This window comes from Staphylococcus sp. HMSC072B07 (genome assembly GCF_001815505.1).
In the GTDB taxonomy this organism is placed as follows: Bacteria; Bacillota; Bacilli; order Staphylococcales; family Staphylococcaceae; genus Staphylococcus; species Staphylococcus simulans.
In genome coordinates this window covers 1-86045 of sequence record NZ_KV820917.1, presented here as the reverse complement: position 1 = coordinate 86045, position 86045 = coordinate 1, and the positions used below count along the sequence as shown (strand labels likewise).

76 protein-coding genes and 2 pseudogenes are annotated in these 86045 nt (G+C 36.2%); 57 read left to right on the top strand and 21 right to left on the bottom strand.

Features of this window, described 5'->3' with window-relative positions; translation table 11 throughout:
• Together HMPREF3031_RS08920 and HMPREF3031_RS08915 are read left to right on the top strand one after the other, a co-directional pair.
• The coding region (locus HMPREF3031_RS08920; protein ID WP_142351316.1) for an LPXTG cell wall anchor domain-containing protein at positions 1-287 on the top strand (287 nt) is incomplete at its 5' end.
• A 148-nt stretch (positions 288-435) separates the two neighbouring features.
• Entirely contained in the window at positions 436-948 is a 513-nt protein-coding gene (locus tag HMPREF3031_RS08915) for a methylated-DNA--[protein]-cysteine S-methyltransferase (protein ID WP_002479836.1), read from the top strand.
• Here the strand turns inward: HMPREF3031_RS08915 and HMPREF3031_RS08910 are convergent.
• Complete coding sequence (locus tag HMPREF3031_RS08910; RefSeq protein ID WP_002479835.1) at positions 945-1775, bottom strand: alpha/beta hydrolase; 831 nt, start codon at positions 1773-1775, stop codon at positions 945-947. The two genes, HMPREF3031_RS08915 and HMPREF3031_RS08910, sit on opposite strands and share 4 nt — an antisense overlap.
• 134 nt (positions 1776-1909) lie before the next feature.
• Positions 1910-2527, bottom strand: coding sequence for a YIP1 family protein (locus HMPREF3031_RS08905; protein WP_002479834.1), 618 nt, complete (start codon positions 2525-2527; stop codon positions 1910-1912).
• Between the two features lie 259 nt (positions 2528-2786).
• On the opposite strand from HMPREF3031_RS08905, the gene HMPREF3031_RS08900 reads away from it, so the two are divergent.
• The 12 genes from HMPREF3031_RS08900 (at position 2787) to HMPREF3031_RS08845 (ending at position 13123) form a co-directional block, all read left to right on the top strand.
• Positions 2787-3902 (top strand): efflux RND transporter periplasmic adaptor subunit, encoded by a 1116-nt coding sequence (locus HMPREF3031_RS08900; RefSeq protein ID WP_002479833.1) that lies wholly within the window; start codon positions 2787-2789, stop codon positions 3900-3902.
• Positions 3899-4579, top strand: a complete 681-nt coding sequence (locus HMPREF3031_RS08895) for an ABC transporter ATP-binding protein (protein WP_002479832.1) — start codon at positions 3899-3901, stop codon at positions 4577-4579. The genes HMPREF3031_RS08900 and HMPREF3031_RS08895 overlap by 4 nt, the downstream gene beginning before the upstream one ends.
• Positions 4576-5760: an ABC transporter permease gene (locus tag HMPREF3031_RS08890; protein WP_002479831.1), complete on the top strand. Its 1185-nt coding sequence runs from the start codon at positions 4576-4578 to the stop codon at positions 5758-5760. Before HMPREF3031_RS08895 ends, HMPREF3031_RS08890 begins: the two co-directional genes overlap by 4 nt.
• A gap of 132 nt (positions 5761-5892) precedes the next feature.
• A complete protein-coding gene (locus tag HMPREF3031_RS08885; RefSeq protein ID WP_002479830.1) occupies positions 5893-6774 on the top strand; it encodes a cidABC operon transcriptional activator CidR in 882 nt (293 codons plus the stop codon).
• A gap of 117 nt (positions 6775-6891) precedes the next feature.
• The gene (locus HMPREF3031_RS08880; RefSeq protein WP_031262486.1) at positions 6892-7470 is read left to right on the top strand and encodes a YdhK family protein; all 579 of its coding nucleotides are present in this window, start codon (positions 6892-6894) and stop codon (positions 7468-7470) included.
• 440 nt (positions 7471-7910) lie between these two features.
• Positions 7911-8297: a CidA/LrgA family protein gene (locus HMPREF3031_RS08875; RefSeq protein WP_002479828.1), complete on the top strand. Its 387-nt coding sequence runs from the start codon at positions 7911-7913 to the stop codon at positions 8295-8297.
• Positions 8294-8980, top strand: coding sequence for an LrgB family protein (locus HMPREF3031_RS08870; RefSeq protein WP_070724828.1), 687 nt, complete (start codon positions 8294-8296; stop codon positions 8978-8980). Before HMPREF3031_RS08875 ends, HMPREF3031_RS08870 begins: the two co-directional genes overlap by 4 nt.
• 107 nt (positions 8981-9087) lie before the next feature.
• The gene (locus tag HMPREF3031_RS08865) at positions 9088-10830 is read left to right on the top strand and encodes a pyruvate oxidase (RefSeq protein WP_002479826.1); all 1743 of its coding nucleotides are present in this window, start codon (positions 9088-9090) and stop codon (positions 10828-10830) included.
• Between the two features lie 157 nt (positions 10831-10987).
• Positions 10988-11548, top strand: a complete 561-nt coding sequence (locus tag HMPREF3031_RS08860; RefSeq protein ID WP_002479825.1) for a GNAT family N-acetyltransferase — start codon at positions 10988-10990, stop codon at positions 11546-11548.
• A gap of 72 nt (positions 11549-11620) precedes the next feature.
• Positions 11621-12019 carry an acyl-CoA thioesterase gene (locus HMPREF3031_RS08855; protein WP_002479824.1) on the top strand — a complete coding sequence of 133 codons (399 nt, stop codon included), beginning with the start codon at positions 11621-11623 and terminating at the stop codon, positions 12017-12019.
• A 71-nt stretch (positions 12020-12090) separates the two neighbouring features.
• On the top strand, positions 12091-12795 hold the full coding sequence (locus HMPREF3031_RS08850) for an AzlC family ABC transporter permease (RefSeq protein ID WP_002479823.1): 705 nt from the start codon (positions 12091-12093) through the stop codon (positions 12793-12795).
• A gap of 1 nt (position 12796) precedes the next feature.
• Positions 12797-13123, top strand: a complete 327-nt coding sequence (locus HMPREF3031_RS08845) for a branched-chain amino acid transporter permease (RefSeq protein ID WP_002479822.1) — start codon at positions 12797-12799, stop codon at positions 13121-13123.
• A 101-nt stretch (positions 13124-13224) separates the two neighbouring features.
• Here the strand turns inward: HMPREF3031_RS08845 and HMPREF3031_RS08840 are convergent, their stop codons facing one another.
• Positions 13225-14250 carry a HoxN/HupN/NixA family nickel/cobalt transporter gene (locus tag HMPREF3031_RS08840; RefSeq protein ID WP_037556071.1) on the bottom strand — a complete coding sequence of 342 codons (1026 nt, stop codon included), beginning with the start codon at positions 14248-14250 and terminating at the stop codon, positions 13225-13227.
• Positions 14251-14440: 190 nt separating this feature from the next.
• On the opposite strand from HMPREF3031_RS08840, the gene HMPREF3031_RS08835 reads away from it, so the two are divergent.
• The gene (locus tag HMPREF3031_RS08835; protein WP_002479820.1) at positions 14441-15208 is read left to right on the top strand and encodes an alpha/beta hydrolase; all 768 of its coding nucleotides are present in this window, start codon (positions 14441-14443) and stop codon (positions 15206-15208) included.
• 51 nt (positions 15209-15259) lie between these two features.
• Positions 15260-16294 (top strand): LacI family DNA-binding transcriptional regulator, encoded by a 1035-nt coding sequence (locus HMPREF3031_RS08830; RefSeq protein ID WP_002479819.1) that lies wholly within the window; start codon positions 15260-15262, stop codon positions 16292-16294.
• A gap of 106 nt (positions 16295-16400) precedes the next feature.
• Here HMPREF3031_RS08830 and HMPREF3031_RS08825 read toward each other — a convergent pair whose 3' ends face one another.
• Positions 16401-16979: a prolipoprotein diacylglyceryl transferase gene (locus HMPREF3031_RS08825; protein ID WP_002479818.1), complete on the bottom strand. Its 579-nt coding sequence runs from the start codon at positions 16977-16979 to the stop codon at positions 16401-16403.
• 746 nt (positions 16980-17725) lie between these two features.
• Here HMPREF3031_RS08825 and HMPREF3031_RS08820 point away from each other — a divergent pair.
• The 9 genes from HMPREF3031_RS08820 (at position 17726) to HMPREF3031_RS08785 (ending at position 26862) form a co-directional block, all read left to right on the top strand.
• Positions 17726-18769 (top strand): PTS sugar transporter subunit IIC, encoded by a 1044-nt coding sequence (locus HMPREF3031_RS08820; RefSeq protein WP_002479817.1) that lies wholly within the window; start codon positions 17726-17728, stop codon positions 18767-18769.
• A 43-nt stretch (positions 18770-18812) separates the two neighbouring features.
• The gene (gene sdaAB, locus HMPREF3031_RS08815) at positions 18813-19490 is read left to right on the top strand and encodes an L-serine ammonia-lyase, iron-sulfur-dependent subunit beta (protein WP_002479816.1); all 678 of its coding nucleotides are present in this window, start codon (positions 18813-18815) and stop codon (positions 19488-19490) included.
• A gap of 13 nt (positions 19491-19503) precedes the next feature.
• The gene (gene sdaAA, locus HMPREF3031_RS08810; RefSeq protein ID WP_002479815.1) at positions 19504-20394 is read left to right on the top strand and encodes an L-serine ammonia-lyase, iron-sulfur-dependent, subunit alpha; all 891 of its coding nucleotides are present in this window, start codon (positions 19504-19506) and stop codon (positions 20392-20394) included.
• Between the two features lie 176 nt (positions 20395-20570).
• The gene (locus HMPREF3031_RS13455; protein ID WP_002479814.1) at positions 20571-20747 is read left to right on the top strand and encodes a hypothetical protein; all 177 of its coding nucleotides are present in this window, start codon (positions 20571-20573) and stop codon (positions 20745-20747) included.
• Positions 20748-20822: 75 nt separating this feature from the next.
• Entirely contained in the window at positions 20823-21356 is a 534-nt protein-coding gene (locus tag HMPREF3031_RS08805) for an NAD(P)H-dependent oxidoreductase (protein ID WP_002479813.1), read from the top strand.
• A gap of 80 nt (positions 21357-21436) precedes the next feature.
• Entirely contained in the window at positions 21437-22108 is a 672-nt protein-coding gene (locus HMPREF3031_RS08800; RefSeq protein ID WP_002479812.1) for an NAD(P)H-dependent oxidoreductase, read from the top strand.
• Between the two features lie 149 nt (positions 22109-22257).
• A complete protein-coding gene (locus HMPREF3031_RS08795) occupies positions 22258-23253 on the top strand; it encodes a D-2-hydroxyacid dehydrogenase (RefSeq protein WP_070684395.1) in 996 nt (331 codons plus the stop codon).
• 47 nt (positions 23254-23300) lie between these two features.
• A complete protein-coding gene (locus HMPREF3031_RS08790; protein WP_002479810.1) occupies positions 23301-25088 on the top strand; it encodes an ABC transporter ATP-binding protein in 1788 nt (595 codons plus the stop codon).
• Positions 25081-26862, top strand: a complete 1782-nt coding sequence (locus HMPREF3031_RS08785; protein WP_002479809.1) for an ABC transporter ATP-binding protein — start codon at positions 25081-25083, stop codon at positions 26860-26862. The genes HMPREF3031_RS08790 and HMPREF3031_RS08785 overlap by 8 nt, the downstream gene beginning before the upstream one ends.
• A gap of 73 nt (positions 26863-26935) precedes the next feature.
• Here the strand turns inward: HMPREF3031_RS08785 and HMPREF3031_RS08780 are convergent, their stop codons facing one another.
• Positions 26936-27217, bottom strand: coding sequence for a GNAT family N-acetyltransferase (locus HMPREF3031_RS08780; protein WP_002479808.1), 282 nt, complete (start codon positions 27215-27217; stop codon positions 26936-26938).
• A gap of 337 nt (positions 27218-27554) precedes the next feature.
• Between HMPREF3031_RS08780 and HMPREF3031_RS08775 the strand changes: the two genes are divergently transcribed.
• From HMPREF3031_RS08775 to melB, 3 genes are all read left to right on the top strand, one after another.
• Positions 27555-28622 carry a metal ABC transporter solute-binding protein, Zn/Mn family gene (locus tag HMPREF3031_RS08775; protein WP_070724826.1) on the top strand — a complete coding sequence of 356 codons (1068 nt, stop codon included), beginning with the start codon at positions 27555-27557 and terminating at the stop codon, positions 28620-28622.
• Between the two features lie 156 nt (positions 28623-28778).
• Complete coding sequence (locus HMPREF3031_RS08770) at positions 28779-29672, top strand: VOC family protein (RefSeq protein WP_002479806.1); 894 nt, start codon at positions 28779-28781, stop codon at positions 29670-29672.
• A 279-nt stretch (positions 29673-29951) separates the two neighbouring features.
• The gene (gene melB, locus HMPREF3031_RS08765) at positions 29952-31355 is read left to right on the top strand and encodes a melibiose:sodium transporter MelB (RefSeq protein ID WP_070724824.1); all 1404 of its coding nucleotides are present in this window, start codon (positions 29952-29954) and stop codon (positions 31353-31355) included.
• Between the two features lie 93 nt (positions 31356-31448).
• Here the strand turns inward: melB and HMPREF3031_RS08760 are convergent, their stop codons facing one another.
• A complete protein-coding gene (locus tag HMPREF3031_RS08760; protein WP_081600380.1) occupies positions 31449-32309 on the bottom strand; it encodes an AraC family transcriptional regulator in 861 nt (286 codons plus the stop codon).
• Positions 32310-32395: 86 nt separating this feature from the next.
• Between HMPREF3031_RS08760 and HMPREF3031_RS08755 the strand changes: the two genes are divergently transcribed.
• Positions 32396-35344 (top strand): glycoside hydrolase family 2, encoded by a 2949-nt coding sequence (locus HMPREF3031_RS08755; RefSeq protein ID WP_002479803.1) that lies wholly within the window; start codon positions 32396-32398, stop codon positions 35342-35344.
• A gap of 105 nt (positions 35345-35449) precedes the next feature.
• Here the strand turns inward: HMPREF3031_RS08755 and HMPREF3031_RS08750 are convergent, their stop codons facing one another.
• Complete coding sequence (locus HMPREF3031_RS08750; RefSeq protein WP_002479802.1) at positions 35450-37402, bottom strand: fructose-bisphosphatase class III; 1953 nt, start codon at positions 37400-37402, stop codon at positions 35450-35452.
• A gap of 198 nt (positions 37403-37600) precedes the next feature.
• Between HMPREF3031_RS08750 and HMPREF3031_RS08745 the strand changes: the two genes are divergently transcribed.
• A complete protein-coding gene (locus HMPREF3031_RS08745) occupies positions 37601-38458 on the top strand; it encodes an ABC transporter ATP-binding protein (RefSeq protein ID WP_002479801.1) in 858 nt (285 codons plus the stop codon).
• Positions 38455-39117, top strand: a complete 663-nt coding sequence (locus tag HMPREF3031_RS08740; protein ID WP_002479800.1) for an ABC-2 transporter permease — start codon at positions 38455-38457, stop codon at positions 39115-39117. The genes HMPREF3031_RS08745 and HMPREF3031_RS08740 overlap by 4 nt, the downstream gene beginning before the upstream one ends.
• 74 nt (positions 39118-39191) lie before the next feature.
• Here the strand turns inward: HMPREF3031_RS08740 and HMPREF3031_RS08735 are convergent, their stop codons facing one another.
• Positions 39192-39806, bottom strand: a complete 615-nt coding sequence (locus HMPREF3031_RS08735) for an undecaprenyl phosphate transporter UptA (protein WP_070724822.1) — start codon at positions 39804-39806, stop codon at positions 39192-39194.
• Between the two features lie 350 nt (positions 39807-40156).
• On the opposite strand from HMPREF3031_RS08735, the gene HMPREF3031_RS08730 reads away from it, so the two are divergent.
• The 5 genes from HMPREF3031_RS08730 to HMPREF3031_RS08710 all read left to right on the top strand — a co-directional run bounded on the left by HMPREF3031_RS08730 (position 40157) and on the right by HMPREF3031_RS08710 (position 45202).
• Complete coding sequence (locus tag HMPREF3031_RS08730; RefSeq protein WP_002479798.1) at positions 40157-41431, top strand: pyruvate MFS transporter; 1275 nt, start codon at positions 40157-40159, stop codon at positions 41429-41431.
• Positions 41432-41592: 161 nt separating this feature from the next.
• Positions 41593-41895, top strand: coding sequence for a putative quinol monooxygenase (locus HMPREF3031_RS08725; RefSeq protein ID WP_002479797.1), 303 nt, complete (start codon positions 41593-41595; stop codon positions 41893-41895).
• Positions 41896-41989: 94 nt separating this feature from the next.
• Positions 41990-42697, top strand: coding sequence for an acetolactate decarboxylase (gene budA, locus HMPREF3031_RS08720; RefSeq protein ID WP_031262481.1), 708 nt, complete (start codon positions 41990-41992; stop codon positions 42695-42697).
• A gap of 131 nt (positions 42698-42828) precedes the next feature.
• Entirely contained in the window at positions 42829-44754 is a 1926-nt protein-coding gene (locus HMPREF3031_RS08715; protein ID WP_002479795.1) for an FUSC family protein, read from the top strand.
• 43 nt (positions 44755-44797) lie between these two features.
• Complete coding sequence (locus tag HMPREF3031_RS08710; protein ID WP_002479794.1) at positions 44798-45202, top strand: DUF2188 domain-containing protein; 405 nt, start codon at positions 44798-44800, stop codon at positions 45200-45202.
• Between the two features lie 191 nt (positions 45203-45393).
• Here the strand turns inward: HMPREF3031_RS08710 and HMPREF3031_RS08705 are convergent, their stop codons facing one another.
• Positions 45394-46593 (bottom strand): GTP-binding protein, encoded by a 1200-nt coding sequence (locus tag HMPREF3031_RS08705; protein ID WP_002479793.1) that lies wholly within the window; start codon positions 46591-46593, stop codon positions 45394-45396.
• 261 nt (positions 46594-46854) lie between these two features.
• Between HMPREF3031_RS08705 and HMPREF3031_RS08700 the strand changes: the two genes are divergently transcribed.
• From HMPREF3031_RS08700 to HMPREF3031_RS08670, 7 genes and pseudogenes are all read left to right on the top strand, one after another.
• Complete coding sequence (locus HMPREF3031_RS08700; protein ID WP_002479792.1) at positions 46855-47565, top strand: GTP pyrophosphokinase; 711 nt, start codon at positions 46855-46857, stop codon at positions 47563-47565.
• A gap of 600 nt (positions 47566-48165) precedes the next feature.
• Positions 48166-50265 (top strand): AAA family ATPase, encoded by a 2100-nt coding sequence (locus tag HMPREF3031_RS08695; RefSeq protein WP_070724820.1) that lies wholly within the window; start codon positions 48166-48168, stop codon positions 50263-50265.
• A 162-nt stretch (positions 50266-50427) separates the two neighbouring features.
• A complete protein-coding gene (locus HMPREF3031_RS08690) occupies positions 50428-51114 on the top strand; it encodes a GntR family transcriptional regulator (protein WP_002479790.1) in 687 nt (228 codons plus the stop codon).
• 12 nt (positions 51115-51126) lie between these two features.
• Positions 51127-52662: a gluconokinase gene (gene gntK, locus HMPREF3031_RS08685; protein WP_002479789.1), complete on the top strand. Its 1536-nt coding sequence runs from the start codon at positions 51127-51129 to the stop codon at positions 52660-52662.
• Positions 52663-52798: 136 nt separating this feature from the next.
• Positions 52799-54160, top strand: coding sequence for a gluconate:H+ symporter (locus tag HMPREF3031_RS08680; RefSeq protein ID WP_002479788.1), 1362 nt, complete (start codon positions 52799-52801; stop codon positions 54158-54160).
• Between the two features lie 70 nt (positions 54161-54230).
• Entirely contained in the window at positions 54231-55010 is a 780-nt protein-coding gene (locus HMPREF3031_RS08675) for a hypothetical protein (RefSeq protein WP_002479787.1), read from the top strand.
• A 41-nt stretch (positions 55011-55051) separates the two neighbouring features.
• Positions 55052-56308, top strand: a pseudogene (locus tag HMPREF3031_RS08670) (acetylornithine deacetylase); the annotation flags it as partial.
• 96 nt (positions 56309-56404) lie between these two features.
• On the opposite strand, the gene HMPREF3031_RS08665 reads toward HMPREF3031_RS08670, so the two are convergent.
• Both HMPREF3031_RS08665 and ppx read right to left on the bottom strand, forming a co-directional pair.
• A complete protein-coding gene (locus HMPREF3031_RS08665; protein ID WP_002479785.1) occupies positions 56405-58573 on the bottom strand; it encodes an RNA degradosome polyphosphate kinase in 2169 nt (722 codons plus the stop codon).
• 206 nt (positions 58574-58779) lie between these two features.
• On the bottom strand, positions 58780-60309 hold the full coding sequence (gene ppx, locus HMPREF3031_RS08660) for an exopolyphosphatase (RefSeq protein WP_070724829.1): 1530 nt from the start codon (positions 60307-60309) through the stop codon (positions 58780-58782).
• Positions 60310-60654: 345 nt separating this feature from the next.
• Here ppx and HMPREF3031_RS08655 point away from each other — a divergent pair, with 345 nt between their 5' ends.
• From HMPREF3031_RS08655 to HMPREF3031_RS08630, 6 genes are all read left to right on the top strand, one after another.
• A complete protein-coding gene (locus HMPREF3031_RS08655) occupies positions 60655-61116 on the top strand; it encodes a DUF1307 domain-containing protein (RefSeq protein ID WP_002479783.1) in 462 nt (153 codons plus the stop codon).
• A 183-nt stretch (positions 61117-61299) separates the two neighbouring features.
• Positions 61300-62088, top strand: coding sequence for a CPBP family intramembrane glutamic endopeptidase (locus HMPREF3031_RS08650; RefSeq protein WP_002479782.1), 789 nt, complete (start codon positions 61300-61302; stop codon positions 62086-62088).
• 188 nt (positions 62089-62276) lie between these two features.
• Positions 62277-63020 (top strand): CPBP family intramembrane glutamic endopeptidase, encoded by a 744-nt coding sequence (locus tag HMPREF3031_RS08645; RefSeq protein WP_002479781.1) that lies wholly within the window; start codon positions 62277-62279, stop codon positions 63018-63020.
• Between the two features lie 168 nt (positions 63021-63188).
• Positions 63189-63857, top strand: a complete 669-nt coding sequence (locus HMPREF3031_RS08640; RefSeq protein WP_002479780.1) for an ABC transporter ATP-binding protein — start codon at positions 63189-63191, stop codon at positions 63855-63857.
• Positions 63854-64633, top strand: a complete 780-nt coding sequence (gene fetB, locus HMPREF3031_RS08635; RefSeq protein WP_002479779.1) for an ABC transporter permease — start codon at positions 63854-63856, stop codon at positions 64631-64633. Before HMPREF3031_RS08640 ends, fetB begins: the two co-directional genes overlap by 4 nt.
• Before the next feature lie 171 nt (positions 64634-64804).
• Positions 64805-65968, top strand: coding sequence for an MFS transporter (locus HMPREF3031_RS08630; RefSeq protein ID WP_002479778.1), 1164 nt, complete (start codon positions 64805-64807; stop codon positions 65966-65968).
• Between the two features lie 38 nt (positions 65969-66006).
• Here the strand turns inward: HMPREF3031_RS08630 and HMPREF3031_RS08625 are convergent, their stop codons facing one another.
• Both HMPREF3031_RS08625 and HMPREF3031_RS08620 read right to left on the bottom strand, forming a co-directional pair.
• Entirely contained in the window at positions 66007-67386 is a 1380-nt protein-coding gene (locus HMPREF3031_RS08625) for a carboxylesterase family protein (RefSeq protein ID WP_037556068.1), read from the bottom strand.
• Between the two features lie 82 nt (positions 67387-67468).
• Positions 67469-69106 (bottom strand): APC family permease, encoded by a 1638-nt coding sequence (locus tag HMPREF3031_RS08620; protein ID WP_002479776.1) that lies wholly within the window; start codon positions 69104-69106, stop codon positions 67469-67471.
• Between the two features lie 476 nt (positions 69107-69582).
• On the opposite strand from HMPREF3031_RS08620, the gene HMPREF3031_RS08615 reads away from it, so the two are divergent.
• The 6 genes from HMPREF3031_RS08615 to HMPREF3031_RS08590 all read left to right on the top strand — a co-directional run bounded on the left by HMPREF3031_RS08615 (position 69583) and on the right by HMPREF3031_RS08590 (position 75016).
• Positions 69583-70179, top strand: coding sequence for a YdeI/OmpD-associated family protein (locus HMPREF3031_RS08615; RefSeq protein WP_061054603.1), 597 nt, complete (start codon positions 69583-69585; stop codon positions 70177-70179).
• Between the two features lie 467 nt (positions 70180-70646).
• On the top strand, positions 70647-71861 hold the full coding sequence (locus HMPREF3031_RS08610) for a betaine/proline/choline family ABC transporter ATP-binding protein (RefSeq protein WP_002479773.1): 1215 nt from the start codon (positions 70647-70649) through the stop codon (positions 71859-71861).
• Positions 71861-72490: an ABC transporter permease gene (locus HMPREF3031_RS08605; RefSeq protein ID WP_002479772.1), complete on the top strand. Its 630-nt coding sequence runs from the start codon at positions 71861-71863 to the stop codon at positions 72488-72490. Before HMPREF3031_RS08610 ends, HMPREF3031_RS08605 begins: the two co-directional genes overlap by 1 nt.
• 31 nt (positions 72491-72521) lie before the next feature.
• The gene (locus tag HMPREF3031_RS08600; RefSeq protein ID WP_002479771.1) at positions 72522-73466 is read left to right on the top strand and encodes an osmoprotectant ABC transporter substrate-binding protein; all 945 of its coding nucleotides are present in this window, start codon (positions 72522-72524) and stop codon (positions 73464-73466) included.
• Positions 73466-74155: an ABC transporter permease gene (locus tag HMPREF3031_RS08595; RefSeq protein ID WP_002479770.1), complete on the top strand. Its 690-nt coding sequence runs from the start codon at positions 73466-73468 to the stop codon at positions 74153-74155. Before HMPREF3031_RS08600 ends, HMPREF3031_RS08595 begins: the two co-directional genes overlap by 1 nt.
• A 93-nt stretch (positions 74156-74248) precedes the next feature.
• Positions 74249-75016 carry an alpha/beta hydrolase gene (locus HMPREF3031_RS08590; RefSeq protein WP_002479769.1) on the top strand — a complete coding sequence of 256 codons (768 nt, stop codon included), beginning with the start codon at positions 74249-74251 and terminating at the stop codon, positions 75014-75016.
• Between the two features lie 113 nt (positions 75017-75129).
• Here HMPREF3031_RS08590 and HMPREF3031_RS08585 read toward each other — a convergent pair whose 3' ends face one another.
• The 7 genes from HMPREF3031_RS08585 to HMPREF3031_RS08555 all read right to left on the bottom strand — a co-directional run bounded on the left by HMPREF3031_RS08585 (position 75130) and on the right by HMPREF3031_RS08555 (position 80595).
• The gene (locus HMPREF3031_RS08585; RefSeq protein ID WP_002479768.1) at positions 75130-75672 is read right to left on the bottom strand and encodes a TetR/AcrR family transcriptional regulator; all 543 of its coding nucleotides are present in this window, start codon (positions 75670-75672) and stop codon (positions 75130-75132) included.
• A 1-nt stretch (position 75673) separates the two neighbouring features.
• Entirely contained in the window at positions 75674-76036 is a 363-nt protein-coding gene (locus tag HMPREF3031_RS08580) for a DUF3147 family protein (protein WP_002479767.1), read from the bottom strand.
• A gap of 19 nt (positions 76037-76055) precedes the next feature.
• Positions 76056-76415: a DUF3147 family protein gene (locus HMPREF3031_RS08575; protein WP_002479766.1), complete on the bottom strand. Its 360-nt coding sequence runs from the start codon at positions 76413-76415 to the stop codon at positions 76056-76058.
• Between the two features lie 234 nt (positions 76416-76649).
• Positions 76650-77351, bottom strand: coding sequence for an antiholin-like protein LrgB (gene lrgB, locus HMPREF3031_RS08570; protein WP_002479765.1), 702 nt, complete (start codon positions 77349-77351; stop codon positions 76650-76652).
• Positions 77348-77809, bottom strand: coding sequence for an antiholin-like murein hydrolase modulator LrgA (gene lrgA / locus HMPREF3031_RS08565; RefSeq protein ID WP_002479764.1), 462 nt, complete (start codon positions 77807-77809; stop codon positions 77348-77350). The genes lrgB and lrgA overlap by 4 nt, the downstream gene beginning before the upstream one ends.
• 249 nt (positions 77810-78058) lie before the next feature.
• Positions 78059-78829 (bottom strand): response regulator transcription factor LytR, encoded by a 771-nt coding sequence (locus tag HMPREF3031_RS08560; RefSeq protein WP_002479763.1) that lies wholly within the window; start codon positions 78827-78829, stop codon positions 78059-78061.
• The gene (locus tag HMPREF3031_RS08555; RefSeq protein ID WP_002479762.1) at positions 78826-80595 is read right to left on the bottom strand and encodes a sensor histidine kinase; all 1770 of its coding nucleotides are present in this window, start codon (positions 80593-80595) and stop codon (positions 78826-78828) included. Before HMPREF3031_RS08555 ends, HMPREF3031_RS08560 begins: the two co-directional genes overlap by 4 nt.
• A gap of 244 nt (positions 80596-80839) precedes the next feature.
• Between HMPREF3031_RS08555 and HMPREF3031_RS08550 the strand changes: the two genes are divergently transcribed.
• Complete coding sequence (locus HMPREF3031_RS08550) at positions 80840-82234, top strand: MFS transporter (RefSeq protein ID WP_002479761.1); 1395 nt, start codon at positions 80840-80842, stop codon at positions 82232-82234.
• A gap of 147 nt (positions 82235-82381) precedes the next feature.
• Here the strand turns inward: HMPREF3031_RS08550 and HMPREF3031_RS08545 are convergent, their stop codons facing one another.
• On the bottom strand, positions 82382-83902 hold the full coding sequence (locus tag HMPREF3031_RS08545) for a serine hydrolase domain-containing protein (protein ID WP_002479760.1): 1521 nt from the start codon (positions 83900-83902) through the stop codon (positions 82382-82384).
• Positions 83903-84110: 208 nt separating this feature from the next.
• On the opposite strand from HMPREF3031_RS08545, the pseudogene HMPREF3031_RS08540 reads away from it, so the two are divergent.
• Positions 84111-85941: pseudogene (locus HMPREF3031_RS08540) on the top strand (APC family permease).
• Positions 85942-86045: the final 104 nt, after the last annotated feature.

Sequence of the window (86045 nt, the reverse complement as noted above, 5' to 3'; positions counted from 1 at the left end):
CAACACCGGAAGAGCCAGGCACACCTGAAAAACCGGAAGTTCCAACAACACCAGAGGAACCAACTGCACCAGCTGTTACTCCAGCTCCAAGCGTGGAACAACCAGCAGTTGAAAAACAAGAAAAGCCTTCTGAAGAAGCAAGTTCTAAAGAGAAGAAAGAAGCTTTACCAGACACAGGTGAAACAGAAAGCACAAATAACGCACCATTATTCGGTGGATTATTTGCAGCTCTAGGTTCAATCTTGTTATTCGGTAGACGTCGTAAAGACAATAAAGATAAACAATAAGTTTAACTAAAAAAATCTATCAATGATTTTTGGAACACATCTCATTTGAGGTGTGTTCTTTTTTTATACATAATGAAAGTAATAGGGATTAAAAGAAATTATTGAATTTGCAGCGTTTAAATAGATAAAAAGAAGAAAAGGTGATTTAATGACGAAAATGAGTGATTATCAATCTCCAATAGGAACATTAACGCTTGTAAGCGAAGATGATGTATTGACAGGTATTTATTACGAAGGACAAATTAATAAAGAAGATCCAAATATAGATAAAGTGGCATTAACCTCAGTGCCAGTTTTTAACCAAGTCAGGGATTGGTTAGATCGTTATTTTAAAGGGGAAAATCCAGAAATTAATTTTAAGTATCATGCTTCTGGTACTGAATTCAGAGAACAGGTATGGAATGAGCTTGTTAAAATTCCTTACGGTGAATTAGTAACGTATGGAGATATAGCACGTAAAATTGCACAGTTAAGAGGTAAGAAAAAAATGTCTGCACAAGCAGTTGGTGGAGCAGTAGGCAGTAATCCGATTTCTATTATTATCCCTTGCCACCGTGTGGTAGGCCACCATAACAAACTGACTGGATATGGTGGCGGATTAGATAGGAAACGTTATTTATTAGAATGTGAACATCATGACTTAAATCAATTTACGACTTAAATTTCTAAACATTGGTGTAAGAATTGCTCTGCTTGTTGGTATATTGTTTTAATATTACTATTAAACGAACGATCAAAATCGTGTTCATCACTATCGAGTGTAATTAATGTGGAATTAGGAATATATTGTTTCAACCGTTCGCTTTCACTAAAAGGAACATCAATATCTCTTGAAGCATGCGCAATAAAAATGGGAGGCAATTGTTTTAAAGCACGTGCACTTAAATTTAATTCAGTTTTTTCAGCATCTTGAATACCGACAAATTCATCCCACTGTCCGATGCCTCTTGTATATAAATAGAGTGGATAACGAAACTGAATCGGTCCTTCTGTAATCGGTTGTGATTGAATCATCATATCAATCATAGCTGAGTTCAGATGGGCCGTTTTCTTTTGGAATTCACTGTGCGGTAATTTGAATTCAGGCAAGTCCACTTTTGCATAACCATAAAAATCAATGACACCTTTAACAGTACGTTGAGATGCGATTTGCAAAGCTAAATAACCTCCGGAAGATCGTCCGAAAGTAAAGAGTGGCAAATCAGGATATATTTTATTGATGTTATCAAATACTAAAAAAGCATCATTTAAAATAGTGCCGATATTGGATTCGGGTGCTAACCGATAGGGTGCTTCCACTAAATGAAAATGTTGTGTCAGTATTTGAATTGCTTCATCAGATAAATCGTGAGGTGAACCCGCAATTAAACCACCACCATGATAATAGATGATGATACCTTTCGGTTGTTGTGAAAGGTGCGTACGTATATGAAGTTGGAAATTATCAGGTGTTTGTATGGTGTTTGTTTGTGTATCTATTAGAATCACTACTTTCTGCTTGAATAAGTCACTACAAATGACTTGTTAATAGTTTAAGCTTTTTTGAATAGAAAAACGAATCATAAATATATAAATAAGAGGGAATGACACACATGTTCATTCCCTCTTATTCATTAGCTATATTATTGAATGGATGCGCCAAGCAATCCGAATCCGATTGAAATAATGACTAATGCAACACCAAAAATAATAGAAACTTTTCCTGATAACTTACAAGTTTTATACAGTAAAACACTCAATAAATAACCAGAAAGTAAAGTCTGTAAGTTAAATACGCTAAGTACTTTATTACCTGGGTCAAATATATTCAAGCTTGTGATCGAAATTTTCACAATATCTAAACCGACAATCACTTGAATCACTAAGACAATCAGTGCTACTAATGAGCTGATTAACAGCGCAAATAATGTTCCCGCAAAAATGCTTTTCTTTTTCACATTAGATTTGAAAATACGCGCAATTGCCCAAACGATTAAAAATGCGATAAGTAAATAGAAAAGTTGTGAGAAGAGGCCTCCAATAACAGTGACTGGTCCCATAAACGATCTAGCTTGTTCAACTTGTGCTTGATTCATATTTGGATTGGTTTGTTTCATGAGTTCTGTCCAATCACTAAAAGCGAAAGTCAACCATAGTGAACCAATAACTACGACAATCCAAATAATTAAATTAAGTATCCATTTTGGACGTTCTCTGAATTTGCTAAAGGAATCCCCTAGCAGTAAGTTAGAATTTTCCATATGCTACTCCTTATGTAAGATTTATTAAGAGCGTATCATAGTCATTAATTTTAATAAATGGTTTTTCTAAAAATGATAAAATTTTTTATTGATGTTTTAATCATTTGATTTCATTGTTAATGAGCGTTGCTTAAATTAGTAGACAACTTTAAAGATTATAAATATCTAACTTTATTAATGTAAAGGTATTCATTTATTTTTAAGTTGTGATATTATGCAATTGTGAGTTTAAAATTAATCGTTAGGAGAGAGAATTAGTGTGAAAAAGAAAATGACATGGATAATTTCAATCATTGCGGCAATTCTACTATTATTTATTATCGCAATCATTGTTAAAAATGCTGAAGGCACATCAAATAAGGAAAATACATATAGTGTCTATAAAGCTAAAAAAGAAAGTCCGCTAACTATGCAAGGTAAAGCTTCTCCAGAAACAGTGAAGTCTTACCAAAATAATTCAACTATCGGTACATATATCAATACTACTGTTTCAAATGGTCAAGACGTTGAAAAAGGTCAACAAATTATCAGCTATGATACGAGCCAGAATCAACGTCAAAGCTTACTTGATAAAGTGAACCAATCAGAACGTGCAAGACAAAAAGCGCAAGAAAGTGTCAATCGTGCACCAAATGATGAGCAAGCCAACGAACAACTATCAGAAGCACAAGCAAACTTAAATAAAGCGAACCAATCATTAAATCAATTTGATCAACAAATTAACGATAGCTTATTTGCGGCTTTCCCAGGAAAGATAGAAATTATGCAAGAGGATTATCCTAATGAAGGTGAAACGATTCTTCAATTAATTTCAAAAGATCCGCAAATCAAAACAACAGTAACTGAATATGATTTGAATAAAATTAAAGAAGGACAAAAAATTGAATATAAGGTCAACAGCACAGGTGACAAAGGGACAGGTGAAGTTATAAAGATATCTGAACTTCCAACAAGTTATGAAGACAGTCTGAATGAAAATGCGATGAGTGGTGCTTCTGCTGCAGGTGCTTCTGAAGAAGAAGGAGCAGGACAAGCTTCGAATCCTGTTATGAATGATGTATCAGGTAAAGACAGCTCAAACGATGCTTCGAAATATAAAGTGCTTATTGGTCATTTATCTTCTCCAGTACGTGCAGGTTTATCACTAGATGCTTCTGTCGCTACTGACAAAATTAAAATTCCTCAAAATGTATTGGACAAAGATAATACAGTTTATGTTCTAAATAAAGAAAATAAAATTGAAAAACGTAAAATCAAAGTAGAAAAGAAAGAGGGTTCTATTTACGTTAAGTCAGGATTGAAAGAAGGAGAACGTTTAGTTCAAAATCCTAAATCATCTCTAAAAGAGGGAGATAAGATTGAGGTGAAAGAATGATTAAGTTAGAAAACATCAATCGTTCTTTTAAAAATGGAGATAAAGTGAATCATATCTTAAAGGATATTTCCCTGGAAATAAAAAAGGGCGAGTTTATCGCAATTATGGGACCTTCTGGTTCAGGTAAAAGTACGTTGATTAATATCATAGGTTTCATTGATAGAGGCTATGAGGGCGAATACTTATTTAATAACAACAATTATAAAAAGAGTTCGGATAATCAATTAGCTGAAATTAGAAACCAAGTTGTAGGTTTTGTCTTTCAAAATTTTAAATTGATACAAAATAACACAGTGCTAGAAAATGTAAGTATTCCTTTAGTTTATGCAGGTATCGGAAGTCAAGAACGAAAGCAGCGTGTTTTAAATACACTGCATAATGTCGGGCTCTACGATAAAGAAAATTTTGTGCCAAATAAATTATCTGGCGGTCAACAACAACGGGTGGCAATTGCGCGTTCCATAGTGAATCAACCAAAGTTTATTATCGCAGATGAACCTACGGGTGCACTCGACTCAAAAACTTCAGAAGATATAATGGAATTATTTATACGTCTGAATCAAGAACAAGAGACAACGATGATTATGGTGACACATGATAGAGCAGTAGCTGAAAAAGCAGATCGCATCTTCCACATCTTGGATGGGCGCATTCAGGAAGAAGAGGTGATAAAATGAGTCGATTATCTAATATACTCATTGTTTCACTACGTTCAATCATGAAAAATAAGCGACGTAATATCTTCACGATGATTGGGATTATTATTGGTATTGCGGCTGTGATTACTATCATGGCTTTAGGAAATGGATTCAAAAAGACCGCAAATGAACAGTTTTCAGATTCAGGTGCGTCTAAAGATGCTGCGCTTATTAGCTTTATGCAGTCTACGGATGCTGATATAAAAACAGAGCCTTTTGCACCTAGCGATATTCAATTAGCGGAAAGAGAAAAAGGAGTAGAAAAAGCACAGATTAAAAAAGATAAAGATCAAGCATTTACAGCTAAAGTGACGAATTCACGTAAAAATGGCAATGCAAATATTTACGTGAAGGACCAATTTAGCAATGTAGATGAAGGTCACGGTTTTAATCAAGGTGATAATGCGATTGAAAACAAAGTTGTAACCATTGATAAGAAATTAGCTGAGGATTTATTTGATAAACCTAAAAAAGCAGTTGGACAATCACTATATATTAATGGACAAGGATTTAAGATTGTCGGTATAACCACGGGTGATGGCTTTGAAAATAATGTCGTACATATGCCGACACAAACGCTTGAACATTATTTACCCAATCTAACGCAAGATTTTGCACAGTTAGAAGTTAAGATCGAAGATGGTCATAACAAAAAAGAAGTAGGTGAACGTGTCGCAAAGGTGTTATCGAAAAAAGGAAGCGGCCAAGCAGCAGGTAGTTATCAATATTCAGATATGGAAGAAATGATGAAAGGCATCAGTAAAATATTTGATGGAATTACGTACTTTGTAGCAGCAGTCGCAGGTATATCTCTATTCATTGCAGGTATTGGTGTGATGAATGTGATGTACATTTCCGTTGCGGAGCGTTCAGAAGAAATCGCAATACGTCGCGCGTTCGGTGCTAAAGCAAGAGATATTGAGATACAATTCTTAGTTGAAAGTGTCGTACTTTGTTTAATAGGTGGCATTATCGGATTATTATTAGGTATCGGAATTGCTTCGCTTGTCGATGTAGTCACACCTGATTATATCAAGAGTGCTGTAAGTTTAGGATCTGTTTTACTCGCAGTGGGTGTATCAACTTTAATTGGTATTATATTCGGTTGGATACCAGCACGTGCAGCAGCTAAAAAAGAATTGATTGATATTATTAAATAAAAAGAAAGCAGACCGAGAGTTGAAAAGTTCTCTGGTCTGTTTTTCTGGATATATAGCACTTCAGCAGTTGATATTATAAAATAGTGGTATATGTGAAAAGAAAGAAATTGTAAAAAGAGAAGGGGCACAAACATGGATATTAAACAAATGGGATATTTTATTGCAGTTGTACAACATGGCGGTATGACAAATGCCTCTAAAGAACTTTATATTGCACAGCCCACAATCAGTAAAGCAATCAAAGATTTAGAAAATGAACTGGGCAGTGCGCTATTTGATCGTAGTAAACGTCATTTAACTTTGACAGACAGCGGAGAGATTTTCTATAAGAAATCATTGGAAATTATGAATTTGTTTGAGAACCTACCTAAAGAAGTGAATCAGTTAAAAGGACTTGAAGCGGGTCATATCAGTATTGGATTATCAGCTGTTATGAACATGAATAAATTCATTGATACACTAGGTAATTTCCATCAAATGTATCCAAATATTACGTACAATTTGGTAGAGAATGGCGGGAAGGCATTAGAATCTCAAATCATCAATAATGAAATTGACATTGGCATTACAACTTTGCCTGTAGACAGTGCTATCTTTGAATCTATTCCACTTTATACAGAGGATATTTTGTTGGTTGTTAGTGAAACACATCCATTCGCTGGACGTGAAATGGTAGAAATGCATGAGTTAGCAAATGAAGATTTTATATTGTTTAATGAAGATTTCTATTTAAACGATAAAATTATTGAAACAGCTAAACGTTCTGGTTTTGTGCCTAAGACTATTTCCAAAATTTCGCAATGGAACTTTATCGAAAACTTATTAACAGCTGGATTAGGAGTCAGTATCCTACCAGAAAACATTGTGAAAATGCTGCGTGGGCCTATTCATAGTGCGAAAATTAATGATGCTTCTATGAGATGGCAACTAGGTGTGATTTGGAAAAAAGAAAAGTATATCAACTATGCGACAAGAGAATATATTGATTACATGAAATCATCATTAACTATATAAAACTAGACAAAGGACGTCACTTTTTGCGACAGCATAAGGGCGTCCTATTTTTATTAGATTGTAATATACCTAAAGGGGGTATATGATAAATGTGGGAGTAAAGAAAGGGTGAAAGGTATGTTGAAAAGAATCGGAATGGTTTTGTTAACGTCGTCTCTGATACTTACCGCTTGTTCAAATGATCAAGAGGACACACAAACCTCAAGTCAAAATGCTCAAAATACAACACAAGATAAACAGACTTCAAAAGAGGGAGAACATCACATGGGGCATCATCATGGTCAAATGCCTGAACATATGCATCATGCACGTCACAGTCAGTTTGATGAGGGGGATGATGTTAGATTAAAAGAAGGCCACATGCCAGGCATGATGAATGCTGACGGTAAAGTTAAAGGCGCTTATAATACATGTGTGTACGAAGTCAGCTATCAACCAACTGATGGCGGTAAAAAAGTTTCTCATCACAAATGGGTCGTGAATGAGGAAATAGAAAATGCACCGAAAGAAGGTTTCAAAAAAGGGGACACTGTTACTTTGAAAGCAAATCATATGAAGGGTATGAAAGGTGCGAAAGCAACAATCGATAAAGTAGAAAAAACAACAGTTTATACAGTGGACTATAAAGATAAAGATAATGGCAAGATGATTAAGAATCATATGTGGATGACTGAAGATGAATTGTCACCAAGATAAGTAAAGTTCACTAAAATATCATAATGGGGTATAAAGCGAATGTTTAAAAGGTTGCACAGATCATACAATTATATTTAACGGTATTTTCAATGCTTTCATTTCTAAAGTAAGACAGTTGTTCGGTAAAATGAACAGCTGTTTTTGTGTGCTTTTAAATTTATTGTTAAGACTGTCAGAAAGGGGTATATACGTTATGGAACAAGATTGATGGTAACAAAAGTTCGTATTTGGAAGAAAAGTAATCGATGTTATCGCTTTCATAGAAAAAAGTAATAGGTAGTATCTAAAATCGATATTTTTATTATACACAGAATTGTCATAGAATAAGGAATGTAAGTCAAAAGAATGTGTATAAATAGTGATGGACACTAGATTCAGACACCAGAATCGATTTGGAAATGACCATTTATACGCTTATTTTTAAGGAAAGGTGTTAGCTTATGACATCGAAGGTTTTAAAGATTATCTTCCAAATTATCTTGATTATGGGCATCACGTATTTAGGCAACACCCTTCAGCACCTTTTGCATATTCCATTAGCTGGAAGTATCGTCGGCCTAGGACTCTTTTTCCTACTATTACAATTTAAAATTATACCTGTCAAATGGGTCGAAGCGGGTTCCAACTTCTTGCTAACAACGATGGTGTTTTTCTTTATCCCTTCCGTCGTTGGTGTAATGGATATCATAGGTGACATACACCTCAACTTTATTTTGTTCTTCGGCGTCATCATTCTCGGAACAATAGCTGTCGCTTACGTCTCTGGGCTAATTGCTGAGAAGATGGCCAGAAGACAACATGGTGGTAAGGGGAGTCACACATCATGATTATTTTAAAAGACATCATAATGATAGTACTGACAGTGGTTATGTATCTTGCAGCGAAGAAGCTGCACAAGAGATTTCCTAGCCCATTCTTAAATCCAGCCCTAGTTGCTTCAATTGGAATTATAATCGTGTTATTGTTGTTCCATCAGAATTATAATTCTTACATGGCAGGCGGCCATTTAATTAATTACTTGCTGAGCTGTACGGTTGTTTGCTTAGCTTATCCGCTTTATATCAATCGTCATAAAATATTTGAAAACTTCAATATTATTTTTACAAGCGTATTGACTGGCGTATTACTCAATTTTGTGTTAGTTTATTCGTCGTTGAAGATTTTAGGCTTCAATAAAGAAGAAATTGTCACATTATTACCGCGTTCCATCACAGCAGCGGTTGGTATCCAAGTATCTCACCAAATGGGCGGTGCAGATACAATTACAGTACTATTTATTATTACCACTGGCTTAATCGGCAGTATGCTCGGCTCATTGCTGTTGCGTATGGGGAACTTTAGAACTTCCATTGCAAAAGGGCTTGCATTTGGAAATGCATCACATGCGTTCGGAACAGCAAAAGCCTTAGAATTAGATTTAGAATCAGGTGCATTCAGTTCAATTGGTATGATTCTGACTGCAGTCATCAGTTCAGTGTTGTTACCAATCCTGATTATTCTTTTTTATTAGCATTAGAATATATAGACACACTTTGCATAACGCAGCATCAAACACTAACTAAAGGGTAGTTTGAATACAGTTACTTTTTTAATGAATAGAAAGGGGCTATTTTTAAAATGGCAAAAATTAAAGCAAATCAAGCACTTGTAGAAGCTTTACTACAATGGGATATTGATCACTTATATGGTATCCCAGGCGACTCTATTGATGCAGTAGTTGATAGTTTACGTACAGTAAGTGAACAAATTAAATTCTATCATGTTCGTCATGAAGAAGTAGGAAGCTTAGCAGCTTCAGCTTACACAAAACTTACTGGTAAAATCGGCGTATCATTAGCAATCGGTGGTCCAGGTGCGATCCACTTATTAAATGGTATGTATGACGCTAAAATGGATGGCGTTCCTCAATTAGTGCTAGTAGGTCAATCTAATAGTACTGTACTTGGTACTAAAGCTTTCCAAGAAACAAATTTATTATCATTATGTGAAGATGTTTCAGTATACAACCGTCAAATCTCAGAAAAAGATGACGATATCTTTGGTATCGTAAACGAAGCTATTAAAACAGCTTACGAGAAAAAAGGTGTGGCAACTTTAATCTTGCCTAACAACTTATTAACTAACAAAGTTAAAGATACAACTAATAAAGTTGTAAACAAAAAACGCCCAACAATCCCAGCACCAAACACAGCTAAAATTAAAAAAGCTGCAAAATTAATTAATAAAGCTAAAAAACCTGTAATGTTAATGGGTACTGGTGCAAAACATGCTGGACCTGAAGTAGAAGCTTTAATCAATAAAGCACAAATCCCTACAATCATCACTTTACCAGCTAAAACAATCATTCCAGATGACCACCCATATAACTTAGGTAACATCGGTAAAATCGGTACAAAACCTGCATATCAAGCAATGCAAAATGCTGACTTATTAATCATGGTAGGTACAAACTATCCATATGTTGACTACCTTCCTAAGAAAAATATCAAAGCCGTTCAAATCGACATTGATCCAAGTGCAATCGGTCACCGTTTCAAAGTAAATGCTGGAATTATCGGTGACGCTAAAATCGCGTTAACTGAATTAACAAACCTTGTTAAACCAGTTAAAAACCGTAAATTCTTAAAAGAAGCATTAGATAACATGGCTACTTGGAAAGAATGGATGGAAAAAGACCTTAACAATGATTCTTATCCAATCCGTCCAGAACACTTGATGCAAGCTATCAACAGAGAAGCAGACAATGACGCTGTATTCTCAATTGATGTTGGTACTTCAACAGTATGGTCAACACGTTACCTAAACCTTAAACCAAGCAACGAATTCATTATCTCAAGCTGGTTAGGTACAATGGGTTGCGCGTTACCAGGTGCAATTGCATCTAACGTAGCATTCCCTAACCGTCAAGTTATCGGTATCGCTGGTGACGGTGGTTTCCAAATGGTAATGCAAGACTTCGCAACAGCTGTTCAATATAACATGCCAATGGTTATCTTCGTATTGAACAACAAACAATTAGCGTTCATCAAATACGAACAACAAGCAGCTGGTGAATTAGAATATGCAATCGACTTCTCAGATATGGATGTTGCTAAATTCGCTGAAGCATGCGGCGGTGCTGGTTACACATTAGAAGATCCAGCAGACATCGATACTGTTGTTGAAGCTGCATTAAATGAAAACAGACCAACAATCGTAAACGTACATGTTGATGCGAACGCTGCACCACTTCCAGGTAAAATTGTACCGGATGAAGCAATCAACTATGCTAAATGGGCATACAGATCTATTACTGAAGATAAAAAATTAGACTTTGATGAAATCCCACCACTTTCAGTAGCAGCTAAACGTTTCTTATAATATTTAAGAAATGAACTGAATACTCAATTTCGACGAGTAGTGCATTTTGCATTACTCGTCTTTTTTTTACATCGAATTAATATTGAAATATTCTGTCAACTCTACTATACTCTAGTTATTCATGAAAAAATACATAGAGCGAAAGCAGGCGATACATGTGGACTTTTTTTATTTTCCAGTAGATGAAGACATAAAGTTAGCACAACCTGAAACATTCATGGCTGAACCTTTATTTCAAGTGATTGAACAAGATAGAGCATTTCTTTCAACGTATTTACCGTTCATTGATCATACCTTAACGGTGGAAGATGAACTCAACTTCATTAAGTTAATGTTGAAGAAACAGGCTGCAGGTGAACATCGCCTTTTTGTGATTTACTATCGAGACCAAGTAGTTGGCACTATTGATATACAGCAAATTGATTTAGAAAATAAAAAAGCTTTCGTAGGATATTGGTTGCAGAGTAAGTATAATGGCTTAGGAATCATTGCCCGTTGCCTACATAAAATCTGTGATTTCGCATTCAATACTTTGGATTTAAATAAGTTATCGTTGCACATCAACACTAAAAACAAAGCCAGTCAAAAAGTCGCAGAACGTGCAAACTTCCGTTTTGTTGGAACGGATAAAGATGAGTCATTTGAACGTGGACAATTTGAAGACTTTCATAGATACGCTTTGCTGAAACATGAATTCAATACAGAAACTTCATTGTAAATTAAGATAACACTTATCAACTTTATAAAAACGTTGTTATACTGATGTTATAAAGAAAGATAGGAGTTGTCGGTGTTGAGCGAACGTAAATTAGTGGCAGAAACAGAAATTGAAGTAAACGGCTATGATATTGATGCGATGGGTATCGTCAGCAATATTGTCTATGTCCGTTGGTTTGAAGATTTAAGAACAATATTTGTAAATAAGCATCTAACCCCTTCTGAAATGTTGAAACAAAATATTTCACCTATACTTATGCATACTGAAATTGATTATAAGATACCACTTACTATTCACGACAAACCCGTTGGCAAATGCTGGTTAACGAAAATCAGTCGTTTAAAATGGTTGTTTGAATTTGAAATCAGTACAGGTAATCAAATCCATTGCCAAGGTATGCAGTATGGCGGGTTCTACAATATTGTTGAACAAAAAGTAGTACCAGTACCTGATGCTTTCAGAGTTTTATAAGCTACATTAAATCTTCGGAAAATGTATGTTTTTCGAAGATTTTCATATACATAGAAAGAGGATTGATAGTCATGACTGAACATCCGCATTTAAAAGCTATAAAAGCAGCATTTCCTCAAACAATTCCAATTTCCGCAGGGTTTTCATTTATTGGTATTGCTTACGGTATTTATATGCATTCATTAGGCTTCCCACCAATTTATGCGATGCTGATGAGTTTGTTGATTTTTGCAGGATCCATGGAATTTGTGGCCGGAAGTTTATTATTAGTTCCATTTAATCCATTAAGTGTCTTCGTATTGACACTTATGCTGAATTCCAGACACTTATTTTATGGTATTTCCATGTTGGACCGATTTAAAGGGACAGGAAAATATAAGCCATACTTAATTTTTGGGATGTGTGATGAAACCTTCGTAATTAATAATATGGCGAATGTACCTAAAAATGTCGATAAGACCTTATTTATGTTCTATGTCACATTATTAAATCAATTTTATTGGTTTTTCGGTACGACAATCGGAAGTCTGTTCGGTGTCTTTATTAAGTTTGATACAAAAGGCTTAGATTTTGTGATGGTCGCTCTTTTCGTTGTAATCTTTTTAGAGTCTTGGTTGAAAGAAAAGAATCATGTAAGTTCATTAATTGGGTTGGCTATCCCTATAGTTTGTTTGGTCATCTTCGGACCTAATCAATTCATCTTACCTTCAATGATTTTAATTGTGCTCGCATTGACTATCCTCAGAGGATATTTCGCAAGAAAGGGTGTGGCTTAATATGACCTTAACCCAACAAATTTTAACGATTGCGGTTGTTGTGATTGGAACGATGTTGACTCGCTTCTTGCCGTTTTTAATCTTTTCTAAAGATAAAGAAACACCGAAGTTTGTACAATATTTAGGTGTTGTACTTCCAGCAGCGGTATTTGGTTTCTTAGTCGTTTATGCGTTACGTAAAACGCCTATCTTAACTGGCAATCATGGGCTGCCAGAGTTGATTGCGATTGTAGTGATTATTATCTTGCATATGATTAAACGTAATATGTTGATTTCAATTGCGGGTGGTACAATAGCTTATATGATATTAGTTCAATTTGTATTTTAAAAAGCAATCCTTACATTTACTTAATTTTTAAAGTGAAACGTAAGGATTGCTTTATTTTAGATGAAGGTAAGGAATTGTTATGATAAGAAAAGTTTTGAATACTATCGCAACTGTTGTTCTTCAAAGTGATTAAGTTTCCAAATAATCACAGATACTAACCAAAACAATAAGAATACGCCAACGAGCAGATAACCTAAATGATTAAATTCAATTGATGCAACTTCATCCCAAAAAGGACTGTGCAATTTAAAATGTTCGCCAATCATTTGTAGAATTTCTACAGTACCGATTATCAACGCAGCTATGACGGAGATGGCGGTAATGGTAATATTGTAATAAATTTTACGAACTGGTTTTAGAAATGCCCAGTGATAAGCAGACTTCATGAGCGCGCCATCTAGTGTATCTAATAAACTCATGCCTGCCGCAAATAATAATGGAAGTGCGATAATGCCAGCAAAAGGCAATGACTGTTCAGCAGCTCCAGATGATAATGCAAGCAAAGCAATCTCACTTGCAGTATCAAAGCCTAATCCAAATAGGAAACCTAATGGTAAAACGTGCCAACTTCTGTTGATGGATTTAAAATAAGGACCAACAAATCGTTGAATAAGCCCTCTAGAAGCTAACAATTGATCCAGTTCATCGTCAGAAACTTGTTCAAAGCGTAAACGCATAAATAAACGAATCAATGACATTAAGATGATTAAGTTCAAAATACCAATTAGTAGTAGAAATAGACCAGAAACCATCGTTCCGATGATTCCACCAATAGCTTGAAAGAGGGGCATCTGTTGCTGTGCCCATGATACTGAAACACCTAATAAAAGTGCCATGATAAAAACTACGCTGGAATGGCCGATAGAAAAATAGAAGCCAACACCTGACGGATTTTGTTTTTCTTGCATCAGTTTGCGAACTGTATTATCAATAGCTGCAATGTGGTCAGCATCAAATGCATGACGTAAACCTAGTGTATATGCTAAGATACCCATTCCGAATAAAATAGGGTGTGTATGTGCACCCATCCATAAACAAGTAACACCTATCAGGTGCAATAATATAATAATGATTAAATAAGGAAGCATATCTTTAATATGAGTAGTCCTGATGTTCAATAGCGTCATCTGCTTTCTGCATTTTATAATTTAGTCAATATAATAAATTAACTATGAAAGAACTCTATTATTTTAATACGAATAAACAAGTAAGTAAATAACTAAAAGAGAATGGAGCTATTGTATTGAAAAAGTGATTTTCAAGTCTGCATAGGGTAAGTGAAAATAAGGATATATAGTGAAAGAGAGGTTTTTATCTGTGTCAGATATTGATTATATTTCATCTTTTGATGGTGTGAATCTCTACAGTAAAATTACGTTAGGTGAACAGCCAATGGCTAATTTGATTATTGTACAAGGATTGTCAGAAGAATTAGATGACTATGATGGTGTGGCTTCAACATTTAATGAATATGATTATAATGTCATTCGTTATGATCAACGAGGTCATGGTAAAACTCCTGGTGACAAAAATCTTTATGAACATGTAGATATCGTCGTAGAAGATTTAAAGGCTGTTGTAGATTATGTTAAAGCACAATTGACAGGAAAAATATTTATTTTAGGCCATGGTGTAGGCGGTACAATAGCGACATTATTTGGTATACGTTATCCGAATGCAGTGCACGGTTATATTTCTGCAGGTGGTTTGTCTCCAACGGGGCAACCTGTCTTTCGTGATGATGTGGTGGATCATTCGGCAGAAATAGAAAATCAGGATGAAGAAGCGGATATTGAGAAACATAAAAGAATCAAAGCATTTAGAGAAGCGGTCCGAGATATGGATATCGAATTTTCTAAGTTTGAAGACAAAGTGTTGATTATGCATGGTGGCAGTGACCGCATTGTAAGTTCTGATGATGCAATCCAATTCTTCAAAGAAGCTAAAACCACACATAAATCATTAAGAATTTATGACGGGTTAGATCATGAGTTATTAAATGTAAGTTCGTATCGCGGTATGTTATTATCAGATATTGTAAATTGGTTAGATTTTGAATTATCTATGGAGAACATTGATAAGTAAGCACACCAAGAATAAACAACAATTCAACTGATTCAAGGAGTTTGAAAGAAAATGAAGAAAACACAACCGACCTTACATGATATTGCGAGAATTTCTGGCTTGTCGATTGCGACGGTCAATCAAATATTAGAAGATAAAAAGCATGTTTCTAATGATCAAGCACGTGCACGTGTAGTGGAAGCATTAGAAATGTTAGGCTATGAACCGAGTCGATATATTCAATCTTTACGCGGAGAAAGTATTAAAACAATCGCATTTATTATACCGAGACACGATGCTTATTATGCCTCTGTCATTGATGCGATTGAGCATCAACAAGGTTCAGAGTCTATTCGAATTATTGCGATGGCATCTAATGAACAAGTACAACGTCAAGATGAACTGATTGATTGGTTTGTATCACAACAAGTAGATGGTATTATTGTTTCGCCAGTTTCAGCACAAATGCGTATTTCAAAACGTTGGAGAGACATTCCAATGGTAATTATTGATAATCAAATTGAGGATGAACAGATACCTTACATTGGATTAAATCATGAAGATACAGCCTATCAAGCTGCTGAACATTTATTGAAACAAAACCATCAATCAATCGCTTTAATTTTAGGTAATCCTGCTTCTAGTGCAACAGCTGATACAAGAATGGGATATAAAGCAGCATTAGAAGATTTTGAACAACAAATGGATGAACGACTAATTTCATATCAATATACTGATTTAAGTTTACAAGCTACAGAAAAATACGGCTATGACACCGTCCAGCAACTCTTTGCGCAATCAAATCATCCAACTGCATTGATTGCTTCGAATCATGCGATGTTGTCTGGTATTTTACAAGCACTTAAAACAAAGGAATTAAAAGTGCCTGAAGATGTTGCAATTGTTACATTAGAAGAGAATAGTTGGAATAAAGTACATTATCCATCATTAACTGCTGTAGGTATTCATGCTGAAACTATCGGCGCATCAATTTTTGCACGCTTAAAACAATTTTTTGAAGGAGAAAGTGAACAAATTCAATCAGATTGGTTAATGGCACAGTTAAATGTCAGAGACTCTAGTGTGCACTCATCTAAAAATGAATAAAAAATAAACAGACTTAGAAACAATGTCTTAAAGAAAGGGAGAAAAGACAGGTTTCTAAGTCTGTTTTTTTAGGGATTTTAGAAATGATATACTAGGGATTTTTCAATCAAACGTCATCTCGGTTTGGGACAACTGAACGTGCATTTTGTCTGCATACGTGAATAAGGGCAATAGTAGAGACAACAATACTCATAATAATGGCTATGACAGCACCCGATTCTGGATGGTCAACGTGTCCTGTTTCTGGCAAGTCAGCGTATGATGCGGTTTCACCCTGATAGTGTGAGCCTGCATCTTCACTTTTTGAAGTTGTTGCTGATGCTTGATGCGCATAGGTTTGTCCTGCTGTTGCTTTTGAGGTTGTGGACTCAGTATCTGCTTCTTTACGATTTCTTTCTGCATCTGCGATATTTGTCTTTGAAACATTTTCTGCAAGGGAAGGATCGGGTTCAACATCAGCAGCTTGAGCCACATCAGTTGGATGCGATGTAGGGATAAATGTTTCAGTTGTTTGAGCAGTATCAGTATTTTCGACCAAAGCGGATAATTCAGCGGACTGTTCATTTGCGTAATCATGACTTTCAGCAGCATTCATCACTCCAGGCATATTAAAGAATAGTAAACCGCTTAAAGCTAGCGTAGAAACATGAAGCAAGCTTTTCTTTTTACTTAACTTCATAGGCATGAAAACAACACTCCTATTTCAAAATGAAAGTGTCATGTCATCCATGGTGTTATGAGTATGAGGTATAAACTGTCGGATGAAACAGACAAAACGACAACGAAGAAAATTGATATACACATGCGGATATGTGAGAGATAGATTTCTGGTGTACGGCTTTATGGGATAGTATTGCTTTCCGCAGTGATTCGGCGTTATCATCAATTTCTTCACTTCAAGCATGGCATAGGAATATTAAGCTAACTTAAAATTGAGTTTAAAAAAGGATAAACTTCGTAAATTTTCAGTATATTAGAACTTTTTAGGTATTAAATTGCTCAAAATCCTACGGTATCAAGCATTTTAGCTTTTACCCGATAAAATCACCCGAATTTGTTGGTTTAAAGTTATTTACTAAAGTGTTATAGTTGCTAATGGAAAATAATTTGTATAGACAAATAACAATAAAAGTCTAAAGGGAGTCTTTTAATGTTGTTTTAGGGTTAACAAGATTATTTTTATTAATGGTAAGTGTTTAAATTAATTGCTATCGTTTAAACTAATTGTGACAACTTTATAAACGTTATGATTATAATTACTCTTTATATTTAAAAATAAAGAGTAATAATAGTCATAATAAAGAGTTTGTGAAATTATTCGCAATTTGTTCACAAAATGTTTGCAAAAGGTATTGAAAACGCTTTATCAAAGGTAGTATGATGTCGGTGGTAGGAAAATTAAATATATAGTAGGAAAAGAGGTCATTTGGCATGGATATTATTTTGGGAACTGGGACGTTGTTGCTAGTCCTTCTAGCAATGTCGTTATTCTTAAAATTTGCTCCTTATGGTAAACAGGGGCTACAAGCACTTTCAGGTGCAGCATGTGCAACATTTTTACCGCAAGCATTCTTAAGTTATGCGATCGGTGGCGTGTTCCACTTGGAATTCTTCCAAAGAATTGGAGACTTAGCAGGAAGCTTAAGTGGTATTGCAGTAGGTATTTTAACTGGTTTGAAATTGGGAATCTCTCCAGTCTTCGCAGTTATCATTGGTTTAGTTTTACATGATCAAAAATTATTACCGGCATTTATCGCTGCTTACTTAGTGAGCTTCTTGATTAAATTGATCGAGAAAAAAGTACCAGAAGGCTTAGACTTAATTGTCGTAATCTTAGTCGCTCCGGCATTAGCATTCGGAATCGGCGGATTAATTTCACCAGGAGTAATGGCTGTGTTAAGACAAATCGGTGGTGCGATTACAGCAGTTGGTGACAATAATCCTTACGCTTTAGCAATTATTTTAGGCTTAATCATTCCGGTGGTAGGTATGACGCCATTAAGTTCTATGGTATTAACAAGTTTACTTGGTTTAACAGGTGTTCCGATGGCTATCGGTGCATTAACAACTACAGGTTCATCATTCGTTAACTTTATGATGTTCAGAGCACTTAAAATCGGCGGCTTAGGTAAAGCCTTCGCAGTTGCAGTAGAACCTTTAACACAAATCGATACAATCGCAAAATATCCGATTCAACTTTACGGCGCAAACGCCATAGTCGGTATGTTTACAGCGACAATTGTTACGATTGCAGGTTTAGTTATTAATGTAACGGGAATGGCAACACCAATAGCTGGTGCAATTGTATTGTTTGGATTTAACAAACCAATTCCATCACTTATTACTATCGCAGCTGTTATCGTGACAGCAATTATCCTTGGTTGGATTTTAGGTAAGATTATGAGCAAAATCAACTTCAAGAAACTATCAGACAAATTACCTGAAGGCAAAGCAGAACCGTCAAAAGCAAATTAATTAAGCATTTCTTATAAAGAGATTAAGGAGATGACAATACGCTATGGCACGTAAACATGATTACCAAAGCGCATTTGATATAATCGGTCCAGTTATGATGGGACCATCAAGTTCACACACTGCAGGTGCAGTAAAAATCGGTAACGCAGCAAGAATGGTACTTCAAGGAGAACCTGAAGATATTGAAGTTCATTATTATGAATCATTTGCACAAACACACTTAGGACACGGTACAGACGTTGCAATCGTTGGTGGCTTACTAGGATTCAGCACTTTCGACGAACGTATCAGCAATGCAGTAAACATTGCTAAAAACGATGGTATCGATGTTCGTTTCATCGAAGAAACAGGAAGAAGTTTAGGAGAGCATCCTAACTGTGCATTAATTAAAGCAAAACAAGGTGATCGTCACATCGAATTGAACGGAATCTCAATCGGTGGCGGAACTATTAAAATTAAAAGCATTAACGTCAATGGTCAATGTATTCTAATGAACCACGGCTTACCATTATTAGAAATCGATGGACCAACTGACAATGCGACAATCAACCATTTAATCAACGATTTAATCGAACACGGTGCAGACATCAACGAAGAAATCAAAACGATTAATCCAGATGGCTGTTTAATGGCTTTACACTTAAACAAAGCCTTACCAGAAGAAGCACTTAGCGATTTAAGAGAGAAATATAGCGACTTAAACTTTGCATATATAAAATAAAGAGGTGTAATGTATGTTTGATTCAATTAAAGAGATCATAGATTATGCGAATAAACATGATATGAAATTCTCAGAAATTATGATTGAAGAAGAGAAAGAATTAAGTGGGAAATCACGTGATGAAATCCGTGAACAAATGAGACAAAACTTACAAGTAATGCGCGACGCAGTTGAAAAAGGGACAACTGGCGAAGGCGTTAAAAGTGTAACAGGGTATACTGGTCAAGACGCAATTAAAATAAAAAATTATAACGAAAACAACCATGCGCTTTCAGGTAATGAAATGATGAGTGCCGTTATGGGTGCAGTTGCGACAAACGAAGTGAACGCAGCAATGGGTATCATTTGTGCTACTCCAACAGCTGGTTCCTCCGGTACAATTCCAGGTACACTATTCAAATTAGAAAAAACACATGGCTTAACTGAAGATCAAATGGTGGACTTCTTATTCACAGCAGCTATCTTCGGCCGTGTTGTAGCAAACAACGCAAGTGTTGCTGGCGCAACAGGCGGTTGCCAAGCTGAAGTTGGTTCAGCATCAGCTATTGCTGCAGCAGCAGCAGTTGAAACATTCGGCGGTAAACCAGAAGCTTCAGGTCAAGCAATGGCTATCGCAATCAGTAACTTATTAGGGCTAGTTTGTGACCCAGTTGCTGGTTTAGTAGAAATTCCATGTGTAATGCGTAACGCAATCGGTTCAGGTAACGCATTAATCTCAGCTGACTTAGCATTAGCTGGCGTGGAAAGCCGTATCCCAGTAGATGAAGTAATTGAAGCTATGGATAAAGTTGGACGTAACTTACCAGCTGAATTACGTGAAACTGGTCTTGGTGGTTTAGCAGGTACACCGACAGGTGAAGCAATCAAACGTAAAATCTTCGGTGACTCACAAGTTAAATCATAATTGCCTGATGAATATGTAAATTTCATTAAAAGTTAAATTGATAAATTCTAGAAACACGCAACCTGAAAAAGGTTGCGTGTTTTTATTTATAAAAACATAAGTTGTCACAAAATTCAAAATACATATTGCAATTTGTATCTTTTATGGGTAAACTAGTCAAAAGGGGATGATGGGATATGATAACAAGATTACTATACATTTTTATTGCTTTCTTCATTAACTCAGCCATTACGTTTTACCTGACAGATATCGGTACAATGATGAATAGTCTGTTGAAATCAATGTCTATCAGTATGATCATTGTATTCTTATTCTATTACACAAAGTTAATGATGGAGACCAAAGGGGAATAACTAAATAGTACGACTTAAAATGAGATGACTTCGGGGTACATCTCATTTTTATTTTGAATGAAAGGAAGGATTATCATGTCCACATTAGTAATTATTGCACATCCTGATATTCAAGAAGGCGACGTTAATCAAGTATGGAAGAAAACATTAGAAGATCGTTCTGACTTAGTGACGGTACATGACTTGTATCAAACTTATCCAGATGGAAACATTGATGTTGAACATGAGCAAGCGTTATTACAGAAACATGATTATATTATCTTTCAATATCCCATGTTTTGGATGAGTTATCCGCCACTTTTACAGCAATGGTTCGATGAAGTCTATACACATGGTTTTGCGTTTGATGGCGGTGACGCTTTAAAAGGAAAACATTTCGCATTAGCCATTTCATGCGGCCAACCAAAAGCACATTATAAAGAAGATGGACCGATAGGGTATACGATTGACGAAATTTGTAATCCATTAAAAGGTGTTGTTAATTTAATCGGTGGCCATTTCTTTGGCATTCATGCGATTTACCAAACGGATGACATCGATAATTTTGCGACTCTCGCAGAAAATGCTGATGAATATGTGGCATTTGTTGAAAGACTTCAAAAACAGTAACCACAAGCATTTTCCTTTAGACTCCTTGGTAGGTTCACTATACTATAGGTGACTACATAAGATGAGGAGCGAAAATAGTAATGGAACAACAAGCAATACGCGATCAAATTTTACAAGCATTTAATTTTAGACATGCGACAAAACGTTTTAATCCAGACAAAAAAGTGAATGCGGAAGATTTCCATACCATTATTGAAGCTGGGCGTCTTTCACCAAGCTCAATCGGTGCGGAACCATGGCGTTTTTTAGTCGTTCAAAATGAAGACTTACGTCAAAAATTAAAAAAAGTATCTTGGGGTGCACAAGGCCAATTAGATACAGCCTCACACTTTGTGATTTTACTTGCGCGTAAAAACGTACGTCCGGGTACAGAATATTTAACACATATTATGAAAGAAATAAAAAATGTACCAGATGATGTATTAGAAGATATGAATAAACGTTATGAAATGTTCCAAAATGATAGCTTGGATTTATATGAAAGTGAACGTTCATTATGGGACTGGGCAAGTAAACAAACATACATTGCCTTAGGTAATATGATGTCAGTAGCCGCATTTTTAGGTGTAGACTCTTGCCCAATTGAAGGTTTCAGTATGAAAGAAGTCACACAATTGCTTTCTGATGAAGGAATTATGAATGAAGATGAGTTCTTACCATCCGTTATGGTAGCTTTTGGTTATCGTGAAGAAGATCCGAAACGTGTCAAAACTCGTCAAGCATATGAAGATGTCATTGAATGGCTTGAATAGTTATTTATGAAAGACTTGAGCTTTAACAGCTTGAGTCTTTTTATTTTAATTGTCTGAATCTTGTGTTTCTTACCTTTGTTTCAATGCTATAATATTACCTATATTCTTGATTTATAAAGATGTAATACATATTAAAGGGGAGTTTTAAGATGGTAAGAATAAAAATGTTTGATGTCGCACCTTATGAAATTGACGCAATTAAAAATTGGTCAGCAGATCACCAAGTAGAAGTGGATTATGAAAGCAATCCTTTAACTATGGACAATATTGAACAAGTAAAAGGATATGATGGCTTATCATTATCTCATAATGGACCATTCAATCCTGAGATTTATAGTAAATTAGAAAGCTATGGTATTAAACAAATTGCACAACGCAGTGCTGGATTCGATATGTATGACTTAGAAGAAGCCAAAGCACATAATTTAATCATTACAACAGTACCCAGCTATTCACCAAGTTCTATTGCTGAATATGCAGTCACAGGCGCTTTGTATTTTGTGAGACAGTTGCCACTTATCAAACAACGTATGGAGAATCATAACTTTGTATGGGATGCACCATTGATTTCACGTCCTGTCAAAGATTTAACCGTAGCGATTATCGGTGTAGGACGTATCGGCAGTATTTCAGCGCAATTGTTCTCAAATTTCGGTTGTAAAGTTGTTGGTTACGATATCGAAGATAAGCCGGAATTAGAAAATATTGTTGAATTTAAAGATTCGTTAGAAGAGGCAATCGCACAAGCAGATATCGTTTCACTTCATGTCCCGGGAAATAAAGAGACGTACCATATGTTTAATCAAGCAACATTTAATCAGTTGAAAGATGGTGTGATCTTTGTCAACTGCGCACGTGGTATGGTTGTTGAGACACAAGCTTTGCTAGATGCATTGAATAGTGGTAAAGTAGCGGGTGCTGTTATCGATACGTATGAAAATGAGGCGCAATATTTCCGAAGAGATTTTTCAAATAGAGAAGTTCAAGATGAAACTTTATTAGAATTGATTGAACGTAATGATGTGTTAGCTTCTCCTCACATCGCATTCTTTACACACGAAGCTGTAAAAAATCTTGCTGAAGGCGGATTGAACAGTACTATGGAAGTGTTAGAAACAGGAGATGCACAAACAAGAGTCAACTAAAATGTTGTTGATAAATAAAAAGATAAAAGAAAGGAGGAAGTGATGAGATGAAAGTGTTTATGCATTTAAGCTGGTTTTTTAAACAAGAGAAGTTGAAGTATATTGGCGGGCTATTAGTATTACTCTTTATCGCATTATTTCAGCTTATTCCGCCGCAAATCATCGGTAAAACAATTGATGCGATTGCAGCTGATCGTTTAACGGGAAGGCAGCTATTTACTTATATGATGATACTTGCTTTTGCGGCAGTGATGATTTATATTCTACGCTACTCTTGGCGTGTTCTGATTTTTGGAACAAGTAATAAGTTAGGGAAGATTTTGCGTAACCGTTTATATGAGAAATATACTTCTATGAGTCCATCTTTCTTCCAAAGACGTCGAACAGGTGACTTGATGGCCCATGCGACCAATGATATTAATGCTGTTCAAGGTGCCGCAGGTCCAGGGGTGTTAATGATTGGCGACTCTTTAATTACAGGAACTTCAATTTTAATTACGATGGCACTGACAATCAACTGGAAATTGACGTTGATAATTATGCTGCCTTTACCTATTTTAGTCTTATTAACAAGCTATTATGGCCGTTTGATGAGCAAAGGCTTTAAAAAAGCACAAGCGGCATTCAGTCGTTTAAATGATAAGACACAAGAAAGTATTGCTGGTATTAAAGTTACTAAAACAATGGGTTATGAAAAAAGTGACCAAAAGGACTTTAAAACTATCAGTGATGATGTGGTTCGAAAAAATTTAAAAGTTGCGCAAATTGATGCCTTATTCAGTCCAACGATTATGTTAGTGATTGGTACAAGTTACTTCCTTGCATTAGTGTTTGGGACATTTATGATTTTCAATCATACAATTACGTTGGGTCAGTTAATTACCGCAACAACGTATCTCGGTATGTTAGTGTGGCCGTTACTTGCGTTAGGTTTCTTCTTTAATATTATTCAAAGAGGTCATGCATCCTATGAAAGAATTAGTGGTATTTTAGACACAGAAAATGAAATAGATTTAACTTATAAAGTAAATGGTTATCCATCAGGACCCATCACTTATCAAATTAAATCTTTTACTTTCCCGGGCAGTGAACATCCTTCGTTAAGAGATGTACACTTTACTATTGAAGAAGGTATGACTGTCGGTATAGTTGGGCGTACAAGTTCAGGAAAGAGTACGTTATTACGACTGTTAGTACGTGAATTTGATACGCAACGTCCTGAAGATATTACGTATGGCGGTATTCCAATCCGTGATTATGAAATCCAACATTTACGTGCGATGTTTGGTTATGTACCGCAAGACAACTTCTTATTCTCTACAACTATCCGAGAAAATATTGCTTATGCGGCACCGAATAGTACAAAACAACAAATTCAACAAGCAGCTGAGACCAGCTATGTTCATCATGATATTTTAAATTTCCCTCAAGGGTATGACACGATTGTTGGAGAACGTGGTGTTTCATTATCAGGAGGTCAAAAACAACGTGTTTCTATCGCACGTGCAGTCATTTCGGATCCGCCTGTCTTGATGTTTGATGACTCTTTGTCAGCGGTTGATGCAGATACAGAAGAACATATTCTTAACAATATGAGAGACCAAAGACAAGGCAAAACGAATATTATTACTGCACATCGTATGAGTGCAGTGAGTCATGCGGATTTAATTATCGTGATGGATGAAGGTACAGTGGCAGAACAAGGGACACATGAACAATTGATGCGCAATCAAGGTTGGTATGCGAAAACTTATCAGTCACAACAATTACGCGACCAATTAACTAAAAAGTTAGATGAAGCGGCACATGAAGAGGAGGGTGATTATCATGGCTAGAAGACAGAAAATGCATGGTGATAATCAACTCAGTGCGCGTGATCAGTGGCATACATTAATGCGCTTGATGCGTTATACCTTCCCGTTTAAATGGTTGATTTTAGCTGCCTTTGTGATGCTTGGGATTTCCACAGCAGCAGGTGTGGCGGTGCCTTATATTGTGAAAGTGTTTATTGATGATTACTTAACACCAAGACACTTTCCACAACATGAAATCATTTGGATGATTGTTATCTTTATCGGCATTGAATTGATTGGTGCGATAACAACATATATTAACATTTATATGTTCCAAAACTTCGCATTTAAAATTATCCAACAATTACGTATTGATGCGTTTGATAAAATGGGCGAACTCGGCATGAAGTATTTTGATGAGGTGCCAAGTGGAAGTATCGTGTCACGATTAACGAATGACACAGAAGCCATCGTTAACATGTTTGTTGGGGTTTTTTCTTCCTTTATGATGGCATTATTTACAGTCATTTCAAGTTTTATTATGATGTTTATTCTAGATGTCAGACTTGCGTTAATGGCTTTATGTTTTATGCCGATTATTATCATTATTTTAGCTTTATATCGTAAATATGCTTCAATATTCTTTGCGCAAGCACGTCAACGGTTATCTGATTTGAACGCGAAACTTGCCGAATCTATTGAAGGTATCCGTATGATTCAAGTCTTTAACCAAGAACGCAGACTACAAAAAGAATTTGATGAAATTAACGAAGAGCACTATCAATATAACTTGAAAACGATTCGCCTAGATGGTCTATTATTACGTCCAGCCATCGGTATGTTAAGTATCTTTGCGACAGTAATGATACTAAGTTATTTCGGATTATTAAGCTTCTCTTCGACTGTGACGGCAGGGGTTGTTTATGCGTTCGTACAATATATGCAGCGCTTCTTCGAACCCATTAACCAGGTCAGTCAAAACTTGAATATATTCCAACAAGCTATTGTTGCAGCTAACCGTGTCTTTACATTACTAGATAACGACACATTAGAACCTAAACAAAATGAAATCGCTGACCACCATATCACAGAAGGTAAAATTGAATTTAAAGATGTAACCTTCAGTTATGATGGAGAACACAATGTATTAAAACATATTACATTTACTGCTAATCCTGGTGAAACAATAGCGCTTGTAGGCCATACAGGTTCTGGTAAAAGTACGATTATTAATTTATTTATGCGCTTTTATGAATTTCATCAAGGTGAAATATTAATTGATGGTCAATCTATCAAATCAATTCCAAAGCAAGAATTGAAACAAAAAGTAGGGCTAGTTCTGCAGGATCCGTTTATCTTCTATGGAACAGTTTTATCTAATATACGTTTATATCACCCAACAATGACATTCGAACAAGCAAAAGCTGCTTCAGAATTTGTGCATGCAGATCGCTTTATTGAACAACTGCCAGATCAATATGAGCATAAAGTAATAGAGAAGGGTAGTGCATTCTCTAGTGGTGAACGTCAGTTAATTGCATTTGCGAGAACGATGGCAATTGACCCTAAAATTCTTATTTTAGATGAAGCAACTGCTTTTATTGATTCTGAAACAGAAGAACAAATACAAAACTCATTGAAAGATATGCGTAAAGGACGTACAACGCTCGCAATTGCACATCGATTGTCGACGATTCAAGATGCAAATCAAATTTTAGTGTTAAATCAAGGTGAGATAGTCGAACGGGGTACGCATGAAGAATTACTTGCACAAAAAGGCATTTATTATAATATGTATTTGCTGCAAAATGGATAAAAGAATAAGCGTAACAAAAGAAGCACCTAAAGCCGTTTGAACTTTAGGTGCTTCTCTTTAGTTTATGTAAGTGTTATTCCTTACCAGCTAAGAATAGTTTAAACTCTGGGAATTGTTCAATCACACGTCTTGCGAATGAACAGCTCGCAGTGATTTTAAGTTGATTTGCATTCGCGTAATCTACTACTTTTTCAACGAGTTTCGTTCCGATACCTTGGCCGCCTAATTCATCACTGACAGCAGTATGGAAAATATCAATCACATTTTCTTGCTCATCTCTGAATTCAATGATGGCGCTCGGTGAACTTTCTTCCCCAATAAAGAACTTATGGTCGCCTTGCTTTAAATCTGTCATAATCCCCTTTATCTATTTAATGTTACTCCTATCTAAATGGTACAAAACAAAGCGGGTCAGAAACAAGGGTTATTACAAAAATTATATGTTTTCTTTAATGTAAGCGTTTTCTTTAATTTATAAATTTACAAAATAATTAACGTCAAATTAAAAAGAGTACTTTTCTCTTTAATGTGTATATGAATAGTGAACCTAACTGTTTTTTAATTATAAAATATTAGGTTGAAAATTTCAGAATTCTGAGAATCTAAAAGATTTCATGAATACCATTGCAATTTAGTGTATTTAAGGGTATAGTTTAAAACATAATGATTACGATTTGGAGGGACCTTTTAAGATGAAAAAGACACTTTTCATAATGTTATCTTTAGTCTTAACAGTTGTATTAGCAGCTTGCGGTAATGGTGACAGCAGCAAAGACAGCGGTAATAAAGACAGTAAAGATGCTAAGTACAGCGAAAGCAATAAGATGAAAGTTAACACAACTGTATTCGCATTCCAAAGTTTTGCGGATCAAATCGGCGGTAAATATGCAGATGTGAAATCAATTTACCCACCAGGTACAGACTTACATAGTTTTGAACCAACACAAAAAGAAATCATGAACATTTCTAAAGGCGACTTATTTATTTATACAGACAAAGAAATGGACCCAGCAGCGGGTAAAATTGCGAAAACAATTAAAGACAACAAGAAAGTGCTTGAGTTAACAAAAGGCTTAGACAAAAACGCGATTCTTCCTGGTGAAGAACATGAGCATGAACACGAACATGAACATGGTGACCATGAAGAAGGTGAACACCACGAACACGGTGATCATGAAGAACACGGTGAACATGAAGAGCATGGTGATCACGAAGAACACCATCATCACCACGGCAAATACGATCCACATATTTGGTTAGATCCAGTAGCAGATAAAACATTTGCGAAAGAAATCAAAGATGAATTTGTGAAAAAAGACCCTGATCACAAAGATTACTACGAAAAGAACTACAAAAAATTAGTTCAAGACATCTCAGATGTAGATAAAGAATTAAAAGACGTTTCTAAAAACAAAAAACGCGACAAAGTGATTATCTCTCACGATTCATTAGCTTACTTAGCTAAACGTTATGACTTCGAACAAGAAGGTATTAATGGCATGAACAACGATGAACCAACACAAAAAGAATTAATGGCTATCGTTTCTGATATCAAGAAAGAAAAACAACCATATGTATTATACGAACAAAACATCACTTCTAAAGTGACAGATATCATCAGAAAAGAAACTAACACGAAACTATTACCATTCCACAACTTATCAGTTTTAACAAAAGATGAATCAAAAGATAAAGATGTTACTTATCAATCATTAATGAAGAAAAACATCGAGTCACTGAAAAAAGCTTTAGACAACTAATGTGATTAACGTTTATGATACGCATTTCCGGTTAAATCGGAAGTGCGTATTTTTTATTTACATGAAACAAAATGCTGGTATAAAAATTATACTGGTGTTATAATGAGTTTACAAAGTAAGTATAATAATTATACTGAATAAAGGAGGTTTCCATATATGGAAAATATTAAACGTATACATCATATTTCAGCAATTGTAGGTGACGCACAAGAGAACTTAGACTTCTATCGTAATGTACTTGGCTTACAATTGATTAAACAAACAGTAAACTTCGATGACCCAGGTGTTTATCACTTATACTTCTCAAGACAAGATGACGACAAACGTATGGTAATGACATTCTTTAACTGGCCAAATCAACATAAAGGTCGAGTGGGAAGCGGACAGGTTGGACGTATCGCATTCAGAATTCCTAAAGGCTCAATGGATGCTTGGGAAGCAAATTTAAATGAACAAGGTATTGAAACTAAAATTTCTGGTTTGTTCGACGAAGCAACATTAGAATTTAATGATGTGCATGGACTAGCTTTAGCATTAGTTGAAGGACAAGAAGAAGCTGAAGATAATGCTATTATAGGTTTCCACGGTACAGAACTATTATCTGCAGATCCAGCAGGTACTCGCAGTACATTAGTTGATGATATGGGATTAAGTGTTGTTAACGAAAACCCTTCTAAAATCCACTTAGAAACAGAAGGCGAAGAAAAACACCAAATCATTATGTCTGCACAACCATTGCCAAAAGGTTTATTCGGTGTAGGTACAGTGCATCATGTGGCTTGGTCTATCCCAACAGAAGCAGAACATTTAGAATGGCAAAAACACATGGAAGACCATGGTTACTTTGTGACAGAAGTTAAAGACCGTAACTACTTCAAAGCGATTTACTTCAAAGAAAAAGGTGACATCGTATTTGAAATGGCGACAGATGGTCCAGGTTTTGCGGTAGATGAGCCGAAAGATCAATTAGGTCAACATCTTCAATTACCGCCACAATATGAAGATAGACGCGAAGCTTTAACGCAAAATCTTAAACCATTGAAATTATAATATCAGTTATATAAAAGAACTCCTGTGCTTACTTATTTAGAGTAAGTGACAGGGGTTTTTTTCGTTTGAATAATGATAATAACAAGATGAGGAATTATTTTTTAAAGGTTCAAAGTGCCATAAATATTTTAACTTCGAAACATTTGGACATATAAAAGAAAGATTTGGATATTCTATTGTTTTCAGAAAAATGATAACGTTTACATGAATAGAAAATTAATTATTTGAAGGTACAAAGACAACACCAGAAATAACAATCTATAGATAGAGGTGAAAGGATTGGAAAGAAAATTAACGCGCTTTGAAAAGTATACATTTGGATTCGGAACAGTAGGAAAGGACGCCATTTTTAATATTGTCAGTTTGTTTTTAATGTTCTATATTACGGACATTGTTGGACTCTCACCCGCATTCGTCGGAGTGTTGTTTTTCGCAGCACGTATTTGGGATGCGATTAACGATCCGATTATGGGTATGATTGTTGATAATACACACAATCGCTTCGGCAAATTCAAAACATGGCTCGTTATCGGTACATTAATTAACGCTATCATCACAGTATTACTCTTCACAAACTTTGATTTCGCAGGCAACGGCATGTACATTTACATCTCAATCATGTACATCATATGGGGTATGACTTATACCATTATGGACATCCCATACTGGTCTTGGTTGCCAAACTTAACGAATAACCCACGTGAGCGTGAAGAAGTTGCGGTAGTGCCACGTTTCTTTGCGAGCTTTGCGGCTTTTGTGATCGGAAGCTTCGGTTTAATGTTCATCCATAAATTAGACGATTTCTTAGGTCAACCGTTCAGAGGTGCAGGTATTTTTGCGCTTGCAATCATCTGTAGTATTACATTTATCATTACTATCGGTATTACAGTATTCTTCGTTCATGAAGACACTGAAATTGAAAGACAAAACGCAATTAAAGTCCGTTTTAAAGATATTTGGCGTATTCTCTTTAAAAACAAAGAGTTGCTTGCGGTAATTGGTGTAATCTTAGCATTCAACTTATGTGGACAAATGATTAACGCAATTATCTTGTATTACTTTAAATATGTGGCAGGCGTAGAAAGCTTATTCTCTGTCTTTAACACAATGATTATTATGGAAATGGGATCATTATTGATTTTCCCATACTTAGTTAAGAAAGTCGGACGTAGTGCAGTATTCAACTACGCTGTATTTGGAATTATTATTGGTTTAGTAGTTATCTTGCTTGCAGGCTTTATTGCGCCGCACGCAGCAATCTGGGTAATTATTGGCGGTGCATGTATCCGCTTCGGTACAGGTACACTTGTCGGAATCAACACAGTCGCGTTAGCTGACGTAATCGACTACAGTGAAGTGAAATTCGGTCAACGTAACGAAAGTGTCATCACATCAACACAAACATTCTTAGTAAAATTAGCACAAGCATTTGCGGGATTAAGTGTCGGTGTCGGTTTATCAATGATTGGTTATGTGCCAAATGTTGAACAAACAACAGATACAATCTGGGGTATCAGAATCGGTATGATTGGGGTACCAATCTTCTTTATCATCATTTGTAGTATTTTATATCATAAAGCCTTCAACTTAAAAGGCGATTTCTTACGTGATATTCAACAAACACTTGAATTTAAACGTAAAAGAGAAGGACGTCCGCCGATTCATAAAGAAGAAAAACTGTAACAATACAATAAGCAGTGTTAGAGCATTCATTCATAACTCTATCCACTGCTTTTGTTTTACAGCAACAAAAAAGTAGCTGCTTGATAGTTTCATTTATTCAGATTGCAATGCTTTTCTGGCCTTATAATTTTTGCGGTATTGCGTAGGTGGACAGTTAAAGTACTTAGAGAAAGCCTTGGAGAAAGCAAGTGACACATCATAATTAAGTTCATCTGCAATGGCTTGCACAGTTTTATTTGTGAATTTCAGCTGTTCAGCCGCAAAAGCCATACGAAGATCGGTGAGATATCTGCTTGGTGAAGCGCCAAATTGCTTTTTGAAACGTTTATAGAGCTGACTACGGCTCATGTTTGCGACTTGAGCAGCATTATCAACAGTAGTATCTTTGCTTTTGAAGTTGTCATTGAAATATTCTAAAGCATCTTTTAAATCTGTTGCTTCACGTTGATCAGGAATTACAATTTCTTTTTGGTTTTGTTGTGTTAGGAAATATAACAATTCAAATAGTCTTATCTTTAGTAAGATATCGTGGGTGTCCTCAGGGGTATGGCTGTTTGCCAGAATGCAGATTTTAAAGATTAATTTAAACAGTGTTTCAGTGTTTTGATTTAAGAGGACGAATTCATCTGATAAAGAAGTACGTGTAATAAAGCTGATGGCATGCGTGCCGCTGAAGCCGACCCACATATAATGCCAAGGTGTTTCTCCTGTCGCATGATATTTGACATGCATGCCTTTGAGCAATAAGAAGACATCACCTTTCTTTAAATGGTAAGTCGTATCATTCACAGTAAAGGTGCCGGTTCCTTGTGTCACGATATGCAAGACAGCAGGTTTAGTGACTTCATATTCATAGCCGTTACCTACGTATAAGTTTTCTTTGCCACATTCATCAACTTGGGCTTCGTAGCTTGTTTTTTTAAGTTTTGTCCAAAAGACTTGCACTTGTCTCACTCTCTTTCTCTCTATGATAGAGCCATTATAACACGTACATTTAACAAAATTATATAATTTTGAAAAATACTTAGGAGGGTCATACCTTGAAATTAGATTTACACTATAACTTAGAACAATTACATGTTAATACATTACCTTATGCCGCTTATTTTATCCCAAAGCCGCAACAACACAATACTTCTGTAACACAATTATCTGGTGACTGGAACTTCGGTTTCTTCAACAGTGTGGCAGAGTTCGAAGCAAGCCGTCATAAAGTGACACAAACTTTACCAGTACCTTCTGTGTGGAATTTACATGGATTTGACCAAACACAATATGTCAATATTAAATATCCAATCCCATTTGATCCGCCGTATGTACCAGAAGATAATCCATGTGGTTATTATGAACGCAACTTTACCATCGATTCTATCTATGACAATGACCATCAATTTGTGTTGAACTTTGACGGTGTCAGCAGTGCGTATTATGTATGGATCAATAATACATTTGTAGGCTACAGCCAAGTTTCACGTAGTGCGTCACGTTTTGATGTCACATCTTTTGTTCAAGAAGGGGACAATACGATTCAAGTATTAGTCGTTAAATATTCAGATGGTACGTATTTTGAAGATCAAGATATGTTTAGACATTCAGGTATCTTCAGAGATGTGTATATTGTAGAACGTCCTAACAATCGTATTGAAGATTATACGATTCAAACGACAGTCGATACAGCTGTACAAACAGGTGCAGTCCATTTAGATGTGACGCAAGTAAATGGTAAACCTCATTATACAGTAGCGCTGCTTGACCAAGAAGGCGGCGTCATTACTGAACAAAAAGGGACAAATGAAGATGTTTTAGTATTAAATGTAGAAGATGCTGCTTTTTGGAGTGCTGAAACACCTTACCTTTATACGCTAGTCATCACAACTACGGATGAAGTTATCACTGAACAGGTCGGTTTACGTGAAGTTGAAATTAAAGATCAACAGTTATGGATTAATGGTAAATCTGTGAAATTGCGTGGGGCTAACTATCACGACAGCAACCCGGAAACGGGATATGTCTTAACTGAAGCGCAAATGCATGAAGATTTGACATTAATGAAACAAGCCAACTTTAATGCGATTCGTACAGCACACTATCCGAAAGCGCCTCGCTTCTATGAGTTAGCTGATGAATACGGGTTCTACGTGATGAGTGAAGCGGATTTAGAAACACATGGCGTAGTGCTGTTTTATGGAGATGAAAATACTAAAGACTTTAATATTATCGCTGATGATCCGCAATACGAAGCACTGATTTTAGATCGTATTGAAGCGTCTATTGTACCGCTACGCAACTTCTCATCTATTATTATGTGGTCATTAGGTAATGAATCTGGATATGGTGTCAATATTGAGAAAGCAGCTGAACTTGCGAAGGATTTAGATGCAACACGTCCAGTCCATTATGAAAGTGCCTTTTACGCAGAAGGTGGGGAAGATTTCTCTAAACTAGATATGATCAGTCGTATGTATCCGTCACCTGAAGAAATTAAAGAGCGTTATTTAGATAATCAAAATATTACACAACCCTTTATCTTATGCGAGTATGCACATGCGATGGGGAATTCACCAGGCGGTCTTTTAGAATATCATGAATTATTAGAAGCGTATCCAAGCTTTATTGGTGCGTTTGTTTGGGAATGGTGCGACCACGCAGTAAATATCAGTCAAGATGAAGCGCAACCAGTCTTTCGTTATGGCGGAGATTTCGGAGAAGATTTACATGACGGCAACTTCTGTGTAGATGGTATCGTATCGCCAGATAGAACGCCGCACGAAGGTTATTATGAATTCCAACAAGTGAATCGTCCGGTGATTTTATCTCATTATGATAAACAGACGTTAACGTTTTATAATCGTCTCGATTTTATTGATGCAGATGAAGTCTTGCAATTACGTTTTACGATTACGACATTATCAGGTGAACAATATGAAGAGTATGCAGATTTAACAGGATTTGAACCACATACTGAAATTTCTGTGGAACTGCAGACGTTTATTGATGAAGCGATTTTAAACCAAATCAGTGATATTTTAGTAGAGTATATTTCACTTAAAGATCAAACAATTTTAGGTCATGATCAAATCGTTCAAGAACGTTTGGAATTTGAAACAGTAACAGAGCATGAATCTGCTTATCAAGTTTCAGTGGATGATACAGCACATACTATTCACATTTCAGGAGAAGATAGTGATTATGCGTTTGATACACAAACTGCTTCATTAACGCACGTTACACAAGCAGGTAAGCTCGTGCTACATGAACCTACTGCAATCCGCATTTGGCGTGCACCGACAGATAATGACATTAATATTCGTAAGCAATGGGAAGAAATGGGTTACGAATATGCGCATACGCGTGTATATGATTATTCGATTGTCGAATCTGAAGGCGGCGTGAGTATTCAATTCCAAATCAGTATTGTGCATAAACGTGTGCCGAAAATCTTAACAGGTACTTTAACTTGGTTAGTGCATGCGGATGGTAAGATTGAAGCGGATTTAGAACTTGAGAAGAATGCGCGTATGCCGTTCTTACCGAGACTTGGCTTAGAATTCAAGTTATCAAATGACTATCAAAAATTAGCATACTATGGTCATGGACCCTTCAGCAGTTATGAAGATAAGCAGCTTGCGAGTCATTTAGGTTACTTTGTTTCTACAGTCAATGATAATTTCTGGCCGCATATCAGACCGCAAGAAGACGGCAGTCACAATAATACAACACATGTGACATTAAATAATACAACAACACAAGTTGCGTTTAACGCTGAAACACCATTCAGTTTCAATGCGAAACCTTATTCAGATGCGCAACTTACAACAGTAGAACATGCGGATCAATTACACTTAGATGGTTACACATATGTTAATATCGATGTTGGCCAAAGTGGTATCGGTACAAACAGTTGTGGACCGGAATTACCAGAACGTTATCGTATGGATGATGCAGAGTATCACTTAAACTTTACATTGCAGTTCAATACATTATCTTAAATTCTAGTACACGAGACAAATCACAAGCTATAAAAATAAGATATAACCACAAAAAAGCAGAAGGTGACGTTTAATCAGTCAACCTTCTGCTTTTCTTTATGGTTATTAATCTGTATAGCGATGAGACATAAGTTCTTTTAAGTTGCGGATTTCTTCTTTGATGAATTGTCCTGTGTTCGTATCGCGGATACGTTTACGTTGAAGTTCTTTATCGACAAGACGTTTTGTAGATAATTCATCTGCACCGTAACGTAATACGTTTTCTTTCGTGTTGAAGTGTTGGTGTGCCACTAGCTGCATACCGTAAGAGTTGTACAGTAACGTATAACCCGCAATACCTGTTGTAGATTGATACACTTTAGAGAAGCCGCCATCAATGACGATCATTTTACCGTCGGCTTTAATCGGATCTTCACCATCAATTTCTTTGACTGGTGTATGCCCGTTAATGATATGACCTTGTTCAGGATCTAAATCAAAGTCTTCTAAGAGTTTGCCTACAACTTTAGGGTCTTCACGTAGTGAATAATATGGGTTCTTTTCTTCTTTATGAGTTGCTTTATCTTTAATGAAATAACGTTCGAATGTTGTCATGGCACGTTTTCCGAATAATGAAGAATATTTACCTGTCCATAAATACCAAACTAAGTCAGTTGCTAAATCGTCGGTAATATCTTTATTTCGGAATGCTTTACGCATATACATTTCGAATTGGTCTAATAATGGACGGCCAGCATAGAATGTGCCATCAATTTCCATGCCTTCCATATTGCCATGTTCATCAATCGGGATACAGCCGTGAATTAATAAATTACCGTTGTAAGGTAAGTAAAGTGAGCCTTTATCCATCAAGAATGTCATATGGCGTTTAAGCTTTTCTGATTCTTGTACAGAAACTAATAATTTATCAATGACTTCTTGTTCTTCTGGTAATAATTTAGCTGGGTCTTCTGGATCTACTGTCACGAAACATGTATCTGTTAATTCATGTGTTTGGCCATGTAATGTATACGTTAAGTTATCATAGTCAACATGTTCTAAGACTAAGCGTTCTTCCATTTCGAAAGAAGGACGACGTTTGATAATCGGCATTTCTAATTTGAATTGAATCATCGCAATGGCTTGATGAATTTTAGTGATTTGAAGTTGTTCTTGTTCAGATAAGTTAGAATCAGAACGTAGTTTTGGACGGAAAGCTGGGTTATCACCATAGTATTTTTCAGCTAAGTTTAATAATGGACGTAAATTGATACCGTAAGCATCTTCAACGATATTCAAGTTATCGTAACGTGCACAAATACGTAAGATGTTAGCTAGGCAGACACGAGAACCGGCATAGGCACCAATCCAAATCGCATCGTGGTTGCCCCATTGGATATCAACAGAATGATAGTTGATTAATGTTTCTACAATTTTTTCAGGTTCAGGACCACGGTCATAAATATCACCGACAACATGTAAGTGATCTACGACTAGACGTTGAATTGTGTAAGATAAACCGATAATTAAATCGTCTGCTTGTTGAGTTTCGATGATTTGACGCATCAACGTATTGTAGTAAGGTGTTTTATTCTCAAGTTCGTTGGTTTTATAAAGTAACTCTTCGACAATATAAACAAACTTTTTAGGTAATGCTTTACGTAATTTAGAACGTGTATATTTTGAAGCGGAATATTGAACCATTTGAATCATTTGGTCAATACGCGTTTCATACCAACGGTTTAATGGCTCTTTTGTTTCGAAGCTGCTTTTAACCATTCTTAATTTATCTTCTGGATAATAAATTAAAGCAGTGAAGTCGCTGATTTCTTGGTTCGACATTTTATCTTTGAAGATGTCATTGACTTTCGTACGAACATTGCCTGAACCGTTACGTAAGACATGTTGGAAAGATTCATATTCTCCATGTAAGTCACTGACAAAGTGTTCTGTACCTTTTGGTAATTCTAAAATAGATTCTAGACTGATAATTTCTGATGCAAGTTGTTCTTCATGGTTGAATTTCTCTGCAAGTAAATCGAAATACTTATTTTTAAGTTCACGTTCGTTGGTAATCATTTGTGCCTCCTGGGTTTAATAATAATAGCGCTTACATTTGATTATTGTACTTTTTTAACAATTTTTCAATGGTGACGTTTTAAAAAACTGAAAAAATAATGTGTGGTTGGATTAAAAAGAGGGAGAATAGAGAAATAAACTAAATATTTGAATCAGCTATGTTAAAATAAAAATAACATAAAAATATCAGGAGGTCTTATGACACCATTATTATCAGTACATCATTTAACGAAACAGTTTTCTAATAGCCGCTTCTCCATCAATGATGTGTCCTTTCAAGTTGATCCAGGTGAAATTGTCGCTTTAATCGGCAAAAATGGTTCAGGCAAATCAACGTTAATTCGTATGATTGTGGGAGATTATCCTTTAACTAGCGGAGAAATCTATTTTTTCGGTCAACGTGTCTCACCTGAAGATACAGCTTACAAAAATGACATAAGTGTTGTATTTGATTCCATGAATTTCACTAAAAATATGACCGTTGATAAGTTGAATCGTATGTTTCAAAAGGTGTTCCGCCATTTTGACAGTACTTTGTTTAATGATTATATCCAGCGTTTTGAACTGCCAGAAAAACAGGCAGTTAAATTCTTTTCAAGAGGTATGTCTATGAAACTCTCTATGGCAGTCGCATTGTCACACAAAAGTCGATTATTGATTTTAGACGAAGCGACAGCAGGATTGGACGCAGCAAGTCGTGATGAGATTCAAGATGAAATTGAAAAGTTCGTACATGATAGCAATCGTGGTGTGTTGATGACATCTCATATTGCGGAAGATATTGACCGCTTAGCGACAAAGTTAGTTTTTCTGAGACATGGCCAAGTTTATAAGCAAATTGACAAAGCAGCATTATACAACAATTATGCACGTTTAACATGTGATGAAACAGAATTTGAAAAACTTGAAGACGAAGATGTGTTAGCAAAAAAACACCACTTAGGTGAAGTTCAAGCGATTGTTTTAAAAAATGAACGTACTTTATCTTTTGATTTAGAATCTATCGAGTACATTGATCAAGTCAGTAAAATAATCTTAAGAGGTGAAGACATATGAAGGGTTTAATTTATAGTCAGTATTATTCAACTCAGAAAGCATTGTGGATTTACCTAGGTATCGGTTTATTGTTAGGTATCGGGTTCACAGCTGTGGATTTAGAAGGGTTTCAACCGTTAATCAGTTTAATCATTTTAATGTTTTCTGTTTCAGCTGCGACTGATAATTTGAAAAATGAAGCAGCAGCGGGTTGGTATAAATATGCGATTACATTACCTGTCAGTCGCAAAGAAATTGTACAAGCACATTATGCATATTATTTTCTGTCTGCTGGATTAGGGTTAGCCATTGTTCTGTTTATTTTTGCAGGCAGATATCTATTAGGCTTCGGTACTATTACTGAATCCCTTTCAGCTATCATGTTAGGGATAGGAATTTGTTTGTTAGTGTCGTTGTTTTATCCGTGTACTTATGTGGTTGGTGCAGATAAATCGAATATAATTCAAATGATTATCACAGGAATTATAGTAGTTACATATATCGTGTATAACACTGTAACACTTATCATTGGCGGTTATATGTATGGCTCAGGTAATGATGCCATGCAGCATACTGGTTTTGAACTGGGACGCATGTCTATCTTCCTTGTCTTTGCGCTAATACTTGCGCTGTTTGGTTACTTCATAGGTTTGAACAAGTTTAAAAATCAGAATTTCTAAAAAATCAAAATAAATCATAACAAATAGATAAAGCACACTTCATTTTTTTGAAGTGTGCTTTGTTTTCGTATTGTTTAGTTTTGTCTATGACGGCGTTTCGCAATGTAACGGTAAGCAAAGTATACTAACGCAATTGCGATAATAGCATACATGATATATGAGTATGTATGCATTACATTTAAAATATCGTGCCAGTTATCGCTTAACGATTTACCTAAATAGATTAAACCGAAGTTCCAAATTGTTGTGCCGACTAATGACAATGTCGCAAATGTGACGATGTTCATTTTGTTGACGCCTGCAGGAATAGTAATCAATACACGTAAGACTGGAACGAAGCGACAGATAAAGACTGCGATTGCACCGTATTTTTTAAACCAATTGTTGGCACGTTCAACGTCTTTACCTTTAAGTTTAATCCATTTACCGTATTTGTCTACGAAGCGGTAAAGTTTCTGTTCATTAACTAAGCTACAGATGTAATACAGAATCAATAGCCCCATAAATGAAGCGACTGTTGCGATAATCAATAGCAGCCAAATAGAAATATGTGATTTTGCGGCTAATACACCTGCGAAAGTCAGCACAATTTCTGAAGGCACGAAAGACAGGATATTCTCAGCAAGAATTAAAATGAAAATTGCGAGATATCCCCAACGCGAAATAAAGTCAGTCAGTATTTGTTCCATGGTAATGCGATGACTCCTTTTTATGTACAAGTTTTATAATGTTTTAATTTTATTTAAAGAACACTTGTGGTTTTGTGTCCAAGCTATATTGTACTAAAAATAGAATCAAATGACATCTATTTATATATCCAGCATAAGCATGTCCAAATTTAAAAATCATAAAAGTCAGGCGTAGTCATGGTTTGTTCGAGGTGTTTTGTAAATAACGAAATAATATTGTGTCATTCATAGTGTTCAAATTTCTGTAAAAAAGTTATTGTGAACGGTTTCAAATAGTGGTAATATTTACTAGAACAACTTAGGTCATATGATGACCTAATGTATTTTGAACACAGAAAGTTGGGATATCTATGAGTGAAAGAAAGAGTAACGTACGATGGTTCTTCGCATTTGCGTTCTTTATTATTGGGGTTATTGCGTATATGGACAGATCTAACATCTCCTTAATTGCGGCACCAATGATGGAAGATTTACATATGACGAAGGCTCAGTTTGGTTTATTAGCAACATTCTTCTCAGCGGGCTATGCCATGATGCAAGTCCCATCCGGTATTCTTGCGGAAAAATTCGGACCGCGAAAAATGTTGACGATTGCGTTGATTTGGTGGAGTGCATTTACGATTTTAACTGGTTTAGTTAAGAACCACGGTTTATTATATACTGTGCGTTTCTTATTCGGTGTAGGGGAAGCGCCGATGTATCCATCAAACGCAGTATTCAACTCATATTGGTTTACTAAAAATGAAAAAGGGCGTGCATCTAGTGCGTTGCTTGCAGGGTCATATTTTGGTCCGGTTATCGCACCGATCGTGACAGTATGGATTGTAAGTTTATTTAACTGGCAGGCCGTATTCTATATCTTCGGGGCAGTTGGTTTTGTGATTGCGTTATTGTGGGTGATTATCGCAAAAGACTTACCTGAACAACATAAAATGGTTAACAATGCTGAAAAACGTTATATCATTCAAGGTCGTGACGTGGTTGATGCAGGTGAAAAACAATCTGCACCATGGAGCGCATTCTTTAAACATTTCAGTTTCTATGCGATTGCAGTTCAATATTTCGTAGTACAATTTATTGTTGGTTTATTCTTAATTTGGTTACCGACTTACGTAATGGAACAATATCATGTTAAATATACAGCATTAGGCTTATTGGCAGGGGTGCCATGGCTTGCGATGTTTATTTGCATCATGATTGCTGGTGCAATTTCAGATAGAATTTTACAAGCTGGCAAATCACGTTTTGTCGCTCGTGGTTCAATTGCGATTGTAGGTATGGTTGTCTTTAGTATTGGTTTATTATTCGCAATCCGCAGTGAAGTATTAGAAGTGAATATCGCTTGGTTAGCAGTATGCTTAAGCGGTATGGGTGTCACTACTGGTATGAGCTGGGCAGCAGCTGCTGACATCGGACGTAACTTCTCAGGTACAGTTTCAGGTTGGATGAACTTATGGGGTAACGTCGGTGCGATGTTAAGTCCATTAATCGCTGGTATTTTAGCTGATTTGATCGGTTGGACTTGGACATTACAATCATTAATTATTTTAGTTGCGATAGCTATATTAATGTGGTTCTTCGTTAAACCAGATAGTCCGCTTGTAGTCAATCGTTCTAAAATGTAAGCACAAGTATAAAATAAGATAGTAAATACAGGTCATGTTACGATGAATGAGAGAAAGGGTCTTATCAAGCGTAGCATGACCTTTTAATTTTATTATGGTTCGTTGAATTATTTTAGGGGAAAGAAAGTACTGGTAAAATATAGAAATTGGAGAGGGAAAATATGATTACAGTAATTGTTAAAACAAAAGTCAACGATATGAATTATGATAAATATACACAATTAATGGGACAATTAGTCGCAGCATCACAAGCTGAAGCATCAAATATCAGCTATGAACATTATGAAAATGCGAATATCCCAAATGCCTTTGCGATTATTGAACAATGGAGTTGTGAAGAAGGCTTTGAAAATCATAAGAAATCTGATCATTTCCAAGTGTATTGGCAAGAAATCGTACAACTTTGTCTAGATGAGCCAGAAATTATTGTCTTTGATAACCAAGAAACACTCACAGAAAATTAAGCAACAAATAAGGCAGGGCATGACTTTAGTGCTATAATAGGACATAAATAGACAAAGACATAAAGATGTCTGTCATGTCAAATCAGTAAGGAGAATGAAGAGTATGATTTACCAACATGGAACTTTGGCGACGTTAATGGCTGGAATGCTTCAAGGCACAGTATCTGTAGATGAGATGCTTGAACAAGGAGATATGGGCATCGGTACATTGACAGGTTGCGACGGTGAAGTCATTTTTATTAACGGTAACGCTTATCACGCAGATGAATACGGCGGTTTCAGACACTTAGACGGTCATGAGATGTTGCCGTTTGCGACCATTACGAAATTTGACCCTACACAGGCATTTGAAGTGTTGAATGTTACAACTCAAGATGAATTGTACGATCAAATTATGGAACGCATGAAGAGCCGCAACTTATTCTCAGCAATCCGTATCACAGGCAGTTTCAATCATGTCCATGTACGTATGATGCCGAAACAAGAGCCGCCATATACGCGATTAATGGAATCAGTGAATCGCCAACCAGAACACCATTATGATTATTTAAATGGTACAATTGTCGGTTTCTTCACACCTGAACTGTTCCACGGTGTTGGCTCAGCAGGTTTCCATTTACATTTCGTGGACCAAGACCGTACAGTAGGCGGCCATATTTTAGGCTTTGAATTAGAACGAGGCAGTGTAGAAATTTCTGATGCAGAAACGTTCGAGCAACACTTCCCAACTAAAGATGAAGCATTCTTAGAAGCAGATATTGATTACGAAAATATCGATGAAGAAATCAGAATGGCAGAATAAGCGAAACAACATCCTAACGTCAGGATATAATACGCGGGTATTATGTTCTGGCGTTTTTTATTTTCATATAGGACATGACCATCTGATAAATTAAAAGATAGATGACTTTAATATTTGAAAGGAGAAATCGTATGGCGCACTATATCAAGTCGCTATTTAAATTTAATAAACACAATGTGAATTACAGTAAAGGAATAAGACAAGGCTTATTGATGCTGACACCGTTACTGTTAGGATATCTGTTAGGTTACTTCCAATTTGGTTTATTAATAGCGACAGGGACATTGGCTAACATTTATGTCTTTGGCGGATCTGATAAATCTAAATTACGTATTTTATGGTGGTGTGCTGTCGGGTTTGCGTTATGTATTACATTTGGAACACTGACAGTTGCAACACCGTTGCTGTTTGGAATATTGTTGCTGCTTGTTACTGTTGTAGCATACTACATATTCAGTGCTTTAGAAATTCCTGGTCCTTCAGCAACTTTCTTCATTGTAACGTTTGCGTTACCGATTAACATGCCGATTGCGCCGGAACAAGCATTGACACGTGGCGTTTTTGTATTTATCGGCGGTATCTTTGCGTTAGCAGTTGTAGCAATACTGTTAAAATTACAAGAGAAAAATACACAAGAGCGTGCCATTGAAGCGGAGTATCAAAGCTTATTAAAACTTGTTAAAGAATACGCAGACAGTGAGAAATTCAAGAAAAATACTGAGCAGTTGGTCAATCAGTTTAAATCTACAGATAAACAGCTGATTACTTCTTTTACTTCTAATAAGAAACAATCTGAACAATTACATCGTTTATATTTACTGCATAATAACGCAGAAGGTATCTTTGCTGAATTGTTAGAGTTGAAGACTAAAGAAGTCGAAACATTACCAGATGTTTTAATTGAAATGATGCAGTATATTGAACGAAGTGTTTCTTCAAGGTTAGAAGAACAAGAAATCATGCAGTGGAGAGAAAAAATCGAGCTGCCGGTTAGCTTTCAACGTTTAGAAAAACAGATTTATCGTACAGATGAAATCTTACATAGTCCGACAGGTCAAATTGAATACGAAGCGAATCTAAGACAGCCATTATACGGGCAACAGTTAAAATATAACTTAACATTAGATTCCCTAGTATTAATGAATACTTTACGTTACAGCATGATTATGGGTGCCGCCATCTTTATCGCGTTGATGTTTGATTTTGATAAGGCGTATTGGATTCCATTGACGGCCCATACGATACTGATTGGAACGAATACGATTCATAGTATGGAACGTGCCGTTGCCAGAACAATTGGTACGTTTATCGGGGTCCTCTTATTGACCGTTATTTTATCCCTTCACCCGCATATGATTGTTAGTATTATTGTACTTGCGTTAAGTGCGACGATTACTGAAGTTATTATTGGTGCGAATTATGCGATAGCGATGATTTTCATTACAACGCAAGTCATTATGTTGAACGGCCTTGCATCAGGCAAGTTATCTATTTTAATTGCTTTACCAAGGGTTGTAGATGTAGTCATCGGTGTGATTATCGCAGTCATCGGTCTCTTAATACTAGGCAGAAAAAATGCATCGCAAACATTACCAGATGCGATTGCTGAAGTGGTTCGTTATGAAATGTCTTTCTTCTATTATGTCTTCTCAAGAAATGAACATTTAGCAAAACAAGCACCGAAGTTCAGTGAATTAAAATTACGTATCAAACTAAGCAATATGAATAGTATGTACCAAAACGCACATGGTGAGTTATTTGCGGATAGTACAAAAATCAGTGCGTATTATCCAATTATCTTTGCGTTAGAAGAAATCAGCTTTATGTTATCAAGAGCGCAAAACAATCCAAAACCGCAAACGATTGATGATGTCGTTATGGGTCAGTATTTAATTGCGTTTGAAGGTATCGCGACGCACTTTGAACAACATGTACCGCTTTATCAAGGCACAGGCTTACCTTCTTTACCGCAATATACGAATATTCGCACTGCGCTGTTGAATATCCAACAATATGCACGTTTAAGAAATTCAGACAAGATTGGAGATCCTCAATAAGTGGTATAGCAATATTAAGTGATATTGAAGAGGAGGGCGTTATATGCCTTGGACATTAGATGACTATCCAAATACTTGGAAGAACTTAGATAAGTTAGAACGCAAGAAAGCAATTGATATCGGTAATGCGATGTTAAAAGATGGTTATGACGAAGGTACATTGATTCCGATTGCGACAAAACAAGCTGAAGAATGGTATAAAAATGCGTCGAAAGAAGAACTTGATGAGTTAAAAAATAAAAATATTACAAGTCATCAAAAAGATAAAGACGCGCGTCCGGAATTAAATGAAAATGATGTCGAAGTCTATAAAGAAGATAACGAGTGGAAAGTCAGAACGCATGGTGCGAAACAAGCTGCAGATAGTTATGATAAGAAAGAAGAAGCGGTTAAACGTGCCAATGAAATCGCAGATAACCGTGGCACAAAAGTACATGTGAAATCTTAAATTAAGTGTACGATAATGATTATTTAAAACAGGACTTGGGTATTTTAAAAGTACCGATTCACAGTATGCAATATAATAAGAAACTGAGCGCGTTGCATAGTGAATCAAGGGAGCAACAGATACGTTATTATAGAAGAAAGCCTCTTAACAAATTGCGTTAAGAGGCTTTCGTTTGTCTAATATACTGTTGTTTATGCTTGTGTGATTTGCCATCCATAAGGTTCTGGTAGTTGAGACCAATCTTGATCGTATTCTTCTGTTGTTAGTAAGCATTCATCTAATGATTTTGTTAATGCTTCTTGGTCTAAGTCTGTACCGATAATCACAAATTGTGTATGGCGGTCGCCAAACTCAGGATCCCAGTTTTCACGCACATCTTCACGTTCATGCAAGATTTCACGTTGTTGTGCTTCAGACATTGCCGCAACCCAGAATGTAACAGGGTGGATAGAGACTGAAGAACCTGCTTGTGACATTAAGCACGCCACATGATTATATTGTGCTAACCAAACAATACCTTTAGCACGTACAATTGTATTCGGCATATTTTCTAACCACTTATGGAAACGTTCTGCGTGGAATGGCATACGACGTTCATATACAAATGAAGAAATACCGTATTCTTCTGTTTCTGGTGTATGTGTCGCATGGCCGCCTTCTGTTAATTCTTGAAGCCAGCCTGCAGAGTTTGATGCAGCTTCAAAGTCGAATAAGCCAGTGTTTAACACATCGCTCAGTTCAACTACTGAATTTTGTGTACGGATGAATTTCGCAGTTGGTTGTAATTTGCGTAAAATACCTTCTAGTTTGTTTAATTCTTCTTCTGAAACTAAGTCTGTTTTGTTTAAGACTAAAACGTCACAGAATTCGACTTGGTCAATTAATAAATCAGCAATAGTACGTTCATCTTCTTCACTTGTACCTTGATCACGGTCAACTAATAAATCTTCTGATTTGATGTCGTTGATGAAGCGGTTCGCATCAACAACAGTAACCATTGTGTCTAAACGGCAGATGCTTGTTAAATCGATACCAAGTTCTTCATCGATATATGAGAATGTTTGTGCGACAGGTACAGGTTCAGAAATTCCTGTTGATTCAATCACGATTTGATCAATGCCGCCACGTTTAACAATATTTTCAACTTCTTTTAATAAGTCTTCACGTAATGTACAGCAGATACAACCGTTAGAAAGTTCTACTAATTTTTCATCAGTACGTGAAATGCCCCCGCCTTCAATTACTAAGTCTTTATCGATATTCACTTCACTCATGTCATTAACAATGACCGCAATGCGTAAGCCTTCTCTATTTTGTAAGATATGGTTTAATAAAGTTGTTTTACCTGAACCAAGGTACCCACTCAGTACCGTTACTGGTATTTTAGCCATAAATAAATCCTCCTATTTATATATACACGCGTTTAATCGTAATTATTACGATTTATATTGTATAGAAAAAAAGAACGGTGCGCAAGGTGATGAACCTAAACTATGAATGTTTAAAAATAAAGAATTGTCTATTAAATATGCAGAGACTCGTTTTGTATCTTTTGAAAATTTATGCGCAAATATTCGTTTGTGAATTACAAATAATTAATTTTAACTACAAACTTCGTTATAATAAAGATGTCTGAAGAACGGGGGATTATTATGTATGTAGAGAGAAGAGAAACACTTAACCTTAATGCGCTTAAGGAAGATTTAAAACGTAATATCACAAAGTTTCAAGAACAAAATTATCGAATTGAAGAACTCGTGGACTTTGTGAGCTTACATCATTTGTATGCATCAGCGTTAGAAGAAGTCAGTACGAAGTTGAGTATTTTAGATAATGACTTCCAAATCTTATATGAACATAATCCAATTCATCATATGGAACGACGTGTTAAAGAAATCAGCAGTTTAGTACGTAAGCTGGAAACAAGGGGATTGCCAGTAACGACTGACTCTGCACGTCAAAATATTACAGATATCGCTGGAATTCGTGTGGTATGTAATTATTTGGAAGATATTGAAGTCGTAGCTTCTTTATTATTAAGACAAGCTGATGTTAAATTATTAAAACGTAAAGATTATATAGAAAATCCTAAAGAGAATGGATATCGCAGTTTACATCTTGTAGTATCAATACCGGTGTTCTTAACAGATACGGTTGAGTATGTACCAGTCGAAATTCAAATCCGTACGATTGGTATGGATATGTGGGCCAGCCTTGAACATAAATTACGTTATAAAAATGCGACAAATACAGAAGTTTATAAAGATACATTAAAAGAATGTGCTAAAGAGATCGAAACAGTAGAGTATAAGTTGCAGAAAATGCATGGAGACATTTTAAAACAAGTCAGCCATGAAGATTAATCGGAAAGAAGTTGAGTCTATGAAGATTCAACTTCTTTTTTTATGAAAAAATCAATGTAATGTACACAGAGGTACTCAGATGGTTGGTAAATTAGTTATTTGGTATATTTAACCGAAAAAATCCAAAAAAACTTAAAAAACTTTGAAAAATGCATATTTAGTACTTGATTTATGCATAAATATGCGTTATAATTACATACGTAAGGTTGATAGAGGCGATAACTAAAGGAATTAAGTTATTTGACTTTAATTGACCAAATAATAATTATACAAATTTTAACTTGAAAACAAGACATGAAATTGCAAGGACACAATAGATAATGTAGAAGTAGAGAAATAAAAAGAACATGTAATATTAAAGTGTTTTGAATCTTTGACAAGGTGGGTATATTTGAAATGTAAGAAGTAGTTTATCTTGTCAACTAATTGAATATCTGAATTTAAAGCACTTATCTGTTAATAATATGACACGCACAGCGAAAAAGTATTGTGTACTTGCCACAGGAAATAACATAAATGGAAGTGTAAAACAGTTATTTTAAGTCAGACAGAGATTCTTAAAATAATGGATTTTTACCAATTAACGGAGGTTATGAATATATGAATAACGGATTTTTCGGAAATGAATTTGACTCAATTTTTAGAAGAATGATGCAAGATATGCAAAATGCAGATGGAAATAAAAAATATTATATTAATGGTCGTGAAGTATCACCTGAACAATTACAAGCATTACAACAACATCAAGGTGGTCACCCTTCACAACAAGTACAAAGTGCACAACCAGGACAAGCTGGCGGTGGACAAGGCGGCGAAGACTACTTAGAAAAAGTAGGCCGTAACTTAACTGAAGAAGCAAGACAAGGCTTATTAGATCCAGTAATCGGACGTGACAAAGAAGTTCAAGATACTGCAGAAGTATTAAGCCGTCGTAATAAAAACAATCCAATCTTAGTCGGTGAAGCTGGTGTAGGTAAATCAGCAATCGTTGAAGGATTGGCACAAGCAATTGTGAAAGGTAATGTACCAGCAGCAATTAAAGATAAAGAAATTATCTCAGTAAACATTTCTTCATTAGAAGCAGGTACTCAATACCGTGGTGCTTTCGAAGAAAACATTCAACAATTGCTAGACAGCGTTAAAGAACGAAAAAATGTCATCTTATTCTTTGACGAAATTCACCAAATCATCGGATCAGGTTCTACTGGCGGAGATTCAGGCAGCAAAGGCTTATCTGATATTATCAAACCAGCATTGAGCCGTGGTGAAATTTCAGTTATCGGTGCAACTACTCAAGACGAATATAGAAACAACATCTTGAAAGACCCAGCTTTAGCACGTCGTTTCAACGAAGTAGTTGTTAAAGAACCATCAGCACAAGATACAATCAAAATCTTAGAAGGTGTTCGTGAAAAATTCGAAGAACACCACAATGTAACATTACCTGATGATGTATTGAAAGCTTGCGTAGACTTATCTATCCAATACGTGCCACAACGTTTATTACCAGATAAAGCATTAGATATCTTAGATATCACAGCTGCACATTTAGCTGCACAAAATCCCGTAGTAGACAAAGTGGAAGTTGAAAAAGAAATTAAAGAATTAGAAGATAAAAAATCTAAAGCAGTCAGCGAAGAAGCTTATTCTGATGCAGACAAATATCAAAAAGAAATCAAAGAATTACAAGACAGACTTGAATCAGGTCATGGTGAAGGTTCAACAGCAACTGTTCAAGATGTAGCAGACACTGTAGAACGTATGACTGGTATTCCGGTATCACAAATGGACGACAATGATATTGCTCGTTTGAAAAACATTTCTAAACGACTAAAAAGCAAAATCATTGGTCAAGATAAAGCAGTAGATATGGTAGCTCGTGCCATCCGTCGTAACCGTGCAGGTTTCGATGAAGGTAACAGACCAATCGGTAGCTTCTTATTCGTAGGTCCTACTGGTGTAGGTAAAACTGAATTAGCAAAACAATTATCAATCGACTTATTCGGTAATAAAGAAGCGCTTATTAAATTAGACATGAGTGAATACATGGACCGTACAGCTGTATCTAAATTGATTGGTACATCTGCTGGTTATGTAGGTTATGATGATAACTCTAATACTTTAACTGAAAAAGTTAGACGTAACCCTTACTCAGTCATCTTATTCGATGAAATCGAAAAAGCGAACCCACAAATCTTAACTTTATTACTACAAGTAATGGATGACGGTAACTTAACAGACGGTCAAGGTAATGTCGTGAACTTCAAAAACACAATCATCATCTGTACTTCAAACGCAGGTTTCGGTGATGAAGATGAAAAAGATCGCGAAGCATTAATGGACGACCTTAAAAAATTCTTCCGTCCAGAATTCCTTAACCGCTTCAACGGTATCGTAGAATTCGTTCATTTAGACAAAGATGCATTACAAGATATCATCAACTTATTATTAGATGATGTTGCTGATACACTTGATAAAAAAGGTATCTCACTTGAAGTAAGCCAAGATGCTAAAGATTGGTTAATTGATCAAGGTTACGATGCAGAACTTGGTGCACGTCCATTACGTCGTGTGGTTGAAAGAGAAATTCGTGATCGTATCACAGACTACTACATAGAACACACAGATGTGAAAGACATCGAAGTAACACTTGACGGCGATGACATCTTAATCAACGGTGAAAAAGTAGATTCTCTATAATCCACCACGATTGAATAATTAAATCACATTTAAATTTCACGCTCTCATCTATAGAAATATGGATGAGGGCTTTTTTATCACTTTCTTGTAAGCGATTGCAATCTTCGAAACTTTGTATTAATATACTTGTATACAAGTATGTAGAGCGAAAAGAGGTGCGTGATGGAAAAACAATATCCGAAACAATGGTTAGCGAATATGACAACAGGGGAAACAGTTGCGGCTGAGTTACGTTTGAAGATTATCAATGGTGAATTGACATCAGACGATGCCTTGACTGAAAATCAAGTCGCTAAACAATTCAATGTCAGTCGTTCTCCTGTGCGTGATGCGTTTAAATTATTGAAACAAGATCAATTGATTCGTTTAGAACGTATGGGGGCAGATGTCTTAACGTTTGGAGAAGCTGAACGTCGTGAAGTGTATGATTTACGCATTATGATGGAATCTTTTGCGTTTGCGCGTATTAAAGATGAAGAACGTGCAGCGTTAGCTAAAACTATGCGTAAGCATTTAGAGATGATGAAAGTAGCGGTACAGTTTGAAGATGCAGAATCTTTTACTGAACATGATATTTTGTTCCATGAAGTGTTAATTCATGCGACGAAGCACCGTTATTTACTCAGCAGCTGGAATAATATTAAACCTATTTTATTGTGTTTAATATTGTTATCGATGCGAGATAGAATGCAGATGGACCCTGATGATTTTGAAAGAATTCATGCTAACCACGAAGTATACGCACAAGCCGTTGAACATAACGATACGACATTATTACGCGATGCATTCCATCGTAATTTTGATGATGTCGGAGATTATATCAGCGCATTATTTTTAGAGAAGAAATAAGGAGGTCAAACCATGCAGTATATGATTGGAGTCGATATTGGCACAACGAGTACGAAAGCTGTTCTTTATGATGAAAATGGTCAATATTTGTTAAAACATAATATTGGTTACGACATGCAGACGCCAGATGTCGATACCTCTGAAGAAAATCCAGATGAAATTTTTGATGCCGTTTTAATGACGATTAAAGCAGTCATACGAGAAGGCAAAGTAGGACCAGATGATGTGAAGTTAATCGCATTCAGTGCACAAATGCATAGTTTAATTGCGATGGGCAACGAACAAAAACCATTAACACAAAGTATTACTTGGGCCGATAACCGCGCAAGTCGACATGCTGAAGAAATTCGTCAACAACATCACGGACACGAAATCTATAAACGTACAGGGACACCGATTCATCCAATGTCGCCGTTATCTAAAATCTATTGGTTGAAAGATGAGCATCCAGAGATTTATCAACAAGCGACAAAATATATTGATATTAAAAGTTATGTCTTATACCAACTTTATGGACGCTATGTGATGGACCATTCTATCGCTTCAGCAACAGGTATGATGGACCTTGAAACATTGACATGGGATAAACCAGCATTAGATTTGCTTGGGATTACACCAGAACAATTACCAGAACTTGTGCCGACAACATATATCTTAAAAGGAATGAAACAACGCTATGCGACACTATTAGGTTTAAACAAAGAAACACCTGTAGTTATCGGCGCAAGTGATGGCGTATTGTCAAACTTAGGTGTGAACAGCTTCAAGAAAGGCGAAGTAGCGGTTACTATCGGTACATCAGGTGCGATTCGTACTGTGATTGATCATCCAAGAACAGATGAGAAAGAACGTATTTTCTGTTATGTCTTAGATGAAGGACAGTATGTGATTGGAGGTCCAGTAAATAATGGCGGTATTATTTTACGTTGGTTGCGTGATGAATTGCTTGCGAGTGAGGTAGAAACAGCGAAACGTCTTGGTGTCGATCCTTATGATGTTTTGACAAAAATCGCAAGCCGTGTAGAACCAGGTGCGAAAGGTCTGATTTTCCATCCTTATCTTGCGGGTGAACGTGCACCTTTATGGAATGCGGATGCAAGAGGCTCGTACTTTGGTTTAACGTTATCACACCAAAAAGAACATATGATTCGTGCAGCGCTTGAAGGTATTTTATACAATCTGTATACCGTTTATCTTGCGTTAATTGAGATGATGGGTGAAACACCAACGGCCATTAAGGCAACAGGTGGTTTTGCGAAAAGTGAAATGTGGCGCCAAATGATGTCGGATATTTTTGACACGGATTTAATTGTACCTGAAAGTTATGAGAGCTCTTCTCTTGGTGCGTGTGTTCTAGGACTGAAAGCATTAGGAGAAATTGAAGACTTTTCAATTATCGAAGACATGGTCGGAACAACACATGCACATCAACCGAACCAAGAAGCGGTAGAGATTTATCAGCAATTGATTAGTATTTATATTGATTTGAGTCGTAGTTTGGCTCCGCAATATCGTAAGATCGCAGATTTCCAAAGAAAACATTTATAAAAACAAAAAGCCATGAGCCACTGAGAAAAAGCAGTTGAAGTGTCTACCCAAAATTATTAAGCACTTCAGCTTTTTCTTTGACTACTGATGTAAACGCTGTCAGTAAAGGTGCTCATAAGGAAAGCGAGGAAAAGTTATGTTTACAGAAATTTGGCCGTTAATCACGGTGGTCATTGGTATTTTAATTTTATTAGCACTCATTATTGTATTGAAGTTGAACACATTCATTTCCTTAATTATTACATCAATGGTCACTGCGTTGATGTTAGGTATGCCGTTAGATAAAGTCGTTGAAACCGTCGAAAAAGGGATGGGCAGCACGCTTGGACATATCGCAATTATCTTCGGTTTAGGTGCAATCTTAGGTAAGTTGCTCTCTGATGGTGGCGGTGCAACACGTATCGCAGATACCTTAATTGATAAATTTGGAGAGAAACATGTCCAATGGGCAATGGTTGTCGCTGCCTTTGTGATCGGGATTGCGTTGTTCTTCGAAGTTGGACTTGTACTATTAGTTCCTTTAGTCTTTACTCTAGCAAAACGTACGAAAGTATCTCCACTTAAAATAGGATTGCCGATGATTACTGCGTTATCTGTAACGCATGGCTTCTTGCCACCGCATCCTGGCCCAGTCGTTATCGCAAAAGAATTACATGCTTCATTAGGTGAAGTATTATTATATGGTTTCATTATCGCGATTCCAGTTACGATTATTGCAGGTCCGGTATTCGGTAAAATTGCACAAAAATTAACACCGACTGCTTATACAAGAGAAGGTGACATTTCATCATTAGGTGCACAAAAAGAATTTAAAGACTCAGAGATGCCGGGCTTTGGTATCAGTGTGTTAACTGCGACACTTCCTGTTATTTTGATGTTAATTGCTACAGTTGTTCAATTGATTACAGGGAATGTAGACAATTCTAAAAATGCATTTATCGGTATTATCAACTTTATCGGTACAGCTGATACAGCGATGTTGATCGCGGTACTCTTTGCGATGGTTACAATGGGTATCCGACAAGGCCGCAACAACAAAGCGATTATGCAGTCTGTAACAGATGCGATTTATCCAATCGGTATGATGATCTTGATTATCGGTGGCGGCGGTACGTTTAAACAAGTACTGATTGATGGCGGTGTCGGTGATACAATTGCGAAGATGTTCGAAGGCTCAACGATGTCTCCGATTTTACTGGCATGGATTGTTGCGGCAGTTCTACGTCTTGCGTTAGGTTCTGCGACAGTTGCGGCAATTTCAACAACAGGTATTGTATTACCGTTGCTTCAAGCCAGTGATGTCAATGTCGCATTAGTTGTGCTTGCGATTGGTGCCGGCAGTGTAATTTTATCTCACGTTAACGATGCAGGATTCTGGATGTTTAAAGAGTACTTCGGCTTAACAATTAAAGAAACATTCTTAACTTGGTCATTACTTGAAACGATTATTTCTGTTTCAGGACTTATCTTTATTTTATTCTTAAGTTTATTTGTATAGATTTAGAACGCACGTGTCTTTCATTAGATGCGTGCTTTTTTGTTATAGTAAAGATGAAGAGGTGAAGACTATGACACGCATTGTGATAATAGAAGATATTTCGCTTACCGCAAAATACATATTAGAGACTTTGAATCCGGGACACTATGAAATTGTTGTTGTATATGATTCAAATCGAGAACCTGATCAATACCCAGGTATAATTTATCAACCAATGAATTATTTAGACTTAGCGCATTGGCAGAAATACATAGAAAAAGAAGATATCGTGCTGATGAATGCATTGCCTGAAATGTTTGGAGATGGTGTGTGGCATGGTAAGCCTCATGTCCTACGTCAATTAATTAAAGATTATGTATGTGCGGCTGGACCACTTGAAGTGATTGAGTATCATGACATCATCGCATATCAAAAAGTGAAGACGAAACAAGCTGCGTCACTTCAACAAATGTCGGTATCTCAAGACTATACAGCTCATCAAAGTATTATTGCTTATGCGCATTACTTAAAGAAAATGTCTTTGGGTCTTATTCAAGTGAAAGGACAACCTGAACGCTTTGATATTCACTTACTCAATATGAAACGTCCTTTGATTGCGATGAAGCAAGTGCCATTAACGCATGGTGTCAAACTTACGCTTCAAGCAAACAGCTTGTTGTATCAACCTAAAAGTAACGCCTCAGCTTTTTATTTTATTCAAAAGCAACAATCGCTATATACCTGTTTAACGCATTTTACGCCGCGTTTACCTTGGCGCATTTATCAATCTACACAAGCAGTGATACATGAATGGGTGATGCGAGGATTTCACAGTTATTTAAGACGCTTAAATCAGGGTAACGAGAAGTGAAACAAACATAAAACAAACAATCACATTTAGAAAGGAAGAGGAACATGGAACGTCGCTTATTTGAGTTGTTGAAATGGTTAGTGGAACATCCTACAGAAAGTCCGCCAGCACGTAATACAGATCCGTTGCAAATAGAAATACAAAATTACTTAGAAGGATTAGGCTTTGAAGTCAAACGTGAACCTTTATATGAGAATGACAGTATAGTGGTTGGTGTATTAGCGGGTGAAAATAAGGATGCACCGAAGTTGATATTAAACGGTCATGTAGATGTCGCAAATGTAGAAGATCCTAAACATTGGCAATATCCGCCATTTAAATTGACTGAAGTAGATGGTGCAGTGTATGGTCGAGGTGTCAGTGATATGAAAGGCGGCATGGCTTCGCTATTTTATGTTTTAGAACAACTGCATGCACAAGGATTAAAACCAGAAGGTGACATCATTGTACAATCGGTTGTGGGAGAAGAAGTCGGAGAAGCAGGTACTAAGACGGCATGTGAATTAAGTCCTAAAGCTGACTTGGCATTAGTATTAGATACAAGTGATTCACAAGCGTTAGGGCAAGGTGGTGTGATTACCGGCTGGATTACAATACAAAGTAAAACGACAATTCATGATGGTGCACGCAGCCAAATGGTACATGCAGGCGGTGGCCTACATGGAGCGAGTGCGATTGAAAAGATGGCTAAAATCATTACAGCGTTAAAAGAGCTAGAACAACATTGGGCAGTTATGAAATATTATCCAGATATGCCTGCAGGTGCTAATACGATTAATCCAGCGGTTATTGAAGGCGGTCGAAATCCTGCCTTTATCGCAGATACTTGTCGTTTATGGATCACAGTTCATTTCTTACCGGATGAAGATTATCATGAAGTGATTAAAGAAATTGAAGCGTATTTAAATCGTGTGGCTGAAGCGGATGTCTGGTTAAAAGATAATCCACTTCAATTTGAATGGGGCGGTACTTCTATGATTGAAGACCAAGGTGAAATCTTCCCAAGCTTCACACTGCCAGTAGAACATGAAGGTTTCAAAACCTTAGCAAAAGCCCATGAAACCATTCATCACACACCGCTTGAGACAGGTATGTCCACAACAGTGACAGATGGTGGTTGGCTAGATGATTACGGTATTCCGACGATATTGTATGGCCCGGGATTATTAACAGAAGCACATAGTGTGGATGAGAAAATCAATAAACGAGATTTAACGGAGTATAGTGCGGTATTATTGGAATTCTTAAAAGATTGGTATCAACATCCTCAGTCAGAATCAACCATGAAAAAGCAGTAGGCAGAAGAAAATGGAAAATAGAAATGAATAAATGAAAAGACCCGCGGCTTGCGGGTCTTTGCTTATTTCTCACACTTTATTGATATGAGACTTATCTTAAGATTTAAATGTATTTTTTAAACGTGAAATCCAATTACGTCTTGGTTGAGACGTACCCTTGGGACGCGCCTCAGTAAATGGTGTTTTGTGTTTGATAGCTTTTGCTAATTCAACTGCTTGATGCATCAAGTAAAGTTGTGAATTTAAAGGCAGTTGATTGTTGTTAACGTAATGGTAGACGCCATTCTTATCTTGATAACGACCTTTTTGGTTATCAGATAATTGTAAGTTCACAAAGTTTAATAAGCGTTCTCTGATTTTCGCATCATGAACAGGGAATAAAATTTCTACACGTTTAATCATGTTACGTGTCATCGCATCTGCAGATGATAAATAGATTTTTTCATCTCCATTGTTATGGAAGTAGTAGATACGAGAATGTTCTAAGAAACGACCTACAATACTTACAACTTCAATATTGTCGCTCACGCCTGGAACACCAGGTTTCAAACAGCAGATACCACGGATAATCAATTGAATTTTAACACCTGCTTGTGATGCTTCAAATAACTTTTTGATAATCGTTTTATCTGTTAAAGAGTTCATTTTCATAATGATATGACCATTGCCATATTCTTGATGATTTTTGATTTCAGTTTCGATACGTTCTACGAATACATCACGAATATCAAACGGTGCTACAATCAATTCATTGTAGTGAGGTTTGATTGAATAACCGCTTAAGTAGTTGAAGAAGTTAATCGCATCTTCAGCAATACCTTTATGTGTTGTGATGATACCCATATCTGTATAGATTTCCGCTGTTTTATCGTTATAGTTACCAGTACCTAAGTGTACAAATGGTACAAGACGACCTTTTAAGCGTTTAACCACTAATGTAATTTTACTGTGTGTTTTCAGATGTGTCATACCGTAAATTACATGACAACCTGCATCTTCTAACATACGTGCCCAATGGACGTTGTTTTCTTCATCGAAGCGGGCTTTCAATTCAACAAGAACAGTGACTTGTTTACCTTGTTCAGCCGCATATTTCAAACTTTTGATAATCGGTGAATCTTTGCTGACACGATACAATGTTTGTTTAATCGCAATTGTATCAGGATCTTCAGCAGCTTCACGGATGAAGTCGACAATCGGTTCAAATGATTCGTATGGGTGATGGAAGAAAATGTCACGTTTTAACGCTAAATCATAGACATCATTGTAACCTAATGATTCAGGAATTTGCGGCGTATAACGGTCATAACGTAAGTTTGGCAGTTGTGGTGTTAAATAACCAACTAAACCAAATACCATTGTTAAATCTAATGGACCATCCACAAAGTAAACATCATCGTCATGAATTTCTAATTGTTCTTTTAGACCTTCAATGTCTAATTCATTTGTATTACGTGAATCAACTTCTAGACGTACAGCTGAACCGCTTTTACGCATTTTCAAGAAGCGTTCGATTTCGATTAATAAATCTTCAGCACCATCTTCATGAATCGTTAAGTCAGCATTACGTGTAATACGGAATGTGAAAGTTTTTCTGATGTCATAGCCTTGGAAGAGGAATTCAATGAAATAATCGATAACATCCTCAACCATTAAAACGTATTGTTTATCTTCATCTTTTAAAATCATGAAACGATCAATTAGTGATGGAATTTGAACAATTGCTGTATTTGTTGTTTCATCAGTATCTAATTCCACAAAGATATTCAAACTTTTATTAACAAGCTTCGGGAATGGATGATATGCATCAATGCCTAGTGGTGTTAACGTCGGTAAAATATTATTTTTGAATTCTTGTTCTAATTCATTTTGTAACGTTTCATTTAAATCTTGTGGTTTGGTAGTAATCACATTATATTCGCGTAAACGATTCGTCAATTCGTTATAGCGTTCGTACTGTAAATCAACAAGTGGCGTATTTTTTTCTTTTATAGCAGCCAGTTGTTGTTTAGGTGTCATTTGAGATTTGTTCTCGGGTTTGTTGAAGTTCATTTTAACTTGGTCTTGCAGCCCAGCTACGCGGACCATAAAGAACTCGTCTAAGTTAGATGCGAAAATCGCAATAAAATTTAATTGTTCTAATAAAGGATTTGTTTTGTCGCTCGCTTCTTGTAAGACACGATAGTTGAAGTCGAGCCAGCTTAATTCTCGGTTATTGTAAAACTCTGGTTTGTTGAGATCTTTTTCAACGACTTGATTTTCCATAATGACCACCCCATGGTAAGTAAATAGACTTTATTTAAATAAAAAAATTGAAATGACTATGTTCTGTGATGTCATTCAGAGATGTCAGTAATTGCAATTTAAATTTTATATTGAACGCTCAAGTGCAACTTGTTGTATAACTTATTTCATTGTATACAAATGCTTAAATCCACAGAAACATCCATTTGTAACTTAACATATTAATGTTAAGATTTTGTAAAGTTTATTGATACTTTTCCTTTTAATACTTTTTCTAAGTGTTTCTTTTGACGGTTTGCTTGATATTCTTCTGCAATCGGATGACCGGTGTAATAGGCATTTAAAGTATAATGCTCTTTATCATTTTTCACGAGTTCAATACGTTTGATTGGATTGGTATGTGACACATTCAAGGCATCGATGAATTTTAAAATACCGCCAAGAGATTGTAAGTCGCTTAGTTGGTCACTGTTCAACCAACCGGTTTCATCATTATAGAATTTTAATAAGCTTTTATTTTTAAAGCTTGCCATTAACGCTAATTGAACACGATCATGGTGACTAAAACCATCAATCATTGAGTTTGAGATAATGTAATACGTATGTTGTGATGCTGAATCGACATCAATGAAACGACCTAAATAATAAATATAAGCCGCTTGTTTAAAAAGGCGTTGGTCTTTCTCAGATAATTTGATAATGTCTTGTTCTTTTAATTGATCTAATAAGTCACCAGCTAAAATGACACGTTGTTTGGCACCTACACCTTCATGTTTATAGGTGTTAGACAATTGATATAATGCACGGTTACGAACGTTAAAACGATCAAAAGCATCTTTGATCTTTTGGTTGAGTTGATACATCACATAACCTTCACGTAAACCTTTTCTAGAGAAAGTGAATTGTGTCGCATCCACTTGTTTGAATAATGCTTTAAAGACAGCGACAGCAGGTAGAATGATATCTACACGGTCACGACTTAAGCCGTCTAAGTTTGTTAAGTCGTCACGTGAACTGTCTTCAATTAAATCAAAAACTTGATTTAAGTCATCGCCCGTCATGGTATAACAATGCACGCCGCCAATAGGGTAAGCGACTTCAGATTGATGGATACGTGCTACGTTACGTGCAGAACCGCCGACACCGACTAAAGCTACTTTTTGGTTATTGATCCAATCAAGTGAACCAAAGGCTTTGTCTAAGAATTTCTGCATTTTTTTAATCGCATCTTTGTCATTATGATCTTTACCTTCAAAGAATTTACGAGATAAAGTAACGACACCGAATGGGAAACTGTGAGAATGAATTAACTCTTTTCCTTTAAATAACGTAACTTCAGTCGAACCACCACCGATATCGACAGAAAGTCCATCTACAATGGCAGTAGAGTTAATAATCGCATAGAAACCGTAATAAGCTTCATCTAATTCTGGAACGATAGATAGTTTCATACCGATTTTTTTCTTTACTTGTTTTAAAATGTCGTCTCTGTTTTTCGACTGACGAATTGCAGCTGTCGCAATCGGATGCAGTTCGTCTACTTTATATTCATCTGCGACTTTCTTAAAGCTTTGTAATGCTGAAATTAAGACATGGACACCTTCATCATTCATCGTCAAGTCATCTTCTAAATATTGACTTAAACGTGCAGGTGTTTTTATATTTTGTATTTCCGTAAGGCCTGTTTTACTATCGTATTCAAACACAACTAATCTAATGGTGTTTGAACCGATATCGATTAATCCAATGCGTTTCATGAGAACCCCCTCTGATTGCTTAGAAGCAGTCAGCAGACGATTAATCAATTTCTGTCCTGGTAAAATCATATGACTAACTCCTTCTTTTAGAAAAAATGAGAACGCTTAATGCCTGATATGACAACAAGAGTCACATTCTTTACTCACTTTAATTTTATCACAAAACATTACATTCTACATTAACTGTATAGACTAAAATGATAGTAATATTCATTATTTTGAACAAGCAATCGCGTACACTTTAAATTTTCAAATAGGACATAAAAAATAGATAATAGAGATACGTGGAAATGAAAAAAGGTGGTATAATAATTTTATTAAATGGATAAGAAAAGAGGGAACGATATGAAACGCAGCCTTCTCTTTATGGGGATAATTATGTTGAGTCTTTTCGTCTTAGCAGCTTGTGAAAAAGAACAATCAAAAACATATCAAGGCGAATTAGCAGGGGCAGATGTTATTGATACATTAACTTATAAAGGCGATAAAATGGTTAAACAATCAATGATTATGACAATTAAGTACGACGAAAATGGACTTTCGAAAAGTGATGCTGAAAATATTTTAGCTAAACAAGAAAAAGTGTTCGAAGGTTTAAAAGGTGTTAAATACAAAAAAGATATCAAAGAAGACAAAGCAGTTCAAAAAGTAGACATTGATTATAAAGAAGCAGATTTAAAACAGTTATCACATAGAGTCGGTGTGACTGGGCCAAAAGAAGGCAATGACTACGTCGATGTTAAATCTGTAGAACGATCATTGAAAAAATCTGGTTTAACTGTTAAAAAACCACTCAGCGAAGAATAATCTCATCATAAAAACAGCAAGTCACTTCAGTGTGATTTGTTGTTTTTTTATTAAACATTAAGAATGAATTTTTGAAAATATACACAAAAATCACATTAAATAAACGAGTGATATGTTATAATCTTGTTTTGAAACGAAAGCAAGCAGTTAACGTATAAGTAGCTGCTTAGAAAAGGTGATATCGTGAATGAAAACGAACAACGTCCATTAGCTCAAACACAAGATAATCCTTATCAGTCAAATCGTGTAATGAAACGAGATTTTTGGTTGATTCCGCTGTTCTTCCTTGTGATTCCATTAATTACTGCACTAGTGATGTTTCCATTACGTTTAATATATGAAAGCCAATTTGGTGATTTAACAAGGCATACATTTATATTGTTGAATGTGATCGGCAGTTTAGTAGGTCAAATAGTGGTAGTACTGATTTATTACTTGATGCATCGAAAATATATCATACCAATTGCGAAAGCACGTTTTGCGAAAGTAAAACGCTACGCTTGGGTGTTGCTTCTTACATACTTAGCGATGTCTGTCGCACAAGCAATCTATGGTGGATTGATGTTATTACTACCGAAACATCTGCAATTTGATAATACACAAAACCAAATGATTCTTCTTCAACTCTTTGATAATCCTTGGGCATGGCCAGTTTTATTTATTGATATTGTGATTTTGACACCGATTATAGAAGAATTGATATTCCGTCATTTAATTATCCATGAACTCGGTAAGAAAATCGGATATACAGCTGGCGCTATTTTATCCATTATTATATTTGCGGGTATTCATGTAACAGGGGCTGTCTCGCCATTTGAATTCGGTGTATATGCGATCATGGCAGGTGCATTAGTCTTTGTTTATATGTATTCACGTCGTAATTTAGCGGTATCTATTGCTTTTCATATGATTATTAATGGTATTGGCTTTATCGGCATTGTTGGTCAGTTCATTATGGATAAATTTTCATAATATAAAAGCATAATCAAACAATCTAAAGGCTGCATATGCAGTCTTTTTTCATTTCCTAGGAAATAATTAAATTAAATCGCGCATTATATAGACTTTGATGGTTAAGATAAGTTTTTAACGTTTTATGATTTATTTATGCAAATCTGGTTCAGTTTTGTACAATAAAGAAAAAAACAAGAGGTGACAACATGACACAAACAACAAAGACACTAGAAAATCCTTTTGACTCAACTAAAGTTATGAAACGTGATTTCTTCCTATTTCCGTTATCTTTCTTCTTATTATTTGGTGCGGCAGTACTACTGCAACTTGTGCTTGGTCTTTATTATGGTGCCACTAATCGAGAAGTTCCGATGATAAAGTATGAAGAGTTTGGCGGTATCGCACAAGATGCCTCAAGTTTAGGTTTGTTATTCATTTTCTACTTAATGCATAGACGTTATCTGATACCTATCGCGAAAGAGAGGATCAGGCGTGCATTTAAACTATGGTATCTAATTATTGGCGGAGGTATTGTGGTTTTCACTTTAAATGCCGGTATAGGATACCTTATGGAACATGTGTTACACCTAGATAATACGCAAAACCAAGCTATGATTGAAGCTATGTTTGAACATCAATGGTTATGGCCATTCTTATTAATCAGCATTGTTGTCCTCGCGCCAATTGTAGAGGAGCTTTTATACAGACATGTGATTATTCATGAGCTCGGTAAGAAAATTGGCAATGTTCTAGCAACACTATTATCCATTATTTTGTTCGCCGGTATACATATGATGTATGCGACTTCTATATATGAAGCTTTACCTTATGTGATGATGGGTACGGTCTTTTCTATTGTTTATTTGATGAGTCGAAAAAACTTAGCGGTTGCGATTTTGCTTCATGCCTTCAACAACGCAATCGGCTTTATTTTGATGTTATTTTCTTAAGTCATAGATATGCATGAACACTGGCTAAGTATAAAGTCAGTGTTTTTATTCTATACTTAGATAATTGTCATATTTTTCAAAATTGAAATATGTTAAATTGTATAAGAAAGGGAATAGTAAGGTGATGGATAATGTCATCTCTCTAGATTGAAGAAAAGGAGCAGTAGTATGGCGATTTTAGAATTAAAAGATGTGTGCTACAAAGCGGATAAACGTCTGATTATTGACCATTTAGACTTAACGGTTAAAAAAGGCGAAAAAATCGCAGTTGTAGGACCGTCCGGCAGCGGGAAAAGTACGCTGTTTCATTTGTTGTGTGATTTAATCAGTCCGACGAGCGGTCTTATGTATTATAACGGTAAGGAATACGATGCGTATGAGCCGGAAACATTACGTCAACGTATCAGTTATATGCCGCAAGAAACAGATTTATTTGATCGTACAATCGGAGAAAATTTAGCGTTTCCTTCTATTGCGCGAAATGACAAATTCGATAAAGACAGAGCGTTAAAACTATTATCAGAATTTGGTTTAGGTCATTATGATTTAGACACTAACGTTGAGTTTTTATCTGGAGGAGAACGTCAGCGTATCTGTTTAGCGCGTCAGTTGATGTACATACCAGATGTTTTATTATTAGATGAGGCCACAAGTGCTTTAGATGCGGATAATACCGAGAAAGCAGAAGATGTTATTTTTGGCTTAGCGAAAGATGAAGGGGTATCAATTATGTGGATTACCCATAGCTATGACCAAAGTATGTCACACTTTGACCGTCGTGTGGATATTGTCGATGGTAAAGTCAATAAAGATAAGAAAGGGGTAATTGATGTATGAGTACAACAGCCTTAGCCCTGACGGCACTGTTATTAATTATCCCGATTGCAGTCTCTATTAAAGAGAAATTAAACATAGCAAAAGATTTAATCATCGCATCGATTCGTGCAGTAATTCAGTTAGTTATCTTAGGTTACATTCTGCATTTCATATTTGATTTGGATGAACCGTGGATTTTAATTTTATTCGTCTTAATCATTATTATTAACGCTTCATGGAATACAATCAGTCGTGCATCTAAAGTGATGCACCATGTCTTTTGGATTTCATTTGTATCTATCTTTATCGGTACCGCAATTCCATTAGCCGTGATTGTCTTTGTGGGCGCTATTAAATTTACCGGCAATGAATTGATTCCTATCGCAGGGATGCTTGCGAATAATGGATTAATTGCGATTAACCTTGCGTATCAAAACTTAGATCGTGCTTTTGTAAAAGAATACGGTACAATCGAATGTAAACTTGCATTAGCCGCAACACCGAAGTTAGCGTCTAAATCAGCAGTAAGAGAAAGTATTAAACTTGCGATTGTCCCAACGATTGATTCAGTGAAAACATATGGTTTAGTTTCTATTCCAGGGATGATGACAGGTATGATTATTAGTGGCGTGGACCCGCTTCAAGCCATCAAATTCCAACTCTTAGTTGTCTTTATCCATACCACTGCGACAATCACAACAGCACTCATCGCAACATATCTAAGTTATAAACAATTCTTTAACCATCGTCATCAACTCATCGGCAGTATGATGGAAGATGAAGATGATGATAACTAAATCTACATTAAACAGAGCTGTAAAGCTGGGAAACTATTTCTGCTTTACAGCTCTGTTTTTTTAGCGAATATTGAAAAATAAATTCATCCACTTACATTTTGATTTCAATTCAACTATAATGGAAAGGTTGAAAATATTAATTTTACATACAAAAGAGAGGAGGCAAAGAGAATGTCAGTTATGAGAATAGTGACGTTTATTATCAGTGTGTTTATTGTCGGCATGGTCGAAATGATGGTTGCTGGGATAATGAATTTAATGAGCGCGGATTTACATGTTTCAGAAGCGTGGATTGGCCAATTAGTGACATTATATGCAGTTACTTTCGCCGTTTGCGGCCCGATTCTAGTCAAAGTTACTAATCGTTTCAGTGCGAAAACAGTATTACTTTGGACCATTGCAGTCTTTGTCTTCGGTAATGCGTTAATTGCGGTATCACCGAATTTTACATTACTGATTATTGGACGTATTATTTCTTCAGCTGCCGCAGCTTTGATTATTGTTAAAATTTTAGCGCTGACAGCTATGCTGACGGCACCACAGAATCGCGGTAAAATGATTGGTATTGTGTATTCAGGATTCAGTGGTGCGAATGTCTTCGGCGTACCGATCGGAACGATGCTTGGAGGATGGCTCGGTTGGCGCGCGACGTTCGTTTTTATTATCGTGGTTAGTGTCGTAGCTGCTTTCTTAATGATGCGTTACTTACCGACACCTGCTGAACTGTCCACTGCGTCAGGTGATACATCTGATACGTCGTCACAATACAAAATTTTAAACCGTGCAGAAATCATTAAATATTTAGCAGTGACCTTTATGTTGCTGACTGCGAATTCAATTACGTTTGTCTACATTAATCCGTTGATGCTGACAAATGGTTATGACATTCAATTTGTCTCTATTATATTATTAGTAAATGGAATTGCCGGAACATTAGGGACATCCATGGGTGGTTTCCTTGCAGATAAATTAACTAGTAAGACTTGGTTATTAATTGCCGCAATTGCGTTTACGTTATCTTTAGCCGCAGTTAACTGGTTTATTACGAATTCTATCATCATTGTATTAATCATCTTTATTTGGAATATCATGGAATGGAGTACTAACCCAGCCGTACAAAGTGGTTTGATCGACCACGTGAAAGGCGATGCGAGCCAAGTGCTCAGCTGGAATATGTCTAGTTTAAACGCAGGTATTGCAGCGGGCGGTATGATTGGTGGCTTAATCGTCTCAAATATCGGTGTACATGCGGTTGCTTATAGTTCAAGTATCTTAGGCATTGTGATTGTATTAATTGTCTTAAGTATTAAACAAACACAAAAGCCACAAATATAAACAAAACGCTTAATCCAATTTTGGGTTAAGCGTTTTTCTTATTCGAAAATATAAGCATCTTCAATTGTTGTATAAACAGACCAATCCACATGACCCTCTGTCACAAATTTGCCTAGTGTGTCCATCATCTGTTGCATCAAAGTATGTGTATGAGGCGTTATAGGAAGATGATAAGCATGTAAGATATCTGTATGACCAAACCAAAAAATGACATCTAAAATATGATAAGGTGTTTTAAAATTTTGAGATGCTGGTGCACTCCAATTAAAACAGTAGAGCCATTTCTTCTTATATTGATAATGATCTAACCAACGTAAGGATGGTTGTTTAAATTCATAATAGGTGATTGCTTCTGACTGGCCCTTGCCCGTTGTGATATCAAAGGCAGCTGTATTTACGGTTACATCATTATTTTTCATGATTTCTAAAAAGCGCTCAGGTGCTAACTTGCGTGATTCATTACGGATATAACAATCACCTTCTTGTTCAGTGAAACCCACTAACACAGGCCACTTGTCAGGGGTTGTATCTACCATAGTGGATTCATCAAAGATAGGACTGTAAATTAATTCTAAACCTTTAGAAGGTCCGTACTGCGCTAAATCTTCTTCTAGCGCATGCATCATTTGATGTGTTGAGAGTGCTGCTAAGTTGGTGGTATCATAAAGTTTTGTAACTGTATTCAGAAAATGTTGCGCAGTGTTTTGACTGTGTTGTACCTCATCAAAACGTAATGGGCCACTCATTAAGACCGCTTTATGAAAAAGAGGTTGTGCTGCTTTTAGATGCATTAATGCTTGAATACTCATGGCACCTGCAGACTGTCCACACAAAGTGATGTTGTTAGAATCTCCACCGAAGTCTTCGATGAATTGGTTGACCCACAATAATGCGGTGAATTGATCGGATAAGCCGCAGTTCATATCGTAATCTTCATGAATCGCATTAAAATTCAAATAGCCGAGTGCACCTAAACGATAGTTGAACGTAATGACAATGACTTGCGCATGTTCAGCGAAGGCTTGTGGGTTATAAAGTTCAGCAGAACCGTGACCATTGAGATAACCGCCGCCATAAAACCAAATCATAACTGGTAATTTTTGATTGAAAGAAGCGGCGATGGGTTTCCAAATATTTAAATATAAGCAATCTTGGCTTTGGTGTTTAATCTTAGGCACTTGTGTGTCTTCAGGATGTGTAGAGAAAAACGCTTCAAGTTTATTAAAGGGTTGGGGCGGAATGGCTTTAAATTGATCAGCATGTAAAGGTTCTGACCATGTTGTTTTAAGTTCAGCATGTTTAAAGCGTCTTTCGTTAATGGGCGGATAAGCGTAAGGAATACCAAAATACGTTTCACAGTGTTGTTTAATTTGTCCGATAATCGTGCCTGCTTTTGTGTGTCTTGTAATAGATGTCATCATACTCGCTCCTTTCCTCTAACATAGCATAAAAAAAGAAACAGCTGAGAGACATAACATCTGTTCAGCTGTTTCATATCATTTATTGTGATGAAGTTTTAGCTTCTGCTTGGCTAGAAATATCTTTTTCTAAAGTTTGGTTGATTTCTACTGCGTTCTTATAGTACTTACTTTCAAAGTAACTGCCGATACCGATTTTATAGAAGACTAAAGCGACGATAATAATGACTATAAAGTCATATGGATAATGAATCCAGTTAATACCGTTAAAGTCTTTACTGCCGATAAAGGATAATCCTGAAAGTACAAGTAAATAGATAATCAACCATAGACTGCCGCGCAATTGATTGCGAGTATTTTCCCAGTTTAATTTGTATTCATAGAAGAAGTACATCGGTAAACCTAGAATAATGATAAAGATAACTTTCGCAGTCGTCGGCCACATTGCCCAATAAATCGCAAGTGACGTTAAGGCGAACGATAAAGGTGCCGCTATTTTCAAGAAGCGTGCTTTAAATGGACGATGAAGTTTTGGCCCCATCTTTCTTAAAGCCATCGCTGTTGTCGGCCCTGTTAAATACGCAACTAATGTTGAGGTTGCGATCACGGTTGCGAGTGTACCCCAAGATCTGAATAACGTCACCATAACCATTGCTAGAATGGCATTGACAATAATTGCGACTCTTGGAATATTATATTGTTTGTTGATACGGCCTAAAATTTTAGGAATATGTCCATTTTTCTCCATAGCGCTTAATACACGACCTGTTGAAGCAACGAATGAGACCCCAGTTCCAAATGGTGAAACGAATGCTTCAATGTATAGTAAAATCGCTAGCCAATTCAAGTTTAATAGGATGGCTAAGTCAGCGAAAGGTGAGTTGAATTGAATACCTTTCCAGCCTTTATCAGCGACCATATTTTCAGGCATAGATGTAATAAAGACACTTTGTAGAACGACATATAATAACGCAGTTAATGATAAACAAATCACGATACCGCGTAAAATGTTTTTCTCTGGTTTTTCAATTTCAGCACCCATGTTGATAATGGTTTGGAATGCGTTGAATGAAAAGATAATTCCTGATACTGTAACTGCCGCAAATATCGGTGCAGTACCATAAGGAATGAAACTGCTTAATGAATGACCATAGTTTCCTGGATGGAAACCTGATAGTAATAATAAGATGACTGTTAATGTCGGTACACCTAATTTAAAGAATGAGATTAAACTTGTAAAAGATGTAAGAACTTTCACTGACCAATAGTTTAACAGTGAAAAGATAATAATAATGACATATACAGCGAATAAACCAATATTACTGATTGTACCGTCTTTCATCAGAACACTTGTGAACTTTGCCCACTCCCAAGGCCAAGAACTCATGTATTGTACAGCAGATACGGCTTCAATCGGGATAATCGTAACTAAAGCAACCCAGTTCGCCCAAGAAGCGATAAAGCCGAGTAATGAACCGTGTGTATATTGTGCATAGTTGCTCATCCCGCCAGATTGCGGCAGCATTGTCGCGACTTCGATATAGTTATATGCGACTAAACTGATGATGATGAAACCAATCACCCATGAAAAGATTGCTGCAGGACCTGCAACAGATGAAGCTTCCCATGCCCCGAACAGCCAACCTGAACCGATTAATGAACCAAGTCCAAGTAACACAAGCTGTGACAGGCTGATTTTACCACTATTAGTTTGTTTCATAGTAAAACTCCTAAGTTTCAGAGAACATGCTCTCTTTATTTGTAAAGCAAAATAAGCTTGCTTCATTTTTAAATCAGGCAAACCTAACTCATGATAGAACATTATACGGAAAATTCAGATGACGTCAACAGGAAAAGGACAGGTTTATATTTTATGAATGAAAACGCATGAAAATACGATATAACGGTGGTTTTTGTATATTCATTAATGGTGATAATACGTAAAAAACTGTCGTGGCGCATTTTCTTGTTTTAATATATTTAATGATTATGCATAGAGAAAAAGTAGAAAACAAATTAAAATGCAAGAAAATCATCGCTTATAATCAAGACAATCAATGACAACTCTGGAATGAGAAAGAAAAAGAGAAAAATAAGTGAATGAGTGTTTTAGAATACAAAAAGTGTAAAATTGAGGATTAGAAAAATAGATAAATGGCTATGGTATATTAAGCCTGTAAAAAAAGGAGCACAACAATGACAAAGAACAGATTAAATGATAAAGCAGAAGCATATTTCACACGTGCGCAAGAGTGGCATGATGAATATAAAGCACTACGTGCTATTATCTTGAAAAATGAAGACTTAACAGAGGATTACAAATGGATGCATCCATGTTATACCTTGAATGGTAAAAATGTGGTGTTGATTCATGGTTTCAAAGATTATTGTGCGTTATTGTTTCATAAGGGTGCTTTAATGAAGGATCCAGAACATAAGTTGATTCAACAAACTAAAAATGTACAAGCAGCAAGACAATTACGTTTTACATCACTTGCTCAAATCGAAGCAGAATCAGAAATGATTGCAGCTTATGTGGATGAAGCAGTGGAAATTGAGCATTCTGGTAAAAAGGTCGAAATGAAAAAGACTGAGGAGTATGACATGCCGCAAGAATTACAAGCAGCGTTGGAAGCGGATGAACAGTTAAATGAAGCATTTAACAATCTTACTCCTGGGCGTCAGCGTCAGTATATGTATTTTATCGGCCAAGCCAAACGGGAAGCTACAAGAAAAGCGCGTGTTGAAAAATACAAAGCTCAAATTTTAGCAGGTAAAGGTATGAATGATTAGTCGTTTTAAGTAATTTAGTTACGCGGTAGGGATTAAATATTGATTTAATCCACTCTAAATTATGAAATTTTGAAAATATGTCAATTTTTTTCAAAAAATTTCGCGATTAATCCGACCAAATGGTTTAGTTTGTGTTATAGTTATAAAGTACACTATTAATCAAGTAAGTCGAAGATACAATTTTTAATTTATTGTATTGAACAAAAGAACAGACACTGTTGAACAGCGCTGTATTATAACGTAGTTGAGGTGAAGGTTGCAGCGCAACCGAATCTAAAGCAATTAACAAGTCATTTGCGACTTTGTTTAGGAACTTATCCGTTAAGTTATTGAAACATTGGGCAAGTGATTTTTTTATTGACTGCTTTTAGGGTGTGTACAGAGAACAATAGACAGACTGTTCTTTACTCACAACTTAGAACTTACTTTAGGCTTAAACAAATTCGATAAAGAAAGGAATTACTTTAATGCTTAGTATTAAGAACTTATCTAAGGTTTACCCTGGAGGTAAAAAAGCGGTAGATGATATCTCGCTTGATATTCAATCAGGGGAATTTGTTGCATTTATTGGTACAAGTGGTAGTGGTAAAACAACTGCTTTACGTATGATCAATCGTATGATTGAAGCAACGAAAGGACAAATTACGATTGATGGCAAAGATGTCAGAAAGATGAATGCGGTAGAATTACGCCGCAGTATTGGTTATGTGATTCAACAAATCGGTTTAATGCCGCACATGACAATCAAAGAAAACATTGTACTGGTTCCAAAATTATTAAAATGGCCAGAAGAAAAGAAAGATAAAAAAGCACGTGAGTTAATTAAATTAGTTGACTTACCAGAAGAATACTTAGATCGTTATCCATCTGAATTATCAGGCGGACAACAACAACGTATCGGGGTTGTACGTGCTTTAGCAGCTGAACAAGACATTATCTTAATGGATGAACCGTTCGGTGCTTTAGACCCGATTACACGTGATACATTACAAGACTTAGTTAAAGAGTTACAACAAAAACTAGGTAAAACATTTGTTTTCGTTACACATGATATGGATGAAGCAATCAAACTTGCAGATAAGATTTGTATTATGTCTGAAGGTAAAGTCGTTCAATTCGACACACCAGATAATATTTTACGTCATCCAGCGAATGACTTCGTACGTGATTTCATCGGTCAAAACCGTTTGATTCAAGACCGTCCGAATATGCGTACAGTAGAAGATGCGATGATTAAACCAATTACAGTTCGTGCAGACGATTCATTAAACCATGCGGTTGATGTGATGCGTCGTCATCGTATCGATACAATCTTTGTGGTAACTAACCAAGACAGATTCTTAGGTTACATGGATATTGAAGATATCAACCAAGGATTACGTGCAGGTAAAGAACTGATTGATACAATGCAACGTGATATTTATCGCGTAAATGTGAATAGTAAATTACAAGACACAGTACGTACGATTTTAAAACGTAACGTACGTAACGTGCCGGTGGTTGATGATCACGACACATTAGTCGGCTTAATCACACGTGCCAACTTAGTAGATATTGTTTATGACAGCATTTGGGGTGAAGGTGCTGAAGAAGCGCTACAAGAATCTGAAGCATCAGGTATTAAAGAAGCACCGGTAGAAATGAATCACGAAAAAACGTCGGATGCAGGAGTTGAGCGATAATGAAAGAATTCCTTCAAGAATATGGCGGCGAACTGATTCAAAAGACGGGCGAACATTTCTTTATTTCTATTGTTGCGCTTCTCATCGCTATCGTCGTAGCAGTGCCGATCGGTATTTTGTTAGCTAAAACTAAAAAAGCAGCAAGTATTGTATTAACAACAGCAGGTGTGCTGCAAACGATTCCGACACTTGCAGTATTAGCCATTATGATTCCAATTTTCGGTGTAGGTAAAACACCAGCAATTATCGCATTGTTTGTGTATATCTTATTACCGATTTTAAATAACACTGTATTAGGTGTTCAAAATATCAACCCAGATGTTCGCCAAGCAGCGATCAGTATGGGAATGACAAAATTCCAACTGATGAAAGATGTTGAGATGCCTTTAGCATTACCGTTAATTCTAAGTGGTATCCGATTATCAAGTGTGTATGTTATCAGTTGGGCAACACTTGCAAGTTATGTAGGTGCAGGCGGTTTAGGAGACTTCGTCTTCAACGGATTGAACTTATATAACCCAATCATGATTGTGAGTGCTGCAGTACTTGTTACAGCATTAGCATTAATTGTCGATTACGTACTACGCGCAGTAGAAAAATGGGCAGTACCAAAAGGCTTAAAAGCATAAAATATCCAGATAGGGAGGACATTGGAACTTTATGAAACAGATAAAAAAATACTTGATTCTGATGGTGACTTGTCTTGTTGTATTATCTGGATGCAGTCTGCCTGGTTTAGGCGGTGGTCGTGCAGATGATGATTCAGTAGAAATTACATCACTTGCAACAAGTGAGTCTCAAATCATGTCACATATGGTGCGCTTAATGATTGAGCACGAAACAAAAGATAAAATCAAACCGACATTAATTAATAATATGGGTTCAAGTACCATCCAACATAACGCGTTGATGAACGGTGACGCGAATGTTTCAGGTACACGTTATACAGGTACGGACTTAGTCGGTGCTTTAGGTGAAGATCCAATTAAGGATCCTAAAAAAGCAATGAAAGTGACACAAGAAGGATTCGATAAAAAATTCAATCAAAAATTCTTTGATTCTTACGGTTTTGATAACACGTACGCTTTCATGGTGACAAAAGAAACAGCAGAAAAATATGACTTAGAAACAGTTTCTGACTTAAAGAAACATGAAAAAGAGTTACGCTTAGGTGTAGATAGTTCTTGGTTGAACCGTAAAGGTGACGGTTATCCAGGATTCAAAAAAGAGTACGGCATTAGTTTTAATACTGTACGTCCAATGCAAATCGGTTTAGTATATGATGCATTGAAAAGTAAAAAACTAGATGTTGCATTAGGTTATTCAACTGATGGACGTATCGCGGCATATGACTTGAAAGTATTAAAAGACGATAGAAAATTCTTCCCGCCATATGATGCGAGTCCAGTTGCTAAAAAAGATTTATTAAAGAAACATCCTGAAATTAATACAGCATTGAAAAAATTAGAAGGCAAAATTTCAACAGAAGAAATGCAGCATTTGAACTATGAAGCAGACGGACAAGGTAAAGAACCTGCAGTCGTAGCCGAAGAGTTCTTACAAAAACATAATTATTTCGAAGATAAGAAAGGCGGGCAAAAATAATGAAAGGTAATTTATTCCAACAGCTGATTGAATACTATTCATTGAACGCCGGTTATCTGTGGGGACTTTTCTTCCAACACTTACTTATGTCAGTTTATGGCGTCATCTTTGCTGCGATTGTCGGAATTCCAATTGGTATTCTGATTTCAAGATTCGGCAAATTATCTAAGACTGTCATTACTATTGCGAACATCATTCAAACAGTTCCTGTTATCGCAATGTTAGCCATTCTAATGTTAGTCATGGGATTAGGTCCAACAACAGTTGTAGTCACTGTATTCTTATATGCCTTATTACCGATTATTCAGAACACATACTCAGGTATTATCGGTGTCGATGCCAATATCAAAGATGCTGGTAAAGGTATGGGTATGACAGGTAATCAAGTATTGCGTATGATTGAATTACCACTAGCTTTATCAGTGATTATCGGTGGCTTACGTATCGCATTAGTTGTCGCAATTGGTGTTGTAGCGGTTGGTTCATTCATCGGTGCACCGACACTGGGTGATATTATCATCCGTGGTACAAACGCGACAGACGGCACAACATTCATTCTTGCAGGTGCGATTCCAATTGCTTTAATCGCAGTCATTATCGATATTGTTTTAAGATTCTTAGAAAAACGTCTCGACCCTGTGAAGAAAAGAAAACCGAAAGGTCCACTACCTCAAGGTGTAGATGGATAATTAAATTAGAAGGTATCGCATGCAAGATGATTTCATCTGATATGCGATACCTTTATCATTGGTATTGAAACTAATCATAAGGAGGAACTTATTATGGCATGGTTACAAGTTAATTATGATTCAATCACATTAGGTAAAGAACAACGCTTTAATGCATTTTTACCAGAAGAACCTTCACAATTTGAAACAGGTAAACCCGCAAAAGAATTACCTGTGCTTTTATTACTACATGGTTTATCAAGCGATGAAACATCTTATTTAAGATTTACAAGTTTAGAACGTTATGCGAAAGAACGTCAAATCGCAGTGATTATGCCAGCAGGCGATCACAGTGGTTATGCGAATATGGGTTATGGTCATAATTATTATGATTATGTATTAGAAGTATTTGATTATGCACTTCAAATCTTACCGTTATCTAAACGTCGTGAAGACCACTTTATCGCAGGTCATTCTATGGGTGGTTATGGCACAATCAAATATGCATTAACACAAACAGAGCGCTTTTCTAAAGCAGCACCGTTATCTGCAGTCTTTACACCTGATTGGTTGATGAATATAGATTGGCATGACTTCTCTAAACATGCGATATTAGGAGAGAAAACAGCGGCTAGAGGAACAGAACTTGACCCCTATTACTTGGTAGATCAAGCAATAGAAAAAGGAGTAGATATTCCTGAATTATTGATTATGTGCGGTACAGAAGATGATTTATACCAAGACAACCGTGATTTCATCAGCTATTTAGATGACAAAAAAATCGCATATCAATTCGAAGATGGTCCAGGTAAACATGACTATGCATACTGGGATAAAGCAATTGAATATGCATTAGATTGGTTCTTAAAAGATAGAAAATAATATAGAAATCAGCGAAATAGAAACACAGTGATAAAAAAATTCCCCTCAAACTCAAAAATAGGTTTGAGGGGATTTTTTATATCATTTTCTATTCTTGTTAAACAGCTGAAAGGTTAAGAAGGACGATAGGCATCAATCACAGTATTTAACATGTTATAGATATATTCATCTGTAAGCACTTCAGGTTTAATTAAGATATTAAAATAAATCGGTGAGAAGATTAAATCAATAAACATATCTTGATGTTCCTCTGGTATATAAGGTGCGCTGACCTGTTTTAACATCTGACGATATTGGTTGAAATAATCTTCCATAAAGTGATTGCGCAAGTCATTCTCTTCATTGGTTAATAAGATTTGAATGACTGCTTTACCTAATGGTGTTTTATAAAGACGTGTGATTTTAATCAAAGTGGCATATAAATCTTCAAAGAAATCACCTTGAAGTGTGACATCAGAATGTGCCTTGTTTAAAAACATATCAATAATCATACTGTCTTTATCTTTCCAACGACGATAAATAGTCGCCTTTGAAATCTGTGTATTTTCAGCTAATTCATCTATAGTAATAGAATTATAGGATTCACGTTCTAACATTTTGCCTAACTCATCAAAAATCCTTATATTTATCTTCGGATCTTTTGGTCTGCCTGCCATATTAATGACCTCGTTTCAAATGTGCTAGTTTCTCTACTATCTCAAAAATGATGATTGCGCTCAAGAACCATGCAATTAAACCAACGAAAATACTGAGAATCCAGTTGTTTGTCCAAACTAACATCAACCAAGTAGCTAAGATGTTGAATAAAACACCTGTCATACCGAATACTGCACCATTACTGACATGAGCTGCAACTTTGTCACCATATTGGATACCAGAAGCAATTAAAGCGATTAAAAATACAGCTGGAAATACTGCGAAGATGCCGCCGAATTCTTTCCATGGAATAATAACAGATACTATATAACTCAAGCAGACGGACATGCCGCCGGCTAAAAATTTAACCAATAGCATTTTCATTTTTTATTCAAACCTCCGATTAAATATGTTTCAGTGCTAGGATGATACAAGATAAAACAAACCAGCAGGCGATAGAGAATACTGCGCCTTTTCTATATCCGATATGTTTTACCGCGATTGCTGTTAAAGCGACACTGATAATACAGCCGATAATACCGATAACAGCACCAGCACTTAAGTGGATAGATTCATAAACTAATTTATTGCCGGAAAAGTCAACAGATAATGTGACTAAGGCAGCTAAATAAACAGCTGGGAAAGTAGAAAAGATACCACCCAATTTGCCGCCGAGTTTTGACGCGATAACAGTCGCCAAAGTAACAGCCAATCCACCGAATATAAAGCGGATGATCAAGCTTATTAATGAAATGCCGAACATAATGAAAATTCATCCCAATCTATATAGTTTTAAAACGAAACGTATCGTTTACTAATAGTGTAATACGCACATATTTTCTTGTAAACAGGATACAACTCTTCATAATTGAACATTTAATGAAAACTTTAAATTAAAACGCTTACATTTAATTCATGTTAATAAATCAAAAAAATAGAGACAGGTCATCCTGTCTCTAAACGAATGGAAAATTAAAGCTGTGGTAGGTAAGAGGTCTTACAATAAAATTGTTGCTAAGAAAGGAACGATTGCGACAACGATGACACCCACTAATACAACCGCGATGCTCGCCATTGAAGTTTCTGTTTCACCAAGTTCTTGTGCTGCAGAAACACCGAGTGTATGGCCACTTGTTCCTAACGCTAGTCCACGTGCAATCGGATTATCAATGTGGAAGAAGCGTAATAGTTTATTACCTAATGCATAAATAATGACTGCGTTTAAAATCACTGCTAAAGATGTTAATTCTTTTACGCCGCCGATACCATCTGATACAGGTAATGCGATGGCAGTTGTCGCAGCTTGCGGAATCATTGATGCCACAATACCGCTTCCGAATTGGAATAATTTAGCGAATGCATAGATACCGAAGATTGCGATGACTGTACCTAATGCAATACCGCTGAAAATTTTAACCCAATATTTTTTAAGTACGTCACGTTTTTTATACAACGGAATCGCAAAACAGATAGTTGCAGGTTCTAAGAAGAAGTTGATAATGTCTCCGCCGATTTTATAGTTTTCATAACTGATCCCAGTTACCTTTAAAAACGCAATCCCAAAGACCATACTGACAAATAATGGTGCTAATAAGAAGAAACCATTGGTCTTTTTAAAGAAGTATGTGGCAACTAAGAAAGGAATCACAGATAACAAGATACCAAAATACGGTGTGTTAATGCCTAAATGTTCAATCATACATGATCCTCCGCAACTCTATTGTGATGTTTGACTGAATGTTGTTCAGATTTACGTTTAATAGGTGAACCCTTCACTAATATTTGAGAAACAAATCCAGTACAAAGTAGTAATAAAACAGTTGAAATAATAATCAACAAGATAATTAATATCGGACTCTTGCTTAAAATACCAAGTGAGTTGATGACTGAAATACCAGCCGGTACGAATAGGAAGCCGATATTGTTTGTCAGCGCAGTTCCCACACCTTCAACTTCACCGAGTTTAATGATGCCTGTTGAAAGTGCGATGAACATCAATACTAAACCAATCACTGATGCCGGCATTGGAATAGGGATGAAACTTTCGATAATTTTTGAAATTAATAAAATGATACTGATGACAAGGACTTGATGTAAGAATGAATACGCTTTTGCTGTTTTGCTTGTTTTTTTAACGTTTGCTTGTGCTTTTTCCATCGTGGATTGCCTCCGTTCATTTCTTTATCTTGTCTCTAGTTTAAGACGAAAAAACGAGATTGTGTGCGTTTTCACGATGAGATGCGAGTATTCGTATGCGAGTTGCACTAATCAGAAGTTGAAATTCAGAGTAATATTTCTAGAATGTAAGCGAAGCAATCTGAGTTGCTGAAAAGTAGAATTGAAATACAAAAAAGCCCAGTTTCTTGTAAAGTGGAAACTAGGCTTTTGTCGTTTGAGTGATTAGAGTTATTCTAACCCAATAGTTTGTTTAAATGCTTTCATATAAGAACGACTGACTTGTACTTTGAGATCATTGGTCATAGTAACTTGATACGTATAATTGAACCAAGGTTCTACAGTTTGAATATGTGCTTTGTTGATAATGGTCGCGCGGTGAATACGAATAAATTGTTTCTCATCTAAACGCTTTGCGTAATTATTCATAGGTTCTGATGTTTCATAATCATGGGTTAATGTATGCAGCGTTGTTCTTTTATTATTTACTGTTAACGCGATAATATCTTTTTGATTCAACACATAGATACGTTCATCTACTTCAATCGGTAAGACTTCAGGTGCCTTGTCTGTGGATTTTTGTTTCTGTTGTTGATGGTTCGTCTCTTCTGATTTAACTTCAGTTTCTGTTTTTGTATGAGTTTGCAGTTGAGCAGCCACACGGGCAACTGCCGCGTCGATACGCGCTTGTTCAAACGGCTTCAGTATATAATCTGTCGCATTCAGTTCAAAGGCTTTTACCGCAAAGTTGTCATGTGCTGTCGCAAAAATAATATAAGGAGGCTGACGCATTTTCTTAATTTTTTCAGCTAAATCCAATCCGCTTTCATCCATCAGATGAATGTCTAAAAAGATGACATCATACGTATCGTATAATAATTTTTCTAAGGTTTCTGAGATTGTTTCAGCTTCTTCTATTTTGTCGAATTGACCATTTTGTGTCAGTAAGTAATTTAATTCATTACGTGCTAATGGCTCATCATCTACGATTAAAGTTTTCAAATCAATTGACCTCCTTCGTCACTCTGTGTGCGATATGGAATGGCACAACGGACTGTTGTTCCATCTTCATTAGAATTAATTTTCAACATAGACATTGGTCCATATAGACCCGATAATCTCAAATTCAAGTTTTCTAACGCACTGCCTGTACCGCCAGATTCAGAATGTACAATGGCTTTGCCAATATAAGGCATTTTGTTTTTAGGAATGCCCATACCATTATCTTTAACAGTGAGATATAAGTAATGTGCTTCGAGTTTTACTGTAACTTTGACATTGTTGTTAGAACGACGATTTCTAAACGCATGACGAATAGCGTTTTCGACCAAGACTTGAATGATAAACGGTGGTAAGAGTGCATGTTGTGCTGCTGGATCAATGTCAAAGTCGATGTTGAAGCGGTTAGGGAAGCGTGCTTGTTCTAATGAAAGATAAGCTTCAACTTGTTGTAATTCTTTATCAAGCGTAATGGTGTTATTGCGCGCACCTTGTAAGTTAGAACGGAAGAATTGGCTCAGTTGCAGTAATAAATTACGCGCTTTTTCACTATCAATTCTGACTAAAGCAGAAATTGTATTAATCGCATTAAAGAAGAAATGCGGATTAACTTGCGCTTGTAATGACTTGATTTCAGCGTCTTTTAATAACTTGCTTTGTGTTTCTGCTTGGCCAAGTTCCAGCTGACTTGAGAAAATATTGGCTAGACCTGTGGCTAATTGCTTTTCCACAAAGGTTAATCGATGTGCATCTGTAAAATACAGTTTTAACGTACCGACCACTTTGTCTTTAATATGAAGCGGAATCACAATGGCGGCTTCTAATGGACAATTGGGATGGTGACATCCGATTTCTTCACGTGAATGTGCTTCTTTGATTTTTCCGCTTTGAATCACCGTTTTAGATAAATCTGTAATAATCGCTTTTTGCGGTACATGATGATCACTGCCTGCACCGACATGCGCTAAAATATCATGACGATTGGTAATCGCAACCGCTTGGACTTGCATTAAATCCTTAATGATTTGTGCGGCTTTAAAAGCAGATGCTTCAGTCAAACCTTCTCTGAAGTAAGGCAAAGTTTCATTAGCCAGTTGTAAGACATCATGAGTTTGAACTCCACGCATTTGTTCTTCTTGTTTAATTGTAGAAATAATAATAGATAAGAAAATTGCGGTACCGATACTGTTCATTAAAGTCATTGGAATCGCAATGAAACTCACAAGCGACCAAGCATGACCAGAATGTTCAGCAAACAACAGAATACATGTCATTTGAATGACTTCTAATAACGCACCGACAATGACACCTAAGAAAATAGGAGGGTAGCGTCGTGCTTTTAAATAGTAACGGCCGACATAGCCTGACACAAGCGCAATTAAGATAGAAGATACGAAATATGTAAAAGCATTCGCACCACCGATATAAAATCGATAGATACCTGAGATAATCCCTACAACTAAAGCGACACCAGGTCCGCCGACGAGTCCTGAAACACCGATAGTCAACACACGTGTATTTGCGAGTGAAGTATCAGGAGCTAAATGAGTATAGAGTTGACCTGATAAAATTTGCGAGTCTCTAATCACGACGCCCGTTACGTTAGAGAGCAAAGCAAAGATGACAAACATAATCGCAAGCTGCCATTTCGCACGCCAAGTTTCTCGATGATGCATCAAATTCTTGAAATAATTGAAGTTCATCAAGAGGTAAGCGAGCAAAATAATCAAGCCGACACGTTCGAGTAAAAGCATAAATAAGTTGAGCATTGAAATCACCTGTAATGTTCGAATTTTGTGACAACATAATCATAATTAATTATATTCTATACTATTGATGTAAAGTAACACTTATATTTAAGCGGAATCGCATGTATTTATAGAATTTAAGTTGAAATTGTTGTAAGATATTTCATATATTGAAAATGATAGGTTTAGTTTATATTGCTATTGTAGCATAAGCTAAATCGCTATTTTTTTCGATTTTTTTGCAGGGGTATAGGAGGAATTAAATATGACAGCAACAAGACCGTTCAAAGGTGACAACAGATTGTTGTTAGGTATCATTCTTGGGGTCATCACATTCTGGCTGTTTGCACAGTCTGTATTGAATGTGGTACCGACACTTCAAGAATCCTTTAGTTCAAATGCAGGAACGATCAATATTGCGGTCAGCTTGACAGCGTTATTCTCTGGTTTGTTCGTTGTGGGGGCCGGAAGTATCGCAGATAAAATCGGGCGTGTCAAGATGACGTATATTGGATTAATCCTCAGTGTCGTGGGCTCACTGTTGATTATTGTTTCCAATTTATCAGCGTTATTGATTATCGGTCGAATCATTCAAGGTTTTTCTGCAGCTTGTATTATGCCTGCTACTTTAGCCATTGTTAATGAATATTACCAAGGCAAAGATAGACAAAGAGCATTAAGTTATTGGTCAATCGGTTCATGGGGTGGTTCAGGTATTACGTCATACTTTGGCGGATTAATGGCCACATTCGTAGGTTGGCGTTGGATTTTTATCGTATCTATTATTGTCGCTATTTTAGCAATGATTCTGATACGTCACACACCTGAAACAAAAGCTTCAAGAGATAGTGATGTGCGTAGTCACAAATTTGACGTTGTAGGTTTAGTAGTTTTAGCGATTATGATGTTAAGTTTAAATGTGATTATTACACAAACATCTCACTTCGGATTCTTATCACCATTGATTTTAAGTTTAACTGTTGTGTTTATTGTCTCAGTTATTTTCTTCTTAATTTACGAGAAGAAATTACAGAACCCATTAATTGACTTTGGCTTATTTAAACACAAAGGTTACTCTGGGGCAGTGATTTCAAACTTCGCGTTGAACGCTGTAGCCGGAACTTTAATTGTCGCAAATACGTATTTCCAACAAGGACTCGGATTTACATCTAACCAATCAGGTATGATGAGTATCACATATCTTATCACAGTACTTGTGATGATTCGTGTCGGAGAAAAAATCATGCAGAAACTTGGAGCCAAACGTCCTATGTTATACGGATCGTTATTGAACGCAGCAGGGATGTTACTGATTGCTTTAACATTCTTGCCGACAGGTATTTATGTCGTATCTAGTGTCATCGGCTATCTGCTATTCGGTTTAGGGCTAGGTATGTATGCGACACCATCAACAGACACAGCTGTAACAAGTGCACCAGACAATAAAGTCGGCACTGCATCAGGTATTTATAAAATGGCATCATCATTGGGTAACGCATTTGGTATTGCGATTTCAGGTACGATTTATGCCGTTGTATCTGAGAGTGTCAACTTGCAAGTAGGCGCAATGGCAGGTATCGGTTTTAATATCTTATTAGGCCTTATTGCGTTTGTTACAGTATTATTCTTAGTTCCAAAATCACAAGGCGAAACTTATTAATAAAAAATGTTCCACGCAAAAAAATAATAATGAGAAACGTATGACAGCAGAATAGAAATGAAAAGAAGGAGCAGTACTTGTTGTTTAGTTTATGAGGGAAACTAAACAATGAGAACTGCTCTTTTTTATGTTCAAGAGTATTGAATTTTATAATTTAGGTCGATTTGATTTAAGTAAGATACAACTGTTGAAATAAAGCACACTGAGTATCAATGTGAGTAGACTACTGATACCTATTAGTAATACAACAGGTGGGAAGACACTAAAGGCAATAGACCAGCTGGCATCTTTTAATAACCATGAAGGCATGACCCAAGCACTATAAAGCAAGCCGATGATGATAAGTACGGTTAGACTTATTGATAATTTATTTAGCCAACTTGATTTGTTTAAGTGTCTATGTTGTTTAAGAAGATAGCTGTTTCTTATGCAAGCTGCACATAACACAGTGAACATTAAAATAACCCACCATAAAGTAATAGTTAATAACACAAGATTATCCGCTGCTGTTTGATGCAGTGCTGTGAAGTTTTGATAATGTTCAATTTGGTAGAGTAATGTTTGTGCTAAATCAGGTAAACCAGGCGCGTTCAAATTTGCTAAAAGGATGACCGCATTTTGATACTTGGTATCTAAAATAATCATTGATGAATAATTAGGTAATGTACCAGGATGTAAGACTTGATTTGAGTACTGATCAATAAACCAGCCAGCGCCATAGCCATTCATATGTGATTTGTCAGGCACATCTGTCAACAGTGTGTGTGATTGTTTAATGAGTGCTTGATTTGAAGCGGATGGTTGTAAGTTCATTTTCACAAAAGGAATCAAATCAGTTGTACTGCTGATTAAGTAAGCGGCAGGTGTATCACCACGGAAATAATCAGGGTCATTTGCTTTAACATCTCTTCCTTCTAATACATAACCTTGTGCTTTTTCGGCTTGCTGCTTATCTGTTTTAAAGAAAGCATGATCCATGTGAAGCGGTTTAAGAAAATGCTTATGCATATAATCTTCATATGAAGTGTCTGTCACTTCTTGTATAACTAAGCCTAAGATATTGTAATTCATATTAGCATAGTTAAAAACATCGCCAGGTTTACTTCTTAAAACCTCATGATTCAGACTTTCTACACGTCCCTTTAAGTTATCTTTCTTTGTTGGCACTTCACCTTCTTGATCTGGTGACATTTGATCATCAATACCGCTGGTTTGAGCGAGTAACATCTTTAAAGTGATATCTTGTTCATGTCCTTGATAGGTTAAATGAAGCCAAGGTAAATAATTTGAGACAGGTGCCTCTAATTTAACTTTGCCTTGCTTAGCAAGTTCTAAAATAGCTAAGCCTGTGAAAGCTTTTGTATTAGATGCGATTTCATAACGTGTCTGCGAATCAGCTAATGTATGTTGTTTGAGATCGGCATACCCATAGCCTTTATTTAAAGCGACTTCGTTACGTTTAATGAGCGCAACACTTAATCCAGGTATGTGATCTTCCTGCATAGTTTTTTCAATACGATGATCGACCAATTGATTTAATGTCTGGTGTTTAAAATGATTTACTGAATACTTTGTATAAGAAAATACCAAGCTATAACTTATACTTAAAAATAAAACAGAGGTAATAACTAAAATTAATATGTAAGAGTAAATGGATTTTGTTTTCACAATACGTGTGCTCCTGTAAGTTTAGTTTTTATTATTATAGCACGGGGGTTGATTCATGTGAGAGATGAGAAATATTTGTGAACAGTTTATAAAAATGTAGGTGAAATGTGAAAGTTCTATGTAATTTAAATAAATTGACTGTACTTTTCTAAAGAATAGGAGTATGTTTTTGCCATTCAAAACATGAAGAGTCTAGAGGTCCTTAGATATGAATATAAAACAAATAAAACACATATTGATCGGAACACCTAAACGTAACAGGGAGTTATCGAGTGAAAAAATAAGTAAAGTCAAAGCTTTAGCTATCTTATCTTCAGATGCGTTATCATCTGTTGCCTATGGTCCAGAACAGATTTTATTAACATTGACTGCACTTAGTGTTTTGGCGACATGGTATACCTTACCGATAACCGCAGGTATTTTAGTCTTATTAGTTGCTTTAGTTTTGTCTTATAGACAAGTGATATATGCATACCCTCATGGGAGGCGGCGCATATACTGTCACGAAATATAATTTAGGAGAAAAGTTATCATTGTTGGCTGGCGGTGCACTGTTAGTAGATTATACATTAACGGTCGCAGTTAGTATTTCTTCAGGAGCAGATGCTTTTATCGCTGCGTTTCCTGCTTTATATCACCATAAAGTATTGATAGCTTGTCTGCTTGTCATCATTATTTTGATTTTGAATTTAAGAGGGGTGACAGACTCTGCGACAGTATTGTCATTTCCAGTTTACTTATTCATTTTCGGAATGTTGATATTGATTGGGTATGGTGCATTTAAAGTAGTGACTGGTCAAACGACACCAGAAGTTCACGCGTCTATTGGTACAGCGGTACCTGGAGTAACGTTATTTTTATTACTACGTGCTTTTTCTTCAGGGGCATCGTCATTAACTGGTATTGAAGCAATATCGAATGCGGTGATGGATTTTAAAGATCCGGCACCTAAAAACGCCGTCAAAACGTTGATTGCGATGGGAACTATCCTCGCGTTGATGTTAGTAGGTATTGTTGGTTTATCGTATTGGTATGGCATTGTACCGAAACTTCAAACTACAGTACTTTCACAACTTGCGGCACATGTATTCGGACAAAATGTTGCCTTTTACTTTATTCAAGCATCTACAGTATGTATTTTGATTTTAGCTGCGAATACAGGGTTCACCGCCTTTCCATTGCTTGCGGCGAATATGGCACAAGATAAATACATGCCACATATGTTTACAGTCAGAGGTGATCGTTTAGGTTACTCAAACTCTATGATTATCCTAGGCGGTGTTGCGATTGTATTGATTATGTTATTTAAAGGACGTACCGACAGTTTAATTCCTTTATATGCGACAGGTGTCTTCATTCCATTTACACTTGCGCAATACGGTATGGTCGTAAAGTGGGTTAAAGAACGTCCGAAAGGTTGGTTCTTTAAATTAATCGCTAACGCAATCGGCGGTACTATCACACTCGTAGTCTTTATGATTTTTCTGATTACAAAGTTCTCACAAGTATGGCCGATATTAATTTTCTTGCCTTTAGTTGTAATGGGATTATTACGTATTCGTACGCATTATCACAATATTGCTGAAGAGTTGCGAACAGACAATTTCTTTAAAGCGATGCGTCATGTTGATAAAAATTTAGCCTTGATACCAGTCAGTTCGGTATCTTCTATCGTAGATAAATCTATTGCTTACGCTAAAATGACATCTGATCACATTATTGCGGTTCATGTATCGTTTGATGAACATCAAGATCAAAAGATGCTAGAGAAATGGCAAGCACGTTATCCCAATATTCGTTTGGTCATGTTACATTCGCAATATCGCAGTGTAGTTAAACCCTTAGCACGCTTTATTGATAAAATTCGAAGCAAAGCTGAAAATGATCGCTTTGTGATTACAGTTATTGTCCCTCAGTTTATTACGAATAAAACATGGCAGAACTTACTGCATAACCAAACAGGTATTTTATTAAGATGGACATTGTTTTATCAAAAAAATTGTATCTTAGCCATGATTCCTTTGAAATTGAAAAAATAATTTATCAAGCGCATGGTATATAAAGAGGGAAGCGACTATAAAACGAAAGCCAAGAACACTGACGTTCTTGGCTCAGACTGTCGACAAAGTCCTACGGACTTGTC

What these genes read in the sequence shown, in the direction of transcription:
- budA (WP_031262481.1), top strand. Translation starts at nt 41,990, where the DNA reads ATGAAGAGTATGATTTACCAACATGGAACTTTGGCGACGTTAATGGCT.
- HMPREF3031_RS08610 (WP_002479773.1), top strand. Translation starts at nt 70,647, where the DNA reads ATGCTTAGTATTAAGAACTTATCTAAGGTTTACCCTGGAGGTAAAAAA.
- HMPREF3031_RS08630 (WP_002479778.1), top strand. Translation starts at nt 64,805, where the DNA reads ATGTCAGTTATGAGAATAGTGACGTTTATTATCAGTGTGTTTATTGTC.
- HMPREF3031_RS08830 (WP_002479819.1), top strand. Translation starts at nt 15,260, where the DNA reads ATGAAGAAAACACAACCGACCTTACATGATATTGCGAGAATTTCTGGC.
- HMPREF3031_RS08710 (WP_002479794.1), top strand. Translation starts at nt 44,798, where the DNA reads ATGCCTTGGACATTAGATGACTATCCAAATACTTGGAAGAACTTAGAT.
- HMPREF3031_RS08655 (WP_002479783.1), top strand. Translation starts at nt 60,655, where the DNA reads ATGAAACGCAGCCTTCTCTTTATGGGGATAATTATGTTGAGTCTTTTC.
- HMPREF3031_RS08880 (WP_031262486.1), top strand. Translation starts at nt 6,892, where the DNA reads ATGTTGAAAAGAATCGGAATGGTTTTGTTAACGTCGTCTCTGATACTT.
- HMPREF3031_RS08845 (WP_002479822.1), top strand. Translation starts at nt 12,797, where the DNA reads ATGACCTTAACCCAACAAATTTTAACGATTGCGGTTGTTGTGATTGGA.
- HMPREF3031_RS08625 (WP_037556068.1), bottom strand. Translation starts at nt 67,386, where the DNA reads ATGACATCTATTACAAGACACACAAAAGCAGGCACGATTATCGGACAA.
- HMPREF3031_RS08825 (WP_002479818.1), bottom strand. Translation starts at nt 16,979, where the DNA reads ATGCCTATGAAGTTAAGTAAAAAGAAAAGCTTGCTTCATGTTTCTACG.
- HMPREF3031_RS08620 (WP_002479776.1), bottom strand. Translation starts at nt 69,106, where the DNA reads ATGAAACAAACTAATAGTGGTAAAATCAGCCTGTCACAGCTTGTGTTA.
- HMPREF3031_RS08750 (WP_002479802.1), bottom strand. Translation starts at nt 37,402, where the DNA reads ATGATTACCAACGAACGTGAACTTAAAAATAAGTATTTCGATTTACTT.
- HMPREF3031_RS08725 (WP_002479797.1), top strand. Translation starts at nt 41,593, where the DNA reads ATGATTACAGTAATTGTTAAAACAAAAGTCAACGATATGAATTATGAT.
- fetB (WP_002479779.1), top strand. Translation starts at nt 63,854, where the DNA reads ATGAGTACAACAGCCTTAGCCCTGACGGCACTGTTATTAATTATCCCG.
- HMPREF3031_RS08795 (WP_070684395.1), top strand. Translation starts at nt 22,258, where the DNA reads ATGGTAAGAATAAAAATGTTTGATGTCGCACCTTATGAAATTGACGCA.
- HMPREF3031_RS08580 (WP_002479767.1), bottom strand. Translation starts at nt 76,036, where the DNA reads ATGAAAATGCTATTGGTTAAATTTTTAGCCGGCGGCATGTCCGTCTGC.
- HMPREF3031_RS08870 (WP_070724828.1), top strand. Translation starts at nt 8,294, where the DNA reads ATGATTATTTTAAAAGACATCATAATGATAGTACTGACAGTGGTTATG.
- HMPREF3031_RS08840 (WP_037556071.1), bottom strand. Translation starts at nt 14,250, where the DNA reads ATGACGCTATTGAACATCAGGACTACTCATATTAAAGATATGCTTCCT.
- lrgB (WP_002479765.1), bottom strand. Translation starts at nt 77,351, where the DNA reads ATGATTGAACATTTAGGCATTAACACACCGTATTTTGGTATCTTGTTA.
- HMPREF3031_RS08695 (WP_070724820.1), top strand. Translation starts at nt 48,166, where the DNA reads ATGAATAACGGATTTTTCGGAAATGAATTTGACTCAATTTTTAGAAGA.
- HMPREF3031_RS08555 (WP_002479762.1), bottom strand. Translation starts at nt 80,595, where the DNA reads ATGCTCAACTTATTTATGCTTTTACTCGAACGTGTCGGCTTGATTATT.
- sdaAB (WP_002479816.1), top strand. Translation starts at nt 18,813, where the DNA reads ATGGCACGTAAACATGATTACCAAAGCGCATTTGATATAATCGGTCCA.
- HMPREF3031_RS08785 (WP_002479809.1), top strand. Translation starts at nt 25,081, where the DNA reads ATGGCTAGAAGACAGAAAATGCATGGTGATAATCAACTCAGTGCGCGT.
- HMPREF3031_RS08740 (WP_002479800.1), top strand. Translation starts at nt 38,455, where the DNA reads ATGAAGGGTTTAATTTATAGTCAGTATTATTCAACTCAGAAAGCATTG.
- HMPREF3031_RS08890 (WP_002479831.1), top strand. Translation starts at nt 4,576, where the DNA reads ATGAGTCGATTATCTAATATACTCATTGTTTCACTACGTTCAATCATG.
- HMPREF3031_RS08780 (WP_002479808.1), bottom strand. Translation starts at nt 27,217, where the DNA reads ATGACAGATTTAAAGCAAGGCGACCATAAGTTCTTTATTGGGGAAGAA.
- HMPREF3031_RS08615 (WP_061054603.1), top strand. Translation starts at nt 69,583, where the DNA reads ATGACAAAGAACAGATTAAATGATAAAGCAGAAGCATATTTCACACGT.
- HMPREF3031_RS08575 (WP_002479766.1), bottom strand. Translation starts at nt 76,415, where the DNA reads ATGTTCGGCATTTCATTAATAAGCTTGATCATCCGCTTTATATTCGGT.
- HMPREF3031_RS08875 (WP_002479828.1), top strand. Translation starts at nt 7,911, where the DNA reads ATGACATCGAAGGTTTTAAAGATTATCTTCCAAATTATCTTGATTATG.
- HMPREF3031_RS08645 (WP_002479781.1), top strand. Translation starts at nt 62,277, where the DNA reads ATGACACAAACAACAAAGACACTAGAAAATCCTTTTGACTCAACTAAA.
- HMPREF3031_RS08585 (WP_002479768.1), bottom strand. Translation starts at nt 75,672, where the DNA reads ATGGCAGGCAGACCAAAAGATCCGAAGATAAATATAAGGATTTTTGAT.
- lrgA (WP_002479764.1), bottom strand. Translation starts at nt 77,809, where the DNA reads ATGGAAAAAGCACAAGCAAACGTTAAAAAAACAAGCAAAACAGCAAAA.
- HMPREF3031_RS08665 (WP_002479785.1), bottom strand. Translation starts at nt 58,573, where the DNA reads ATGGAAAATCAAGTCGTTGAAAAAGATCTCAACAAACCAGAGTTTTAC.
- HMPREF3031_RS08805 (WP_002479813.1), top strand. Translation starts at nt 20,823, where the DNA reads ATGTCCACATTAGTAATTATTGCACATCCTGATATTCAAGAAGGCGAC.
- HMPREF3031_RS08705 (WP_002479793.1), bottom strand. Translation starts at nt 46,593, where the DNA reads ATGGCTAAAATACCAGTAACGGTACTGAGTGGGTACCTTGGTTCAGGT.
- HMPREF3031_RS08885 (WP_002479830.1), top strand. Translation starts at nt 5,893, where the DNA reads ATGGATATTAAACAAATGGGATATTTTATTGCAGTTGTACAACATGGC.
- HMPREF3031_RS08595 (WP_002479770.1), top strand. Translation starts at nt 73,466, where the DNA reads ATGAAAGGTAATTTATTCCAACAGCTGATTGAATACTATTCATTGAAC.
- HMPREF3031_RS08600 (WP_002479771.1), top strand. Translation starts at nt 72,522, where the DNA reads ATGAAACAGATAAAAAAATACTTGATTCTGATGGTGACTTGTCTTGTT.
- HMPREF3031_RS08895 (WP_002479832.1), top strand. Translation starts at nt 3,899, where the DNA reads ATGATTAAGTTAGAAAACATCAATCGTTCTTTTAAAAATGGAGATAAA.
- HMPREF3031_RS08590 (WP_002479769.1), top strand. Translation starts at nt 74,249, where the DNA reads ATGGCATGGTTACAAGTTAATTATGATTCAATCACATTAGGTAAAGAA.
- HMPREF3031_RS08700 (WP_002479792.1), top strand. Translation starts at nt 46,855, where the DNA reads ATGTATGTAGAGAGAAGAGAAACACTTAACCTTAATGCGCTTAAGGAA.
- HMPREF3031_RS08735 (WP_070724822.1), bottom strand. Translation starts at nt 39,806, where the DNA reads ATGGAACAAATACTGACTGACTTTATTTCGCGTTGGGGATATCTCGCA.
- HMPREF3031_RS08790 (WP_002479810.1), top strand. Translation starts at nt 23,301, where the DNA reads ATGAAAGTGTTTATGCATTTAAGCTGGTTTTTTAAACAAGAGAAGTTG.
- gntK (WP_002479789.1), top strand. Translation starts at nt 51,127, where the DNA reads ATGCAGTATATGATTGGAGTCGATATTGGCACAACGAGTACGAAAGCT.
- HMPREF3031_RS08680 (WP_002479788.1), top strand. Translation starts at nt 52,799, where the DNA reads ATGTTTACAGAAATTTGGCCGTTAATCACGGTGGTCATTGGTATTTTA.
- HMPREF3031_RS08915 (WP_002479836.1), top strand. Translation starts at nt 436, where the DNA reads ATGACGAAAATGAGTGATTATCAATCTCCAATAGGAACATTAACGCTT.
- HMPREF3031_RS08730 (WP_002479798.1), top strand. Translation starts at nt 40,157, where the DNA reads ATGAGTGAAAGAAAGAGTAACGTACGATGGTTCTTCGCATTTGCGTTC.
- HMPREF3031_RS08715 (WP_002479795.1), top strand. Translation starts at nt 42,829, where the DNA reads ATGGCGCACTATATCAAGTCGCTATTTAAATTTAATAAACACAATGTG.
- sdaAA (WP_002479815.1), top strand. Translation starts at nt 19,504, where the DNA reads ATGTTTGATTCAATTAAAGAGATCATAGATTATGCGAATAAACATGAT.
- HMPREF3031_RS13455 (WP_002479814.1), top strand. Translation starts at nt 20,571, where the DNA reads ATGATAACAAGATTACTATACATTTTTATTGCTTTCTTCATTAACTCA.
- HMPREF3031_RS08800 (WP_002479812.1), top strand. Translation starts at nt 21,437, where the DNA reads ATGGAACAACAAGCAATACGCGATCAAATTTTACAAGCATTTAATTTT.
- ppx (WP_070724829.1), bottom strand. Translation starts at nt 60,309, where the DNA reads ATGAAACGCATTGGATTAATCGATATCGGTTCAAACACCATTAGATTA.
- HMPREF3031_RS08550 (WP_002479761.1), top strand. Translation starts at nt 80,840, where the DNA reads ATGACAGCAACAAGACCGTTCAAAGGTGACAACAGATTGTTGTTAGGT.
- HMPREF3031_RS08820 (WP_002479817.1), top strand. Translation starts at nt 17,726, where the DNA reads ATGGATATTATTTTGGGAACTGGGACGTTGTTGCTAGTCCTTCTAGCA.
- HMPREF3031_RS08675 (WP_002479787.1), top strand. Translation starts at nt 54,231, where the DNA reads ATGACACGCATTGTGATAATAGAAGATATTTCGCTTACCGCAAAATAC.
- HMPREF3031_RS08605 (WP_002479772.1), top strand. Translation starts at nt 71,861, where the DNA reads ATGAAAGAATTCCTTCAAGAATATGGCGGCGAACTGATTCAAAAGACG.
- HMPREF3031_RS08905 (WP_002479834.1), bottom strand. Translation starts at nt 2,527, where the DNA reads ATGGAAAATTCTAACTTACTGCTAGGGGATTCCTTTAGCAAATTCAGA.
- HMPREF3031_RS08775 (WP_070724826.1), top strand. Translation starts at nt 27,555, where the DNA reads ATGAAAAAGACACTTTTCATAATGTTATCTTTAGTCTTAACAGTTGTA.
- HMPREF3031_RS08865 (WP_002479826.1), top strand. Translation starts at nt 9,088, where the DNA reads ATGGCAAAAATTAAAGCAAATCAAGCACTTGTAGAAGCTTTACTACAA.
- HMPREF3031_RS08640 (WP_002479780.1), top strand. Translation starts at nt 63,189, where the DNA reads ATGGCGATTTTAGAATTAAAAGATGTGTGCTACAAAGCGGATAAACGT.
- HMPREF3031_RS08770 (WP_002479806.1), top strand. Translation starts at nt 28,779, where the DNA reads ATGGAAAATATTAAACGTATACATCATATTTCAGCAATTGTAGGTGAC.
- HMPREF3031_RS08745 (WP_002479801.1), top strand. Translation starts at nt 37,601, where the DNA reads ATGACACCATTATTATCAGTACATCATTTAACGAAACAGTTTTCTAAT.
- HMPREF3031_RS08850 (WP_002479823.1), top strand. Translation starts at nt 12,091, where the DNA reads ATGACTGAACATCCGCATTTAAAAGCTATAAAAGCAGCATTTCCTCAA.
- HMPREF3031_RS08690 (WP_002479790.1), top strand. Translation starts at nt 50,428, where the DNA reads ATGGAAAAACAATATCCGAAACAATGGTTAGCGAATATGACAACAGGG.